This is a genomic window from Streptomyces sp. H51 (genome assembly GCF_035656535.1).
Classification (GTDB): domain Bacteria; phylum Actinomycetota; class Actinomycetes; order Streptomycetales; family Streptomycetaceae; genus Streptomyces.
On sequence record NZ_JAYMHD010000058.1, the window covers coordinates 1 to 109884 of the forward strand.

Below are 109884 nucleotides of genomic sequence, written 5' to 3' on the forward strand. Positions count from 1 at the left end.
CGTGGAGGCGTCGATGGCGTCGCCGTCCTCGCTGCTGCACTGGACCCGCCGCATGATCGAGATCCGCAAGCAGAACCGTGCCTTCGGCCTCGGCTCGTACCAGGAGCTGCCGTCCTCCAACCCGGCGGTGCTGGCCTTCCTGCGGGAGTACGAGGACGACCTCGTCCTGTGCGTGAACAACTTCTCCCGGTTCGCCCAGCCCACCGAACTCGACCTGCGCCTCTACGACGGACGCCACCCGGTCGAGCTGATCGGCGGGGTGCGCTTCCCGGCCGTCGGTGAACTCCCGTACCTGCTCACCCTCGCCGGGTACGGCTTCTACTGGTTCCGGCTCACCCGGGTGGCCTCCCGCATCGGCCGACGGCCTTGACCATGTGCCGAGGAAAGGACGCGCCGTCATGACGAAGACCGTTTCCCCGCGCCCGAGAACCGTCGGCGCCACCGGGCCCATGGCCTCACTGGCCGGGCTGCTGCGCGAATGGCTGCCGCGACAGCGCTGGTTCGCCGGCAAGGACCGGCCCGTCACCGACCTCGGCCTGCTGTCCATGACCGAACTGTTCACGGGCTGTCTGCACCTGCTGGTGCACGCCGGCCACACCGGCGTGCCCGGCCCCGGCGGCGACCCGGCCGGCGACTGCTACCAACTGCTGCTCGGCGTACGGCAGCACCTCGCCCCGCGCCTCGGCCGCGCCCTGATCGGCCGGGCCGAGCAGGGCCCGCTGGCCGGGCTCGCGGTGTACGACGCCCTCCAGGACCCCCGGTCGGCGCAACTGCTCCTGGAGCGGCTGCGCCGGCCCGGCACCGCGGGGCCGCTCGTCTTCGAGGCCGACCCGTCCGTCGAGGTACCCGCCGGGCTGGTCCCGCGCGTCCTGGAAGCCGAGCAGTCCAACTCCTCGCTGGTGTACGGCGACGAGTTCATCCTGAAGGTCTTCCGGCGCATCCAGCCCGGCGTCAACCCCGACCTGGAGGTGCCCGGCGCGCTGGCCGCGCAGGGGTGCGGGCGGGTTCCGGCGCCGGTGGCGTGGCTGCGCACGACACACCCGCAGGAGGCCACGCTGGGCGTGCTCCAGCCGTTCCTGCGGAACGCGTCCGACGGCTGGACGCTGGCCCTGCAGGCGCTCGCCTCGGGCGGCGACTTCACGGCCGAGGCCCACCAGCTGGGGCAGGCCACCGCCGAGGTGCACCTCGCGCTCGCCTCCGCCTTCCCCTCGGGGCCGCACGAGGAGAACGCGCGCACGGCCGCGGCGATGGCCGAGCGGCTGGACGCCGCTGCGCACTGCGTCCCGGCGCTGCGCCCCTACGTGCCCGGCCTGCGGACCGCCTTCGGCGCGCTCGTCGCCTGCGACCCCGGGCCGCCCGCCCAGCGCGTCCACGGCGACCTGCACCTGGGGCAGGTGCTGCGGGCCGGCCGGGACTGGTTCGTCATCGATTTCGAGGGCGAGCCGTCCCGTCCGCTCGACGAACGGCGCGGCACCCGGTCCCCGGTGCGCGACATCGCCGGGATGCTGCGCTCCTTCGACTACGCGGCCCGCCAGCGCCGCCCCTGGCGCCCCGAGTGGGCGCGCCGCTGCCGCGAGGCCTACTGCGCGGGATACGCCTCCCGCGCCGGATGGGACCCGCGCAAGAAGCACGGCCTGCTGCGGGCCTACGAGACGGACCGCGCCGTCTACGAGGTCCTGTACGAGGCCCGGCACCGACCCGACTGGCTCCCCGTACCGATGGCGGCGATCGAGCGTCTCGCCGTGAGAGGAGGCTGACACCATGGCCCTGCGCGACACCTTGCCGCCGGAGGCGGCCGGACCCGTCCCCCGCCCGGCGGCCCCGCCCCCGGACCCGGCCGACCGCGAGCGTCTGCTCACCGGCCGGCACCACGACCCGCACGCGCTGCTCGGCGCCCATCCCGTCCCGGGCGGCACCGTCTTCCGCGCCCTGCGCCCCTACGCCCGCGCGGTGAGCGTCGCCGTCGACGGGCGGCGCCACCGGCTGGCGTCGGAGGGCGACGGCCTGTTCTCCGGCGTGCTGCCGCTCGACGCGGTCCCCGCGTACACCCTCGTGGTGACCTACGCGGAAGGGGAGCACGAGACGGAGGACCCGTACCGCTTCCTGCCCGCGCTCGGCGAGTTCGACCTGCACCTCATCCGCGAGGGCCGGCACGAGCAGCTGTGGAAGGCGCTGGGCGCCGAGCCGATGACCCACCAGGGGGTGAGCGGCACCCGGTTCACCGTGTGGGCGCCGAACGCCCAGGGCGTGCGCGTCGCCGGGGACTTCACGTTCTGGGACGGGACCGCGCTGCCGATGCGGTCGCTGGGCGCGTCGGGGGTGTGGGAGCTGTTCCTGCCGGGCATCGGGGAGGGCGCGCGCTACAAGTTCGAGATCACCTCCCGCTACGGCGGCCGGTTCCTGAAGGCCGACCCGATGGCGCGCCGGACGGAGGAGCCGCCCGCGACCGCGTCGATAGTCACATCCGCGCACCACGAGTGGGGCGACGCGGAGTGGATGGCCCGGCGCGGCGGGACGCCCGTGCACGAGGCGCCGGTCTCCGTCTACGAGGTCCATCTGCCGTCCTGGCGGCTGGGGCTGTCGTATCGTCAGCTGGCTGAGCAGCTGCCGGGCTACGTCAAGGACCTCGGCTTCACCCACGTCGAGCTGATGCCGGTCGCCGAGCACCCCTTCGGCCCGTCCTGGGGCTACCAGGTCACGTCCTACTACGCGCCGACCGCGCGGCTGGGCACCCCGGACGACTTCCGTTACCTGGTCGACGCCCTGCACCGGGCCGGCATCGGCGTCATCATGGACTGGGTGCCGGCCCACTTCCCCAAGGACGACTGGGCGCTGGCCCGCTTCGACGGGGACCCGCTGTACGAGCCCGGTGACACCCGGCGCGCCGAGCACCCGGACTGGGGGACGTACGAGTTCGACTTCGGGCGCACCGAGGTGCGCAACTTCCTGGTCGCCAACGCCGTGTACTGGTGCGAGGAGTTCCACATCGACGGCCTGCGCGTGGACGCCGTCGCCTCCATGCTCTACCTCGACTACTCGCGCGACTCCGGCCAGTGGGCCCCGAACGTGCACGGCGGCCGGGAGGACCTGGACGCGGTGGCGTTCCTCCAGGAGATGAACGCCACCGTGTACCGCAGGGCGCCCGGGGTGGTGACCATCGCCGAGGAGTCCACCGCCTGGGACGGGGTGACCCGCCCCACCGACAGCGGCGGTCTGGGCTTCGGGCTGAAGTGGAACATGGGCTGGATGCACGACTCGCTCGGCTACATCCAGCACGAGCCGGTCCACCGCAAGTACCACCACAACGAGATGACCTTCTCGATGGTGTACGCCTACAGCGAGAACTACGTCCTGCCCATCTCCCACGACGAGGTGGTCCACGGCAAGCAGGCGCTGGTGTCGAAGATGCCCGGCGACTGGTGGCAGCGGCGTGCGAACCACCGCGCCTACCTCGGCTTCATGTGGGCCCACCCGGGCAAGCAACTGCTCTTCATGGGTCAGGAGTTCGCGCAGGGCGGCGAGTGGTCCGAGACGCACGGCCCGGACTGGTGGCTGCTCGACCCGGGCTACGGCGCCGAGGCCGACCACCGGGGCGTGCGCGACCTGGTCCGCGACCTCAACACCGTCTACCGCCGCACCCCCGCGCTGTGGCAGCGCGACAGCGACCCGGCGGGTTTCCGGTGGGTGGCGTGCGACGCCGCCGAGGACAACGTCTTCGCGTTCCTGCGGTTCGACGCCGACGGCGGCCCGCTGCTCGCGGTCTCCAACTTCTCCCCCGTCGTCCGGCACGACTACCACCTCGGCGTCGGCGACGACGTACCCGCCTGGCACGAGATCCTCAACACCGACGCGGCGAGGTACGGCGGCAGCGACGTCACCGGCCCCGGTCCCGCCGAGCCCGAGGAGGGCCGCGTCCGGCTCACCCTGCCGCCCCTCGCCACGATCTGGCTGGCACCCCTTCCGGCGTAGGCCCCGGCGTGGCACCCGGGCAGGTGTCCGACCGCTCTTCCAGGGCATTCGGAGTCGTACGCCATCGAGGGCCGGAGAAGGGCGAGATCACGTGCGCACCGTCGGAGTGGAGGAGGAACTCCTCCTCGTCGACCCGGAGACGGGTGAACCAAGGGCTCTGTCCGCGGCGGTGCTCGCCCGCGCCGCGCAGGACGACGCGGAGGGGGAGGTCTTCGAGAAGGAGCTGCACAACCAGATGCTCGAGTTCGCCACCCGTCCGCAGGCGCGGATGGCGGACCTGGGAGCGGAGATCGTGCGCTGCCGCGGGGAGGCCGCCCGGCACGCCGGGGAGATCGGCTGCGCCGTCGCGGCCCTCGCCACCTCCCCGCTGCCGGTGAGCCCGAAGGTCGGGATGGGCCGGCGCTACCGGTGGATGGCGGAGCAGTACGGCATCGCCACCCAGGAGCAGCTCGTGCTCGGCTGTCACGTGCACGTGTCGGTGGAGTCGGACGACGAGGCCGTCGCGGTCCTCGACCGGATCCGGCCGTGGCTGTCCACGCTGGCTGCGCTCAGCGCCAACTCCCCTTTCTGGCAGGGCAAGGACACCAGTTACAGCAGCTACCGCAGCCGGGTGTGGCAGCGGTGGCCGTCGGCGGGCCCCACCGAGGCGTTCGGTTCCGCCGAGCGCTACCACCGCACGGTCGCCGACATGGTCGCCACGGGCGTCCTCCTCGACGACGGAATGATCTACTTCGACGCGCGCCTGTCCTCGCGGTACCCGACGGTCGAGATCCGGGTCGCGGACGTGTGCCTGCACGCCGACACCGCCCTTCTCGTCGCCGCCCTGGCCCGTGGCCTGGTCGAGACGGCGGCGCGGGAGTGGCGGGAGGGCCGGCCGCCGCTGGAGCACGGCGTGAGCCTGCTGCGGCTGGCCGCCTGGCGGGCGGCCCGGTCCGGTCTGGAGGACGAACTGCTGCACCCCGTGACCATGCGGCGGATGCCGGCGGACGCGGTGGTGCGCGCCCTGCTCGACCACGTCGGCGAGGCGCTCGAGGACGCCGGCGACCTGGACCGCGTCCGCGCCACCGTCTCCGACCTGCTGGGGCGCGGCAACGGCGCCCGCGTCCAGCGGCAGTTGCTGGAACGGACGGGAAGCCTGCGGGAGGTCGTCGCCGAGTGCGTGCGCCTCACCCAGGGTGAGCCGCACGGCCGCCGCACCGGTCACAGCAGCAGCACGAGGGCGTAGGCCAGGAAGAACGCGGCGCACAGGACGACGAGGCCGAGGATCAGGATCAGGGGTCCCTTGGCCCATCCCTTCGTCGGGTTGTGGGTCTCGCGGGGGCCGGCCCCGGGCATGCTGGACTCCGCCGGCGGGGTCTCCCCCGGCGGGACTCCGCCGCCCGGCTCCAGACCGGTGGTGCGCTCCGGCTCGGGATCGGGGTTGGTATGGCTCATGTGCCCCGGGTCCCCACAACGGGCCGGGATCATCAACCCGCCGAGTTAGTTGCCTGTTCCGGACACCGATCGCCGCCGCCTCGGCTACATTCGAGCACCGCCGATGACAGTTCTCGTCGGTGGTGTCACACTTCGTACACGTCAGGAGCAGCGCATGCGCGACTTCGCCCTCGCTCCCCCCACCGTCTCGCCCCTGACCGGCGGACTCGCCGACAGCGTCTTCGACATGGCGGCCCACCACCCCGCGCTGCCCCTGCTCGCCCGCCGGCCCACTCCCGCCTCGCACACCTGGGAGGAGGTGACCGCGGTACAGGTGCGCGACGAGGTGGTGGAGCTCGCCAAGGGCCTGATCGCCTCCGGCATCACGCCCGGCCACCGCGTGGCGATCATGGCGCGCACCCGTTACGAGTGGACGGTGCTCAGCCACGCCCTGTGGGCCGTGGGCGCCGAGCTCGTGCCGATCTACCCGACCTCCTCGCGCGAGCAGGTGGCGTGGATCCTGCGCGACGCAGGCTGCGTGGCGGTCGTCGTGGAGGACGAGCAGGCCGTGATGACGGTCGGCTCGGTGTGCGGCACGCTGCCGCGGCTGCGGCACGTGTGGCAGCTGGACGCGGGCGCGCTGCGGGACCTGGTGGCGCGCGGCGTGTTCATCCCGGCGACCACGGTCGACTCGCTGCGCCGCATCGTGCTGCCGGACTCCACGGCCATCATCGCCTACACCTCCGGCACCACCGGCCACCCCCTGGGGTGCGCACTCACCCACCGCAGCCTGGCCGCCCCCTGCGACGTGCTGCTCAAGGGCTGGCGGCACACCGTCGCCCCGCCCGGCGAGCAGCCGTCCGTGCTCGCCTTCCTGCCCTTCTCCCATGTGTACGGGATGCTGCTGCAGAGCCTGTGCGTGCGCGGCGGGATGGTGATGGGCCACGAGCCCGACATGAGCGCGGCGGCGCTGGCGGCGAGCCTGCGCTCCTTCCGGCCCACGTATCTGTGCGCCGTGCCGTCGATCTTCGAGAAGATCTACAAGAACTTCCTGCGCGCCTCCCGGGAGGCGGGCCGCGGCACGCTGTTCGAGCGGGCCGCGGAGACCGCGCGGGACTTCGCGGCGGCGCAGGAGCGGCAGCGGCTCGGCGAGGGGCCCGGGCCGGGATTCGACCTGCGGCTGCAGCACGCCCTGTACGAGCGGACGGTGTACCGCAAGCTGCGCGCCACGCTCGGCGGCCGGGTGTGCCGGGCGACCTCCGGCGGCTCACCCCTGAGCCGTGAACTGTCCTTCTTCTACGAGGGCATCGGCATCTTCGTCAACGACGGCTACGGGCTGACGGAGACCAGCGGCGGCATCACCGCGCAGCCGGTGGGCCGGGAGAAGACCGGGACGGTCGGGCAGGTCCTGCCCGGCACCGACGTCATGGTCGCCGACGACGGGGAGATCCTGGTGCGTGGGCCGTCGGTGTTCCAGGGCTACATCAACGACGAGGCCGCGACCCGGGCCGCGCTGCGCGGCGGCTGGCTGGCCACCGGGGACCTGGGGCGACTGGACTCCGAGGGCTATCTGACGATCACCGGCCGCAAGAAGGACATCGTGGTCACCAGCAGCGGCAAGAGCGTCGCGCCGGCCGCCCTGGAGCAGCGGCTGCGGATGCACCCGCTGATCCACCAGGCGGTCGTCGTGGGCGACAACCGGCCCTGTGTCGGGGCCCTGATCACGCTGGACCCGGACTTCCTGGCGTTCTGGCGCGGCTCGCTGGCGCTGCAGCGCGACACCCCGAGCCGCGAGGCCCGGGAGGAGAACACGCTGCGCGAGGAGATCGCCCGAGCCGTCGCCGCCGCCAACAGCACGGTGTCGCGCTCGGAGTCGATCAGGGTCTTCCGGGTGCTGGCCGAACCGTTCGACCAGTCCAACGGGTTGCTGACGCCGTCCATGAAGCTGCGCAGGGACGCCATCGTGCGGCACTACGCGCTGGAGATCGACGCCATGTACCAGGCCCGGTCGCGGTCCACGGGGCAGAGCGGACCGGACGAGCTGTCGCGGTGGGACGAGGTGGACGATGTCTTCCGTTGACGGCGCGGTCCCTCCGGCCGGCGGCTCGCCGGTCTCGCGACCGTGACGGGGTCCCACGTGCCGGTATGAGTAGGCCCCGGCCGCCCGGGAACTTAGGACACGGTAGGGACATGTGAGCCACGACGACACCGCCGTCGACACCGGGCGGAAGGAACCATGACAGCCGAGCCGCGTAGGGACGGAACCCTGACTTCCGAGGACATTCCGCACTGCACCGTCCGCTTCCCGGGTGAGCCGCGAAACGTGACGGACGCCCGCCTGGAGGCGGAGCGGTTTCTCGACGATCTCGCGCGGGTGACGCCACCGGCGGCGCCCGAGCACTGGGACGACATACTGCTGGTCGTCTCGGAACTCGCGGCGAACGCCGTGCAGTACGCCCCCGGACCGTTCGAACTGCGCCTGCGCCGGACGTTCGACGGCGTGCACGTGGTGGTGCGCGACACCAACACCACGCCCCCGGCACCGCGCCCCTTCGATCCGAGCGGGGGCGGCGGCGGAATCGGCTGGCACCTGATCCACGCCCTGTGCGACCAGGTCAGCGTGATCACGAACGGCGGCGGGAAGGACATCCACCTCTTCCTGCCCTGGTGAGCCGGCGGCGCCCCTGGTTCACCGCGACGGCCCGGGCACGGCACGCAGCGGCACCAGGACGCTGATGGTCTTGCCGCCCCCGTCGCGCGTCTCGATGACGATGTCCCTCGCCAGACGGATGATCAGGGGCCAGCCGTACCCGCTGCCGTGGTGGCCGGTCGGCAGGGCGCCGGAGCCGTAGGCGACGCCCGGTACCACGTCGCTGTGGTCGTGCACGGTGAGCCGTACCCCCTCGGGGACGGCGACGGCGTCGAACCCGGCCAGTCCGTCACCGTGCCGGATGGCGTTGGTGACGAGCTCCGACACCACGAGGAGCAGGTCGATGACGTCCTCCTCGCGTGCCGTGCGCGCCGCCGACTCCCACTGCTCCCGCACCACCGACCGGGCGTGGGCGCGCGCCGCCGCCGCGGTCGTCACCTGCCGGCCGACCGGCGCCTCGTCCGGGGTGCGGTCGCCGCGCCGGGGCGACCGGTCGGCCTGCCTCACGGCTCCGTCACTGCCCCGGGCGTCCGCGGCGGCAGACTCTCGTAGTAGCGGCCCACCGTCGTCAGGTAGGCGGGGTCCATGGTCTCGCTGTCGGTGCGGAACCGGGGCGCGGCCTTGACCTCCGCCCGGCTGCAGGCCACGGTGATCCTGCGGTGCTCGGTGTCGATGCCGGTGACGGCGCCGGCCGGGACGACCGCGCTCCGTCCGAAGACCCAGACGCCGGTGTCGACGACCAGGTGCCGCATGCCCGCGTGCTCGGCCTCCCGGTCCACGTGTCCGATCGTGCCGTCCTCGGCGTCGACGGTGTAGCCGGTGAGGTCGTGTCCCGGCACGGGGCCGCCCCCCGGCGCGTACGCCCAGATGCTGCGGTTGGTCACGCCGCTCCTTCCTTCCCCGTCGGATGGCGAAGCCCCGGACACGGGAACGAAAGGGTGGCGTCCGAAGGCTCCACAGCAGCGGTTACCCGGCTTGCCGCCCCGCATTCGGCAGCGGGCTGGCCTCAGCCCGTCCCGGGGCGGCCCTGCCCGCCGATGTCCTGCGCGTCCTGCGCGGGGGCCACCAGGTGGTCGAAGGTGCCGGTCATCTCGAGGACCCGGTCCAGCAGCGCGGGGCGCTTCTCCAGCAGCAGGCGCACCCCCTTCCGGTCCGTGCGGCGCCGGATCAGCAGCAGGGCGGCGAGCCCTGAGGAGTCGATGTGGCGCAGGCCCGTGAAGTCCAGGCGCAGCAGGGCCGGCGCCGCCTCCGGCGGGGTGAGCAGCGACGTGACGGCGTCCACCAGTTCGGCATGGGTGTCGTAGTCGAGTTCGCCGTCGACGCGCACGACGGCCGCATCGGGTCCGTGCTCGACGGTGAGCTCGAAGGACGGCTGCTGCGAGATGGTCATACGGGGTGTCCTGGTCGCGGGGTGTTCGATGCTCTGAGATGGTCGGCGAGGGCGTCCCGCCCCGACCCTAGCGTGCGGCGGGCGCGGGGGAAGTCCCGCAGTTGTCGGCTCAGCAGTTCGAGGGCGGGGTCGAGCGAGCGGGTTGGTACGTCGCGGGCCGCGAGGATGTCGGCGGTCCAGGTCAGGAAGCGGCGGAACGCGTCCGGGTCGTCGACGTAGAGCGCCACGGCCAGGTGGTCGAGGATGTGGGCGATGTCCTCGGCGGTGCGCTGCCGCTGCCGGTCGGTGTAGCCGCGCAGCGGCGGGAAGCGGTCCTCGAGCCGCGCGAGCGTCTCCTTCACCAGCTGCCGCCGGTTGCCGACCACCATGGTGTATTCCTGGTCGGCGAGGTGGGGCAGGCAGTCCACCGGCTGGTCGACGGCTCCGTCGCCGGTCCGGGTCAGGCCGCGCTCCAGGACGGCGGCGCCCTCGCGGGCGTCGGGTGCCCAGGCGTCGGCGCCCAGGGCGCGGGCGTACCGGCCGTCGGGTCCGAAGGCCGTGCCGCCCGCGATCACCGGCACCCCGGCCGCCTGGCAGGCCGTGACGGCGGCGTGGGCCGTGGGCAGATTGCTGAAGAAGGTGGACGACAGCGCGACGGCCCGGGGGCCCGTCCGGTGCAGGTGGGCGACGAGGTGCGGGGTCGGCACGTGCGCGCCGAGGAAGTCGACCCGCCAGCCGCGCAGGCGCAGCACCTCCGCCAGCAGCCGGGCGGGCAGCGCGTGCCACTCCCCGTCCACGCAGGCGACGGTGACGCGGGGGCCGCCGGGTTCGGCGGCGCGGTGGTCGGGGTGGTGGGCGAGGGCGGCGATGACGCGCTCGTGGATGGCGGTGGCGGCGTGTTCCCGGGCCACGGTGAGCCGGTTCGCCGCCCATTCGGCGCCCACCCGGGCCTGGACCACGGCGATCACGTCCAGCAGCGCGGTCTCGGCGTCCATCCCGGAGTCGACGGCGTCGAGGACGACGGCGGACGCCCGGTACTCGTCCCCGGCGCGGACGGCCTCCCACAGGCGTTCCCGGACGTCCTCGAGCCGGTGGTGCCCCGGCGGGGCGTCGTGGTGAAGGGTCATGCGGTGTACCTGCCCCGAGTACGGCCGTGTACCGCGCTGAGGTGGGCGTGGTGCGGCGCGGTCACGGCCACCAGGGCCATGTCGTCGTACCGCCCGTGCCCCACCCACTGCTCGGCCAGCATCCGCACGTGCGAGACGGCCGCCTCGGCGGGCATGCCCGCGCAGTGGGCCAGGGCCTCCTCGATGCGCTCGGTGCCGAACATCTCGTCGCCCAGCGGCCCGCCGCGCGCCTCCGTGACGCCGTCGGTGAACAGCAGGCACGTCTCGCCGGGGGACAGCTCCACGTGGGCGGTGACGGAGGTGATGTCCGGGAAGACGCCCACCAGCGTCCCCCGGGTGTCGACCTTCTCCACGCTGCCGTCGTCCCGCACGATCAGCGGGGGCGGGTGCCCGGCGCTGGTGACGCGCAGCTGCACGTGCCGGCCGCGGCGGACGACGGAGACCAGCAGCAGGGTGGCGAACCGGGTGTGGTGGGAGTTGATCAGGGCGCCGTTGAGCAGGTCGAGCAGCCGCTGGTGATCGCCGGCCAGCGGCAGCAGGGCCTGCACCGTGTTGCGGATCTTGCCCGTCAGCACGGCCGCCTCCAGTCCCTTGCCGCACACGTCGCCCAGGACCACCAGCGTCTCCTGTTCGGCGTCCGCTCCGGGATGGACGTCGTAGAAGTCGCCGCCGACGTGCTCGCTCTCCAGGGACGGCCGGTAGGACCCGGCGAACTCCACGCCGTGCACCTCGCGCAGCGGCGGCGGCAACAGTTCCCGCATCAGGGTGGAGGTGATGGCGGCCTGCTCCGCGTACATGCGGGCCGCCGACATCGCCGCTCCGGCGCGGGCCGCGAACAGCCGGGCGAAGACCTCCTCGCTCTCGGAGAAGGCGCGGTCCTCGCGGGAGCGCAGCAGCACCAGCGCGCCGGCCGGGACGCCGTGGCCGGGCAGCGGGGTGACGACCGCCGAGCCGACGTCCCCGGGAAAGCCGTCGGGGACGAGCCAGTCGGGGATGGCGGCCGGGTCGATCCAGCGCGACGGCACCGGCGGGAAGCCGCGCAGCGCCTCGCCGAGGCCGGGGACCTCGGCGGGCCGGGCCTCCGCCAGCCGGTGGACCGGGCGGTCGCCGGAGCGGCAGTGCGTGACGGGGAACCTGCGTCCTCGGGGCGGGGCGACGACGACGGCCGCCTCCGCGAGGTGTTCGGCGGCCAGGGACGCGGTGACCTCCATGCAGCGTTCCAGGTTCAGTGAGGCGAGCAGCGCGCTGGAGGCGCCGGCCAGGAAGGCGGTGCGTCTGCGCTCGCTGTCGAGCGCGGCCTCGGCCTGGCGGCGGTCGGTGTCCTCCAGCAGCCACCAGGTCACGTTGCCGTCCGCGGTGCGGCTGCCGTGGGCCGCGAACGTACGGTCGCCGAGGCTGCCGTGCTCCGCCTGCGGCCGGGCCGTGCCACGGGCCGCGGGGGGAAGCACGATCCGTTCGTGGGCGTCGGCGATCCACGCCGGGACCACATCTCTGAGCGGTGCGCCGCGCACCGCGTCCGGGAGCAGGGCGGCGGCCGGGGGGTTCAGGCCGAGGACGTCGCCCCGGGGGCCGGCGACCAGCACGGGGCACGGAGCGGCGCCCCAGGCGGCGTCCGGTGCGGGGCCGGGGCGGCTCGGGTCGGTGGGGTCGGTGGGGGCATACCGGGGTGTGTCCAAAGCAAGGCACGCTTCCGCGCGCCCACCGCCTTCCGGAAGGGGAAACTGTTTCCTCCCGGCAACTCTCTCGCGCCGGGCACCGCGAGGGCAAGGGGACCGGGGGTGAGCTACCGCATGCCGGTTCCCCCCGCGTCCGACGGGCGGGCGGCTGGTGCGCGGGGTGTGCGTGCGGTGTGCATGGGGTGCCGGTTCGGGGGTAAACGCCGAGGCGCGGCGCGCACGGCGCGTCGCAGGTGAGGGGCATGACGCGGTCACGCGCACCCGGTCGCGCAACGCCGCCCGAGCCGCGTGCGTCGCATCAGCCCACAGGGGTAACCAGCCCTGCCCGTCATATTCGTTGGAGGTACACGTGTCCATCGCCCACAATCCCTTGTCCGTCGACGTCAGCCTGCCCCGGTCGGACGTCGCCCTGCTCGCGGTCAAGGGTTACTTGGACATCGACACCGCGACGGAGTTCCAGCATCATCTGGCCAATCAGCTGCACCACGGCCGACGCCATTTCCTGCTCGATCTCTCCGACGTGCCGTTCATGGACTCGTCGGGGATGAACATCATCCTGCGCGTGTACCAGGAGGCCCGTGAGCTGCCCGGAAGCGTGCACATCATCTCGCCGACGCCCGCCGTGCGGCGCATCCTGGATCTGACGGGGGTGAGCATCACGGTGCCGGTGTCGGAGAGCGTCGAGGAGGCACTCGACCGCGTCGACGGGCCCGACCGGACACCCGGGGAGGAAGGCCGCTGAGAGGGATCCGGAAAGGGGCCTCGCAGCCGCCAGGGACCGGAGAGGGATCGAGGATGCGCCGGCCGGGAACGACCGTCCGTGCCCGCCGCCGCGGGCCCGGCGGCACCTCCGCGGCGGGCCGGGCACGTCCGGCCGCGCCGGAAGGTCAGGCCGTGCGGGCGGCCGGCTCGCCGTCGCCGTGTATCTGGGCCGCCGCGGTCACGCAGAAGGCCTCCAGCCCCTGCTGCAGCGCCGAACGCTGGGCGGCCGGCATCTGCTCCAGCACGGAGAGCAGGGCGCTCTCCCGCCGGGCCCGCAGGTCGGCCAGGTACGCCCGTCCCCGGCGGCTGAGGTACAGCCGCAGCTCCCGCCGGCTCGTGACGCAGGCCCTGCGCTCCATGAAGCCCACGGCCTGCAGCCGGTCGCACAGCCGGCTGGTCGACGGAGGCGTGGAGCCCAGCGCGTCGGCGAGCGTGCGCAGGTTGATGCCCTCATTGTGTTCGAGGATGAACAGGACACGCAGTTGCGAGGCGGAGACCGGCGCCGTCGAGGCACGACCCCACAGGACCTCGAGCAGCTCCGCGGCCTTCGAGGTCACGCACGCCGCCGCCTCCTGGGACCGTGGGCGCTGGTACGAGGACGTCACCCCGCCACTCTCGCAGGCTTCGCGACCCCTGTCAGCTCGCGGCATCGCCCCGCCCGGCGGCGCGGGCGCGGACCACGACGGACAGCAGTGGCCGCCGCGGCCCCTCCGACGCGGCGCCGCTCCCCCGCACGGAAGGGTGTGACCGACGACGTGAACGGATTCGTGGCCGCCGAGCGGGCCCTGCGCCGCGCGGCTCCGCATCAGCTGCCGGACGTCGTCCACGAGGTACTGCGCAGTCAGTACGGCGCGGACGCCGTGGAGTTCCTCATGGCCGACTACGGGCTGACCGTGCTCCAGCCGGTGACCCCCGCGGCGGACCGCCCGGAGCCGCTGCCCGTGCACAGCAGTCCCGCCGGGCGCGCCTTCGGCTCGCAGGAGCCGTTCGCCGAGGAGCGCGGCGACGGCCGGGTGCGCCTCCACCTTCCGGTCAGCGTGCGCGGCGACCGCCTGGGTGTGCTGTCCGTCACCATGGACCGCGCGGCCTGGGACCGGGCCGACGTCCCGGAGCTGGCCGAGGTGGCGCAGGTCCTGGGCCACGAGGTGGTGGTGGCCGAGCGCGACACCGACATGTACCAGCGGGCCCGCCGGACCGACCGGCTCACGCTCGCCGCGGAGATGCAGTGGCAGCTGCTGCCCGCCCGGTCCTGCTCGCAGCCGGAGTACGCCCTCGGCGCCCAGCTGGAACCCGCCTACGCGATCTTCGGCGACAACTTCGACTGGTCCGCCGGCGCGGACCGCCTGCTGCTGTACATCACCAACGGCATGGGGCAGGGGATCGGGGCGTCCCTGCTGACCAACCTCGGCATCAACGCGCTGCGCAACGCGCGGCGGGCCGGCATCCCCATCGCCGACCAGGCCGCCCTGGCCGACCAGGCGATCTACGCCCAGTACCGGGGTGACGCCCACCTGTCCGTGCTGCTGCTGGACCTCGAACTGTCCACCGGCCGGATGCAGGTCGTGGACGCGGGTTCGCCGCGGATGCTGCGGCTGCGCGACCGGACCGTCTCCGCCGTCGACTTCGAGGCGCAACTGCCGCTGGGCATGTTCGAGGAGACCGACTACACGGCCCAGGAGTTCCGGCTGCGGCCGGGCGACCGGCTCGTCTTCGTCAGCGACGGGGTCCACGCGGTGGCCGCTCCGGGTGGTGAGCCCTACGGCGAGCACGCCCTGAGCCGGGCCCTCACGGCCACCCGCCTGCTGCCGGCGGCCGACGTCCCGGCCGCGGTCATCAGGGAGCTCAGCGGCCACCGCGGCTCCCCCGAGCCGGAAGACGACGCGCTGGTGGCGTGCCTGGACTGGTTCGGGGCACGGCAGACGACCTGACCGCCGGACGGAATGTGGCTTTCATCCGCTCGTGGGCGGTGCTTTTCCCGGCGTCGGCGGGCATCGTGGAGGCCGAGGCGTTCGTCTGCCCGTCGTGCCCGGCTGGCGGAACGGCCCGATGCGCGGTGGGATCGATATGGGGTGCCCGCACAGATCCAGGGCAGGCGAAGGGCGTGGGACACGGACCGCCCGGAGCCGCAGAAAGGGATGAACACCGTGACACGACCCAGGATCCTGGTGGTCGGCGCAGGTTTCGCCGGTGTGGAGTGCGTACGCCGCCTGGAACGCAGACTCGCGCCCGGCGAGGCCGACGTCACCCTGGTGACGCCGGTCGCCTACCAGCTCTATCTGCCGCTGCTGCCCCAGGTCGCCTCCGGCGTGCTGACCCCCCAGTCGATCGCCGTGTCGCTGCGCCGCAGCAGGAGGTACCGCACCCGGATCATCCCGGGCGGCGCGATCGGCGTGGACCTCCAGGCCAAGGTCTGCGTCATCCGCACCATCACCGACCGGACGATCAACGAGCCGTACGACTGCATCGTGCTGGCGCCCGGCAGCGTCACCCGCACCTTCGACATCCCCGGGCTCACCGAGCACGCCTTCGGCATGAAGACCCTCGCGGAGGCGGCCTACATCCGTGACCACGTCATCTCCCAGCTCGACCTGGCCGACGCCAGCGGGGACCCGGCCGAGCGCGCGTCGCGGCTGACGTTCGTGGTCGTCGGCGCGGGGTACGCCGGCACCGAGACCGCCGCCTGCCTGCAGCGCCTCACCCACGCCGCGGCCAAGCGCTACCCCCGCATCGACCCGGCGCTGATCAAGTGGCATCTGATCGACATCGCCCCGAAGCTGATGCCGGAGCTGGGCGAGAAGCTGGGCCGCAGCGCGCAGAAGATCCTGCGCCGTCGCGGCATCGAGGTCTCGCTGGGCGTCTCCATCGCCAAGGCGGGCCCGGAGGAGGTCACCTTCACCGACGGCCGGGTGGTACCCGCCCGCACCCTGATCTGGACCGCCGGCGTGGCGGCGAGCCCGCTCATCGCCACGCTCGGCGCGGAGACGGTGCGCGGGCGGCTCGCGGTCACCGCGCGGATGTGCCTGCCCGGCCACGACGGCGCCTTCGCCCTGGGCGACGCCGCCGCGGTGCCCGACGAGGTCAAGGGCCACCCGGAAGCGATCTGCCCGCCCACCGCGCAGCACGCCACCCGCCAGGGCAAGCGGGTCGCCGACAACGTCATCGCGACGCTGCGCAACCAGCCGATGCAGCCGTACGCCCACCAGGACCTCGGTCTCGTCGTCGACCTCGGCGGTCACGACGCCGTCGCCAAGCCGCTCGGCCTCGAGCTGCACGGACTGCCCGCCCAGTTCGCCGCCCGCGGCTACCACTGGTGGGCGCTGCGCACCAACGTCGCCAAGGTCCGGGTGGCGACGAACTGGACCCTCAACGCCGTCGCCGGCGACGACTTCGTGCGCACCGGCTTCCAGGCCCGCAAGCCCGCCAAGCTGAAGGACTTCGAGTACACCGACTCCTACCTGACCCCGGAGCAGGTGCGCGCGCACGTCGAGGCCGCCGGGCACGGGGGGACGTGAGAGCCGCGGTCCCGGCAGCCATGCCGGGGCCCGGATCTCGGCCTGAGGCGGGAGTGAGTACGGCGGCGTGAGGGAAGCGGGAGGGTCGGTCCGGGCACGGCTGCGGGATCTCGTCGCGGCGTGGGACCCGGGACTGCTGCGCCTGACCGCGGGCCTGCGCGCGGTGAGCGCCATCGCCCTCACCCTGACCGTGCTCGCCCTGCTGCGCGCCGACGTGCCGCATCTGGTGGCGGGGGCCGTCGCGGCGATGGTCTTCACCTTCGCCGTCCGGGAGAAGCAGCGCGCACCGCAGGCGGTCACGCTCGCCCTCGGGCTGCCGGTGGCGCTGGCCTCGCTGACGCTGGCGGCGCTGCTGCACACCCGGGTGGTCGCCGGCGACGTCGTCTTCGTCGTGCTCATCTTCTGCGCCGTCTACGGCCGCCGGTACGGCGACCGGGGCACCACGCTGGGCCTGATCGGCTTCCAGATGTACTTGCTGTCGCTCTTCGTCGGCGCCACCCCGCGCATGCTGCCCCAGCTGTACGGCGTGGTCGCCGTCGCCGTCACGAGCAGCGCCCTGGCTCGTTTCGTCCTCGTGCCGGAGACGCCGTCGGCCGTCCTCGACCGGCTGCGCGACGCCTTCCGGGCCCGGCTGGCCCGGTTGGTGTCGGCCCAGCTGGATCTGCTGGACGCCGGGAGCGACGAGATCGACAAGGCGCTGGCGGACGTCCGGGCGGGCACCGCGCGTCTGCACGAGACGGCCCTGATGATCCAGGGCCGTCTCGAGGAGGGCACCGCCGGCGAGTCCGTGGCGCGGCTGGTGCAGCGCCGGGTGGCGGACGCCGAGATCGCCGCCGAGCGCCTCGGCCTGCTGCTGCTGACCGCGCGCAGCGCCGAGCGGGCGGACACGCTCACCCTGCACCTGCCCGGCGCCCCCGCGCCGCCGGGCGGCCCGCTGCCGGTGCGGGACGAGGCGACCGCCGCGCTGCGCCGGGACCTGCGGGCGCTGCGGCTGCTGGTGCTGCGGCCCGCCGCGGCCGGCGGCGCCGGGGTGGCGTACGTACGCAACCGGCTGCTGGGCTACCGGGACGGGGAGAACCTGCCGAAGGCGCCGCCCGCCGTGCAGGACGTCTTCCGCGGGGTCGGCGAGGCGGCCCGCGCGGTGCTGGGGCTGCGGGTGGCGCTCGACGGGCCGCAGGACGAGTCGGACGACAGCCCCGCCACGGCCCGTTCCCGGGAGGAGCTGGACGCGGAGGACGCGGCGATCGACGCGGGCGAGGAGCCGTCCGGCCGGGAGCCGGAGGGGCTGCGGCGGCCGACCACCCGGGCCGCGGTGCAGGTGGCGGTGGGGTCGTCGCTGGCGATCGCCGGCGGGGAGTTCCTCTCCGGTCAGCGCTGGTACTGGGCGGTGCTGACCTGCTGGATCGTGTTCATCAACACCGCCTCCACGGGCGAGATCCTGGTCAAGGGCTACCGGCGGCTGGTGGGCACGGTGCTCGGCGTCGTGGCCGGGCTGCTGCTGGCGGGGCTGGTGGGCCACCACACCTGGACGGCGTTCGCGCTGGTGCTGGTGTGCGTCTTCGCGGTGTTCTACACGGCGCCGCTGTCGTACACGCTGATGTCGTTCTTCGTCACGGCGGCCCTCGGACTGCTGTACACGCTGCTGCACACGTACAGCCTGTCGGTGCTGGTGCTGCGGGTGGAGGAGACGGCGCTCGGCGCCGCCTGCGGGATCATCGCGGCGGCGTTCGTGCTGCCGGTGCACACCGACCGCCGTACCAACGAGCTGCTGGTGACCACGCTGGAGCGGCTCGCCGAGGTCACCGGGTCGGCCGTGGACCAGCTCAGCGGCGGGCCCCCGGCCGACCTGCTCGACCAGGCCCGCGAGCTGGACCGGGCGCTGGCCGACCTGCGGGCGGCGACCCAGCCGCTCACCCACCGCGGCACGCCGCTGCGGGGTCGGCGCGACACCGCCCGCTACGTGGTCGCGCTCCTGGAGACCTGTGCGTACCACGCCCGCTCGCTGGCCGCGACGGCCGAGCTGCTGCCCACCCACCCCTCGATCGCGGCGGACCCCCGGCTGCGCCCGGCGGGGCAGCGCATCCTGGCCAACATCACGACGATCTCCGCGCGCGTCACGGACGAGCGGTCCGCCGGGCGGGTCACCACGGGGCCGACCGTCGCCTCCCTGCTGGAGCCGGACGTGCCCGGCACGCCGCGCTGGGGTCGCGTCACCGACCGGGTGCTCCGGCACCTGCAGCGGCTCGACGAGGCGGTCCTGGGCCTGGCCCGGCCGTTGCAGGTGCCGGTGGCCGCGCCTCGGCGCTGACCGGCTCCGGCGTCGGAAGGCGGTGACCGGGCTCAGAAGTCGGTGGGCAGCCCGCTCGCCTCCGCGATGCCGCGCAGTTCCTCGTTCTCGTGGTGCCGCTGCCGGATGTAGTCGGCGATCTCGCCGAGCCGGACCGGGTCGGCGGCGGTGTCCGCGTCCGTGACCACCCTGATCGGGCCGGTCTCCGCCATGTCGATCTCGACGACCTCGTTGTCGAGGCGGCCGGTGACGGCGGTGGCGATGACCAGGGCGGCCTCGTCGCGGACCTCCTGCGACACGCCCTCGGTCCGCTCCGCGTCGAGCGCGAAGTCGAGCGTGGGCAGGCGTTCCTCCTCGATCGCCCGCAGCACGGGTTCGACGAGGCTGAGCACGGCCCGGTAGTCCTCGGTGTCCATCCGGGTCCGCAGGAGGCCCAGGTAGACGTCGACGGGCCGGCCTTCGGGCGGCAGCTCGGGTTCGTTCATGGGATCCGGGTTCCCTTCTCGCGGCCGCTCAGACGCGGCGCCAGCGGGCCATGGCGAAGGAGAACACCCCGAACAGGACGAGACCGCCCGCCACGCAGGCGAGCAGCCACGGTCCGAGCGGGGTGTGGGCGAAGGAGCGCAGCGTGTCGTCCAGCCCCTTGGCCTTGTCGGGCCGGTAGTCGACGGCCGCGCGCACCGCGAAGGCGCCGGCCGCCGCGAACACCAGACCGCGGGCCGCACCGCCCGCGACGCCGGTCACGTCCGTCAGCCGCCGGGCCCAGGGGGCCATCGTCGCGAGCTTGAGCTGCTTGCGGTACTTGCGGCGCAGGGCCTGGGCGCCGATCCACACGCCCCCCACGGCGACCCCGGCTCCCACGGCGCCGACGATCCACTGTCCGGCCGGCAGGTCGAGGACCCTCGCGGTGACGTCGCGGGACTGCCGGTCGCTCGATCCGCCGCCGGAGTCGCCGTGCGGGCTCGCCGCGAAGTTCAGCACGGACCAGGCGACGAAGGCGTAGAAGACGCACCGCACTGCGGCCAGCAGCCGCTTGCGGGCCTTGCGGCCGTCCGGCCCGACCGAGCCGAACAGCGCCTCCGACAGCCGCCACAGCGCCATGCCGGCCAGTCCGGCGCCCAGCGCCCACAGCAGGACGGCGCCGAAGGGCTGCCGCGCGAGTTCGGCGAGCGCGCCGCCGCGGTCGGCCTGCCGGTGTTCGTCCTCGCCGAAGGCGATCTGCAGCGCGATCAGTCCGACCAGGAAATAGATGACGCCCCGCGCGGTGAGTCCGGCGCGGGCGGCGCTCTCCGTCAGCGAGCCGCGAGCCGCTCGTTCGGCTTCGTACCGGCCGGTGCGGGCCAAGGCAGTCGGGTTCATGTGGACCTCCCGGGATGCGGATGCCCCGGCTGCGCCCGGGCACGCCCGGCCGCGGAGCTCCGGACGGAACGCGTGCCGGGCGCCCGCTCCGTCCGGAGCTCCGCGGCCGGTCAGGACCGCCGGATGCGCCTGCCCCGGTGCACGCGGCCGAGGGCGTGCAGGTGTTCGAGGGCGTCCAGGACGACGGTGCGGTCGTGCCAGGCGAGCCAGCGGCCGGCCTCGGCGCCCATCACGTCCAGGGCCTTGAGCTGGGTCTCGGTGAGGCCCTCGATGGGACGCTCGAAGTGGGCGGAGACCATGCCCAGGCAGAGGCCCGCATCGGTGGTCAGCGGCGTGCTGTGGCAGGCCCTGCTGCCGGCCGCGAGGATGGCCTCGCGGGCCGGCTCGTCGAACACCGGGTCCGTCTCCACGTCCCGGACGGTGACCTGGGCGAGGTTCCGGGCGGCCTCGGCGCAGGCCGTGCCGTCGTCATCGACGTGTTCGAAGAAGTCGACGAAGTCGGCGCTGAGGCCGGTGTGCTTCTCGATGCGCAGGCCGCCCATGGCCCGGTCGGCCACCTGTACGTTGCCCATGTCGGTGTCGACCACGGCGAGCGCCTGGCTGAGCACGGCGCTCAGGACGGCGCCGCGGTTCCCGGCTCCGGTGCGGCGCGCCTCCGCGAAGCGCAGCGCCGGTTCCGGCGAGCGGGAGCGCCGCGGGAACCAGAGGTCCGCGCCGGGGTCGGGGCGGGTCACCGCCAGCAGGGTGTCCGCCAGTGTGCGGAGCCTGATGTTGTAGCGCTGGGAGGCGCGCTGCATGAGCGCGAACGCGCTCTCCCCGTCGGGCAGGGCGTAGCGTTCCTGGAGGATTCCCTGGGCCTGGGAGATCATCGGCCGGACGCGGAGCCTGGCGCGCACGTCGCGCAGCTCGGCCCGCAGCCGCTCCAGTTCCCCGGGCTCCGCGGCGTGGTCCGCCGCCTCGTGTCCCGTCTCCGTCACGCGCCTCCCTCGTCTCCGGTCGGCCCGTCCGTGCCCGCGTACCCGGGCCGCGTGGCGACGGAGGCATCACCGTCCGGATCGTCCAGGAAGACGGGGCCGGTGTCCACCTGAGCCCCGGGGGCACACACACTGGTCATTCGGCCAACGGTACCGCGCTCGGCCGGGGCCGGGTCTCGGCCGCCAGCAGGCGCCGGGCGGCTTCCAGGGCGTGTCTCACGTCCCGGGTGCCGGTGGACACGCAGAGGGTGTAGGCGACGTCCTGGGCCCGCCGGTCCGGCCGGCCGGTGCCGGTCCGGGTCTCCTCGGCGAGCAGGGCCTCGTACTCGTCGACGAGCTTGCGCAGGACGGTGGGGTGGGGGACGAGCATCGTGGGGTTTCCTCTTTCACCAGGGAACGGGGAGGGGAAGCGGCGGCCCTCGGCGCCGGGGCCGGGCCGCCGGGGTCCCGGGGTGCCGCTCACGCCGCGGACCGCTGTCCGGCGCTCCGACCGCGCGCCCGCCGTTGTCCCAGGACCTCTTCGCGCACCTGGGCGCAGCTGCGGCTGATGAGACGGGAGACGTGCATCTGGGAGATGCCGAGCTGGTCGGCGATGCGGCTTTGTGTCATGTCCTCGAAGAAGCGCATGTAGAGGATGGTGCGCTCGCGCTCGGGCAGGCGGCGCAGGCCTTCCTTGGCGGACTCGCGGTCGATCACGACGTCGTAGGAGCCGTCGGGACCGCCGAGGGTGTCGGCGAGGCTGTAGCCGTCCTCGTCGGCCGACAGCTCGGCGTCCAGCGACAGGGTGCTGAAGCTCTCCAGCGCCTCCAGTCCGGCGGCCACCTCGTCCTCGGTGAGGCCGGTGTGGGCGGCGATGTCGGCGGTGGAGGGCTCCGGACTGCCCGGCGTCTGGGTCAGCTCGCGGCGGGCCACGCGCACCTTGTTGCGCAGTTCCTGCACCCGGCGGGGCACGCGGAGGGCCCACATCCGGTCGCGGAAGTGGCGCTTCACCTCGCCGGTGATGGTGGGCACGGCGTAGCTCTCGAACGCGCCGCGCTCGGGGTCGAAGCGGTCGATGGCCTTCACCAGACCGAGCGCGGCGACCTGGCGCAGGTCCTCGACCGACTCACCGCGGTCGCGGAACCGGCTGGCGATGCGGTGGGCCATGGGCAGCCAGGCCGTGACGAGCCGGTCACGGATCGCCTCGCGCTCGGGCCCGTCGTCCAGGGCCGCGAGGCGGGCGAACAGCTCGGCGGTGTCGGGTGCGTCGTCATGACGCCGTACTGAGGAGGCTTTCGAACGGTCGTTCGTGCCGGGACGGTTGGTGTCGGTCAGCATGCGGAATCGCTCCTGAACGGTCTTTTCAGGGAACCGCGGGAACTCGCCGCCGCCCGGACGCGCAAGGCACCGGTCGGCAGCACGGGCTCCCGCTGGCGCGCCTCCGGTCCGAAGCACGAACCTCCGTCTGCCCTGCGTTCGCGGTGACAAACTCCGCAACGCCGCGAAGTTCACAAAAGCGGAACCAGGGCGGTGATGCATTTGCCTCCCGACGGCAGCCCGGACACGTGTACGTCGCGGGCCAGCCGGCAGACGATGGACCAGCCGCGGCCGCCGATCCGCCGGCGCCCCTGGAGGTCGACGGGCTCCGCGACGGCGGGCAGCGCGTCGCTGCGGTCGCTGACCGACACCCGCACGTCGGGACCGACCACGTCGACCCGGAAGTCGGTGATGCCGCCGCCGTGCAGGATGGCGTTGGTCGTCAGCTCGGAGACGACCAGCAGGGCGTCGGACAGGGCGTCGGCGTCGCACGGCCGGTGCAGGGCGCGGCACCGTTCGGCGACCGCTCGCCGCACGGCCCGGCGCGCCTCGTCCGGCCGGCCGGTCCGCCGCTCCCCGCCGCGGCCGACGCCCGACAGTCCGGGGACGGTGTCGGTCCTGCTCTCGTCGCTCATCGCCTGACTCCCTGGGGTTGAGGACGCTGGCACTCTTTTCGGTCAGGAGAGGTCTCTTCAACCGGCTGACCTCCGCAAGCCATGCCAAACCTCCCCCTCCCGGACATCCACGGCCGGCCATCGAGCGGCTCACCGGGGGTACGCGGACCTCATGGGCGATGTCGTGCACTCGGACGAACTGCTGAGGCGACTGCAGCGGGCGCGGGCCTGCGCGCGGGAGGAGCACCGGACGTGGCGGACCCGGAGCGACGATCTGACGACGAGCGACCCGCAGGCGGCGCGCGACGCCGCCGTCCGCACCCTGGCCTACGAGACCGTGCTCCGGGTGCTGGACGAGATCCTCACCCCGGGCAGGCACACCGAACCACGCTGACCCTTGGTGCGCCGCGGAGTGAAACAGGTCACGTGACCGGCTTTCGGGTACGCATTGTGCCGATGGATGGTTTACGGTTCACCCACACGTGGTGACGGAGTGGACCGTACCGTCCTCCGGCGCCACCGCTTGCGGCCCTGGCTGGTTTCCCCCGTCCAGCCAGGGCTTTTTCCTGCGCCGGGACGAGTCCGGCGATTTCCGGCGGCAACCGTCGTCCTCCGAGGTGCTCCGGGTCCGCGCAGCGGCTGAAATGGGCATAGGAAACACCGGAACCCACGCCGGCGAGGAGCGACGCCTCATGACCAAAGCGATAAAGCTGTTGACCGTCCTCCCCCCGCCCCAGCGCCGGCGCCTGATGGACCTCGCGCACGAGGTGTCCTTCCCCGAGGACGCCCGGATCTTCGAGGCGGGGGGCAGGGCCGACCGCTTCTGGGTCATCCGCTCGGGCGCGGTCACCCTGGACCAGCGGGTCAACGCGCTGCAGCGGGTGTCCGTGGCGAGTCTCGGCACGGGCGATCTGCTCGGCTGGTCCTGGCTGTTCCCGCCGTACGAATGGGACTTCGGCGCTCAGGCCTTCAGCCCGGTGCGCGCCTACGAGTTCGACGCGGCCGCGGTGCTGCGGCTGTGCGAGGAGGATCCGGGGCTCGGGCTGATCCTGGTGCGCGGGGTCGCCGAGATCCTCGCGCACCGGCTGGAGACGACCCGGGTCAAGCTCATGGAGTACGCGACCCACCGCCGCAGCCCGCTGTAGCCCGCTCAGACCCGGTAGCGGCGCAGCGCCGGCACCGCGGCGGCCAGGCCCAGCATCACGACGACCACCAGCAGGCCGCCGCCCGCGACCGCCGTGCGGGTGCCGAAGACCGAGCCGGCGGTGCCGTGCAGGACGTCCGCCAGGCGGGGGCCGCCCGCGACGACGACCGTGAAGACGCCCTGCATACGGCCGCGCATCTCGTCGGTCGCGGCGGACAGCAGGATCGCGCCGCGGAAGACCATCGACACCATGTCGGCCACCCCGGCCGCCGCCAGGAAGGCGGCCGCGATCCACAGGTTGCCGCTCAGCCCGAATCCGGCGATCGCCAGGCCCCAGGCGACGACCGCGCCGATCACCATCCAGCCGTGCCGGCGGGCCCGGGAGAACGTGCCGGAGAACAGTCCGCCGAGCACGGCGCCGATGGGTATGGCCGCGAACAGCAGGCCGAGCGCCAGCCCTTCGCCGTAGGAGCCGTAGGTCTGGGCGGCGAGCTGCGGGAACAGCGCGCGGGGCATGCCGAGGACCATCGCGACGATGTCGGCGAGGAACGACAGCAGCAGCACCTTGTGCAGCGAGATGTAGCGGAACCCCGCCGCGATCTCCCGTACCCCGGCTCGGCGGTTCGCCGTCCCGGCGAGCGGCGGCAGGGAGGGCAGCCGGTACACCGCCCACACGGTGACGCACAGCGCGAGAGCGTCGATCAGGTACAGCTCGGGCAGGCCTATGACCGGGATCAGCACGCCGGCCAGGAGCGGACCGACGACCTGGCCGGTCTGCATGACCGTCGAGCCGAGGGCGTTGGCCGCGGGCAGCTCGTTCTCGGGCACCAGGCGGGCTATGGAGGCGTTGCGGGCCGGGGCGTTCAGGCCCCAGAACGCCTGCTGCAGCGCGAGCAGGACCATCAGCACGGCGACCGAGTCGAGCCCCGCGGCGGCCTGCAGCCAGAACAGCAGCGAGGTGACGGCGATGCCGGTGTTGGTGATCAGCAGGAGCCTGCGGCGGTCCATGGTGTCGGCGACCGCCCCGCCCCACAGCGCGAACACGATCAGGGGCAGCAGCCCGGCGAGGCTCGCGGCGCCGACCCAGGCCGAGGAGTGCGTGATGTCGTAGATCTGCTTGGGGACGGCGACCGCGGTGAGCTGGCTGCCGACGGCGGTGACGATCGTCGACGACCACAGCCGCCGGTAGGCCGGGATGCGCAGCGGGCGGGTGTCCATGGCCCAGCGGCGCCAGCCGCGCCGGGGCGGACCGGCGACGGCGGCGGGGGTCGGCGTCTTCGGTTCGGTGCTGCTCTCGCTTGTGTCCACGAGCTTCCTGGTTGCCGGTTACATCTTTCTCGTCCGGGGTTCACTATCGCAGCACCGTCCAGGGGCCGGGACGGGCGGTCGAGAATGCCGGAGCCCGCCCCGCCCCCGAGGGCCGGGAGGCCCGAGCCCGCCCCGCCCCCCGACGTCTCCGGGGCGCTCGGCGGCGTTGCGGGCCGGGCGCTCGAGCTCGTGGACGCTCGACGGATCCGGACTCGCACGCTTCACGGTTTTCGCGGGAGCACAGTGAGGACCCGGACAACGTGATCCCGGAATTCCTCCATGAAGCCCCGGAGGAATTGTTCCGTATGTTCGTCGACGACTTCCCCCTCACTGGTGAAACCACCGGGTTTGAATCTGACGTACGCCTCCGGTGCATTCATCTGCGGCGAGTCGCAAAAACTGAGGACCCCACGCAGGCTCTGCTGGGCGAGGGCGGTACCGAGGGCGCCGGGGGACGCTCCGATCACAGCGGAGGGTTTGTGTGCGAATGAGTTGCTGCCCCAGGGGCGACTGGCCCAGTCGATGGCGTTCTTGAGGGCGCCGGGAATGGATCGGTTGTACTCAGGGGTCACGAACAGGAGGGCATCGGCGGAGGCGATGGCATCCTTGAGCGCCTTGCCTTCGGCGGGGTAGTCGCTGTCGTAGTCGTAACTGTAGAGAGGTAGATCCTTGATCGGAATCTCAAAGAATTCCAGATCGGACGGGGCCAGCCGGATCAGAGCCTTCGAGAGCGTCCGGTTGATGGAGTGAGTCGCCAGACTTCCAACGAAGTAGCCGACCCTGTACGTAGTCATCGGTTCCTCGATTCAATGCACGTATTGCGTCCTTGGTTTTCGCGCCTCGCGGGCTCGGACGTGCAGGGAGTTCCGCAAGGAACGAAACCACGGCCTTCAGCGGAGCGCGTGCCGACGGATCCGTCCAGGTGACCGGGTGCGCCCACCGCGGCCGCGCCGGCTGCGCGGACGGCCGCCGAGGCGGTCGGCTGCCGCTGTGCGGCGGTATCCCAGGCCCAGTAGGTCCAACTCGGCAGGCAACTCGGCAGGCAACTCGGCATCGGGATGCGCCGGACGGCGGCCAGAACGGCCCGCCGGGTCTCGTCGTCGTACGTGCGCACGTTCACCAGCAGGCCCGAACCCGTGGCCGGGGAGCCGGAGCCCGCCCCGCCCCCGACCGCCGGGGAGGCCGGAGCCCGGCCCGGGACAGGCGGCCGGGGACGCCGGGGCCCCGGCCGGCGGTCCGCGGGTGGAGAGGCCGGGGGTCAGGCTCCGGCGGCGAGAGTGACGCCGAGGGCGATCATCGTCGTGGCGACCAGGCCGTCCAGCACCCGCCAGGCGGCGGGCCGGGCGAGGAAGCGGCCGAGCAGCCGGGCGCCGAAACCCAGCGCGGCGAACCAGCACAGGCTCGCCAGCGCGGCGCCGAGCCCGAAGGTCCAGCGCAGCGGGCCGCGGTCGGCGGCGATCGAGCCGAGCAGGAACACCGTGTCCAGGTAGACGTGCGGGTTGAGCCAGGTCATGGCCAGACAGGTGAGCACCGCCCGTCCGCGGGACCCGGCCGCCTCGCCCTCCGTGCTCAGGGCGCCGCCCGGCCGGAACACACGGCGGGCGGCCAGCACGCCGTAGCCCAGCAGGAAGGCGCCGCCGATCCAGCCCACCGCCGTCAGCGCGCCCGGCCAGGCCACCACGACGGCGCCGACCCCACCCACGCCGAGCGCGATGAGGACGGCGTCGGACAGGGCGCAGATGCCGACGACGGCGAGGACCGCGTCCCGGCGGACGCCCTGGCGCAATACGAAGGCGTTCTGGGCGCCGATGGCGACGATGAGCGACAGGCCGGTGCCGAAGCCGGCGGCCGCGGCGGTGAGAGAGGGAGACACGGCCTCCACGCTAGGCACCCGGCCTCCGCGAGTACAGCTAAGGATTCTTACGTACCATCAGCGTTCGTGATGACGGACCTTCCGCTGGACCTGGTGCGGACCCTGCTCGCGGTGGTGGACGAGGGCACGTTCGACGCGGCGGCGGCCGCCCTGCACGTGACGCCGTCCGCGGTCAGCCAGCGCGTCAAGGCGCTGGAGCAGCGCACCGGCCGGGTCCTGCTGCTGCGCACCAAGCCGGTGCGGCCGACCGAGTCCGGTGAGATCGTCGTCCGCTTCGCCCGCCAGCTCGCCCGCCTCGAACACGACACGCGGGCCGAGCTGGGCATGAGCGACGCCGGGGAGCCGACCCGGGTGGCGGTCGCGGTGAACGCCGACTCACTCGCCACGTGGTTCCTGCCCGCGCTGACCCGGGTGCCGGCCGAACCGCCGCTGCGCTTCGAACTGCACCGGGAGGACGAGACACGCACGGCCGAGCTGCTGCGGGAGGGCCTGGTGATGGCGGCGGTGACCTCGTCGCCGGACCCGGTGCCGGGCTGCTCGATGCGGGCCCTGGGCACGATGCGCTACACCGCGGCGGCCACCCCGGACTTCGTGGCACGCCATCTGGACGGGCCCCTGCGGCAGACCCTGCCGGACGCGCCGGTGGTCACCTTCGACCGCGCCGACGACCTCCAGGACGCGTTCGTCCGGCGGCTGCGGCGCGGCACGCGGGGCGCGAGCACCGTACGGCACGCCGTGCCCACCTCGGAGGGCTTCCTCGGCGCGGTCGCCGCCGGGCTCGGCTGGGGCATGGTGCCCGAGCTGCACGCCGGGGAGCTGCTGCGCACCGGCCGGCTGGTCCCGCTCGCTCCGCGACGCCCCCTGGACGTGCCGCTGTACTGGCAGCAGTGGAAGCTCGACTCCCCCGCGCTGGCCGCGGTGGCGGACGCGGTGACCGAGGCGGCGGCCGCCGCGCTCCGCCCGGGACCGCGACGCCGGGATGCACCGGACGACGTGGCGTGAGCCGGACGACGTGGCCTGAGCCGGCCCACCGCAGACTCGCCCGCCCGGCCGACCGGCCCACCCGGGCCACCCGGCCCACCCGGCCCACCCGGGTTACCCGGGCTACCCGGGCTACCCGGCCTCCAGGGCCGCCAGGCGGGCCGCCGCGCTGTCCAGGAGCATGTCCAGGGCCGTCGGGTAGGCGCTGGTGACCATGCGGGTCGCCAGGAGGGGGGCCGCCTCCGCGATGCGGGGGTGGGTGGCGCGGGGCAGACGGGCGTAGGTGGAGCGCCACATGTCCTCGTCGGCGCGCAGCGCGGCGCTGGGCAGCGCCAGCGAGGCGGCGTCCAGCGCGGCGAAGCCGAGGGTCTGGTCGATGAAGGCGTGGTAGATCCGTACCGTGTCCGGCAGCGGGAACCCGGCGGTGCGCAGGACGTCCAGGACGGCCTCGTCGGCGGCCAGTTCGTTGGCCCGGCCGGTGACCCGGTTCGCCGTCAGCTGGGCCGCCTGCGGGTGGGCGACGTACGCGGCGTGGATGCGCAGCCCGATCGCGCGCAGGTCAGCCCGCCACTCCCCCGTCGGCCGCCAGCCGTCGAGCGCCTCCCCGATGAGCGCGTCGCCGATGGCGAGGGTCAGGTCGTCCATGCCGCGGAAGTAGCGGTAGAGCGTGCTCGGGTCGGCGTCCAGGGCCAGGCCGAGGCGGCGGGCGGTCAGGCCCGCGCTGCCGTGCTCGCGCAGCATGCGCAGCGCCGTCTCCACGATCAGCCGCTCGGACAGCACGGTCCCGCTCTTGGTGGGCCGGCGCCGGCGCCGCTTGTTCTCCGGCACCACGGGCTTGGGCATCCGGGGCCTCCTTCCCGGTCCGCGCTTATGCCAACGCCATTGACCTTACGGGAGCGGGCGGCGTTGTATCGGCGCCGGGGCCCCACCCGTCCGTAGACCTTCTGACGAGGGAGTTGTCCTCATGCGTGTCCTGCTCGTGGGAGCCGGCGGTGTCGGCACCGCCGTCACCCGGATCGCGGTCCGCCGCCCGTTCTTCGAGGCGATGGTGGTCGCCGACTACGACCTGGCCCGGGCCGAGGCGGCGGTCGCGGCCGTCGGCGACGACCGGTTCAGTGCCGAACGCGTCGACGCCGGCGACGAGGCGGCGGTGACCGAACTGCTGCGCCGCCACTCCTGCGACGTGCTCCTCAATGCCACCGACCCGCGCTTCGTGATGCCTCTCTTCCGCGCGGCCTTCGCCGCCGGCGCCGGCTATCTCGACATGGCGATGTCGCTGTCGCGCCCGCATCCCGAACGTCCCTACGAGGAGTGCGGACTCAAGCTCGGCGACGACCAGTTCGCGCTGGCCGAGGAGTGGGAGAAGGCGGGCGCGCTGGCCGTCGTCGGCATGGGCGTGGAGCCGGGCCTGTCGGACGTCTTCGCGCGCTACGCCGCCGACGAACTCTTCGACGACATCGAGGAGATCGGCGTCCGTGACGGCGCGAACCTCACCGTCGACGGCTACGACTTCGCGCCGTCGTTCAGCATCTGGACGACCATCGAGGAGTGCCTGAACCCGCCGGTCGTCTACGAGGCCGGCCGCGGCTGGTTCACCACCGAGCCGTTCAGCGAGCCGGAGGAGTTCGACTTCCCCGAGGGGATCGGCCCCGTCGAGTGCGTGAACGTGGAGCACGAGGAGGTGCTGCTCGTCCCGCGCTGGGTCGACGCGCGCCGTGTCACCTTCAAGTACGGTCTGGGGCGGGAGTTCATCGAGACGCTGCGGACGCTGCACCTGCTGGGCCTGGACCGCACCGACCCGGTGACCGTGCCGGGCGCCGCGGGCCCGGTGGCCGTCTCGCCCCGGGACGTGGTCGCCGCCTGCCTGCCCGACCCGGCGACGCTGGGCGAGCGGATGCACGGCAAGACGTGCGCGGGCACCTGGGTGCGCGGCACGAAGGACGGGGCCCCGCGCGAGGTCTACCTGTACCACGTCGTCGACAACCAGTGGTCCATGACGGAGTACGGCAGCCAGGCCGTGGTGTGGCAGACCGCCGTCAACCCGGTCGTCGCGCTCGAACTCATCGCCACCGGCGCCTGGTCCGGCTCGGGCGTCCTCGGGCCCGAGGCGTTCCCGGCCCGCCCGTTCCTGGATCTGCTGACCGCGTACGGCTCCCCGTGGGGCATCCGGGAGCAGTGAAGTCGCTCACACCGGAAGTCGGTTGTTTCGCCTACGCGTCGACAGGTGACCCGAAAGCGAGTAAGCCGTCCGCGAGGGCGCGTACGACTTCGATCGCAGGTGACTTTGATGAACGACTGGCGAGACCATGCCGCATGCCGCGACCAGGACCCCGAGCTGTTCTTCCCGATCGGCTCCTCGGGCCCGGCGCTGTTGCAGACGCAGCAGGCGAAGGCGGTGTGCACCGGGTGCCCGGTCCAGGAACAGTGCCTGGAGTGGGCGTTGGAGAACGGAGACGTCCTGGGTGTGTGGGGCGGCACGAACGAGACGGAACGGCGCGCACTGCGGCGCCGGCGCGCCGTCGCCCGCAGGCGCGGCGCGTGAGAGCGGGCTGCCGGCCCCGCCCCGGCGCCGGTAGTCCGGAGAACCGCTGACGCCCGTGCCGGTGCCGGTCACGCCGGCCACGACGTCGTCGCCCTCGCGACGCGTGGCCGGCGCGGCCGTGCCGCGCACGGGCGTTCGCGTGCACGGGGGTTCGCGTGCACGGGCGTTCGCCTTCACGGACGTGCGCCGTACACAGGCACGTCCCGTGCACAGGCGCGTCCCGTGCGCGCGGCGTCGGACGTTCCGCAGGTTACGGCAGCAGGTCCGGCTTCCCCGGGGCGTACAGCCAGGTCTTCAGCAGGCTGTCGACGTCCTGGCCCGAGACGTTCCGGGCCAGGCGTACGAACTGCGCCGTGGTGCCGTGCCCGTAGCGGTGCACGGTCGCCCAGGCACGCAGGATGCGGAAGAACGCCGGGTCCCCGACGGCGACCCGCAGTTCGTGCAGGGCCATCGCGCCGCGGGCGTAGACGGGGGTGCCGAAGATGTTCGCGCCGCTGCCCGGGTCGCCGGGCGGGAACGCCCACAGTTCGTCGCTCGCCGGGCGGGCGTACAGGGCGTCGAAGGTCTGCTGGGCGGTCTTGCCGCCGTGCTGTTCGCGGTAGAGCCACTCGGCGTAGGTGGCGAAGCCCTCGTTGAGCCAGATGTCCTGCCACGTGGTCAGGGAGACGGAGTCGCCGAACCACTGGTGGGCGTTCTCGTGGACCAGGGTGCTCAGGTCGGGCGCGCGGTCGTACAGGGGCCGGGACTGGGTCTCCAGCGCGTACCCGACGTCCGGGGCGTGGTCGACGATCGACCCGGCGGCGCGGAACGGGTAGGGCCCGAACAGCTTGCTCTCCCACTCCAGGACGGACGGCAGTCTCTTCAGCACGGGCGCCGCGGCGGAGGCCTCCCGCGGGTCGACGGCGTTGTACACGCGGATGCCGTCGCGGGTGGTGTACTGCTCGACCTCGAACTTCCCGACGGTGGCGGTGGCGAGGTAGGCGGCCATGGGTTCGCTCTGCCGCCAGTGGAAGGTGGTGCGCCCGTGTGCCGTCCGCTGCCCGACGAGGACGCCGTTGGCGACGGCGGTGCGGCCTTGGGGGACGGTGATCGTGATGTCGTACGCGGACTTGTCCTTGGGGTGGTTGTTCGCCGGGAACCAGGTCATGGCGCCCTGCGGCTCGCCGGCGACGAACGCGCCGTCGTCGGTGGGGATCCAGCCGTCGGGCGAGCCGTCGGGGTCGGTGACCGGCCCGGGGGTGCCCTGGTAGGTGACGGTGACCCGGAACTGCCGTCCCTTGCGCAGCGGACGGTACGGCATGACGACGAGTTCCTGACCGCTGCGGCGGAAGTCCGCCGTGCGGCGGTCGACGGCGACGCCGGTGACCGTCAGGCCCTTGAGGTCGAGGTCGAAGCGGGACAGGTCCTGGGTGGCCCGGGCGGTGATGACGGCGGTGCCGTCGAGGTGGCCGGTTTCCGGGTCGTGATGGAGGGTCAGGTCGTAGTGGCCGACGTGGTAGCCGCCGTTTCCGGCGAGCGGGAAGTACGGGTCGCCGACGCCGGGCGCGCCGACGGTACCCGCCGCCGGGGGCTGGGCGGCGGCGAGCAGGGCCGTGACCACGACGGGCACGGCGGCGGTGACGGCCTGCCTGGCCCGTCTGCGGGACATCCTCACATGCGCTCCTGGGGGGTGGCGGTGATCAGTCGGCCCCAGGTTAGAGGTACGCCCCGCCCTGGTTCCTCCTTCTCCCCGCTTCATTCGGGTTCATCGGGGCCCGTCGCGGGTGCGCGGGCACCGCGAGCCGGCCCGCGGTCAGGCCGTCTCCTTCGCCGCCGACCGGCCGGCCGCACGGCCGGAGAAGAGGCAGCCGCCGAGGAATGTGCCCTCCAGGGCGTTGTAGCCGTGGACGCCGCCGCCGCCGAAGCCGGCCACCTCGCCGGCCGCGTACAGACCCTCGACGGGCTGCCCGTCGGGGCCCAGTGCGCGGGAGTCGAGGTCGGTCTGGATGCCGCCGAGGGTCTTGCGGGTCAGGACGTGGAGCTTGACGCCGATGAGCGGCCCGGCGGCCGGGTCGAGGATGCGGTGCGGGGTGGCGACGCGGCCGAGGCGGTCGCCGATGTAGCGGCGGGCGTTGCGGATGCCCTGCACCTGGGCGTCCTTGCTGTACGGATTGGCCAGCTGCAGGTCGCGGGCCTCGATCTGGCGGCGCAGTACGGCGGCGTCGAGGAGCGGCTTGTCGGTCAGCTCGTTCATCTTCGCCACGAGTTGCTCCAGGGTCGACGCGGTGACGAAGTCGGCGCCCTGGCGCAGGAACGCGTCCACCGGGCCCGGCGCGCCCTTGCCGAGCAGGCGGTCGCGCAGGACCGCGCCCTTGTCCTTGGCGGTGATGTCGGGGTTCTGCTCGGAGCCCGACAGCGCGAACTCCTTCTCCACGATCTTCTGGGTGAGGACGAACCAGGAGTGGTCGTAGCCCGCGATGTCCTCGGTGGTGCGCAGGTATTCGAGGGTGCTCAGGGTGTCGTAACCGGGCAGGCAGGGTTCGGGCAGGCGGCGGCCGAGGGCGTCGAACCACATCGAGGACGGCCCCGGCAGGATGCGGATTCCGTGTCCCGGCCAGATCGGGTCCCAGTTCCGCAGGCCCTCGGTGTAGTGCCACATGCGGTCGCGGTTGACGAGGCGTACGCCCACCGCGGCGCTGATGTCGAGCATGCGTCCGTCGACGTAGGCGGGCACGCCGGTGACCATCTCGGTGGGCGGGGTGCCCAGGCGCGCGGGCCAGTACCGGCGGACGATGTCGTGGTCGGCGCCGATGCCGCCGCTGGTGACGACGACGGCCTGGGCGGTGAGTTCGAACTCGCCGGCCGCGTCCCGGTTGGAGGCGACGCCGCGCGGCGAGCGGTCCTCGGCGAGGACGGTGCCGCGTACCCCGCGGGCGGCGCCCTCCTCGATGACCAGTTCGTCGACCCGGTGACGGTGGTGGAAGGTCAGCAGCCCCTCGCGGGCGGCCCGCTGGGCGTACGCGGCGAACGGCTCCACGACGCCGGTGCCGGTCCCCCACGCGATGTGGAAGCGGGGCACGGAGTTGCCGTGTCCGTCGGCGCGCAGGTCTCCGCGCTCGGCCCAGCCGACCGTGGGCAGCAGCTTGATGCCGTGGCCGTCCAGCCAGGACCGCTTCTCCCCCGCCGCGAACTCCACGTAGGCACGCGCCCAGCGCACCGCCCAGGAGTCCTCGTCGTCGACCCGGTCGAACCGGGCGCTGCCCTGCCAGTCGCTCCAGGCGAGGTCGAAGGAGTCCTTGATGCCCAGGCGGCGCTGCTCGGGGGAGTCGACGAGGAACAGCCCGCCGAAGGACCAGAACGCCTGTCCCCCGAGGTTGGCGGCGTTCTCCTGGTCGACCAGGGCGACCCGGCGGCCCCGGCTGGTGAGTTCGTGCGCGGCGACCAGCCCCGCCAGGCCCGCTCCGACGACGATGACGTCCGCATCCATGGCGACCGTTGCCTTTCTCGAAGATGTCACTAGGTGTCACGAGGTGTCACGAGGTGCTACCCGGGGTGATACCCGGAGGTGTCACTCGGAGGTGTCACTCGGGGTGCCACCCGGAGGTGTCATTCGGGGGTGCCGCTGCCGTCCGTCAGCAGGGCGGTGAGGAGTTGCTTGAGCCAGCGCCGGGCGCCCTCGGCGTCCTTGTCCAGCAGGAGCTGGACGGTGACTCCGTCGTAGGCGGCGACCACGGCACGGGCCGCGCCGTCGGCGTCGCCGAGCACGCCGGGCGGCCGGGCGAGGCCGCGCGTGCGGGCGAGCCGCTCGGCGATCGCCTCCCGCAGCCGTGCGCGGTGGGCGAGCAGGGTCTCGGCGACGGCCGGATCGCGGGCGGCGTGCACCAGGAAGTCCGTCTTGACCAGGAGCCAGTCCCGGTCGAGGAGCAGCACCTCGGTGACGCGGTCGACGGCGGCGGGCACGTCGAAGTCGGGGCCGTCGAGGGCCAGCGCCCCGGACACCTGCTCGGCGATCAGGTCGGCGCGCTGCCGGTACAGGGCGAAGAACAGCTCGTCCAGGCTGGCGAAGTTGGAGTAGAAGGCGCCACGGCTGTAGCCGGCGGCGTCGCAGACCTCCTCGATGGAGACGCGCCCGAAGCCCTTGGCGGCGAACACCCGGAAGGCGGCGTCGAGCAGGTTGGCCCGTGTCCGCACCCGACGGCGGGTGACCCGCCGCGGCGCCTCCGGTACCGCCGCCCTCTCCACCGCGGTCGCCTCCCTCGTACGGCTGCCTCCGTCGTTCGATACGGGAATGTATCCGATACATGGATGCATCGAAAGAGCGATGCGACCAGCGAATGCGACCGAATGCCACCACCGAGTGCCACCGAATTCATGGGAACAGGTTTTCGATTCAGGGGTACGCTGGATACATGACCAGGCACCTCCAGGGTTCGCTCTTCGACCAGGACGACCGGCTGCGGCTCGGCCCCCTCGACGGGATCCGCCGTACGCGGCTCGGTCCCGGCGCCTGGATCGACCTGATGCCCGGCTGGCTCGAGGGCGCGGACGCCCTGTTCGAACAGCTGGCCGCCGAGGTGCCGTGGCGTGCGGAGCGCCGCACCATGTACGACCACGTCGTCGACGTCCCCCGGCTGCTCGCGTTCTACGGCCCGCACGACGTGCTCCCCCACCCGGTGCTCGCCGAGGCCCGCGACGCGCTGTCCGCGCACTACGCCGCGGAACTGGGCGAGCCGTTCACCACCGCCGGGCTGTGCCACTACCGCGACGGCCGGGACAGCGTGGCCTGGCACGGCGACCGGATCGGACGGGGCGCGCGCGAGGACACGATGGTCGCCATCCTCTCCGTGGGTGCCCCGCGGGACCTGCTGCTGCGCCCGGTGGGCGGCGGCCGGACGGTACGGCGTCCGCTGGGCCACGGCGACCTGATCGTGATGGGCGGCTCCTGCCAGCGGACCTGGGAGCATTGCGTGCCGAAGTCCGCACGCGCCGCGGGACCGCGCATCAGCGTGCAGTTCCGCCCGCACGGGGTGCGCTGAGGCGGAGCGGCGGCCGGCCAGGGCCCGGTGATCGCGGGCGCGCCGCGGTCTGCTTTCCTGGACCCATGCGGGCAGACGTACGGCAAGTGGCCGACGGCATCCACCTGGTGCACGGCAGCGACACCAACTGGGTGATCCTCACCGAGGGCGACGAGGTGACCCTCGTCGACACCGGCTATCCCGGGGACCGGCAGCTGCTCCTCGACTCCCTGGCGGCGGTGGGCAGTTCACCGGAGGCGGTGACGGCGGTGCTGATCACCCACGCGCACAACGACCATCTGGGCTCCGCCGAGTACCTGCGCGCCGCGCACGGCACGCCCGTCCTCCTCCACCCGGCCGAAGTGCCGCACGCCCGCCGGGAGTTCCTGCACCAGGTGACCGTCGGACAGGTCGTCGCGAACAGCTGGCGGCCGGGCGTCCTGCCCTGGGCGCTGCGCGCCCTGCGCTCCGGCGGTACCGCCCACGTCCCCGTGTCCGCGCCCGAGCCGTTCCCGGCCGCGGCCGCCTGGGACCTGCCCGGCCGGCCGGTGCCCGTGCACACCCCCGGTCACACCGACGGGCACGTCGCCTTCCACCTTCCCGACGCGGGCGTGGTGATCGCCGGCGACGCGCTGGTGACCGCCCACCCCACCGCACGGATCCGGGGCCCGCAACTGCTGCCCGGCATGTTCCACCACGACCGCGCCCGCGCGGTCGCCTCGCTGGACGTCCTCGCCGAGCTGCCGGGCGACCTGCTGCTGCCCGGTCACGGGCCGGCGCACCGCGGTCCGGTGCGTGAAACGGCACTTCAGGCCAAGGAGCGTGCCGTTTAGGGTGAGGTGACGATCAACCGCGAAGCAGGACGAGGTCACCCCGCCCATGGCACTGCAGATCAGCGCGACCAACCCGGAGCACCCCGCGCTCCTGCTCGAACTCCCCTGGCACCTGCCCCTGGAGGAGTGGCCGGAGGAGTACCTGGTCCCGCTGCCGCGCGGCATCTCCCGGCACGTCGTGCGCTACGCCCGCGCCGGCGACGAGGTGATCGCCGTCAAGGAGCTCGCCGAACGGCCGGCGCTGCGTGAGTACGAACTGCTGCGCGACCTCGACAAGCTGGGCATCCCGGCGGTGGACGCGCTCGCCGTGGTCACCGGCCGCCAGGACGGCGACGACGCCCCGCTGGAGCCGGTGCTGATCACCCGGCACCTGCGCGGATCGCAGTCGTACCGGTCGATGTTCGAGACGACGATGCGCCCGGCCACCATGCACCGTCTCATGGACGCGCTGGCCGTCCTGCTGGTCCGCCTGCACCTGGCCGGGTTCGCGTGGGGCGACTGCTCCCTGTCGAACACCCTCTTCCGGCGGGACGCGGGCGCCTACGCCGCCTACCTCGTCGACGCGGAGACCGGCGAACTGCACCCCCGGCTGAGCCCCGGCCAGCGGGACTACGACCTGGACCTCGCGCGCGTGAACATCAGCGGCGAACTGCTCGACCTGGAGGCGTCCGGGGCGCTGCACCCGTCCGTGGACCCGATCGAGTTCGGCATGGAGATCTGCGCCCGCTACCGCGGCCTGTGGCAGGAGCTGACCCGCACCTCGGTGTACCCGGCGGGCAAGTACCACTACATAGAACGCCGGATACGCCGCCTGAACGACCTCGGTTTCGACGTGGCCGAGATGCAGATCGAGAGCGCCTCCAACGGCGACACGGTCACCTTCGTGCCCAAGGTCGTCGACGCCGGCCACCACCAGCGCCAGTTGCTGCGCCTGACCGGCCTGGACGCCGAGGAGAACCAGGCGCGGCGGCTGCTGACCGACCTGGAGAGCTGGATGGCCACCCAGGACGACTACGCCCCGGGTGACCCCCTCGCCGCCCGCCCGGAGGTGCTGGCGCACCGCTGGGTGCGGGACGTGTTCCGGCCCACGGTCCGGGCGGTGCCCCTCGAACTGCGCGGGGCGATGGACCCGGCCGAGATCTACCACGAGCTGCTGGAGCACCGCTGGTACCTGTCCGAGCGTGCCCAGCACGACATCGGGCTGGACACGGCCGTCGAGGACTACATCAGGAACATCCTGCCCAAGGCCCGCGAGACGCTGCAGCCCACCCCGGCCGAGTGACTCAGCCGTGCGGGACCACGGCCACCGGGCAGCCGGCGTGGTGCAGCACCCCGTGCGCCACCGAGCCGATCCGGGCGCCGACAGCCGTGCGGTGCGCGCGCCGGCCGACCACCATCAGCTGCGCCCGCGCGGCCACCGACAGCAGCACCTGCCCCGCGCTGCCCATCTCGACGTGCTCGACCACGGGGACGCCGGGGAAGCGTTCCCGCAGCGGTGCGAGCGCCGCGGCGAGCGCCTTCTTCTCGAACGGCTCCAGTCCCCCGGCCTCGTCGAGGAGTTCCAGCGAGCCGGGGCTGTAGGCGAACACCGGAGGCAGCGTCCAGGCCCGCACGGCGCGGACGGTGGCGCCCCGGGCGGCCGCCGTCTCGAACGCGAAGCGCAACGTCTCGGCGCTGTCCTCCGGGTCACCCTGCTGGCCGACGACGACCTCGCGGCCCGCCGCCTCGCCGGTCGGCCGGTCACCGGCGCGCACCAGCACCACCGGCCGCTTCGCCGCGGCGATCACCTGCTGGCCCACGGAGCCCAGCAGGAAGCCGACGACCGGCCCGTGCCCGCGCGAGCCCAGCACCAGCATCTCGGCGTCCGCCGCGGCGGCGACGAGGGTGTCGACCGCCGGACCCTCGACGACGTCGGTGCTCACCTCGAGTTCCGGATGCCGTGCGGTGACCGTCCGCACGGCCTCCTCGACCGCGTTCCGCACCCACCCGGCCTGGGTCTCCGCGTCGGCCGCGTCGAGTCCCTCGTACGGCTGGAACCGCCAGGCGTGCACCACCCGCAGCGCCCGCCCGCGCCGGATCGCCTCCCTGGCCGCCCAGCCCAGCGCGGCGACGCTCTCCTCGGTTCCGTCGACCCCTGCGGTGATCGGGCCCGTCATGCGGCTGCCTCCTGTGTCGTTCTCACTGTCGTAGGGGTCAGTCTTCACTACCCTGCCGACATGACGTTGCGGTGGGAGCAGGTGAACGTGGACGCGGCCGATCCCGTGACGCTCGGGCGGTGGTGGGCCGAGGCGCTCGGGTGGGTCGTGGTGAACGACGCGGCCGACGAGTACGAGATCCGGCCGGACGAGGACCGCCTGCCGGGACTGCTGTTCGCGGCCGTCCCGGAGGGCAAGACCGTCAAGAACCGCCTCCACCTCGACTTCCGCCCCGACGACCAGGGGGCGGAGGTCGCCCGGCTGCTCGCGCTCGGCGCCCGGTACGCGGACGTCGGCCAGGGCGACCGGCCCTGGGTGGTGCTCGCGGACCCCGAGGGCAACGAGTTCTGCGTGCTCGGCTCACGCCGGGCCTGAGAACGGCCGGGAAGCGGCCGAGGAGGACCGGAAGACGGCCGAGGGGGCCGGAAGGACGGCCTACGGGGCCGGAGGGCACTCGGAAGGGTCGGGGGGAGGCTCCGCGAAGGGGCGGGGGAGGCTCCGCGAGGGGGTGGTCCGCCGCTCGTCGCGGCACGGCGGGCCGGTCGACCATACGATGGGCTGGAGCCGGCACGGCCACCGTCTCCGCCACGGAGCGCGCCGTGCCGTGAATCCGGCCTCGGGGTGGGAGACCTATGCCAGAGGCGTCCGACCCGGCGCGGACCGTCATCATGACCGTGGACGACGATCCGGGAGTCTCCCGCGCCGTCGCCCGGGACCTCCGGCGGCGCTACGGCGAGTCGTACCGGATCGTGCGCGCGAAGTCCGGCGAGTCCGCGCTCGAGGCGCTGCGCGAGCTGAAGCACGAACTCCTCGACGGCACCCTGCTGATGCTGTCGGGGAAGATCGGCCCGCGGATCGAGGTCGTCAAGGACTACGACCGCACGCTGCCGAAGATCCCCGCCTACCCGGCGGAGCTGAACCAGGTGTGGACCAACCTCATCGACAACGCGGTCTCCGCCGTCGGCGGCGCCGGGGCGAGGGCACCCTGACCGTGCGGACCGCGCGCGAACACGACCGGCTGCTGGTGGAGTTCCGCGACACCGGGCCCGGCGTGCCGCGGGAGATCCGCGGCCGCATCTTCGACCCCTTCTTCACCACCAAGCCGGTGGGCCGGGGCACCGGGCCCGGGCTGGACATCTCCTGGCGGATCGTGGTGAACAAGCACCACACGGCACCCTCCAGGTCGAGTCCGAACCCGGCGACACCCGCTTCCAGGTCCTGCTGCCGCTCACCGCGGCGGACGACGCCCCACCACATCGGGAGAGCCCATGACCGACGTCGACGGAATCGACCCCGCCGTCCCGCCGAGCGGCACCGGGTGCGTGGAGTGCGAGGCGGCCGGCGGCTGGTGGTTCCACCTGCGGCGCTGCGCGCGGTGCGGGCACATCGGCTGCTGCGACGACTCCCCCGCCCGGCACGCCACCGCGCACTACCACGAGACCGGCCATCCGGTGATCCGCAGTTTCGAGCCGGGCGAGAGCTGGTTCTGGGACTTCGCCGCCTCGCGGCTGCTGGAGTCGGGACCCGACCTCGCTCCCCCCGTCAGCCGCCCCGCGGACCAGCCGGCGCCGGGCCCGGCCGGGCGGGTGCCGGCGAACTGGGCCGAGACGCTGCGCTGAGCCCCCTCCGCCCGGTGGGCGGCGGACCGCGCCGCCGGCCCCGCGTGCCAGGACGGATCCGTGCCGCGGACCTTGATCACCATGCCGCTGATCGGCCGGGAGGACGAAGTCGCCCGCCTCTCCCGGGTGCTGGAGCGCGCCCACGGCGGCGAGCCGCGCGGCGTGCTGCTGCTGTGGCTGCTCGCCCGGGGCCTCGGCAACCGGCAGATCGGCGAGGAGCCGTTCGTCACCGGCGAGACGGCGAGACGGCGAGCGTCCGCGTCTCCGGCATCCTGGCCGAGCTGGGCGCCGCCGGCCGCACGGTGGCGGTGGCGATCGCCTGCCGGCGGGGTCCGGTCACCGCCGAGCCGACGGCCTCGGGCTGAGGGCTCCGAGGGCGGCCGGGCCGGCGGAAACGGGTGAGCCGGCCGCCCCGGAGACCGGGGGGCCGGCTCGTCGGCGCCGGAACGTCAGTTCCGTGCGGCCGGGGTGTTGGCCTTCGTGACGTTGACCGCCGCCCAGGCCCGGTTCACGGCCTTGTACTCCGTGCTGTTGAGCCCGTAGAGGTCCGTGGCCGCCTTCAGCGTCGCGCTGCGCGCGTCGTGGAAGTCGGTGGTGGAGACCATGTAGCGGGTCAGCGCCCGGTAGAAGATCGCCGTGGCCTTGGTGCGGCCGATGCCCGTGACCGCCAAGCCGTCGAAGGTCGGCGAGTAGTAGGCGACGCCGTTGATCGTCTTGCTGCCGCTGCCCTCGGCGAGCAGGTAGTACGCGTGGGAGGAGACGCCGGAGCCGGCGTGCACCTCGGTGTAGTACGTGGACGGGTCCCAGTAGTCGATCGCGCCCTCGAGTTCGTCCAGCGACGGCTGGTCGAGGCGGCGCAGGAACTTCTGGTCCAGCCCGAGCTTCTCGCCGACGAGGTAGTCGGGCTTGTCCTTCATGTTGTTGGCGGAGAACTCGACGTTCGAGCCGAAGATGTCCGCGAGGGACTCGTTCAGCGAGCCCGGCTCACCGTACTGGTTGCCGTACTGGTCGACGTAGGTGGGCTCCAGCCCGGCGGTCGCGGCCACGACGCCGTGGGTGAGCTCGTGACCGGAGACGTCGAGGACGACGAGCGGCTTCTTGAACGTGGTGCCGTCACCGTCGCCGTACAGCATGCAGTCGCAGGTCGGGTCCCAGAACGCGTTGCCCACCTTGTTGCCGAAGTGGACCATGGCGCGGGCGCCCTTGCTGTTGTTCTCGATGCCCTTGCGCCCGAAGGTCTTCCGGTAGAAGTCCAGGGTCTTGACGATGCCGTACTGGGCGTCGACGGCGGCGCTGGTCCGGCTGGAGACGGTGCCGTTGCCCCAGGTGTTGTTGGTGCTGGTGAACTTCTTGCCCTGGGTGAAGTCCTCCAGCTCCAGACCCATGGCGTCCCGGGTCTCGGTGCCCCAGCGGGCGGGGTCCTTGAGCAGGAAGCTCGTGTCGGACGTCTGCGTGGTGATCAGCGGCACGCTGCCGACGAAGAGGGAGTTGCCGACGCCCCTCGCCTTCACGGGGTAGCTGGTGACGCCGGTCACGGGGGACGCGGTCAGCGTCGCGGCCCGGGAGCCGATGCCCGTGGCGGGGTCGAGCTTCTCGCCGCGCTTGCGCAGGGTGTCGAGGAGCTTCGGCGAGAGGAACTCGTCGCTGTCGGGCGTGTTGCTGCGGACCTTGCCGGTGACGGCGTCGATGACGACCGTCCGGGAGCCGCCGCCCTGCGTGGTGTCGCTGTCGCTGACCGTCACCCGGTAGGCCAGGGCGGCCGCGCCGCCGCGGGCGTCGACCACGAGTTCGGCGCTGCCCGCGTCACCCTTGGCGACCTGAGCGGCCTTCTGCTCGGCCTGCGCGGGCGACACCGCGGCGTCGTCGGCGGCGAGGCGGACGGTGTGGTCGGCGGCCCTGGTGACGCCGGTGTAGGCGAGCCGCTCGGAGAGGTGGACGACGAGGTCGCCACCGAGGACCGGCATGCCCTGGTGGGCGCGGGTGAACCGGACGTGGCGGGCGCCCTCCGGGTCGATCATGACGTCCACGGCCCGCAGTTCGTCACCCCGGGAGACCCCGGTCTGCGAGGCGTGGGCGAAGGCGGCGGTGCGGGCGGCCGTCACCACGGAGGCGGCCGAGGTGCCGGCGGCGGCCGAGGTGCGGGCGGCGGCCACCGAGTGGCTGGTCCCCGTGGCCGGATCCGCGAAGGCGGTGCCGGCGAGACCGGTGGCGGCCGTCGTCACGACGACGGCGACCGCCACGCTGCGTATGTGCGGTCTACGCACTGATGAGTGTTCCTTCCTGGCAAGGCGGCCGGGGTCACCAACCGCCTTGGGACATGGCGCGGTTGCACGACATGGGGGCCAGTCGGGCCCCGAGGCGAAACCTTTGCGGATAAGTCATGGCCATGTAAAGACAGAATGGTCACTTTCGCGCCTTACATGGCAATACTTTGCAAATCCGCACCGCTCAGCGATCAACGAGTGACCAACCGTGCGTTGCATACGGAGATGTGACGAGCCGGAAGAAAGTTGCACGGCATGAATGTGACTCATCTCGCATTCGCGGCGGCGGTCCTGGGCACGGCCCCACCCTCCCCGCCCGCGGCGCTTCCGCCGTCCTGGCGGAGCGGGATCTTCCGGGACAGGATGCCCGCATGAAGGGTGACCTCTTTTCCAGCGAGCACATGGTCCGGCCGGCCGCCGCGCCCGGCATGACGGTCGAGAACGCCAAGTGCATCAAGTACGCCGTGAACGGCGAGATGCTGGCCCGCCAGGGCGCGATGATCGCCTACCGCGGCAACCTGCAGTTCGAGCGCAAGGGCCAGGGCGTGGGCGGCATGCTCAAGCGCGCCGTCACCGGTGAGGGCCTGCCGCTGATGGCGGTGCGCGGACAGGGCGAGGCCTGGTTCGCGCACGAGGCGCAGAACTGCTTCGTCGTCGACGTGGACCCGGGCGACGAGTTCACCGTCAACGGCCGCAACGTCCTGTGCTTCGACGCCTCCCTGTCCTACCGGATCGCCACCGTGAAGGGCGCGGGCATCGCCGGCGGCGGCCTGTTCAACAGTGTCTTCACCGGACAGGGCAGGCTCGGGCTGGTCTGCGAGGGCAACCCACTGGTCATCCCGGTCTCGCCGCAGTACCCGGTGTACGTCGACACGGACGCCGTCGTCGGCTGGACGAACGGCCTGCGGACCTCGCTGCACCGCTCGCAGTCCGTCGGCTCGATGCTGCGCGGCGGCTCCGGCGAGGCCGTGCAGCTGATGCTGGAGGGCGAGGGCTTCGTCGTCGTACGGCCGAGCGAGGCGACTCCGCAGCGGGCGCAGCACTGATCCGCGCCCGGTGATCCCGGACCGCGCAGGGTGATCCACGCCTCACGAGCAACCTCCTCCCTTCCCCCGGCGTCTTGACCGGCAACAGGTCACGCCCCGGCCCGACCGGGCCGGGGCGTATCTTCGACGAACTATACGCACCGCGTATACACGCGTTGTATACACATGGTGTATACGTGGTGCGTGTACGAACGGGAAGGCATCGATGTACGGCAAGGCATCCGCCCCGGAGTACCAGGGCGCGCTCACCACCCTGTCCGTCAACTCCTCGCTGACCGACGTACTCGCCGCCGGCACCGAGCAGCTCAGAGCCGCCCGGCGGGCCGGGCAGCACGGCGAGGCGGCGCGTTCCGGGCTCGCGGTCGCCGAGGCGTACCGCCGGCTGGGGCAGGTCGCCGACGCCGACCGGGCGTGGAAGGCCAGCTACCGTGCCGCCCGCGCGGCCGGGGACACCGCGGCGATGGCCTGGGCGCTGTGGAGCGGGGGCACGCTGGCCCGGCAGCGCGGCGCGTTCCCGCTCGCCCGGCGGCTGCTGGAACTCGCCGCCGAACTCGGCGAGCGCGGCGGCGACGTCGTCGTACGCGGCTACTCGCTCGCCGGGCTCGCCGAGACCGGGCGCATCCAGGGCGACTACGAGGCCGTCCGCAGGCTGCACGAGCAGTTGCTGGCCGAGGCGCGGCGGCGTGGCGAGGCACGGCACACGGTGTGGGCGCTGGAGGGCATCGCGCAGATCCACCGCCAGACCGGGTCGTACGACACCGCCCACGCCCTGTTCGAGGAGGCCGCCGGGATAGCCGGGCGCGCCGACGACCGGCGCGGCCACGCCTGGGCGCTGCGCGGGCTCGCCGACGTCGTGTCCGTGCGGGACGGGGACACCGAGCGGGCGCTCGCCCTGCTGTCGCGGGCGGAGACCGAGTGCCGCGCGATGAACCTCTCCGGCGCGCTGGCCTACAACCACAAGATGCGCGGCAACGTCCTGTACCGCGCCGGACGGTACGCCGAGGCACGGGAGCTGTACGCGCGGGCGCTGGCGGAGTTCACCGCGATGAGCGAGCCGCGCGGGCAGGCGCTGGCGCGGCTGGGGCTGGTCAAGTCGCGGGCCCGGCTGGGCCGTGACAGTTCCGCGACCGCCGCCGAACTGTCCGGACTGGCAGACGAGCTGGACCGGCTCGGGCTGCGGCACGCGCGGGAGATGGTGGCCCGCGCCGAGGAGGAACTCGGCGTCCGGGCGGAGGTCGTGCGATGACGGCGGTTCGCACCGCGCTCGGAGCGCCGGCGGACGCGTACGCGGTCCTTCACCGCTGCCGTGAGCTGACGCGGCCCGCTCTCGCCGAGGCCGTCGGCCGGATGCACCCGTGGGTGGGCGAGATGGCCGCGTACTCCTTCGGCTGGTGCGAGGTGGGCGGGGCGCCCGCCGTCGCGTCCGGCGGCAAGGGGCTGAGGCAGGCGCTGGCCGTGCTCGGCGCCGAGGCGGCGGGGGCGGCCGGGCGGGCCGGCGTGCCGGCGGCCGTCGCGGTGGAGCTGGTGCACACCTTCTCCCTGCTGCACGACGACATCATGGACGGCGACGGGGCCCGGCGGGGCCGGCCGACGGTGTGGAAGGCGTACGGCACCGGCCCCGCGGTGCTGGCGGGCGACGCCCTGTTGGCGCTGGCCGTGGAGGTGCTGGCGGCCGCTCCGGCGGGGCCGCGGGCCGTGCGGACGCTGTCGGCGGCGCTGGGCGACCTGGTGCGCGGCCAGGCCGACGACCTGCTGTTCGCCGCCCGGCCCTGGACCGGGCCGCGGCGGGTGCGGCCCGAGGAGTACCGGGCGATGGCCGAGCACAAGACGGGCGCGCTGCTGGGCTGTGCGGGCGCGCTCGGCGCCCTGCTGGGCGGCGCGGACCCCGCGGCGGTCGCCGCCCTGGACCGGGCCGGGCGGCATCTCGGGATCGCCTTCCAGATCGCCGACGACGTGCTGGGGATCTGGGGCGACCCCGCCGTCACCGGCAAGCCCGTGCACGGCGACCTGCGGGAGGGCAAGAAGACGTACCCGGTGCTGGCCGCGCTGGCGGGTGCGGACGCCCCGGCCCGCCGGCTCGCCGCGGCCCTGGAGGCTCCGGCCGCGCCACCGGAGCGGTGGCGGGAGGCGGCCGCGCTGATCGATGCGGCGGGCGGCCGGTCGGCGGCGCTGGCCGAGGCCCGGCGGCACATGGCGGCCGTGGCGGACGCCCTCGCGGACGCCTCCCTGCGGCCGCCCGCGGTGGAGGAACTGCGGTCGCTGCTGGAGTTCCTGGTCCGACGCGATCTGTGAGACGGCGCTCGCGGCGGCGAGTCGGCCTTCGCCGCGCCGGGGGGGGTCAGGATCGTAGCGGCGCCCCCTACCTCCCCCGCGCCGGAAGGCCGACCGTCAGGACCGGACTCTCGCCGGACCGAAGCGACGGCCGACCGGATCGCCGGGCAGGGCACCGTCGGGCTGGAGCCAGGCCGCGGAGACGGCGGCCTCACCGACGTGCTCGTCAGCGTCGCGGACGGCGCGCCGATCCGGGCGTGGCGGCGGCGCCGCGTGCCCGGCGGGTCCTCGAACGGGCCCGGCGACGGGGCGCGGCTCGCTCCGGCCGTGTGCGACGGGAATGCCGCGACCGGTGACGTGGCGGCCCGGGCGGAGTGTTTCGGCCCGGGCGGAGCTTTTCGGCCTGCGCCGAATTCACGGCATCGCCTTGTTGAATTCTCGTCAATAACCGTCGGCTGCAAGACGAACGCCGGTCGGACAATGACCGAATTTCAGAGAACACCGCTTGATCGCGGATTCTTTGAACGCTGCCCGTGGCACCCCGCGTACCTCTGGGAGAAAGGTGAGCCAGGGGTTCGGCGAGGGATGACCATGGTCAAGGCACATGTCTTCACACACGAGTTGGTTGCCGAAAGATACCAACTCGTCGATATCGTCCATCGCGAGACGAACAGGATCTGCTGGTACGCCAAGGACGTCGGCACCCGGCGCCCCTGTCTGCTCACCCAGATCGTCCTGCCGACGGACCCCGACGGTGAAGCCGGCCCCCGGGCCGCCGCCCGCGTCATCAGCATGTCCGAGACCATGGGGCGGCTGTGCCCCGGCCGGGTCGCCACGGTCGTCGACGCGGTGGCGGAGCACGGCGTGCTGTGGACGGTCGCCGAGTGGGTCGACGGCACCCCCCTCGGCCAGCTCCTCGGCCACGGCGCCTTCGACCAGGCGCGGGCGGCGCGCATCGCGTGGGAACTGCTCGACGTCCTGGAGGCCGCGCACGGCCAGGGGATCACGCACGGCGAGCTCAGCCCCGGCCAGGTGTTCGTGCCCGACCGGGGACCGGTGGTGGTCGCCGGGTTCGGGCTGGCCGGCGCGACCCTCGGCCCACGGCTGACCGCGCCCTCGTACGCCTCCCCCGAGCAGGCCCGCGACGAGCGGATCGGACCGGCGGCGGACCTGTGGGCCCTCGGAGCCATGCTCTACGCGATGCTGGAGGGGCGCCCGCCGTTCCGGGACCGCGGCCGCCCGGAGTCCACGCTGCGTGCCGTGGACCGGCTCCCGCTGCGCACACCGGTGCGGTCGGGGCAGCTCACCCGGACCGTGCAGGGGCTGCTGCGCAAGGACTCCCACGAGCGCCTGACCCGCACCGCGCTCCGGCAGGCCCTCGGCCCCGTCCTCACCGAGGACCCCGGGGAGGCCGCGTCGGCGTCCGCCCGGCGCCGGCTGCGCGCCCCGTTCACCGCCGCCGCGCGGGCCGCCCCGGGCTGGAGCGGGCGGGCCATGACGGCCGGCACCGCCCTGGCCGTCGTCACCGTCGCCATCGCCGTCCTCGCCGCGACCCGGCAACTGCCGGGCCTCGACAGCACCGGCGCGGGCGCGGCACCCCACCCGTCCGGCACCGCGACCGCCGCCGCCACCGCGCACCGGACCGGACCCGGCCGGCGCGCCGAGGGCCACGCCTCCGTCCCCGTTCCCTCCGCCGCGTCCACCCGGCCCCCTTCCGCGGCCGCGTCGCCCCCGGTGTCGCCCTCGGCCTCCGCCCCCGCGTCGGCGGCCGCGTCGGCGTCCAGGTCGACGCCGGCCACCGCCCTCCCGCCCGGCTTCCACCGGTACACCGCCCCCGAGGGCTTCTCCGTCGCCCTCCCGGACGGCTGGACGCGGCTGCGGACGGACCGGCAGTCCGGCGTGGCCCACCGCGTCACCTTCGGCGCGCACGGCGACCCGCGCACCCTCGCGGTCACCTACAGCACGCGGGTGGGCCCGGACCCCGTCGCCGTGTGGCGCGACGACGTGGAGCCCGAACTGGAGCGCCACCCCGGCTACCGGCGTATCGGCGACATCCGGGCGACGGCCTACCAGGGCCGCAGCGCCGCCGACATGGAGTGGCTGTCCGAGGCGCACGGGACGCAGGTGCGCACCTTCGGCCGGGGCGTCGTGCTCGGCGGCGGGCGCGGCTTCTCGCTGCGCTGGACGACGCCGGCCGCCGACCGGGACGGCTCCGCCGACCGGCAGGCGCTCGCGACCGTCCTGCGGACCTTCCGGATGCCGTCAGCCTGAGTACCGGGGCGCGCGCATCGCCCGCAGCCCCGGAGCGTGCAGCGGCGTGGTGCGCCAGCACGCCGTGAACGTCCCGTCCGGCAGTGAGCACGTCACCGTCAGCCGGTGCGGCGTCTCCAGGAACACGAGGTCCACGGCGAGGGTGCCGGCGTCCGCCCACCCCCCGCTGACCGCGGTCGGCAGCGGTTCGTCGGCCTCCCACCAGCCGGTCCGCCCGATGCGGAAGGGGAGCCGGTGGCCGTCCTCGGTGAGCGTCAGCGTCCAGCCGTCCGCGTCCGCCGTCACCCCGGCCCCGGTCAGCTTCGGCAGCCCCGCGCACCGGCCGCCGCGCGGGGTGAACACGGCGCCGGACCACTCCGGCGCCCGGTCCGGCGGGGCGGGCCGGCCCCCGGCGGGCGGCAGGGCCAGCCGCGCGAGCCGTTCCCCCAGCGCGGCGTCCTCGTCCGTCCGGTCCGGCAGCGGTCCGGGGCGGAAGGCCGGCAGCAGATGTGTCCATACCAGGTCCAGGAGTTGCTGCATCTCCACCGTCGCCGCCGTGGTCGCGACCACGGCGTCCTGTTCGGGCAGCACCAGGCAGAACTGGCCGTACGCCCCGTCGCCGCGGTAACCGTGCCGGGAGCGCCAGAACTGCAGGCCGTAGCCCTGCTTCCAGTCCGACAGCGCCTCCCCGGGCGTGCCGTCGGCGGTGTCGATGTGCGCGCGCGACGCCTCGGCCGCCCATCCCTCGGGCAGCAGCCGCTCGCCTTCCCACACGCCGTCGCGCAGATACAGCTCGCCGAGCCGGGCGATGGCGTCGGTGGGGGCGTGCAGCCCGCTGAAACCCAGTTCGCGGCCGGCCCGGTCGCGCAGCCAGGCGATCTCCCCGATCCCGAGCGGATCGAGCAGCCGGGTCCGCAGGTAGGCGCTCAGCGGCTGACCGGTGACGCGCTGGACGATCGCGGCGAGGGTGTAGGTGGTGGGCTGGTTGTAGGCGAAGACGGTGCCCGGGTCGCCGTCCGGAGGGATCCGGAGGAACCCGCGCACCAGTTCCTCGCGGTCCGCGGCGCGCGCCCGTTCGAGCGTCTCGGTCCGGTGGCCGCTGGCCATGGACGCCACGTGCCGCACCAGCATCGCCCGGCTGCGCGGGTCGGTGACGTCGGCCGCGAACTCCGGGAAGTAGGAGATCACCGGGGCGTCGAGGTCCAGCAGCCCCTCGGCGGCGGCGAGCCCGGCGGCCGTCGCGGTGAAGCTCTTGCTGAGCGAGTACAGCAGGTGCGGGCGGGATTCCGTGTACGGCGCCCACCAGCCGGACGCCACGAGGCGGCCGTGCCTGACGACCATCACGCTGTGCGGCTCGATGTCCGGGGCGGCTTCGACGGCGTCGAGGAAGGCGTGGACGCCGGACGCGTCGACGCCTTGGGCGGAGGGACTGCCGGGGGGCAGCGGGCGAGCGCTCATGACGGCATCCTGCCCCGCGGGCCCGCGCGTGACCGCGCTGTCGGGGCCGGTGCGGCTGTCGGGCCGTCGTTTCCGGCCGCCCGCGCAGGGGACCCGGCGGCCATGGTGCAGATCGGATACACGATGATGACGGAGCAGGCCGGCCCCCGTGAGCTCGTCGACCATGTGGTGCGGGCCGAGGAGGCGGGCTTCGACTTCTCGGTGACCTCGGACCACTACTTCCCCTGGCTGCGCGTCCAGGGCCACGCGCCGTACGCCTGGAGCGTGCTGGGCGCGGCCGCGCAGGCGACCTCGCGCATCCCGCTGATGACGTACGTGACGTGCCCCACCGTCCGCTACCACCCGGCGGTGGTGGCGCAGAAGGCCGCGACCGTGCAGCTGCTCTCCGAGGGCAGGTTCCGGCTCGGTCTGGGCTCCGGCGAGAACCTGAACGAGCACGTGGTGGGCGGCGGCTGGCCGTCGGTGGACGTGCGCCACGAGATGCTCGAGGAAGCCGTGGGGATCATCCGGGCGCTGTTCGACGGCGGCCATGTCACCCGGCGCGGCAAGCACTTCGACGTCGAGTCGGCGCGGCTGTGGGACCTGCCGGACGAGCCGCCGCCCATCGGCGTGGCCGTCTCGGGCGAACGGTCCTGCGCGCTGGCCGGGCGGCTGGCCGACCTGGTCGTCGCCACCGAGCCGGAGCGGGGCCTGCTGGAGTCCTTCGACCGGCACGGCGGCGAGGGCAAGCCGCGGGTGGGCCAGCTGCCGGTCTGCTACGACCCCGACCGGGACACGGCCGTCAAACGCGCCCACGCCCAGTTCCGCTGGTTCGGCAGCGGCTGGAAGGTCAACTCCGAGCTGCCGCACCCGGATTCGTTCGAGGCGGCCACGCAGTTCGTGACGCCCGACGACGTCGCCGCCGCGATCCCGTGCGGTGACGACCCGGAGGCCTTCGTCGAGGCGGTGCGGCCGTTCGCCGACGCCGGGTTCGACGAGATCGCGCTGGTGCAGATCGGCGGGGAGAGCCAGCCGGAGTTCATCGACTGGGCGTCGAAGACGCTCCTGCCCGCGCTGCACGACGCGCTCGGCTGACGGGCCGGCTCAGGACGACGCGCTCGGCCGACGGCACCGCTCGGCCGACCTCGCGGGCGCGGGTTCGCGGGTTCGCAGGGGGCGTCGACGCAGGCGCGCTGAGTAGCCGTACTCATGCCTCGTCGCCGCCCGCGCGGCCACGATGGGGGCTCGACGAGGAGGAGCCCCCCGATGACCACCATGACCGCCGCACGTCCCGCCCCGCCCCGGCGGCGGCTGCCCGCGCTGCTCGCCGCCGTCGCCGTCGCGGGACTGGCCGTCTCCGCCTGGGCCCCGCACGACCGCACCACCTGGTTCCTGGAGACGGTGTGGGTGCTGGTCGGGCTGCCGCTTGCGGTGCTGACCCGGCGGCGCTTCCCGCTGACGGACCTGCTGTGCTGCCTGCTGGCCGCGCACGCGCTCGTCCTGGCGGTGGGCGGGCACTACACCTACGCCGAGGTGCCCGCCGGCGACTGGGTGCGGGACGCCTTCGGGCTGGACCGCAATCCCTACGACCGCTTCGGGCACCTCATGCAGGGCTTCGTGCCGGCGGTGCTGGTGCGGGAGCTGCTCAGCCGCACCTCGCCGCTGCGCGGCAGCCGCTGGCTGGCTCCGCTGACCGTGTGCGCCTGCCTCGCCTTCAGTGCCGTGTTCGAGATGCTGGAGTGGCTGGCCGCCGTGGTCGGCGGCCAGGCGGCGGACGCGTTCCTCGCCACGCAGGGCGATGTGTGGGACACCCAGTGGGACATGTTCTGCGCGCTGGTCGGCGCGACCGTGTCGGTGCTGCTGCTCGGCCGCCTGCACGACCGGCAGCTGGCGGCGCCCGGCCTCACCTCGTCGTATGACGGTGCCGGGTCCACAGCGGCACCCCGAACCAGCACAGCAGGTACCACGCGACGACGCCGGTGACGATCCAGGTGACGGCCCCGTTGTGGGTCGCCACCCGCAGGATGAGCACGAGCGAACTGGTCATGGTGGCCAGCAGCAGCACCAGGCCGGCGAAGGTCATCCGGGAGGCCCACTCCACCGCCTGCGGTTTGATCCGCCGCCCGGACACCAGACGGTGCAGCGACACCGGCCCGATCAGCGCCCCGGTGGTGGCGGCGCCGAGGACGACGGTGACGATGTAGATGGTCTTGTCGGTCTGTTCCAGCTGACCGTACTTCGGGGTGAACACGACGGTCAGCAGGAAACCGAACAGGATCTGCACCCCGGTCTGGGCGACCCTGACCTCCTGGATGAGCTCGGTCCACTTCCGGTCGGCCCGCTCCTCCTCGGTCTCGTGCCGTCCCCAGTCGTTCACGAGGTCCGCACCGTGCTCCCTGTCGGCCAACGCCTTCCTCCCGGCTCGCCCGGCCACCGCCGTCTCTCCGGGACGTGTTCCCGCATCGGCCGGGTTGACCGGTCCGGACGGCGGACTGTTTGGCCGATCACCGGACGGTTACCCGGAGCGCATGGCTCACGACGACCAGCCGAGGAGTGCGTCGACGATGTCCGCCACCGAGCTCACCCTCATCCTCAGCGGCGGCAGCGCCGCCGACGCGCGGGCCGTGGTGCGGGCCCTGGAGCCGGCCTTCGGGTCGGCGCGGGCCCTGCCCGCCGACGAACGGGCCACGATCCACACGGCGACGTTCGAACACGATGCCGCAGGCCCGTCGCGGGCCGGCGGCCCGGGCGGCACCTCCGGCCGTCTGTCCGGGGCGGTGACGGTCACCGTGCAGGGCGCCCCCGAGGCGGTGGCGAAGGCGCGCGAGAGGCTGAACCACGCCTTCACCGCGCAGGACCAGGGGTCGGTCTCCGGCGACCAGGAGCAGGAGTGGCAGCTGCTCCTGGAGCCGTGAGCGTGCCCGCGCGGTCCTACCAGCGGTGTTCGACCTGGTCCTTGATGCGGCGGTCGTAGAGGTCGCGGATCGCGTCGAGGGTCTCGGCGCCGAGTTCCGGCAGCGCGGCGGCGGCCGCGTTGGCGCGGGCCTGCTCCGGTGAGCGGGCGCCGGGGATCACGGTGGTCACGCCGGGCTGCTGGACGATCCAGCGCAGGGCGAGTTGGGCCGGGGTGTACCCCTCGGGCGCGAGGGCGGCGAACTCGGCGGCCGCCTCCACGCCGGTGTCGTAGTCGACGCCGGAGAACGTCTCGCCGACGTCGAAGGACTCGCCGTGGCGGTTGTAGGTGCGGTGGTCGTCCGCGGCGAAGACGGTGTCCTTGGTGTACTTCCCCGACAGCAGGCCGGAGGCCAGCGGCACACGCGCGATGATGCCGACGCCCGCCTCCCGCGCCGCGGGCAGCACCTCGCGCAGCGGCTTCATGCGGAACGGGTTGAGGATGATCTGCACGCTCGCCACGTTCGGACGGGCGATCGCGGTCAGCGCCTCCGCGCAGGTCTCCACGCTGACGCCGTAGGCGGCTACGCGCTCCTCCTCGACCAGGGTGTCGAGGGCGTCGAAGACCTCGTCGGTGGAGTAGACGGGCGTGGGCGGGCAGTGCAGTTGCACGAGGTCGATGCGGTCGACGCCGAGGTTGCGCCGGGAACGGTCGTTCCAGGCGCGGAAGTTGTCCAGTACGTAGTTCTGCGGGAGTTGCTCGGCGCGGCGGCCCATCTTGGTGGCCACCAGCACGCGCAGGTCCGGCCGGCCGCGCAGGAAGGCGGCGATGGTCCGCTCGCTGCGCCCGTCGCCGTACACGTCGGCGGTGTCGAAGAAGGTCACCCCCGACTCGGCCGCCGCCTCCAGGACCGCGTGGGCGTCCTTGTCGTCGACCTCGCCCCAGTCGGCGCCCAGCTGCCATGTCCCGAGACCGACGACGGACGCGTGCCGGCCGGACCTGTCGAATACGCGCTCTTCCATGCCGTCAGTCTGTCATCCGCGCCGCCCGCCCCCGGAACCGGCCGCTCGGGTTCCGCCGCGTCCGGGCACCCGCGGCGGCCACGGGGGCGGTTCGCGGTCAGGACGGCCGGGTTCCCGCGCCGGGCGTGAGGTGGGCCTGGAGCGCGGGCGCGCAGCGGTCCACGAGGTCGTCCACCGGCGCACCGCGCACGTGGGCGCCGCGGGCGATGCCGTACATGACGCCCAGGCCGAGCAGCATGCCGACGGCGAGTTCCGCGCGCAGGCCCGCGTCGGGGCCGGTGAGGCGGGCGGCGAGGCGTTCGGTGACCTGGGTGCGGAAGTTGGCGCGCAGGATGTCGCCCTGCTCGCCGTGCAGCGGGGCGAACACGATCCGCAGCAGCGGGTCGGCGCCCTGCCGGGACTGGCTGACCAGGACCTGGTGGACCATGTGCCGGCCGAGCCCGTCCAGCGGCGCGTCGAGCAGCGCGTCGGCGTCCGCCTCGAAGGACATCACCCGGGCGAACAGGGCGTCCTTGTTGCCGAAGTACTTCAGGACCAACGGCGGGCTGACACCGGCCCGTTCGGCCACGGCCTTGAGGGTGATGTCGGCGTGGGCGTGCCGGGCCAGCAGGTGGCGGGCGGCCTTGAGGATGGCCGCCTTGGTCGCCTCGGCGTCCCGGCGGGCGGGTGCGGGCAGGGTGGGTGGAGTGCTCACGGCCCTCATGTTCCCTCCAACGCCTCGTCGCGGGTGTCCCGGACGCCGCCGCGGGCCCGGCGGGTGCCCCCGGGCCCGGCGTCGCGGGGGATGGACAGGGCCGCGGCGCAGGCTGCCAGCGCGACGGCGCCGGCGATCGCGAAGGCGATCAGGTACCCGTGCAGGGTCGGCACGGGTGCACCGCCCACCGGGCTGGTGTGGTGCACCAGCACCGCGGCGACCGCGGCGCTGGAGGCGGCCTGGCCGATGGTGCGCATCAGCACGTTGACGCCGTTGGCGGAGGCGGTCTGCCCGGCCGGGACGGCGCGCAGGATCAGGGTGGGCAGGGCGGAGTAGGCGAGGGTGGTCCCGGTCGCCACCACGGTCGCCCCCAGGATGATCATCCACAGGTCACGGCTGTCGGCGATCCGTACGGCGTAGCCGCAGGCGATGACCGCCGCGCCGAGGGCGAGCGTGACGCGCGGGCCGCGGACCGCGGAGATCCGGGCCGACAGCGGCGAGAACAGGAGCATGGTGACCCCACCCGGCAGCAGGCACAGGCCGGTGGCCACGATCGACAGGCCGAGCCCGTACCCGGTGGCCTTCGGCGCCTGCACCAGCTGGGCCGTCACCAGGGAGTTGGCGTAGAAGGCGAAGCCGGTGAGCAGGGCCGCCACGTGCGACAGGCCCACCCGCGGCCGGGTGACCAGCCGCAGGTCGACCAGCGGCCGTTCGGTGCGCAACTGCTGCGCCCACCACAGCGCCAGGACGGCGGCGGCGACGGCGAACAGGCCGAGGACCCGTGCGCTGCTCCAGCCCCACTGCCCGCCCTGGGACACCCCCAGCAGCAGGCACACCAGTCCGGCCGCCAGCCCCAGCGCGCCCAGGACGTCGAACCGGCCGGGCCGGCGCACCGGGGATTCACGGACCGCCCACCACACGGCCGTCACGCCCAGCGCGCCGAGGGCGCCGGTCAGCCAGAACATCGTGTGCCAGTCGGCGTACTGCACCACCAGCGCGGCCAGCGGCAGGCCCAGGGCGGCGCCGATGCCGACCGTGGAGCTCATCAGCGCCACCGCGGAGCCGCGTCGTTCGGGCGGCAGTTCGTCGCGCAGGATGCTGATCGACAGCGGCACCACGGAGGCGGCGGCGCCCTGCAGGGCGCGGGCCGTGATGAGCACGGCGATGTCGGAGGACAGGGCGCACATCACCGCGCCGGCCGTCATCAGCGTCAGCGCCGCCATCAGCACCCGGCGCTTGCCGTACATGTCCCCGGCCCGGCCGAGCACCGGGGTGAGGACGGCGCCCGACAGGAGCGTGGCGGTGACCGTCCAGGAGACCGCGCCCGCCGACGCCCCGGTCAGCCGCGGCAGGTCGGGCAGCAGCGGGACGACCACGGTCTGCATGACCGCCATGAGGATGCCGCCGAACGCCAGCGCGGGGACGGTGAACCGCTTCCGCAGGCCGTCCGGGCGCGGTATCGGGGCGGGTTGCTCCATGAGGACTCCAGCGGACGGAAAACGAGAAAGCAGGTGAATGGCCATTCACCATACCGGGTGAATGGCCATTCACTCAGCCCTGTCCGCGGGAGGCCAGCGTCCGCGCGTACACGGTGCGCGCGATCCTGGGGCCCAGCCAGCGCTTGAGGCGGCGCAGCGCCTCCGACCGACCGACGGCGTGGTCGATCCGGTAGTACAGCTGCGGCGGGACGTACGGCAGCAGCGGCGAGTGGCGCTGGCCGAGCAGCGCGAACATCCGCTCCGGCGGCAGGTGGATGTAGCGCTGCAGGTTCTCGTACCACTGGGCGCTGTAGCGGGCCGCGCTCTGGACGGGCAGCAGTGCCTTCTTGCGTTCGTGTTCGTAGCGGGCGAGGGCGTACGGCAGCGGGGCGGGCTCGCGCAGTGCGCCGGCCAGCGCGATGGCGTCCTCCAGGGCGAGGGTGGTGCCGGCGCCGATGGAGTAGTGCGTGGTGTGCGCGGCGTCGCCGACGAGTACGAGGTTGCCCCGGTGCCAGGTGCGGTTGGTGAGGGTGCGGAAGGTGAGCCACTGGGCGCCGGAGCCGGCGCCCGCGGAGGCGCTGCCGATGAGCGGGTGGCCGTCCAGGATGCCGGCGAACAGTTTCTCCAGCAGCGCCAGCCGCTCCGCCTCGCTCCCCCGGTCGAGACCGAGTCCGGTGCGGGTCTCGGGCGCGCACTCGATGACGCAGGTGCTGCGGTCGGCGCCGTAGGGATAGCCGTAGCACCAGATCCAGCCGTGGCCGGTCTTCACGAAGGCGAAGGTGAAGGAGTCGAAGACCTTGGTGGTGCCGAGCCAGACGTAGGTGTTGCGCCCGTTCTTGATCCGCGTGCCGAAGTGCCCGGCGTGCCGGGTGCGCAGGGCGCTGCCGACGCCGTCGCCCGCGACGACGAGGTCGGCGTCCGGCAGGCCGCCCGGGGTGATCTCGCGTTCGAACTCCAGGCGCACGCCGAGGGAGCGGGCCCGGTCGGCGAGGATCTCCAGGAAACGGTGGCGGCCGATGCCGTGGCCCTCGTCGCCGGGGCGGCGGGTCGTCAGGTCGCCCACGTGGGCGACCCCCTGGTTCCAGCGGACCGAGTTCTCGCGCACCGCGCGCGCCGACTCGGGGTCGTGTTCGTGGAGCCGGTCGAGCAGTTCCCGCCAGTAGGTCACGCCCCAGCCGTAGGTCGAGCCCTCCGGATCGCGTTCGTGGACGGTGATGTCGTGGGACGGGTCCTGCCGCTTCAGCAGGATCGAGAGGTACAGGCCCGCGGGCCCGCCTCCGACACAGGCGACCTTCACACACACCCCTTAGAACTACCCAAAGCGGACAATTGATGACGCAGGGTAGCAGGGCGGGCGCGGCTACTCGGGGGTTCACCCCGCAGGCCGCGGGCACCCATGGAGAGGGCGGACTGGAGGAGCGGGGCCGGGACCGGCCCCGGCGCGGCGCGGGCGCGGGACGCCCTGTATCGCCGCCCGAATACCATTCGGGCGGCGACACAGGAGTCTTCACCCGCGCACGCGCGGCGAATTGGTCACCGTGGCGCGTTACGGCCTCCCCCGGCGATCTCCCAGGCGAAGCCGGCGATTCCGGCCTGGAGTCGCGATTCCACGCCTAACTTGGCCAATATCTGGGCGACATGCGCCTTGGTCGTGCGTTCGGTAATGCCGAGCCGGGTCGCGATGCTCCTGTTCGACGCCCCTTTCCCCAGGAGCCGGAAGACATCGAGTTCACGCTCGGACAACAGCGGCACGCGTGCCATCGCGTCCCGGACGCCGTCGTCCCGGACATCGTCGTGGAGCAGGGTCAGCCGTGGCTCGGAGACGAGGGACTGCTGATCGTCGGCCAGGCGGGCACGCGGTCTCGGACTCTCCGTCTTCATGATGTTCATGCGGGTCTGTCAGCGCTCCTTGGGCGTGTGTCCGTGGGGTGCCGCGGGTGCGGCGTCGACATGTGCCACGAGCCGGTCCACGGCGGTGCGCGCGCAGACTGCCGCGAAAACCCTTCGCCGGCCGGCACGAAGCGACCGGATCGAACGCCGCTCAGGATCGCTCCGGGAAGTCGGCGCAATCGTCCTGCACGCATCTCAGCAGATCCTTTACGGACATCCGAGGGAGAGTGTTCCGAGAATGGGGCAGCCATCCTGAAGCAACTGCGCACTACGGGTACGAGGCGCACACGGGCTGGACGATTTCCGCGTTGTTGTCCACTTCTCACAGAGGGTACTCGACCGCTTTCGGAGCGAACAACAGTGCGTCCACACTGCGAGAAGGCCATGCGATGAGAACGCGTCAAAATCGGCGCGCAGGTTTGTTCTGTCCTTTCGGATCCGTCGGCTCAAAAGGAACGCCCGCCGGGGAATCCGGCGGGCGTGAGGGTGGGCGTCGTGGCGGATCCGGTCGGGTCAGGGGATTCCAGCCAGTCTCAGCAGCGCGGCCGTGCCCGCCGCCGTCAGCACGACGACGAGGAACGGCGCCTTGCGCAGGGCGAGCACTCCGCCCGCCAGGACCCCGATCGGCCGCGCGGCACCGGCGAAGGCGTGCCCCTCGGTCAGCGCCGAAGTGGCCGCCAGCGCGGCGAGCAGGACCACCGCGGAGACCTCCAGCATCTTCTCGGCCCGCTTCGGGAAGGTGACCTTGGCGCGCAGGGCCGGGCCCGACAGACGCAGCAGGAAGGTACCGGCGGCCAGGCCCAGCATCGCCGCCAGCGTCGGCAGCATCGGGACGGACCCGCTCACCGGACGGCTCCTTCCCGGGACCTGACGGTGCACAGCGGCAGCGCGGCCAGGGCGATCAGCACCGGCAGCCCGACCGGTACGAACGCGGTGACGGCCAGCGCCAGCGCGGCACCGGCCAGCGCGGTCCGCCGGACCGCCCGCTCCTTCATCGCGGGCAGGATCAGCGCCAGGATGACCGCGGGGAACATGGCGTCCAGACCCAGCGCCCCGGTGTCCCTGACGACCGTGCCGAGCAACGCCCCCAGTGCGGCGCCGGCCGGCCAGCAGGCGAGGATGCCCAGGCCACAGGCCCAGTAGGCGGCCCGCTTGCGGTGCATCCCGTCCTGGGAGAGGGCGAAGACGACCGTCTCGTCGTTCATCAGATGGGTGCCGAGCAGTCCGCGCCAGCCGCGCCCGAGCACATCGGGTACCGCGAGCCCGAAGGGCAGGTGACGGGCGTTGACCAGGAGCCCGGCCAGCAGCGCGGCGATCGGACTGCCGCCGGCGGCCACGATCCCGATGAACAGGAACTCGGAGGACGCGGCCAGGACCAGCGCCCCCATCAGCACCGGGAACCACCAGGCGAATCCGGACGTGGTCGCGACGGCGCCGTAGGAGACGCCGATGACCCCGACGGCCAGGCAGACCAGCGCGATGTCGCGCAGCGGCCCGGAGCCGAGGGTTTTCCATAACGAACGCATGGCTTTTATACTGAACACACCTGAACCTGTTCGTCAAGGCGAACGACTGGCCACTGGAGCGAACGCCATGCCCGACGCCGATCCCGCGCTCAAGCCCCCGCTCGACGTGATCGCAGCATCGCTGCGCGCGGAACGCTCCCGGACGCGGCTCTCGCTGACGGAGGTGGCCCGCCGGGCCGGAATCGCCAAGTCCACCCTGTCCCAGCTCGAGTCCGGCACCGGAAACCCCAGCCTGGAGACGCTGTGGGCACTCTGCGTGGTGCTGGAGATCCCCTTCTCCCGGCTCCTGGCCGTGCCCCGCCCGCACGTGCAGGTGATCCGCGCCGGGGAGGGGCCGGCCGTGGGAGCCGCCGAGAGCCACTACCGGGCCACCCTCCTCGCCTCCTGCCCGCCCGGGGCCCGGCGCGACGTCTACAGCATCGATGCCGAGCCCGGCCCGCAGCGCTCCTCCGCCCCGCACCTGCCCGGCGTGGTGGAGCACGTCGTGATCAGCGCCGGCCGGGCCCTGGTGGGGACCGCCGAGGAGCCGGTGGAACTGCACCCGGGCGACTACATCTGCTACCCGGCCGACGTTCACCACGTCTTCCAGGCACTGGAGCCCGCCACCCGCGCCGTGCTCGTCTCGGAGCACCGCTGAGCGCCGGCCCCGCACGCACCCGGCGCGCCCCCGCTGGGACCGCCCGGCCGAGGCGTACGAGACGCCGGGCCCGGACGCACCCGGCGCGCCCGGTTCCGGCGCCGCCTCAGTGCCCCATGCCCAGCCCGCCGTCCACCGGCAGGACGGCTCCGGTGATGTAGGCGGCGTCCTCGGACGCGAGGAACCGCACCGCCGCCGCCACCTCGTCCGCCTGCGCGCCGCGCCCCAGCGGCACCTTGCCCAGCATGGCCGAGCGCTGCCGGTCGTGGAGCTCGGCGGTCATGTCCGTCTCGACGAATCCCGGCGCCACCACGTTGCAGGTGATCCCCCGCGGACCGAGCTCGCGGGCCACGGACCTGGCGAAGCCGACCAGGCCCGCCTTCGAGGCGGCGTAGTTGGCCTGTCCGGCCGCGCCGAGCAGGCCGACCGCCGAGGAGATCACCACGATCCGCCCCCACCGCGCGTCGACCATCTCCTCGACGGCCCGCTTGACCACCCGGAAGACCCCCGTCAGGTTCGTGTCCAGCACGTCCGTGAAGTCCTTCTCCGCCATCCGCAGCACCAGCCGGTCGCGGGTGATGCCGGCGTTCGCCACCAGCACCTCCACCGGGCCGTGCGCCGCTTCCACCTCCTTGTACGCCCGCTCCACCTGCTCGGCGTCGGTGACGTCGCATCTGACGGCCAGACAGCCGAGGCGGGCCGCCGTCCGGGGCGGCTCGCCCGACCGGAGGGTCAGCGCGACCCTGTCACCCGCCTGCGCGAAGGCGCCGGCGACGGCCAGGCCGATCCCCCGGTTGCCTCCCGTCACGAGGACCGAACGACTCATGATGTGCCCACACCCCTCACTGTGTGACCCGGACCGGACGGCCCGTCCGTCCGTCAGGCGATCTTGTGGACCCAGTTGAACGGGTCCGGCCTGGTTCCGGCCTGAATCCCCGTCAGCTCGTCGCGCAGCCGCGCGGTGACCGGACCGGGCTGCCCGCCCCCGATCGTCCAGTCGCCGTCCGCGCTCCTGACGAACCCCACCGGCGTGATCATCGATGAGGTGCCGCAGGAGAACACCTCGGTCAGCGCGCCCGACTCCGCGTCGGCCCGCCACTGCTCCACGCTGATCCGCCCCTCCTCGGCCTGGAAGCCGAGTTCGGCCGCCAGCGCCAGCACCGAGTCCCGGGTGACGCCCGCCAGCAGCGTCCCCGACAGCTCCGGCGTGACCAGCCGGGTGCCGTGGACGAAGAACAGGTTGCTGGTGCCCATCTCGTCCACCCAGCGGCGTTCCACCGCGTCCAGCCACACCACCTGGTCGCAGCCCTTCTCCCGGGCCTGCTCCTGGGCCACCAGCGTGCCCGCGTAGTTGCCGCCGCACTTGGCCTCGCCGGTGCCCCCGGGAGCCGCCCGGGTGTAGTCCCGCGACAGCCACACCGTCAGCGGCTTCGCGTCGGCCCGGAAGTAGGACGCCGCGGGCGAGGCGATCACCATGAACCGGAAGGCGGCGGACGGCCCGTAGAAACCGATCGTGTGCTGCGTGGCGATCATGAAAGGACGCAGGTAGAGGCTGTGCCCGGGCTGATCGGGGACCCAGTCCCGGTCGGCGCCGACCAGCAGCTCCAGCGCCTCCACGAACGTCTCCTCGGGCAGTTGCGGCATCGCCATCCGCGCGCAGGAGCGGTTGAACCGGGCCGCGTTGGCGTACGGACGGAAGGTCACCACCGTGCCGTCGGGGCGCCGGTAGGCCTTCATGCCCTCGAACACCTCCTGGCCGTAGTGGAAGACCTGGGCCGACGGATCCAGCGTCAGCGGCCCGTACGGATGCAGCCGGGCGTCGTGCCAGCCGCGCTCCCGGTCCCAGTCGATGCTGATCATGTGGTCGGTGAACACCTCACCGAAGGCGGGCGCCTCCAGCAGCGCCGCCCGCCGCGCGGCGGGCAGGCGGACGGCCGGTTCGGTGGTGAACGCAAGGGTCATGGATACGCTCCGGAACAGAGGGCTGGGTGGGCTTGCGGGTCACAGGGGGTTGTCGGCGTGCTTGCGGGTCACAGGGGGTTGTTGGCGTGCTTGCGGGTCACAGGGGGTTGTTGGCGTGCTTGCGCGAGGGCTGCTCGGCGTGCTTGGTCCGCAGCGCCCGGAAGGCGCGGATCAGCACCGCCCGGGTCTCGGCGGGGTCGATCACGTCGTCGACGAGGCCGCGCTCGGCCGCGTAGTACGGGTGCATCAGCTCCGACCGGTACTCCTTGACCTTGCGGGTCCGTTCGGCCTCCGGGTCGGCGGCCTCCGCGATCTGCCTGCGGAAGATGACGTTCGAGGCGCCTTCCGCGCCCATCACCGCGATCTCGTTGGTCGGCCAGGCGTAGGACAGGTCGGTGCCGATCGAGCGGGAGTCCATCACGATGTACGCCCCGCCGTACGCCTTGCGCAGGATGAGCTGGACGCGCGGCACGGTGGCCTCGCAGTAGGCGTACAGCAGTTTCGCTCCGTGCCGGATCACCCCGCCGTGTTCCTGGTCCACTCCCGGGAGGAACCCCGGCACGTCCACCAGCGACAGCAGGGGGATGTTGAACGCGTCGCACATCCGCACGAAGCGGGCGGCCTTCTCGCTGGCCTTGATGTCCAGCACGCCGGCCAGGGCGATCGGCTGATTGGCCACGATGCCGATCACCTCGCCGCCGAGCCGGGCCAGCCCGCACAGCACGTTGGGCGCCCACCACTCGTGGACCTCCAGGAAGTCGGCGTGGTCGACGATCTCCTCGATCACCCGCCGCATGTCGTACGGCAGCCTGCCCTCGGCCGGAACCAGGCCGAGCAGCGCCTCGCCGCACCGGTCGGCCGGGTCGGTGCAGGGCACGGCGGGCGGGGGCTGCTGGTTGTTGGACGGCAGCAGGGACAGCAGGTACCGCACCTCGCTCAGGCAGGTCCGCTCGTCCTCGTACACGAAGTGCGCCACTCCCGACTGCCTCGCGTGTGCGTCGGCCCCGCCGAGCCGCTCCTGGGTGACATCCTCTCCGGTGACCGCCTTCACCACGTCCGGTCCGGTGACGAACATCTGCGAGATGCCGCGCACCATGAACACGAAGTCGGTCAGCGCCGGAGAGTACGCCGCCCCGCCCGCGCACGGCCCGAGAACCACCGAGATCTGCGGGATCACCCCCGAGGCCCGCACATGGCGCCGGAAGATCCCGCCGTAGCCGGCGAGGGCGGAGACACCCTCCTGGATACGGGCGCCGGCTCCGTCGTTGAGCGACACCAGCGGCGCACCGGCCGCGACGGCCATGTCCATGATCTTGTGGATCTTCTCGGCGTGGGCCTCGCCGAGCGCCCCGCCGAAGATGCGGAAGTCGTGCGCGTAGACGAACACGGTACGGCCCTCGACCGTGCCCCAGCCGGTGATCACACCGTCCGTGTACGGTCGGCGCTCCTCGATCCCGAAGCCCACCGCCCGGTGCCGGCGCAACTGCTCCACCTCGGCGAACGATCCCTCGTCCAGGAGCAGTTCGATGCGCTCACGGGCGGTGAGCTTGCCCTTGGCGTGCTGCGCCCGGGTCGCGCGGTCGCCCGGCCCGCAGCAGGCCAGCTCCTTGTTCGCGCGCAGCTCCGCCACCAGCGCCCTGGTGTCGGCGGACAGGCACGGAGCCTGGCCGGTGTGTTCCTCCTGGACGGTCATCTGCTCCCGCTCTCCTTCCCGGGCCGGTACGACAGCCGCCGCCGCTGTGGCCGCGGGGGAAGACGGCCGCGACGGCGTGTGCGGGCGCGCCGGGCCGCTCACCGCCGGCTCTCCGCCGGGACCGCCGCGCGGCAGCGCTGCCGGTGCGCGCCCAGCCCGGCCACCTCCGCCTCCACCACGTCACCGGGCCGCAGGAACGGCTGGTCGGGGCGGCCGAGCGCGACCCCGCCGGGCGTCCCGGTCAGCACCACGTCACCGGGGTGCAGCACCATGAACTGGCTCAGGTACCACACCAGACGGTCCACCCCGAAGACCATGTCGGCGGTGGACCCGTCCTGCATCAGCCGCCCGTTGACCCGGCAGGTCAGCCGCAGCCGCTGCGGGTCGCCGGCCTCGTCCGGGGTGACCAGGAACGGGCCGAGCGGGCTGAAGGACTCGAACGACTTGCCCTTCACCCACTGCCCGCCGCGCTCCAGCAGCCAACTCCGCTCGGACACGTCGTCGGCCGTGGCGAACCCCGCGATGTGCGCCCGCGCGGCGGCGCGGTCCGGCAGGTACTGGGCACGCCGCCCGATCACCACCGCCAGTTCGACCTCCCAGTCGGTCTTCTCCCCGCCCGGCGGTATCAGCAGGTCGTCGTGCGGCCCGACCAGGGTGGAGGGCGCCTTGCTGGAGACGACCGGCTCCGTGGGCAGCGCCATGCCCGCCTCGGCGGCGTGCGCACGGTAGTTGAGCCCGATCGACAGCAGGTGCCCGCCCGGACGGACGGGCGGCCCGATCCGCTCGGCCGCCGGGTCGACCGCGGGCAGCCCGGCGGCCTCCCGGGTCAGCCGCGCCGCCAGCTCCCGCAGCGCGTCCGGGTCCAGGGCCGTGCCCGTCCAGTCCGGCACCCACGCCGACACGTCGCGTACCACACCGCCGGGTCCGACAGCGCACGGCCGCTCCCCGCCCGGCGGACCGATCCGCAGCAGCCGCATGTCAGCGCGCCCCCAGGGCGGCTTCGACGTACTTCTCGAAGAAGCGGGTCTCCTCGTCGGTCAGCCTGCGGGGCCGGCCGGTGCCGTAGTCGAACGGCGCCATCACGGTCGAGGCCGTGGCGTACACGGTGTCGTCGTCCTTCACCACGTAGTCGACGGCGACCGTCGCCGACTGCAGGTCGGAGACCCACATCTCGATCTCGACCGGCGCGTGCCGGTGCACCAGTTGCCGCCGGTAACGGATCCGGTGCTCCACCACCACCGAGCCGTCCCGGAAGAACGCGTCGCCCTCGGTCGGCGCCATCCGGAAGATGAAGTCGACCCGGGCCTCCTCCAGGTAGCGCAGGTAGGCGACGTTGTTGACGATCCCGTAGACGTCCATGTCGGCCCAGCGGATCGGGCAGAGGTAACTGTGCCGCGCCATCGCGTTCAGCCCCCTTCGGCCGGCCGGGCGGCGGCGGGCCCGAACGCGCCGGTCCGCTGCTGGAAGGCGGTCACGTAGTCGGCCGCGGCGATCGGCGCCCGCAGCAGTTCCGGGGACAGGTTGAAACCGTCGATCAGCGTGTCGGCGTACGGCGCGATCCGCGCGCACAGCGCGTCCGCCTCCTGCGGCAGCCGCTCCACCTGATCGGCCGTCAGCGTGCCGCGCGCCAGGAACCAGCCCGCCTCCCGCCGGATCTCGGTGAGCCCGTACAGCGCGGCCAGCAGCCCGAGCGCCGTGCGCGCCGTCCCGTCCCGCGCCGTGTCCACCGCGGCCGTCAGGCACTCCAGCGCGGTACGCACTCCGCGGGCCCGGGCCATCTCCAGGCCGCCGTTGACGGTGTCGTTCCACGCCTCGAAGTACGTCCGGTCCCGGGAGTCGTCCGCCATGGCGGCCCGGGCCGCCCGCAGCAGCTCCCGCTCCCGGTGGCGCAGCGCCGCCAGCAGGAATTCCGGGTCCCCGAGGCTGCGGCCCCGCGGATCGGGGGCCGCGGCCGGCTCCTCCGAGTCGTCGCCCGCCGCGATGATCTGCCCGGCCGTGGTCGCCAGCAGCACCTGGTTGTCGCCCTCCGCGGTGACCAGGCCCTGCAGCAGCGAACCGTAGTCGGCGATCCGGTTGACGCTGAAGATGCCCTGGGCCCCGCAGCGCTCCCGGCAGACGGCGATGACCTCGGTCATCTCCCACGTGGACAGCGCCTTGGTGATCGAGACCAGATGGTTCAGCTCGGCGGGCGCCCCGTCCCGCGGCGCCGCCGTGAACTCCCGCTTGGCGTGGTTGAGCAGCAGGGTCATCGCGTACGTCCTGGCCAGCGCGGTGAACAGGGCGAGCTGGTGGCTGCGGTACTCGATGACCGGCAGGTCGTTGCGGCCCGGCGCGTTCGTGAGCCGCCGCGCCGCGTACCGCAGGGCGATGTACACGGCGGCGCGGCCCGCGCCGGTCGCCGCGCTGGAGACGCACAGCCGCCCCGGCAGGATCCGGTTCATGGCGCGCAGGAACCGCTTGCGCCGGTTGCCGGGGGCCGGGCGGAAGACGCCCTTCTCGTCGAACCGGCCCATGTCGCCGTGCAGCAGGTTGCGGCGCGGGACGCGCACGTGGTCGAACCAGGTCAGGCCGTTGTCGAGGCCCTGGACGGGCTTCTCGGGGCACGGTGCCGCGTGCACGCCCTCGCACAGCCCCGCTCCGTCGCTGATGCGCACCAGGAACGGGAACACGCCGTGGTCGGTGCCGTCCGCCTTCAGCCGGGCCATCACCACGGCGAGCTTGGGGATGTCCTGGAACCCGCTGTACGACATGTACTTCTGGGCGAGCGCGTCGGGGGTGTTGAGCACGAACGTCTCGGTCGCGGCGTCGTACACGGCTTCGGTGCGCAGGGCGGCGACGTTGTTGCCGTAGCCCAGTTCGGTCGCCATGTACGGGCTGAACGAGTCGAGGCGGTCCAGTTCGTCGAACAGGTCCTTCAGGTCGTCCCGCGCGCCGTGCTCGACGACCGTGCCGAAGGCCAGGTTGTAGTGCACCATCAGCAGCGAGAACACCGAGACGTCCAGGAGCGAGGGCCACTCGGCCAGGGCGAACAGCCGCCACGGGTCCGCGAGGATCTCGCGGGGGCGCTCCAGCGCGGCGTGCACGGCCCTCGACCGCTCGTAGGCCAGCTTGCCGGCCTCGGTCATGGTCAGCCCCTGGCGGGGATCGAACACGGGGTCCAGCAGCAGTTCGTGGAGGTCCTGGTGGGTCTGCTCGTACCTGCCGTCGAACAGGAGCCGGGACAGGTCGGCGCGGGCCGACGAGGTCATCTGTGAATCCTTTCCTGCGGGGCGGTTCGTGGAGTCCGGCGCGGGCGGCGGGCGGCTGCGGTCAGGCGGACGCGATCAGCAGCGCGGCGTTCTGGCCGCCGAACCCGAAGGAGTTGCTCAGGGCCACGTCCACCCGCCCGCTGCGTGCCGTTCCGTGCACGACGTCCACCTCGATCCTGGGATCGACCTCGGTGGTGCTCGCCGTCGGCGGGACGACACCGTGGTGCACGGTGAGCGCCGCGAACGCGGCCTCGATGGACCCGGCCGCGCCCAGCGGGTGACCGGTGACTCCCTTGGTGGAACTGACCTGTGGATGCGCGCCGACGACCCGGCGGATCACTCCGGCCTCGACGACGTCGTTGAGCGGGGTGGAGGTTCCGTGGGCGTTGACGTAGTCCACGTCCCGGCCGGTGAGACCGGCGTCCTGGAGGGCCGCGCGGACCGCTAGTTCGGCGCCCCGGCCCTCCGGGTGCGGCGAGGTCACGTGGTGCGCGTCCGCGGAGGCGCCGTAGCCGATCACCCGGGCCAGCGGCCGTACGCCGCGGGCCCGCGCGTGCTCCTCGGACTCCAGGACGACCACGCCGGCGCCCTCACCGAGCACGAACCCGTCGCGGCTCGCGTCGAACGGGCGGGAGGCGGTCCGCGGGTCGTCCAGCCGTCGTGACAGCGCCCGCATCCTGGCGAACGAGGACACGTACAGCGGAGTGACCGGCGCCTCGGCGCCGCCGGCCACGACGATGTCCGCCAGTCCCGACCGGATCAGCTCCCGGCCGAGGCCGATCGCGCTGGCCCCGGCGGCGCACGCGGTGCACGGCGCCATGCAGGGCCCGTTGGCGCCGATGTCGATCGCCACCTGGCCCGCCGCCATGTTCAGCAGACCCATCGGCAGTGTCATCGAGGAGACCTCCGACGGGCCCTCCTCGATCAGGACGCGGTGCTGCTCCTCCAGGGTGGCGGTGCCGCCGGCACCCGAGCCGAGGATGACGGCCACCCGCGCGCTGTCCGCCCAGGCACCGGGCCGCAGCCCGGCGTGGTCCAGGGCTTCCCGCGTCGCGGCGACGGCGAACTGGGCGTAACGGTCCCACTGCCACGCTCCCCGCAGACCGAGTGCGGCCGGGTCGAAGCCGGGCACCCGGCACGCCATGGTCACCGGCAGGCCGTCCAGCTCGGCGTGGTGGGCGGCCGTGGGGCTGCCCTCCGTCACGCGGTGCCAGTTCTCCTTGGTCCCGATACCGGCGGGCGTGACCAGCCCGATCCCGGTGATGGCGGCGGCGAAGCCGGTCATCGGACGGTGGCGGTCTTCTGCTCGACCGCGGCGACGACGTCGGCGACGACGGCCATCTCGGACAGCTCCTCATCGGGGATCGCCACGCCCAGCCGCTTCTTCAGGGCGGTGGCCAGCTCTATCTGCGACAGCGAGTCCAGCCCGAGGTCGTCGAAGGTGGCCTCGGGCACCACCGTCTCGGGGTCGAGGCCGAAGCGGGCGACGATGACCTCGACGACGGATTCGTATGCGGAGCTCATGGGGTTCCTCCTGTGCGTGGGAAGGGGAAAGGCGACGGAAGTACGGGAACGACGGAAGTACGGGAACGACGGCACGGCGCGGCACCGGAGAACGGCGGCACTCCGCCGACGGTGCGGCCGGGCGCGAACCCGGCGGTGCGGCCGGGCGGTGACTCGGTGGTGGGCCCGGCGGTGCGGGATGCCCGTCAGCCGACGGGTTCGGCCTTGATGTCGGGCCAGGTCAGGGTGGCCGAGCCCCAGGACAGGCCGGCGCCGAACGCGGACAGCAGGACGCGCTGCCCGGCGCGCAGGTCGCCGCGGGCGGCGTAGTCGTTCAGCAGCAGCGGCACCGACGCGGCCAGCGTGTTGCCGACCTGGTCGATGTTGACCGCGACCCGCTCGTCGGGCACGCCCATTTCCTCCGCGACCGCCTGCACGATGCGGATGTTGGCCTGGTGACCGGCGAACCAGTCGACGTCCGCCACCGCCCAGGCGGCGCGTTTGAGGGCGGTCCGCGCCGACTGCGTCATCCGCTCGACGGCCTGCGTGTAGAGCGGACGGCCCTGCATCCGCAGGTACCAGTCGTCGGTCGGCACCGTGCCGTGCCCGAGCCCGCCTTCGGCGGAACGCTGCCGCGCGCCGCCGGCCGGGATGGCGAGCAGGTCGGCGAGCGCCCCGTCGCTGCCCAGGTCGAACGCCCCCAGCGCGCCGGGCTCGTCCGCCTCGCCGCGGCGCAGCACCACCGCGCCGGCTCCGTCGCCGAAGATCGGCGCGGTGGTCCGGTCCCGCTGGTTCACGAGCGTGGTGAACGCCTCCGCCCCGATGAACAGGACGGTTTCGGCGGTGCCGGACGCGATGAGACCGCCCGCGGTGGCGAGCCCGTACAGGAACCCGCTGCACGCCGAGGTCAGGTCGAACGCCGCGACGGTGTCCAGGCCCAGCCGGGAGGCGACCTCCGGTGCCACCGCCGGGCAGAGCCGCTCGGGCGAGGTGGTCGCCACGACCACGGCGTCCACGGCGCTCACCCCCGCCGAGCGCAGGGCCCGGGTGCCGGCCTCCACGGCCAGGTCCCCCGTCGACAGACCGTCGGCGACCACCCGGCGCTCCCGGATCCCGGTCCTGGTGCGGATCCAGTCGTCGGTGGTGTCCAGTGTGCGCGCGAGGTCGTCGTTCGTGACCGCCTTGGGCGGGAGGAAGCCCCCGATTCCCATGAGTACCGCCGCCATCGAATCACCCTCCTCATGGCCGCTCACACGGCCTGACCTGGACTGGCATCAGGCTTGCCGATGGCCGGACAGGCGGGCAATTGGCCCTTGGTACACCCCCGGCGAGGCGTGTACCAAGGGCCAATTGACCCCCTCCCGCGCCGGTTGCGACTCTCCATGAGGTGACCATGAAACCCACTGCTCTCGCAGCGCTCCTGCCGGCCGGACGGGTGATCGACGACCCGGCACGGCTTGCCGCCTTCGCGCACGACGAGGCCGCCGGCGCGCCCTACGCCCTGCCGGCGGCCGTGGTACAGCCCCGCGACACGGCCGAGGTCGCGGCCGTCGTGGCGTACTGCGCCGAACGCGGCGTGCCCGTGGTGGCCCGCGGCGCGGGAACCGGCCTGTCCGGCGGCGCCAACGCGACCGCCGGCTGCGTGGTGGTCTCCTTCGCCGGGATGAACCGCATCCTGCGCATCGACCCGGACGAGCGCCTCGCCGTGGTGCAGCCCGGTGTCGTGAACGACGATCTCCGGGCGGCCTGCGCCGCCAAGGGCCTGTGGTACCCGCCGGACCCGGCCAGCGCCCCGTGGTCGACCATCGGCGGGAACGTCGCCACCAACGCGGGCGGGGTGTGCTGTGTGAAGTACGGGGTGACCCGGGACTACGTGCTGGGGGTGGAGGCGGTCACCGGCCGTGGCGAGGTGGTCCGGCTGGGCCGCCGGACCGCCAAGAGCTCGGCCGGCTTCGAACTGGCCGGACTGTTGGTGGGTTCGGAGGGCACCTTGGGGCTGGTCACCGAGGTCACCCTCCGGCTGCGCGGCGAGCGTGCCCAGGAGCACGCGGTGGTGGGGTTCTTCGACGATCTGCCGAGCGCGGGCCGGGCCGTCGCCCACGTGGTGGCCTCCGGCGTGGTGCCCAGTGCCCTCGAACTCGTCGACCGCTACTGCCTGCGCGCCGTCGACGAGTGGAAGAACATGGGTCTCACGGACGGCGGCAACGTGCTGCTGCTCGCTCGGTGCGACGCCCCCGGAGCGGCCGGCGCCGAGGAGGCCGACACGGTGCTGGCCTGCTTCGAGGCCGCCGGCGCCGCCTGGAGTGCCCGCTCCGCCGACCCGGCCGAGGCGGACGCCCTGTTCGCCGCCCGCCGCCTGGTGTACCCCGCGCTGGAGCGTCTGGGCATGGTGCTCAGCGAGGACATCTGCGTCCCGCGCACCCTCGTCGCCGACATGCTGGCCCGCATCGAGCGCACCGCCGAGCGGCACGGCGTCCGGATCGCCGGACTCGCCCACGCCGGGGACGGCAATCTGCATCCCATGCTGGTCGTGCCGCGCGGCGACGAGCGTGAGCTGGCCCGGGGCAGGGAGGTGCTGGAAGAGGTCGTCGACCAGGCCCTCGAACTGGGCGGTACGGTGACCGGCGAGCACGGTGTGGGCCTGCTGAAGATGCGCGGTCTGACCAGGGAGCTCGGCCCGGCCGTGCTGGAACTGCACCGGGGCATCAAGCAGGTGTGGGACCCGGCCGGCATCCTCAATCCGGGGAAGGTCTTCACCGATTCCTAAGGGAGATGTCAAGCGGCCGACGTGACGGTGGGTATGGGGCCGTAGCACCGTCCGTCACGAAGAAGGGCCCACAGGACGTTGACCCTGCGGCGCGCGAGTGCCATGACGGCCCGGCTGTGTCGTTTGCCTTCGGCACGCTTGCGATCGTAGAAGCGGCGGGACTCGTTGCAGCAGCGGATGCTGATCAACGCGGAGGTGCAGAAGACGCGTTGAAGACGCCGGCTGTAGCGGGTGGGACGGTGCAGGTTGCCGCTCACCTTCCCGGAGTCACGGGGCACCGGGGAGACACCGGCGAAGGAGGCCAGCCGGTCCGCGCTGGCGAAGGCGCCCATGTCTCCGCCGGTGGCGGCCAGGAACTCTGCGCCCAGCAGGACACCGATGCCGGGCATGCTCGTGATCACCTCCGCGTTGCGGTGGCGGCGAAACCGGCCCTCGATGAGCTTGTCGGTCTCGGCAGACGCCTGAAAGCCACACCCGGCACCCCTGGGTGAGCCAACCCTACGAATGGCTCGCTCATCCCGATCAACAAGGTAGGGACGCCTGAGAACTCCCGCGGCAACGGCCTCCAGCGCCACCGGCGGACGAGCGCGCGGCCCGCGGTGCGGCGTGCGGCCCGGGGTGGGGCTTCTCGCCGGGAGCCCGGTCCTGGCCGGGACGACGGACGGGGCGACGGACGGGACGACGGCCTGGACCGGGCGGCGGGTCCCGGCCGCGGTCGTGGCCGCGGCCGGCCGGCCGACGCCGGCGGTGGATCGTACCGGCGGGCACCACGGGCACCGCGTGCGCGTGCACCGCGTGCACCACGGCACCGCGCGCACCGTCGCGGTACTCAGCCGGCCTCCGCCGTGCGGCATTCCGGGTGGCCCCAGCCCTGGGGGTTCTTGGCGATGGACTCGCCGGCCGCGTAGGAGCGGCCGCACGGGCAGCGGCCGGGGAACTTCGCCTTGATGGTGCGCGACGAGGCACCCCCGCTCCGCTTGGCGGCCGCGGGCCGGCGGCGCGGGGCCTTGGGCTGCGGGGCGCCGGACGAGGGCGGCGGCACGGGCGAGCCGAGCGCGCTGCCCGCCGCCGCCTGCGCGGTCGCCGCCTGGCTCGCGGCGCGGTCCGCGAAGTCGTTGAGCGGATCGCCGTCGACCTGGTGGGCGGGCACGTAACGGAAGTCCACCGAACGGCCGTCGAGCAGTTCGTCGATGCGCACGACCAGGTCCTGGTTGGCGACCGGCTTCCCGGCGGCCGTCTTCCAGCCGTTGCGCTTCCAGCCGGGCAGCCAGGTGGTGACGGCCTTCATCGCGTACTGCGAGTCCATCCGCACCTCGAGCTCGACACCCGGGTCGGTCGCCGCCAGCAGCCGTTCCAGGGCGGTGAGTTCGGCGACGTTGTTGGTGGCCCTGCCCAGCGGGCCCGCCTCCCAGCGCACCGGGGTCCCCCCGTCGTCGGAGACCACCCACGCCCAGCCCGCCGGACCCGGATTTCCCTTCGAAGCCCCGTCGCACGCGGCCACCACACGTTCACGCATGACCTCGATCATGCCACGGCCGCACCCGGCCCTCGACCGGCCCCGGGGCGCCCCGGGAAGGACCTCAGGAGACGTCCTTCAGCCGGGGCGGTTCGCCCTCGGCCCGCGTGACGTCGATCACCGAGAACTGCGCGCCCTGCGGGTCGCCGAGCGCCGCGAACCGGCCGTAGGGGCTGTCCATCGGCCCGAACCGCAGCACGCCGCCGAGCTCGGTCGCCCTGGCGACGGCGGCGTCGCAGTCGGGGACGACGAAGTAGACGTTGATGTAGGACGGCACCTCGGGCGGGAAGTCGTCCGTCATCCTCATCCGGCCCAGCACGGTGTCGCCGCCGAGGTCGAACAGGCGGAAGTCGACCGCGTCGTCCTCCATCTGCCGGGCCTGGTAGGAGAAGAGCGCCGTGAAGAACGCGTCCGTGCGGTCGGGGGCCCGGGTGAACACCTCGGCCCAGCCGTAGGCGCCCGGCACGGCCGTCGCCTCGAAGCCCTCGTGGACGCCCGGCTGCCAGACGCCGAACACCGCGCCGCCGGGCTCGCGGGCCAGGCACATGGTGCCGAAGTCGCCGACCCGCATCGGCTCCGCCAGGATCTCGCCGCCGTTGTCGCGGATGCGCGCGGCGGTCGCGGCCGCGTCCCGCGACGCGAAGTACAGGCACCACTGCGACTGGCCGTCCTGTCCGGGCATCGGCGGGACGACGGCGGCCACCGCCTTGCCGTCCGCGTAGGCCTGGGTGTAGTTGCCGTACTCCGACAACGTCTCGCCGAAGGTCCAGCCGAGGACGTCGCCGTAGAAGCGCTTCGCGCCCTCGATGTCGCCGAACATCGCATCGGCCCAGCAGGGGGTTCCCTCAGGTCGTACGGCCATGATCGTGGCCCTCTCCCGAATCGGCGGTCGGTCCGTCCACTCACGCTAGCCATCCCCGCACCGGAACGCGCGCCGAACGGTTCGGCCCCCTCCAGACTGGAAGGGAGCCGGACGGCCGGGGCCGGTCTTCGACGGGACGAGGTGCGGACATGGCGGACGGGACGATGCGCGCGTGGTCGGTGGTCACGCCCGGGCCGGTGGAGTCGGGGGGCCTGCGGCTGGTCGAGAAGCCGGTCCCGGTGCCCGCGGACGACGAACTGCTGGTGCGGGTGCGCGCGTGCGGGGTGTGCCGCACCGACCTGCACGTCGCGGAGGGCGACCTGGCGGTGCGCCGGGCGGGCGTGACGCCGGGGCACGAGGTCGTCGGCGTGGTGGCCGGGACCGGGGCCGCGGTGGAGGACTTCGCCGCCGGCGACCGGGTGGGCGTGGCGTGGCTGCGGCGGACGGACGGCACCTGCGGGTACTGCGCGCGCGGGGCGGAGAACCTGTGCCCGGCGTCGCGGTACACCGGTTGGGACGCCGACGGCGGCTACGCCGAGTACACGACCGTCCCGGCCGCCTTCGCCTACCGCCTGCCCGGCACGCTCGACGACGTGGCCGCCGCGCCGCTGCTGTGCGCCGGCATCATCGGCTACCGCGCGCTGCGCCGGGCCGCGCTGCCGCCGGGCGGGCGCCTCGGCCTGTACGGGTTCGGCGGCAGCGCCCATCTGACCGCGCAGCTGGCGCTCGCCGAGGGCGCCACCGTGCACGTCCTCACCCGCGGGGCGGCCGCCCGGCGGCTGGCGCTGGATCTGGGCGCCGCGTCCGCGCGGGACGCGTACGAGATGCCGCCCGAGCCGCTGGACAGCGCGATCCTGTTCGCCCCGGTGGGCGACCTGGTCCCGGTCGCGCTGCGCGCCCTCGACCGCGGCGGCACCCTGGCCGTCGCCGGCATCCACCTCAGCGACACCCCGCCGCTGCACTACGAGACCGAGCTGTTCTACGAGAAGCAGGTGCGCAGCGTCACCTGCAACACCCGCGAGGACGGCCGCGAGTTCCTGGCCGGAGCCGCCCGGCACGGGGTGCGCGCCACGACGCACACGTATCCGCTGTCGAAGGCCGACGAGGCGCTGCGGGACCTGAAGGCCGGGCGGTTCGACGGGGCGGCGGTCCTGCTGAACGACCTGTCCTGAATGCTCCGGAGCGCACGACCGCCCCGACTCACCCGTCCCTGCCCTGCCCGGCCGGCCGGGTGACCGGCCGGCCGGCCACGGTCATTCGCCCGCGTGCGCCTTCTCCAGGGCGGCGACGTCGAACTTGCTCATCGACATGAACGCCTCGGTCGTGCGGGCGGCCTTCTCCGGGTCCGGGTCGCTCACCATCTCGACGAGCCCGGTCGGCACGACCTGCCAGGACAGGCCGTACCTGTCCTTCAGCCAGCCGCACGGGCCGGGCTCGCCGCCGCCCTCGGTGAGCTTGCTCCAGTAGTGGTCGACCTCCTCCTGGCCGTCGCAGAAGATCTGGAACGAGACCGACTCGTTGAACGTGAACTCCGGGCCGCCGTTCAGCGCGACGAACTTCTGGCCGTTGGCCGTGAACTCCACGGTCATGACCGAGCCGGCCGGGCCCGGTCCCGCCTCGGAGTAGTGGCTGACGCGCTCGATGCGGGAGTTCTTGAAGATCGAGACGTAGTAGTGCGCGGCCTCCTCCGCCTGGCCGTCGAACCAGAGACAGGTGACGAAACCCTCGGTGGTCATGGCTACCTCCTGGAGCGTGGAACTCTGTCATCCATCCGTATCGACCGGCCCCCGCCACGAAACTCATCGGTGCGGCGGCGTCCCGAGCGAGCCGGGCGAGATCCGCGGCGCTTCGGCAGCACCCCGAAGGGGCGCGGGGAACTGCGCGACCAGCCGCGACGGCGCGGCAGACGATCCACGCGGCGTTCGATCCACGACCGGGCACCCGAGCGGAGTGCTTACGCTTCCGGCATGACGTCCGCACCTGCCGACAGTATCCGTCCGTTCCGTCTCGACGTCCCGCAGAGCGACCTCGACGATCTCCACCGACGCCTGGACCGTACCCGCCGGCCGGACGCCCTGCCCGGCACCGGATGGGCGTACGGCGTGCCGGCGGACTACCTCGACGAACTGCTGCACCACTGGCGGCACGGCTACGACTGGCGGGCCGCCGAGGCGCGGCTGAACGAGTGGCCGCAGTTCACGACCACGATCGACGGCTCCACCGTCCACTTCGCCCACGTCCGCTCCCCCGAGCCGAACGCCACCCCGCTGATCGTCACGCACGGCTGGCCGGGCTCGATCGTGGAGTTCCTGGACGTCGTCGGACCGCTCGCCGACCCCGCCGCGCACGGCGGCGACCCGGCGGACGCGTTCCACGTCGTCGTACCGAGCATTCCGGGCTTCGGGCTGTCCGGGCCGCCGGCCGACACCGGCTGGGAGGCGGGCCGGGTCGCCGACGCGTGGGCCGAGCTGATGCGGCGGCTGGGCTACGAGCGGTTCGGCGCGCAGGGCGGCGACTGGGGCGCGGCCATCTCGCGGGAGCTGGGCCGGGCCCACCCGGAGCGGGTGACCGGCGTGCACCTCAACCTGCTGCCGGGCGCCCAGCAGACGACGGAGCCGACGCCGGAGGAACTGGACGCGCTCGACGCCGAGGAGCGGGAGCGGACGCTGCTGTCGTGGCGCCGGTGGAGCGAGTGGTCGCGCGAGGGCACCGGGTACGCGGTCCTGCAGTCGACCCGGCCGCAGACCCTGGCGTACGCGCTCACCGACTCGCCGGCCGGACAACTCGCCTGGATCGTCGAGAAGTTCTGGGAGTGGACGGACTCGGAGCGGTGGCCCGAGGAAGCGGTGGACCGGGACCGGATGCTGACCGACGTGATGCTGTACTGGCTGACCGGGACCGCCGGTTCCGCGGCCCGCATCTACTACGAGCGCGCGCACGCCACGGGCCGCGCCGCCCGGCCCGCCGAGCCCTCCACCGTGCCGACGGCACTGGCCCTCTTCCCGGGCGAGCCGCAGATCCCGCTGCGGCACAAGGCGGAGCGCACCGAGAACCTCGTGCGGTGGACGGAGTTCGACCGGGGCGGGCACTTCGCGGCGATGGAGGAGCCGGACCTGCTGGTCGCGGACGTGCGGGCGTTCTTCCGGCAGTTGCGCCGGAAGGGACTGGTCTGACGACCCCTCACGACGGACCCGGCCGACAGGCCCGACGGACGCACCCGAGCGACGGCTTCGCCCGCGGCGAATCTGCTGCGGGCAGAGAAATCCGCAGGTGACGGGCGTCCGGGCGGAGAGTGGAGGGCGCGGCGTCACCGGCCGCACCACGACTCGACAAGGAGCGCCCATGTCTCCACTCACCGGCGGCCCGGGTCCGGCCCTGCTGCCCCGGGCCGAGGACGGCGACACCCCGCCCACGCGTTTCGACGACCACCTCGCCGCCCGACTCCTCGCACAGCGCATCGTGTTCCTCGGCACCCAGGTCGACGAGGTCTCCGCGAACCGGGTCTGCGCCCAGCTGCTCCTGCTGTCGGCTGAGGACCCGCGCACCGACATCGGCCTGTACGTCAACAGCCCCGGCGGGTCGGTGCACGCGGGCCTGGCCATCTACGACACGATGCGGCTGATCCCGAACGACGTCTCCACCCTCGCGATGGGGTTCGCCGCCAGCATGGGGCAGTTCCTGCTCAGCGTCGGCGCGGCCGGCAAGCGGTACGCGCTGCCGAACGCGCGGATCATGATGCACCAGCCGTCCGCGGGCATCGGCGGCACCACCGCGGACATCGAGATCCAGGCGGAGAACCTGGAGTTCACCAAGCGGACCATCGAGCGGATCACCGCCGAGCACACCGGCCAGAGCCCGGAGACCATCTCCCGGGACGGCGACCGCGACCGCTGGTTCACGGCCGAGGAGGCCAGGGAGTACGGCATGGTCGACCGGGTGGTGGATTCCCTCGCGGACGTCCGCCCGGCCGCGACGAGGCGACGGACGGGGCTGTGACCATGGGGAGTTACACGATTCCGAACGTCGTCGAGCGCACCCCGCAGGGCGAGCGGTCCTACGACGTGTTCAGCCGGCTGCTGTCGGAGCGGATCATCTTCCTCGGCACCGAGATCGACGACGGCGTCGCCAACGTCGTCATCGCGCAGTTGCTCCATCTGGAGTCGGCGGCGCCGGACAGCGAGATCGCGATCTACCTCAACTCCCCCGGCGGATCGTTCACCTCGCTGATGGCGATCTACGACACGATGAGGTTCGTGCAGGCGCCGATCTCGACGTTCTGCGTAGGGCAGGCTGCCTCCACCGCGGCCGTCCTGCTGGCCGGCGGGGATCCCGGGCGGCGGTTCGTGCTGGAGCACTCCCGCGTGCTGCTCGGGCAGCCGGCCAGCGGGGGACGGCAGGGCACGGTCTCCGACCTCGCCCTCCAGGCCAAGGAGATGGTCCGCATCCGCGCGCAGGTCGAGGAGGTGCTGTCGCTCCACACCCGCCACGACATCGCGACACTGCGCGCGGACATGGACCGCGACAAGGTGTTCACCGCGCGGGAGGCGGTGGCCTACGGCCTGGCCGACGAGGTGCTCGGCCGGCGGCTCGGCACGGTGTGACCGGTCCGCCGCTCAGGCGGCCAGGCACAGCCCGTCGTACGGCGTCGTCGACGCCCTCGGGCCGCTGTGCCGCTGTCGGGTGAGTTCTCCCTGCGCCAGCGACAGCAGGTCGCCGAGGCCCAGGCCGAGGGCGCGGGCGGCGGCCGCGAGGACCTCCGAGGAGGCCTCCTTGCGGCCCCGCTCGACCTCCGAGAGGTAGGGCATGGAGATGCGGGCGGCGTCGGCGACATCCTTGAGCGTGCGTTCCTGCGCGAGCCGCTCCCGGCGCAGGACGTCCCCGACCAGGTCGCGCCAGAGCGGCTCCTGGGGCCGCTCCCCCTTCCGGGCCCCGTCGGGAGCGTCCGCGGGCCGCGGAGCCGACGGACGCGAAGAATACGACGAATACGATGAATGTGCTGAATATGCTGAATTCGACGAATGCAGCGGGCGCGAGGGACTCGACGGACGGGATGGACGCGACGGACGCAGCGGGATGACACGGGCTTCGTTCGGCCTCTGGTTGCTCACCTGCCCAGCCTAGGAACGCCGGCTGCCGTGGGAAGGGTCCGGCGTTCCGCCCTGCGAGAAGCGCAGGGCCGGCGCGGGGTGCCCGAGAGGCCGGTGGCGGCGCCGGTTTTCCGCCGCCGCGGTACACGGCGGGCATGGTCCGTCATGCACGGGGTACGCGCAACCGGGAAGGACCGGAGCCAGACAGCACAGGACGTCGGACCGTGACTTTCGTGGGAGAGGGAATGAGAACCGCCGTGAATCGGACGAAGGCCGGGGCCGCGACCAGGACCGCCGCGGCCGGCTCGGGCGACGAGGCACTGCCGGGCATCACGGATCCGCGGGCCGTCGCCCCGCGCGACGCACGGGAGCTGTCCCGCCAGTTCTTCCGGCGCCTGACGGAACTCGAGGAGGGCACGCACGAGTACCAGTACGCGCGCAACACCCTCATCGAGATGAACATGTCGCTGGTGCGGTTCGCCGCCGGACGTTTCCGCGGGCGCGGCGACGACATGGAGGACATCGTCCAGACCGGGATGATCGGCCTCATCAAGGCGATCGACCGGTTCGAACTCTCGCGCGAGGTCGAGTTCACCTCCTTCGCGCTGCCGTACATCGTCGGCGAGATCAAGCGCTTCTTCCGTGACACCACGTGGGCCGTTCACGTGCCGCGGCGGCTGCAGGAGCTGCGGGTGGAGCTGGCCAAGGCCCGCGAGGAACTCGCCAGCCGGCTCGACCGGGAGCCGGCCGTCGCGGAGCTGGCCACCCTCATGAACATCTCCGAGCGCGAGGTCGTCGAGGCCCAGATCGCCTCCAACGGGTACAACTCCGCGTCGCTGGACGCCGCGCTCACCGGCGACGGACCGGAGGGCGGCGAGGCGGTCCTGGCCGACTTCATCGGCGTGGAGGAGGACGGACTGCGGCTCGTCGAGGACTTCCAATCGCTCGCTCCGCTCATGGCCGAGCTGGGCGAACGGGACCGGCAGATCCTGCACATGCGGTTCGTGGAGGAGGCCACCCAGGCGGAGATCGGCGAGCGGCTGGGCTGCTCCCAGATGCACGTGTCCCGCCTGATCAAGCGGATCATCGCGCGGCTGCGCGAGGGCATGCTGGGCGAACTCGGCTGCGCGTGAGGCCGCGCGGCCCTCGCGGTTTCGCGGTCAGTCGCCGCGCAGGCGCACGACGGCGCACACCCGCTTGCCCACCGGAACCCGCTCGACGGTGACCCGCTCGGCGACGACGTACACGATCTCCAGGCCGTGCCGGCCGACGCGCTGCGGGTCACGGGGGAACCGGCGCGGCAGGGCGGCGCTGCTGTCGTAGACCCGCACGGTGACGGTGGCGTCCGTGCCCTCCAGCTCCAGGATGTACGGCCCGTTGCTGTGCCGGTCGGCGTTGGTGACCAGCTCGCTCACGACCAGCAGGATCTCGTCCTCGCCGCGGCTGCCGATCTCGGCGCACCATTCGGTTCTCAGCCGGGCGACGAAGTGCGCGGCGAAGGACCGCGCCTCGGCGATGCACCCCGGTTCACCGCTGTAGTGCGCCGCCCGCCGAAGCGGTTCCACGGGCACGTCGAAACCTGTCGGAACCACTGCCCCGCCCACTTGGTCGATCATGCGTTTCTCTCTCGAAGCCGGACTGGCCGGACGTCTGCTGCACCACTGCTCGTACCCCGCCCCGGGCCGCACAGTCCCCCTGTCCCGCCCGGAAAGGGCACCCGGCCGACGCGGTGCCCGGCGCCTGCGGTGCACTGTACGCGGACACGGAACGCGGAGACGGAACGCGGACACGGGCGCCGAGCCCGACCGGGAAGCGGCCAGGGCGAAGAGGCGGCCGGAGCGCGGCGCGGGCCGACGCGGACGGCCCTTCCCGGCGGGCGGGCCGCGGTGCGGCTGCCTAGCGTGGCAGGGTGAGTCCGCGTACCCCCTCCGACCGGGCCGCGGCCCGGCACGGCTGGCCGCAGGCGCTCCTCGCGGTGGTGGCCGCGGTGGCCGCCATGGGCGCGGTCGCCGCCCTGGGACTGTGGGCGGCCGGGGCGGGCGATCTGCCCGACGGCGCGTTTCCCCGGGTGGTCGCGGCGACGGTGGTCACGGCCGTCGGCGGCACGATCGAGTTGTCGGGCAACGCCGGTGCGCTGGCCGGCACCGAGGCCGCGCTGACCGTGATGCCGCTGTCGGTCACGCTCACCGGGGCCCTCGTCCTCGCCGCCGGGTTCCTGCGGCCGCTGCGGCACCGGGCGGTGGCCGCGGGTGCGGAGGCGGCCGGCTGGGCCGCCCGGATCGCCGTGCTGTGGCTGCTCGCGCTGCTCGGCCTCGCTCTCGGCGCCCGCCACACCTTCGCGCTGTCCCTCGGCGACGAGACGCTCGACCAGATCGGCGGCCTGTTCGGCGTGTCGCCGAAGGTCGGCTTCACCGCGGCCGTGGCCCGGACGCTCGCCGTCGGATCGCTGTGGCTGGCCGGTGTGCTGGTGCTGGCGCTGCTGGTCACGCGCGGGGCGCCGCTGTCGGGCCGGCTGCTGCGCTTCCAGGAATCGGTGCGGCCGGCCGCGTACGCCATGGTCGCCCTGCTGCTGGCCTACGTCGCCCTCGGTGTCGTCGTCGGCCTGGTCGTCGCGGCGACGCGCGGCCACGCCCGGCAGACTCTCGCGGTGATCCTGCTCGGCCTGCCCAATCTGGCCTGGCTCGCGCTCACCCTGGGGCTCGGCGCGGCCTGGCGGGGCCGGGTGGAGGGCCCGTTCGGGCTGCCCATGCCGCACGTGCTCGACGAGGTGCTGCGCACCCCGGACGTCTCCACGCTCGATCTGCGCACCCTCGCCGAGTACGACGGCCGGGTGTGGTGGCTGGTGGCGGTGGACGCGGTGCTGATTCCGGCCGCGGCCTTCTTGATGGCCGCGCGCTCGCCCGCTCGGACGCGGGCCTGGCAGCACGTCCTGCGCATGGCGGTGGCGCTCGCGCTGACCGTGCTGACGATCTGCCTCACGGGCCGGATCTCCGCGTACTACGGCCTGTCCGTGCTCGGCATCGGCGACCTGGGCGGGATCCTGTCCGGCCGCCTGTTCCTGGAACCGCTGCTGTGGCGGGCGCTCGGCCTCGCCGTGCTGTGGGGGGCGGCGGCCGGCCTGCTCGGCGCGCTGTCGGCCCGGGCGGTGCGGCGACGGGGTACGGCGGACGGGCAGCGGGAAGGATGACGCCCGGCACGGAGCGCGCACGGGACGGATCCGCCGTACCGGCGGCCTGTGCCGGGAAGGAGCCCCGGGCCCGCCGCCCGTGAGTGGCACCGCGCGCCGCCCGGACCCACGCCCGCGCCCGCGCTCACGCCCGCGACCACGCCCGCGCCCGGGAGGCCCCGGCCCGGCCGGGTCGGCGCCGGGGCGGGGTCGGCGCCGTCCCGGCGGGCATGGCGTGCCGGGCGCGAGCGTGGGCGGGCCGGGATCCGGGTCGCCGGTCAGTCCGCCGGGCGCGGTCCGGGGGCCGTTCCGACGGTGTCGGCCCTCGCGCCGAGCGCGCACCGCGAGGGTGTCGGCCGTCCCGGCCGGGGTGAGGCCGATGTCGCCGAGCGGATCGCGTCCGGCGCGGTGGCCGCGGCCCGGGTCCGCCGCCGCGGAGTCTGTCCCGGTCCGCGGGACCGGTGCGGGCGCGGTCGTCGTGACCGGCCGGGCGGGCGCCCGGCGCGCCGGGTCCGGGCGGTCTCAGCCGACGGGCATGACCAGCGCCGGAACGATCCGCTGCATGCGCAGCGCGTCGACGGACTCCGCGAGCAGTTCGTACTCGGTGGTGTCGTCGCTGACGGCGATCCGCACCAGCCGGCCCATGGCCAGTTCGTCGGCGACGAGTTCCTGCCGGTCCGGATCGCCGCACCAGGCGCGCAGTACGGTCGGCACGTCGAGCACGGTGTCCGCGACCGGGACGAGCGAGCCGGACGGGAAGTGTCCGGCCTCGGGCAGCGGGTCGAGTCGGTCGGCGATCCAGTTGGCGCGGTCGCGCAGCCACCACAGGGCGAGGGCGAGGGTGGGGGCCCGGTAGGTGCCGAGGGGTACTCCGATGCGCCGCCCTCCGCAGGTGCCGTACGCGGTGACATGGCACAGGAATTCGTCGTGCACGGTCGCTCCCCCGTCGCGGCGTTCGCCTGCCGGCCGGCCTCGCTTTCGGTGCGGGTCGTGTGCGGTAAGTGATCAGGGCTTCGCTCTGTGAAGTCGCTCACAGTCGAGTATGTCCACTGTCGGAACACTGTCACCACGACTTTTTGGCCAGTCTCTTGGCATATTCACCGCGCCTGTTGGCCGAAATCCTGCGGGCGGCCCGTCGGTGGCGGAGCGGCCGAGGGGCGGCCGGGGGTGCGGGCCATTACCCGAGGGGTAATCGACGGTGCCGGCCGCCCGCGGGCATGGTTGCGGTACCGGGTCACCGCGAGGCGGGATCCGGGATTCCGAGCAACGACCACCGTTCTGATGGAGGCGATCAGCCATGTCCGCGAACACCGACCGTTACGAGAACGCCGTCGCCCGCTACTTCGAGGCCTGGAACGCGCATGAGCCGGAGGCGCGGGCGAAGGCGGTCGCCGCCGCCTGGTCCGCGGAGGGCACCTACACCGACCCGCTGGCCGACGTCGGCGGCCACGAGCAGATCGCGGCCGTGATCGCGGCGGCGCACGAGCAGTTCCCGGGCTTCGTCTTCCGGCTGACGGGCTCGGTGGACGGCCACCACGACACGGCGCGCTTCGCCTGGGAACTGGTGAGCGAGGCGGACGGCTCCGCACCGGTCGCCGGATCCGACGTCGTCACCCTGGACGCCGACGACCGCATCCGTGACGTGCTGGGCTTTCTCGACCGGGTGCCCACCGGCGCCTGAGGGGCCGCCCCGGCGACGCCGTCCGCCGCTCCCGGCGCGCACGCTCCGCCGAGCGGGCGCCCACCGGGAGCGGCGGACGGATCAGGCCACGCCGGCAGGACCGAACGGGGACGGCACCCCCGCGGCTCAGCCCTTCACGATCGCGTCGATGCGGGCCAGTTCGTCCTGGTCGAAGTCCAGGTTGGCGATGGTCGCGACATTGTCCTCGATCTGCCGCGGGCTGCTCGCGCCGACGAGGGCGGAGGTCACCCGGCCGCCGCGCAGGACCCAGGCCAGGGCGAGCTGCGCCAGGGACTGGCCGCGGGACTTGGCGATCTCGTCGAGGGCGCGGAGCTTGCCGACCAGTTCGCCGGTGACCGCGTCCGCGTTCAGGAAGGGGCTGTCGCTCGCCGCCCGGGAGTCCTCGGGGATGCCGTCGAGGTAGCGCGAGGTGAGCAGGCCCTGCTCCAGCGGGGAGAAGACGATCGAGCCGACCTGGAGTTCGTCCAGCGCGTCCAGCAGGCCCTCGTCCTCGGGCCGCCGGTCCAGCATCGAGTAGCGCGGCTGGTGGATCAGGAGCGGGGTGCCCAGCTCGCCCAGGATGCGGGCGGCCTCACGGGTCTGCTCCGCCGAGTAGTTGGAGACGCCGACGTACAGCGCCTTGCCCTGCTGCACCGCCGAGTGCAGGGCGCCCATCGTCTCCTCCAGGGGAGTGTCCGGGTCGGGGCGGTGCGAGTAGAAGATGTCGACGTGGTCCAGGCCCATCCGCTGCAGGCTCCGGTCGAGCGAGGACAGCAGGTACTTGCGGGAGCCCCACTCGCCGTACGGGCCGGGCCACATCAGATAGCCGGCCTTGGTGGAGATCACCAGCTCGTCCCGGTGGCCGGCGAAGTCCGCCTTCAGCGCCTCGCCGAGCGCGGACTCGGCCGCGCCCGGCGGCGGCCCGTAGTTGTTCGCCAGGTCGAAGTGGGTGACGCCGAGGTCGAAGGCGCGGCGCAGGATGGCACGCTGGGTCTCGACCGGGCGGTCGGGGCCGAAGTTGTGCCACAGGCCGAGCGAGAGCGCGGGGAGCTTCAGGCCGCTGCGTCCGGTGCGCCGGTAGGGCATCTGCGCGTAGCGGTCGGGGTGTGCGGTGTACAACGCGACTCCATGGGGTTGGCACACGGGATGACCGGTTCCGGGGAACCGGTCCCACTCTGTCGTGGTCCGGGGCCAGCGGTCCAACAGGCAAGTCAGATGGGATTCAGCGGGGCGGCTTCTGAATCGCGCCCGGCGGCCACGGGCGTGAGGGTCCGGCCGGACGTCCGCTGCCTACCATGGGCGGACGTTCGACACGAGAGAAGGCCCGATGGAACTGCGTCACCTCCAGCACTTCGTCGCGGTCGCCGAGGACCAGCACTTCACCCGGGCCGCCGAACGGCTGATGGTGTCCCAGTCGGGCCTGTCGGCGTCGATACGGGCGCTGGAGCGGGAGTTGCAGACGCCGCTGTTCGTCCGGACGACGCGGCGGGTGACCCTCACCCAGGCGGGGCGGGCACTGCTGGGCGAGGCGGAGCGGATCCTGGCGCAGGTGCGGGCGGCGCACGAGGCGGTCGCGGCCGTGCAGGGCGTGCTGCGAGGGACGCTGTCGCTGGGCACCGAGCAGTGCATCGCCGGGTTGCACGTCGCGGGGCTGCTCGCCGCGTTCCGGCGACGCCACCCGGACGTGGAGATACGGCTGCGGCAGGCGGGGGCGGGCGCGCTGGCGGAGGAGGTCGCGGCGGGCCGGCTGGACCTGGCGTTCGCCTACCGCACCCAGGCGGACAGCGATCAGCTCAGGTCGGTGTCGCTGACGAGCGAGCCGATGACGGTGCTGTGCCACGCCTCGCACCCGCTCTCCGTCGCCGGCGCCACCGTCGCCCCGGCCGACCTCGCCGACGAGGTCTTCGTCGACTTCCAGCCGGACTTCGGGCCCCGCCGCGCCACCGACGCCGCCTTCGCCAGGGCGGGGGTGCGGCGCACGGTGTCGCTGGAGGTCAACGATGTGCACAGCCTGCTGGACCTGGTCGGCGAGAACCTCGGTGTCGCCGTCGTACCGCGTCACTTCCGGTACAAGCGGGCGTCGCTGACCGCCCTGGATCTGAAGGACGGCGGCGAGCCGGTGTACGAGAGCGCCGCCCTGCTGCCGCCCCCGCAGGCCACCAGCCCCGCGGCCCGCGCGCTGATGGCGCTGCTGGAATCGGGGGGCGCGTAGGCGGCGGCGGGGGGATGGTGGGAGGTATGCATGCCAAAGACATCCTCATCGACGGGTACGGCCGCATCCGGGAAGAAGTCCACGCCGTCGTCGAGGGCCTCGGTCCCGACGCCCTCAACGCCCGCCCCTCCGGCGACGCCAACTCGATCACCTGGCTGGTGTGGCACCTCACCCGCGTCCAGGACGACCACGTCGCCGACGCCTTCGGTCTCGACCAGGCCTGGTCGGCGCGGGACTGGCAGGGACGCTTCGGGCTCGACCTGCCCCGCCACGACACCGGCTACGGACACAGCCCGGCGAAGGTCGCCAAGGTGCGGGTCGACTCCGGCGACCTGCTGACCGGGTACTACGACGCGGTGCACGAGCAGACCCTCCAGGCCCTGCGCTCCCTCGCCGCCAAGGACCTGGAGCGGATCGTGGACGAACGCTGGGACCCGCCGGTCAGCCTGGGCGTGCGGCTGGTCAGCGTGCTGTCGGACGACCTGCAGCACGTCGGGCAGGCCGCTTACGTGCGCGGGCTGCTGGGGAGCACCGCCGCGTAGCCCGGCAGGACGACGTCCTCGATCAGGGCGTTGCGCTCGTCGAACGGGATGAAGGCGCTCTTGAGGGCGTTCAGCGTGACCGTGCGCAGGTCCCGCACCGTCCAGCCGGCCTGCTCGACGAGCAGGGACATCTCGCGGGTCATGGTCGTGCCGGACACCAGACGGTTGTCGGTGTTGAGGGTGACGCGGAAGCCGAGGTCCTTCAGCGCGGTGATCGGGTGCCCGGCGATCGAGGTGGCCGCGCCCGTCTGGAGGTTGGAGGTCGGGCACATCTCCAGGGCGATCCGGCGGTCGCGGACCCAGCCGGCGAGACGGCCGAGCTTGCCGGCCGCGAGATCCGGGATGTCCTCGGTGATGCGCACGCCGTGGCCGATGCGCTGGGCGCCGCACACCTGTACGGCCTGGTGGACGCTGGGCAGGCCGTAGGCCTCGCCGGCGTGGATGGTGAAGGGGACGCTCTCGCGGCGCAGGTGCTCGAAGGCGTCGAGGTGGTCGGCGGGCGGGAAGCCGTCCTCGGCGCCGGCGATGTCGAAGCCGACGACGCCGGCGTCCCGGAAGGCGACCGCGAGGTCGGCGGTCTCGCGGGTGCGGTCGAACATGCGCATCCCGCACAGCAGCGTGCGCACGAGCACCGGCGTGCCGGCCGCGGCCGCCTTCGCCATGCCGGCCGCGAGCCCCTCCTGGACGGTCTCGACGACCTCCGGCAGCGTCAGCCCGCGCCTGACCATCAACTCCGGGGCGTAGCGCACCTCGCCGTAGACGACGCCGTCGGCGGCGAGGTCGAGGACGTACTCCTCGGCGGCGCGCAGCAGGCCCTCGCGGGTCTGCAGCACGGCGAGGGTGTGCTCGAAGGTGGCTATGTAGCGCACCAGGTCGCCGGAGCCGGCGGCCTCGACGAACCAGGCGGCGAGTTCGTCCGGGTCGGTGGTGGGCAGGGTGTGGCCGGTGTCGGCAGCGAGTTCGACCACGGTGGCGGGGCGCAGGCCGCCGTCGAGGTGGTCGTGCAGGACGGCCTTGGGCAGGCGGCGGAGGGTGTCGGCGTCGATGCGCGGCGCGGTCATGGGCGGGGCTTCCTCGGCGGGTGGTGCGGACGGTCAGTGGGTGGCGGGGGCCGCGGGGGCGGCGGGGGCGGCGGGGGCGGTGGGCTGGAGCAGGTCCCAGCGGTTGCCGTACAGGTCCTGGAAGACGGCGACCGAGCCGTACGGCTCGTGCCGCGGCTCCTCCAGGAAGGCGACGCCCGCCGCGAGCATCCGGGCGTGGTCGCGGGCGAAGTCGTCGGTGTGCAGGAAGAAGCCGACGCGCCCGCCGGTCTGGTCGCCGATCCGGGCGCGCTGTGCCTCGTCCCTGGCACGGGCGAGCAGCAGGCCGGTCCCGCCGGATCCGGTGCCGGGTTCGACGACGACCCAGCGGGAGCCGTCGGGGCGCGGACTGTCCTCGGTGAGCCGGAACCCGAGGGCCTCGGTGTAGAAGCGGATCGCCTCGTCGTAGTCGTCGACGACGAGGGTGACCAGGGCGACGCGTCTCATCGTGGCCTTTCGGTGCGGGTGGTCGCGCGAGAGGTTATACGTAGAACGTCGCGGGCGCCAGTCCCGGCCGGACGGGCGCGGGCGGGTGCCGGGGGGCGCTTCGGGGGTCGGCGCGGTGTCGGCCGGCCCGTCGGCGCGGTGTCGGTCGTGCCGGCTGTCGGTCGGTGTCGTGAGGGCCTGCGCCAGTGGACGTCGTGACGGCTGCCCGGCCGGCGTCGTGACGGCCGGCGCAGTGGGCGTGCGTCGTGTCAGCCGTGCGGGCGGCGCGGGTCGTCGAGGCGGCGCGACTGGTCGCCGGTCAGGCGCGGGGCGCCCGCCGCGACGTGCCCGGCGAGCTGGCCGGGGTTGCCGGTGCCGGGGTTCCACGGGGCGTGCACGGCCGGCTCCGGCGCGGTCGGCGGCGGTGCGGCCGACCGGGGCGGGGACGAGGCGGGCCCGACCGCCCCCACCGGCGGCCGGCGGCCGGCGACCGGCGACCGGCGACCGGCGACCGGCGGGGGTACCGGTCGGTCGACGGCGTCCGGGGTCAGCTCAGCGGCTTGTCCAGGACCGCCTTGCGGTGACTGAACGTCTCGATCGAGTAGCGGCCGTGGTAGCTCCCCATGCCGCTCTCCCCCACTCCGCCGAACGGCAGGTCGGAGACGGTGAGATGGGCCAGCGGCAGGCCGTACCCGAGGCCGCCCGAGGAGGTCTCCGCGGCGATCCGGGCGCGGGTGCCGTCGGACTCCGAGAAGACGTACAGGGCGAGGGGCTTGTCCCGGTCGTTGACGAAGTCGATCGCCTCGTCCAGGCCGGAGACGGTCACGATGGGCAGGATGGGGCCGAAGATCTCCTCCCGCATCACCGGCGACTCGGGGTCGACGTCGGCCAGGACGGTCGGCGCGATGAACTTCTGCGCACGGTCGCTGTCCCCGCCCACGACGACGCGGCCGGAGCCGAGCAGACCGGTGAGCCGGTCGAAGTGCCGCTCGTCGACGATGCGGCCGTACTCGCCGCAGGTCCGCGGATCGCTGCCGTACAGCGCCTCGACGGCGCGGGCCAGAGCGGGTTCCAGGGCGGCGGCGGTGGCCGGGTCGGTCAGCACGTAGTCGGGCGCGACGCAGGTCTGTCCGGCGTTGAGGAACTTGCCGCGCGCCAGCCGGTCGGCGACCACGTCGAGATCGACGCCGCGGTCGACGAACGCGGGGGACTTGCCGCCCAGTTCGAGGGTGACCGGGGTGAGGTGCTCGGCCGCGGCGCGCATGACGATGCGGCCCACGGTGCCGTTGCCGGTGTAGAAGACGTGGTCGAAGCGCTGCCCGAGCAGGGCGGTGGTCTCGGGCACCCCGCCCTCGACGACGGCGACCGCGTCGGTGTCGAGGTACTCCGGCAGCAGGCGGGCCAGGGCGGCGGAGGTGGCCGGGGCCAGCTCGCTGGGCTTGGCGACCACCGCGTTGCCGGCGGCGAGCGCGCCGACCAGCGGAGCGAGCAGGAGCTGGGCGGGGTAGTTCCAGGGGGCGATGACGAGGACGACGCCGAGGGGGTCGTACTGCGTCCACGCGCGGGCGTCGGCCCCGAGGTGCGCCGGGTCCGGGGCGGGCTCCGGACGCAGCCAGTCGGCCAGACGGGCGAGGGTGTGGTCGATCTCGCGGACGGTGAAGTCGATCTCGGTGCGGTGGGCTTCGGTGGCGCTCTTGCCCAGGTCGGCGTGGAGGGCGGCGGCCAGGTCGGGCCCCTTCTCGGTGAGCAGCGCGCGCAAGCGGCGCAGTTGGTCGGTGCGCCGGTCCAGGGGCTTGGTGCGGCCGGTGCGGAAGGTGGCCCGCAGTCGGGCCACTACGTCGGCGGGCTGCTCGGGGCTGGGGTGGTTCACGGGTGCCTCGCTGGTGGGGCGGGCCTCGCGGCTCGCCGATGCGGTCTGAACGGTCCGGTCGACCCGGAAGTCGATGCATAGACCAACATTTCATACACCAAAATAAATTCCGGTGCTGTGATGAGATCCGCGGCGGTGCCCCTGCCCGGCGTCAGGCCTCCTCCATGAAGGCGCGTACCTCGATCGGCAGCGTCGTGGCCCACACCGCCCGGCGTCCCCAGCGCAGGGCCGCGTCCAGGTCGGGCGCCTGGATCAGGCAGATGCCGCCCAGGCACTCCTTGCCCTGGGCGTAGGGGCCGTCGGTGGCGAGCACCTCCCCGTTGTGGGGCCGCAGCATGGTCGCGCTCTCCGGGTCGTGCAGTCCTCCGGCGAAGACCCACGCGCCGGCCTCGCGCAGTTCCCGGTGGAACACCTCGAGGTTGTGGCCGATCTCGGCGAGTGCCTCCGCCGAGGGCGGCTCCGCCTCGCTCGGCTGGACCACGCTGAGCAGGTAGTACGTCATGGCGTCCTCCAGGGGCCGGGGTCCTCGTGTCACCTTCCGCACGAACGGCACACCCCCGATTCCACACCGTGCACTGCGGCCTCGCGAGAATTCCCCGTATGCCCCCTCAGCGCACCCGCTCGGCACCACCGCCCGCCGTCCGGCCGACTCCCTGCTTCACCCGGCGGGCGGCACGCGTGAACCAAGGGCATGCCGCCCCGGCCGCAACGACGCCGTCAACCGCTCGGGCCGAGCGGGCCGAGCAGGCCGAGCAGGCCGAGCAGGCCGAGCAGGCCGAGCAGGCCGAGCAGGCCGAGCAGGCCGAGCAGGCCGCGGGAGTGTGGCCGAGGGGGCCGTGGGAGTACGGCGGGGCGGCCGCGGGAGAAGGGCGGGCGGCCCAGCCTGCACCACACCCCGGCAAGGATGCTGGACCGGTCCCGGCTGCCCCGTACGCCAAAGCGGCTGCTGAGCCCGCCGGCCGCCGGGGAGCTGATGGCCGGGCCCGCGTCGCGTTCACCCATGTGCGCGGCCTGCGCCGAGGACGCGGGCGTACCGCCTGACGCGCGCGGCCACGGCCCGCGGCGGGTGTGGCGGTCGTGGCGGGCGGCGGTCAGACCGCAGGGTCGGTCGCGCCGCGCCGCCGCGGAACCGCGCGCGGCGTTCGCGCTCCGGGGGCGGGGGTCGCCGAGCGGAGCCGCAGCAATCATCACTGTCAGTCCTCGTCGCCGGCGACGACCACGAGGAAGGCGTCCGATTCGAGGTCCATCACGACCTCGGCGGGCTCCCCCGCGGCACGGCGCTGCGCGGCGTACTCCTCCGCGGGCCATGATCCGCGCGGAGCTCCTGCGGGGAAACGCTCCAACACCTTCCCGCTCATAGCGGCAGCCACCTCCTGCGTCGGCCTGGGCATCGTCACGACGACTGTCGTGCCCTTCCTCGTGCCCGCAAACAGCGCGGACATGTGCGCCCGGACGGCCGGCCCCGGCGGTTTCCTCAGCCGCGGCCGTCGAGCCGGCTGCGCAGCCGGGCCAGGGTGCGGCTCAGGAGGCGGGAGACGTGCATCTGGGAGATGCCCAGTTCGGCGCCGATCTCGCTCTGGGTCATGTCGCGCCGGAACCGCATGTCCAGGATCCGGCGCTCACGGGCGGGCAGCGCCGCGATCAGCGGACCGAGGGTGGCCACGTCCTCGGCCCTGGCGAGGGCGGGGTCGTCCGCGCCGAGCAGGTCGCCGAGGACCTCGCCCTCGCCCGGTTCCGCGGGCGCGTCCAGGGAGATGGCGTCGTGCCCTTCCGCCGCCTGGAGGCCCTCCACCACCTGCTCCTGCGACAGTCCGGTGCGCCGGGCGAGCTCGCCGACGGTGGGCGAGCGTCCCTCCTCCTGTTCGAACTCGGCGCGGGCCTCCAGCAGGAGGGCGCGGTACTCCTTGAGCTGCCGGGGCACCCGCACCGCCCAGGTGGTGTCGCGGAAGAACCGCTTGATCTCCCCGAACACGGTGGGCACGGCGAAGACCTCGAAGTCGTTGCCCCGGGTCGGGTCGAACCGGTCGATGGCCTTGATCAGCCCGATCGTGCCGGCCTGGAGCACGTCGTCGTACATCTCCGGACGCGGCCGGAAGTGGCGCCCCGCGTACCGCACGAGCCCCATGTTGAGCTCGACGAGCGTGTTGCGGACGTACATGTACGCGGGGGTGCCCTCGTCCAGCGAGCGCAGCCGCTCGAACAGCGGCCGGGACAGGGCACGGGCATCTGCGGGGCCGGTCACGACGGGCTGCAAGGACACGGTTCACTCCTGGGTCGGGATCCTGGCCGACGTGGGCGTCACCCTTTCTTCGGTCGTGTCGGCGGTCGCGGATGCGGTCTCCCGCGACCCGTCGGCCCGGACGGCCGGGGTGCGGCCCTCCCGCCACAGCCGTCCCGGCCACCACACGACGGGGCCGAGGTCGCGGGCGAGGGCGGGCACCAGCAGCGAGCGCACGACCAGGGTGTCGAGGAGCACGCCGAAGGCGACGATGAACGCGATCTGCACCAGGAACGCCAGCGGGATCACCCCGAGGGCGGCGAAGGTCGCGGCGAGCACCACGCCCGCCGAGGTGATCACGCCTCCGGTGCCGACCAGCCCGCGCAGGATGCCCTGACGGACCCCGTGCCGCAGCGACTCCTCACGCACCCGGGACATCAGGAAGATGTTGTAGTCGACGCCGAGGGCGACGAGGAACACGAAGCCGTACAGCGGGACCGAGGGATCGGTGCCGGTGAAGCCGAGGGCGTGCCGGAAGACCAGGGCCGAGACGCCCAGCGTGGCGAGGAAGTTCAGCGCGACGGTGGCCACCAGCAGCGCCGGCAGCAGCAGCGAGCGCAGCAGCAGCGCCAGGATGACGAGGATCACTGCCAGCACGACGGGCACGATGAGGGTGCGGTCCCGTTCGGCGGTGCGCAGGGTGTCGTACTGCTGCGCGGTGTAGCCGCCGACGAGGGCGTCGGCGTCCGGCACCGCGTGCAGGGCGCCGCGGAGCCGGGCCACGGTGTCCTTGGCGGCGTCGCTGTCGGCGGCCGCCTTCAGGGTGACGTCGACGCGTACCCGCCCGTCGACGACCAGCGGGGAGCCGCCGGGCCGGCCGGAGGCGGTGACGCCGGCCGCCGAGGCGACGCCGTCGGTGCGCAGGGCGGTGGCGACGACGCGGTCGAGGCGGTCGGCGTTCGCGATGACGACGGCGGGGTTGCCGGAGCCGCCCGGGAAGTGCCGGGACAGGGTCCGCTGGGCGGCCACCGAGGGCGCGTCGTCGACGAACGTCTCGTCGAGGGGTACGCCCTTGGAGGCGAGGGCGGGGGCGAAGGCGGCAAAGGCGATCAGCACGGCGAGCGAGACGGCCCAGACCTTCCGGGGCGCGCGGTCGACGAGCAAGGCCACGCGCCGCCACACGCCCCGGCCGCCCCCGCGCTCTTCGTCCCCGGCGTGCGGGGCGGCCGGCCAGTAGGCGGCGCGGCCCAGCAGGACGAGCGCGGCGGGCAGGAAGGTCAGCGAGCTCACCAGCGCGCAGACGATGCCGATCGCGCCGACCGGGCCGAGCGCCCGGTTGTTCGTCAGGTCGCTGGTCAGCAGCGCGAGCAGGCCCAGCGCGACGGTCGCCGCGCTGGCCACGACGGCGCCCCAGGACCGACCCAGCGCGGCCCGCACGGCCGCGAACCGGTCGGTGCGCGCGGCCAGCTCCTCCCGGAAGCGGGCCGTCAGCAGCAGCGCGTAGTCGGTCGCCGCGCCGATGACGAGGATGGAGAGGATGCCCTGGACCTGCCCGTCGACCCGGACCACGCCGTGGTCGGCGAGGACGTACACGACGGCGCAGGCCAGGCCCAGCGCGAAGACCGCGCCGATGATGATCACCAGGGGCAGCAGCACGCTGCGGTAGACCAGCAGCAGGATCACCAGGACCGTCACCAGCGCGACGACCAGCAGCAGCCCGTCGATCCCGGCGAAGGCGTCGGACAGGTCCGCGCGGGTCGCGGCCGGTCCGGCCAGCTCGACCGTGCTGCCAGGTACCCGTTCGGCGGCGGCGCGGATCCGGTCGAGGGCGTCGGGCAGCCGCTCCCCCAGGTCGGGCCTGAGCTGGACCACGCCCTCGACGGCCCGGCCGTCCCGGGAGAGCAGGGCGGGCGAGACCTTCCCGGACACGCCCGGCAGGTCCGTCAGGGAGGCGAGGGCCTCACCGGCCGCGGCCTGCCTGTCCCGCATCGGGCCGCCGTCCGCGTCGGTCCACACGACGATCGCGGGCAGCGTCTCGTCCTGCCGGAAGGCGCGCTGCTCGGCGACGACCTCGGTGGACTCGGCGCTGCGCGGCAGGAAGGCGGCCTGGTCGTTGGTGGCGACCTCGCCGAGCCGGCCGGCGTACGGGCCGAGCACTCCGCCGACGCCGAGCCAGACGACGAGCAGCAGCAGGGGGACGAGGAAGCGGCCTCGTCGTGCGGTGAGGGACATGGTTCTCCTGGCTTACGGGACGGTGCCTCGGTCGGGCGCCTCGGCCGGTGTCCGGACCGGTGCCTCGGCAGTACCTCGGCAGGTACCTCGGTACACGTATCTCAATGACAAACAATCTCAATCATTGAGCTAAATGATCGTAGCGACACCTGCTCTTCCGCTGTCCGCGGGTCGGCGGATGCGGTCAGGAGCCGTGGGGCCGCAGAAGGGCGAGTTCTTCGTTCATGGCCGCCACGAAGCGCGTGACCGCGGCCAGTTCCTCGTCCGTGAAGCGCGCGTGCGCCGCCTGCGCGGCCTGCGCGAGGGGCCGGAAGTACGTGCGCGCGGCGGCCCGGGCGTCCGCCGCGTAGTACAGGTGCACCACTCTGCGGTCCGCGCTCTCCCGCACCCGCCGGATGTGCCCGGCGCGCTCCAGCCGGTCGACGCAGGCGGTGACGGCTCCGGAGGTGAGCCCGAGGTGCTCGCGCAGCCGCCCGGGCGTCATCGGCTCGTCGGCGTCCAGGATCGCCGCGAGCGCCTGGACGTCGGTGGCGTGCAGGCCGTGGTCGGCGGCGAAGCCGTGGACCAGACGGTTGATCTCGCCGTTCATCCGCCGCAGGTGCACGGCGAGGGACTGCAGGTCGGTCCCCGCGGGAGGTCCGGGTTCGGGCTGCGTCGCCGGCCGCCGCTCCCGGTCGTCTGCTGTGGCCACGGGGTCACCCTATAGAAGCACGCGCATCCACTGCCGCCGCGTCCGTGGAAGGGATCACAGGGAGCCATGGACGCCATCGACGCCATGGACGCCGTTGACGCCGTTGACGCCATGAACGCCGTCGACGCCATGGACGCCATCGACACGGAGGGCCGGCGACTGATGAACCACGACGAGGGCGGACCCGGGCTGCGCTGTCTCGTGACCGGGGCGACGGGATACATCGGCGGCCGTCTGGTGCCGGAACTGCTCGCCGAGGGGCACACGGTGCGCTGTCTGGCCCGGTCGCCCGGCAAGCTGCGCGACCACCCGTGGGCGGGCGAGGCGGAGGTGGTGCGCGGCGACGTCACGGACGCGGCGTCCGTCGCCGAGGCGATGCGCGGCATCGACGTCGCCTACTACCTGGTGCACGCCCTGGGCAGCGGCGCCACGTTCGAGGAGACCGACCGCCGGGCGGCGCGGATCTTCGGGGAGCAGGCCCGGGCGGCCGGGGTGCGCCGCATCGTCTACCTCGGCGGGCTGACCCCCGTGGGCGTGCCCGAGCGGGAGCTCTCCCCGCACCTGCGGTCCCGGGCCGAGGTGGGCCGGATCCTGCTGGCGTCGGGCGTGCCGACCACCGTGCTGCGCGCGGCGGTGGTCATCGGCTCGGGCTCGGTCTCCTTCGAGATGCTGCGCTACCTGACCGAGCGGCTGCCGGTGATGGTCACCCCCAGCTGGGTGCGCACCCGCATCCAGCCGGTGGCGGTGCGCGACGTGCTGCGTACCCTGGCCGGCAGCGCGCGCATGCCCGCCGACGTCAACCGCGCCTTCGACATCGGCGGACCGGAGGTGCTGACGTACCGGGACATGATGATGCGGTACGCGGCGGTGGCCGGCCTGCCGCGCCGGATCATCGTGCCCGTACCGGTCCTCACCCCCCGCCTCTCCAGCCACTGGGTCGGCCTGGTGACGCCGGTGCCGGCGTCCATCGCGCGGCCGCTCACCGAGTCGCTGCGCCACGAGGTGATCTGCCACGAGCACGACATCGCACGGTACGTACCCGACCCGCCGGGCCATCCGATCGGCTTCGACGAGGCGGTGCGGCTGGCGCTGAAGCGGGTCCGGGACGCCCAGGTGACCACCCGCTGGTCGTCGGCGTCGGTGCCCGGGGCACCCAGCGATCCGCTGCCCACCGACCCCGACTGGGCGGGCGGCAGTCTGTACACGGACCGGCGCGAGCTGCCCGTGAACGCCTCGCGGGAGGCGCTGTGGCGGGTGATCGAGGGCATCGGCGGGGAGAACGGCTGGTACTCCTTCCCGCTCGCCTGGGCGGTGCGCGGCCGGCTGGACCGGCTGTTCGGCGGGGTCGGCCTGCGCAGGGGGCGGCGCGACGCGGCCCGGCTGCGCGTCGGCGACTCGCTGGACTTCTGGCGGGTGGAGGAGATCGAGCCCGGGCACCTGCTGCGGCTGCGCGCGGAGATGCGGCTGCCGGGGCTGGCCTGGCTGGAGATGCGCGCGGAGACGGACGACGAGGGCCGCACCCGTTACCGGCAGCGGGCCCTGTTCCACCCGCACGGGCTGCTCGGGCACGCCTACTGGTGGAGCGTCTCGCCCTTCCACGCCGTCGTGTTCGGCGGGATGGCCCGCAACATCGCGCTGGCCGCCGCACGGACCCCTGCCCCACCGGCGGGGGCACGCACGTCGGCCCGTTGACGGCCGCATCCGCCGGCTCGCCCCGGCCGGAAACACCTCACCGACCGCTTCCTTCCCGTCACCCGGAGTACGCCCCATGAACGTCTCGGTCGTCCTGTTCACCTCGGACCTGCGTCTGCACGACCATCCCGCGCTGCGGGCCGCGTGCGAGGCGCACCGGGTGGTCCCGCTGTTCGTGCGTGACCGGGGCGTGGCGCGGGCCGGCTTCGCCGCGCCCAACCGGCTGGCGTTCCTCGCCGACTGCCTGCGCGACCTCGACGCGGGCCTGCGTGTGCGCGGCGGGCGGCTGGTGGTCCGCTCCGGGGACGTCGTCGAGGAGGTGTGCAAGGTGGCCGCCGAGACGGACGCCGACGAGGTCCACATGGCGGCCGACGTCAGCGGCTACGCGCAGCTGCGCGAGCGGCGGCTGCGGCGCGCCCTGGAGGCGGAGGGCAGGCGGCTGCACGTCCACGACACGGTGACCACGGCGGTCACGCCCGGCGCGGTGGCGCCGAGTTCCTCGGACCACTTCGCCGTGTTCACCCCGTACTTCCGGCGGTGGTCCGGGCTGCGGCTGCGCGATCCGCTGGCCGCGCCGCGCACCGTGCGGGTGCCGGACGGCGTCGGCTCCGAGCCGCTGCCCTTCCGGGCCGGCCTCTCCGGGCTGTCGCCGGCCCTGGCGGCGGGCGGCGAGTCGGAGGGCCGCAGGCGCCTGTCCGCCTGGCTGCGCGGCGGGCTCGCCGCCTACGAGGAGCGCCAGGACGACCTGGCCGGTGACGCCACCTCCCGGCTCTCGCCGCACCTGCACTTCGGCACGGTCTCCCCCGTCGAGGCCGTCCACCGGGCCCGGAAGGCGGGCGGGCCGGGCGCCGAGGCGTTCGTACGGCAGATCGCCTGGCGGGACTTCCACCGCCAGGTGCTGGCGGCCCGGCCCGCCGCGGCCGCCGCGGACTACCGCACCAAGCACGACCGCTGGCGCTCGGAGCACGCGGCGGCCGAGGACGTCGCGGCCTGGCGGGAGGGCCGTACCGGCTATCCGCTGATCGACGCGGCGATGCGCCAGCTGCGTCACGAGGGCTGGATGCACAACCGGGGCCGGCTGCTGACCGCGAGCTTCCTGACCAAGACCCTGTACGTCGACTGGCGCGTCGGCGCCCGGCACTTCCTCGACCTGCTGGTCGACGGCGACATCGCCAACAACCAGCTCAACTGGCAGTGGATGGCGGGCACCGGCACCGACACCCGGCCCAACCGCGTCCTCAATCCGGTCACGCAGGCCAAGCGGCACGACCCGGACGGCACGTACGTCCGCCGGTGGGTTCCCGAACTCGCCCGGCTCGACGGCCCCGCGGTGCACGAGCCGTGGAAACTCCGGGGCCAGGACCGGGCCGCCGTCGCCGGCTACCCGGACCCGATCATCGACCTCGCCGACGGCCTGGCCCGCTTCCGGCGCGCCCGGGGCGTCGAGTGAGGGATCCGCGGGGGCGCGGCCGCCCGAGCGCCGCGCAGGGCCTCGCCGGCTCCCGGAACGCGCGCACCGCGGGTCGCGTCTTCCCCTACATCGACCGCCGACCCGGCCCGGCCCCGGCCCGGCCCCGGTGTGCGCACGTCCGGGCTCCGGGTTCGCCGGGACCCGGACGGCACCGCCGGCATGACGCGTCACGCCGAAGCCGGGCACAGGGTCCTCACCGACGAACGGGACGCTGTCATCGGACTCGCGGGGAGACTCGCGGGCGAAGACATGTCGGAACCCGGCCGCCGGACACGCCCCTGACGGTCCCTCGGCCCCGCGGCCCCGCGGCCCCCGGAGCCCGGCGCCCGGTGCCCCGCCGGGCGCCGGGCTCCGGCGGGGCGGGGCTCCGGCGGGGCCGGGCTCCGGCGGGGCGGGGCTCCACCGGACGAACGACGTGCGGGTCGCCGCGGGCCGGGAACAGGGGAGACGACCGTCGTCACCGCGATCCGCCGTCACCGATCGGAGACCCATGCCTCCCGACAGCCCCGCCTCGGTCCTGCCTCTGCTGCACGCCTCCGTCGACCGGCTGCTCGCGACCGCGGCCGCGCTGTCGGACGAGGAGGTACGGGCGCCCTCGCTGCTGCCCGGCTGGACCCGCGGCCACGTCCTCACCCATCTGGCCCGCAGTGCCGACTCCCGCAGCCGGCTGCTCGCCTCCGCCCGTTCGGGCGCCGACCTGCCGCAGTACGCCGACGAGGCCCAGCGGGAGCGCGAGATCGAGGCGGGCGCGGGCCGGTCCGCCGCCGCGCTCCTCGACGACATGGACACCGCGCTGCACCGTTTCCTCGCCGCGGCCCGGGACCACCCGCGGGACGCCTGGGAGGTACCGGTGCGCTGGCTGGGCGGCGGCCCGAAGCCGGTGCGCGGGGCCGTGGGGAGCATGCTGCGCGAGGTGGAAGTGCACCACACCGACCTGGCCACCGGGCACGGCCCGGCCGACTGGCCCGCCTTCTTCGTCGCCCGGGAGCTGGAGACGACCGTGGGGAGACTCCGCGGCGACCCCGACGCCCCTCCGATGACGCTGTGCGCGGACCAGGACCGGACCGGGTGGGTCGTCAAGGACGGACGGGGACCACGGGTGACGGGTCCGGCGGCGGAGCTGCTGGGCTGGCTCACCGGCCGGACCGACGGCAGGGCACTGACCGTCGAACCGCCCGGCCCCCTGCCGACGCCACCGGCCTGGCGCAGCTGACCCGGCCCTCCCGCCGGGCCGGTGCGCCCCGCGCGCCCCCGGCGGTCGGCGGTCGGCGGTCGGCGGTCGGCGGTCGGCGGTCGGCGGTCGGCGGTGGCGGAGCGCCCGCCCGGCACCGGGCATCTCGCGGCTCCGCGTCTCCCGTCCGCTGCACGGCGTCATCACCGGCCCGCGGCAGCAGCTCACGACGCGGAGCGGCGCGACCGGCGGAGGGCGTCCCCACCCCGGAGGCGTGGCCGGTCCGGCGGTCCCGTCGGCGGGTGCGCGCCCCTGTCCGGGTCGGGCCCGGCCCTCCCGGGCAGGCCGGGAACCGGGCGCGCGGTAGGGCGGACCGGCGCACGGCAAGGCGGACCCGGACACGCGCCGGGGGAACCGCCCGGCTGCCGACGGCACGGATCCCGCGGCGACCGCCCCGCTAGCGGCGGCGCAGATCCCGCAGCACCTCGCGGGCCGCGCGGGCGCCGGACGCCAGCGCGCCCTGGACCGAGCCGGTGGCGCGGTGGTCGCCGCAGACGTGACGGGCGGGCGAGACCCGGGTGGTGCGGCTGAGCGGCTGCGGCGGGGGCATCGCGGGCAGCGCGTCCGTGACCGTGCGGGCGGTCAGCAGGTCCCAGCCGCCGGTGGAGGTGTCGTAGACCTCGGCGAGCGCCTCGCGCACGGACCTCTCCCGTCCCGGATCGTCCCCGCCGAGGACGGAGGTCGCGACGAGGGCGGAGCCGACGGGCGCGTACGGCGGGACGACGTCGCTGAGGACGACGGTGTTGAGGAACCGCCGCCGCTCGTCGACGAGGAGGGTCGGCTCGCCGAGCGGTGAGCGGTCGGTGACGTGGTAGTACGTCGTCACCGTCCGGTAGGCGGGCAGGTCGAGGCCGGGCAGCAGGCCGACCGCCGGGCCGGGACCGGTCGCCACCACCACGGCCCGCGCGGGCAGTTCGGCGCCGTCGGCCGTGACGGCGCCGTCGTCGGTGAGCGCGGCCACCGGAGTCTCCAGGCTCACGGTGCCGGCCGGCAGCGCGGCCGCGAGCGCGCGGGGCACCGCGCCGATCCCCTCGGCGGGCAGGCACAGGGTGCCGCGCAGCATGGCGCGCCACACGAGGTGGAAGAACCGGCTGGAGGTCTCCAGTTCGTCCTCCAGGAACACCCCGGACAGGAACGGGCGGAAGAACCGCTCGACGAACGCCTCCGAGAATCCGGCATCCGCCAGGGCCGTGCGGGTGGTGCGGTCCGGCGACCGCTTCACCACCCGGACGGGGGCGAGCAGGTCGCGGGCCGACAGGGCGCCGAGCGCCACGAGGTCGCGGGGTCCGGCGAGGCGGCCGGGAAGCAGGTCGGGCAGGGTGCGGGGACGGCGGGTGGGGTCGTCGAAACGCAGCCTGCCGCGCCCGGTGTGGATCAGGACGCCGGGCGTGAACGGACGGAGCCGCAGTCCGCGCAGCGACAGCCGGCGCCGGACCTGCGGGTACGACGTGTTGAAGACCTGGAAGCCGCGGTCGACGAGGAACCCGTCGACCCGGTCGGAGCGCATCCGCCCGCCGACCGCGTCGGACGCCTCCAGGACGTGGACGTCGAGGCCCGCCGCGAGCAGGTCACGGGCGCAGGCGAGTCCGGCGACGCCTGCGCCGATCACCAGGACGTCGGGGGTGTGGGCGGGCGCGGGCACGATGGGACCCCTCGGGCTGTCGGGCGCCCGGACCTGCCGGGCGGCGGCGTTCGTGCGCCGTCACGCACGTGTGTGGATCCCTTCCCGCCGTGCACCGCCCGCGGATGCGCCGGACGGGCGGTCTCCGCCCCCGGGGGAGCCGGGACGGATCAACGCCCCCACCGAGCCGCGCCCGGACGCCGGGGGTCGTCATCCCCGCTCGGCCGGTGCCTCGCCCCGCGCCGCGCCGGACACGATGTCCAGGGCGTCCTTCAGGGTCGCCGGTCTGAGCAGCCCGCGTGCCGACGGGCCGGACCAGCCGGGCCCGCCCAGGACCACCAGCGGCTGTCTGCGGGCGCCCTTGACCCCCCACCGGGTGCCGGCGATGTGACGGGCCAGCGGCAGGCTCGCCGTGGAGCGCGCCTGCGCCCACAGCACGACGGCGGACGGGCCGAGCCGCTGCACCGCCGCCGCGAGCGCCTCCGCGGGCACGGCGGCCCCGAACATCCGCGTGGGCAGGCCGAGTTCACAGAGGGCGGCGTTGAGCGCCTCGATCGGCAGGGTGTGCTGCTCGCCGGGCACGCAGGCCAGGACGACGGGCCCGGCCACCGGGGAGTCGCCCTGCCGTCCGGGGGGCGGGGTGCACCGGCGCAGGATCGTGGAGACGTGCCAGGACAGCAGGTGCTCGACCTCGACGTAACGGTCGCCGGACGAGGCCCACTTGCGGCCCACCGCGTGCAGCGTCGGCACCATGACCTCCTGCCAGGCGACGGCGATGCCGTACTGCTCCACGGCGGCGGCGAGTTGCCGTTCCACGGCCGGGGCGTCGAGGCGTACGGCGGCACGGGCCAGACCCCGGAACTCGTGGCGCACGTCGCCGAGGGGCAGGGTGCGGGCCGCGGTGGAGGGGCCGCGCGCCTCGGGCTCCCCGGTCTCCCGCGCCGACCGGGTGTCCTGAGACTCCCCGGACTCCCCGGACACACGGGGCTCCCGGAACTCGCCGGACTCCCGGGGCTCCTCGGGCACGCCGATCGCGGTGGGCGAGCCGGCCGTCTCCCGGGCGGCGCGGGCCGCCTCCGCCGGCGGTACGCCGGAGGACGTCAGCCGGCACATCGCCTCGAGCACCGCCACGTCCCGCGGGGTCCAGCGCCGGTGCCGGCCGTCGGCGCGGACGGCGGGGCCGATACCGTAGCGGCGATCCCAGGAGCGCAGCGTGGTGGGCGAGACGCCCAGCCGACGGGCCAGCGCGCCGGTCGTCAGGGGCACGTCGGCCCCGTGGGAAGCCGGGCCGGCGCCGGGGTCCGGGGCGGCGGGTGGCTCGCTCATGGGGCGACTATACGACGCAGAATCGATGCGAGTTGATGACCTTGCTCCCCGGCTCCGACCATGGGAACACCGGGGGCCGCCTCCCCGGCAGACGCCCCGAGGCCGCCCGGGCCGCAGGTGCCCGCCGGCCCCCGGTACGGCCCGGGCGGACGTCCCTCCCGCCTGCCCTGCGCTGCCGACGCCAAGCTCTACACATAAGGGGCGAATAAGCGCAAAATGGACTCAGGCGGCGCTATCCGCGCACCGCACTCGAGATCAGCACATCAACACGTCGACCATCGGCAATCGACAGATCGACGCGGTCGGACTTGCGAACCGAAGGAGGCGAGTCATGGCCAACGTCTCGCGCACCAGGGCCGACATGGCCGGTCACCCCGACGTGACCGAAATGCGGGCGCGCTACGCCCGTGTGCTCGGCGGTCGCGACGTGGCGCTCGTGGACGGACCGGTGTTCCTGCTCGGCCTGTACTGCGCGGTATCCCCTTGGATACTCCACTACACGACCAGCCAGCCCGCGCTCGTGACCCACAACCTGGTGGTGGGCATCGCCATCGGACTGCTGGGGCTCGGCTTCACCGCCGCACCCGAGCGCATGTACGGCCTGAGCTGGGCCATGTCCGCACTGGGCGTCTGGATGATCATCGCCCCGTGGATCGTCGGCACCGGTCCCGACGCGGGGATCATCTGGAACAACGTCGTCATCGGCGCCCTGGCCGTGATCCTGGGGCTCGTGTGCGCCGGCACGGCGGCGAGGAGCGCCCCCAAGCCGTAGCGGCCCGGCGGCGAGGAGCGCCCCCAGCCGTAGCGGCACGGCGGATGCGAGCCGTAGCGGCCCGGCGAGGACGCTACACGGCGAGCACGCGACACAGTGAGAAGGGACGGCACACAGGCCGGTCCGCGCGAGGCGGACCGGCCTTTTCGCCGCGCCGCCCGGCGGGGTCAGCCGAGCCTCTTGAGCAGTTCCGCGGCCAGCGGGGCGGAGGAGGCGGGGTTCTGGCCGGTGACGAGGTTGCGGTCGACGACGACGTTCGGCGTCCACGGCTCCTTCTCCTCGACCCGCACGCCGGCCTCGGTCAGCCGGTCCTGCAGCAGCCACCGGGCCTTGTCGGCGAGCCCGGCCTGGGTCTCCTCGGCGTTGGTGAAGGCGGCCACGCGGTATCCGGCGAAGGCGTTGGCACCGTCGTCCCCGGTGGCGGCGAGGAGGGCGGCCGGGCCGTGGCAGACGACGCCGAGCGGCCGACCGGAGCGGAGGGCGGCGGTCAGCAGCCTGCCGGACTCGGCGTCGACCGCCAGGTCCTCCATCGGGCCATGGCCGCCGGGGTAGAACACGGCGGCGAAGTCGTCGAGGTGGACGTCCTCCAGGCGCACGGGGTGCCGCAGTTCGGTCATCCCGTCGAGCGCGGCGGCGATGCGGTCGGCGTTCTCCTGCCCGCCGTTGGCCTCGGGCGCGAGGCTGGCCCGGTCGACCGGCGGCACGACACCGCCCGGGGTGGCGACGACGATCTCGTGGCCGGCCGCCTTGAACGCCCCGTACGGGGCCACGGCCTCCTCGGCCCAGAAGCCGGTGGGGTGCTCGGTGCCGTCGGCCAGGGTCCAGTGGTCGGCGCCGGTCATCACGAAAAGGATCTTCGACATGGTGTCTCTCTCGGGTCGCTGCCTGGGTGCGCTCGCCGACGCCGTGCGGCAGGTCGTCGGTGCGGCGCCGCAGTCGACCGTATGCCCGCCGAGCCATTGGATTCCAATAGGCTCACCCATATGAGAGATAGGGAAGCCGATGGCAGGCAGGAAGCCGGGCAGGCCGGCGGCACGGCGGCGCTCGATCTGAACCTGCTGCGCACGTTCCTGGCCGTCTACCGCACCGGTTCCTTCACCGCCGCGGCCCGCCTGCTCGGCCTGTCCCAGCCCACCGTGACCACACAGATACGCGCCCTGGAGCGGCAGCTGGGCCGGGAGCTGTTCCAGCGGCAGGCGCGCGGCGTCTCCCCCGTTCCGCACGCCGACGAACTCGCCGCCCGCGTCGTCGAACCACTGGACGCCCTCGCCGCGGTCGCCGGTCCGGGCGGGGCCGTCGAGGACCGGCCGCCGGAGCCGGTGCACCTGGCCGGCCCCAACGAGTTGCTGACCCACAGCGTCCTGCCCCGCATCGCCCCGCTGATCGACCGAGGGGTACGGCTGCGCGTCACCCCCGGCCTGACCGAGCCGCTGCTGGCGGAGCTGCGGGCGGGCCACCACGACCTGGTGATCGCCACCTTCCGGCCGCGGGGCCGCGCCCTGGTCTCCACGCCCCTGTCCGACGAGGAGTTCGTGCTGGTCGCCTCGCCCGGCCGGGCCGCGCGCATCGGCGGGCCGGCCCGGATCGCCGCCGCGGGACCCGCCGCCCTGCACGGCGTCCCGCTGGTCGCCTACGCCGACGACCTGCCGATCGTCCGCCGCTACTGGCGCCATGTCTTCGGCCGGCGGCTGGTGTGCCAGGCGGCCGTCACCATGCCCGACCTGAACGCGGTGAAGGCGGCGGTGGCCGGCGGCGCGGGCTTCACGGTCCTGCCCCGCTACCTGTGCGCCGCCGAGCTGGCCGCGGGCGCCCTGGTCGCGCTGCACGCCCCGGACGACCCTCCGATCAACACCGGGTTCCTGGTCCAGCGCCCCGGCGCCCTGGCCAACCCGCACGTGACCCTGGTCCGCGACCACCTGCTGCGGACCGCGCGCGACGGCTGAGCGCCGCCCCGCGTCCGCCCCGGAAAACCCCGGTGCGCAGGCCCGTGCGGCCCTGGGATCATGCCGCAATGTCCCAGAACCTCGAACAGCTGGTCGTACGCCACACCCACCGCCTCCCGCTGCCGTCCGGCCCGGCCGGTCAAGGGGACGTCGCGGCACGGCAGTTCGACGCCGTGCTGATGTCCGTGGGCTTCAAGCTCTCGGCCGAGCTGCTGACGCGCCTGTCGGGGCTGTCCGCGGGCACGGTCGTCGACACCGCCGTGCGCACCCTGCGGACCGTACGCGAGATGACCGGCGACCACGTGCGGCACAACACGTACTTCGTCGGCTTCCCGGCCGGCGTGCCGGACACCGTCGACTTCTGGATGCGCTGCGTCACCGAGGCGCTCGCCGACGACACGTCCCGCGAGAGCACGCTCGCCCAGCTGAGCGACGGCGTGCTGGACCTGCTCACGCTGCCTTCCTACGGCACCTACCGGCACACCTACGAGGAGATGCTCGCCGCCCACGACGAGCTGATCGCGGCGGCGGGCGACCGGATGACCGTCCTGCACCCCGGCGGGGCGCCGCGGGAGGAGATCACCGGCCTGTACCTGGCGCTGGCGGGCAGCGGCACGCCGCTGGGCGACGACGGCCTGCGCGACCTGGAGACCCTCGCCGGGGCCTGCGTGGACGGGCCGCAGCCGGAGGCGATCCCGGTCCGCGAGAACCGGGCGGTCGTCAACCGGGCCCGCCTGACGGCCGGCGCGGACCTCCTGCTGGACACCGTCACCGACGTGCTGCGGCTGGCCTGCGCGCTGTCGGGCGGCGACGTGACCCTGCGGGAGCCGACCCGGTTCCGTACGCTGCCCCGCCCGGTCCGCCGGGCCCTGCTCGCCGGCCTGGACGCGGTCGTCGCGGCGGCCCCCGCCAAGCTGGCGGACGTGACCGCGCACCGCGAGGCGTTCAAGCGGCTCGGCGAGCGCCTGCACCCGCACGAGTTCCCCAAGTGGCCGCACGCGGCGGAGGTGTTCGCCGTCGCCCGCGGCGAGAAGCGGGCGCGCTCCTTCGACAGCCGGGTGGAGGAACTGCTGGGCATGCACGACGTCACCGGGGCCACGGAACTGCTGAAGTCCGCGCCGGGCAAGCTGTTCAGGTCCCTGGACCGGCTGCTGCGCACGGCCCTCACGCAGGACGAGCGGGACGCCGTGGTGGCCGCCGCCGAGCAGGCCGCCCCCATGGTCGCCGGCCGGGTCGTGCTGGCGGTGCGCGAGCACCTGCACAACCGGGCCCGGCAGACCGGCGAGCAGCGTGTCTTCGTCAACCGGCTGGGCCGTGCCTGGGTCACCGCGGACGAGCGACCGCCGGTGCTGCCGCCGGAGCGGGCGCGGCTGATCTCACTCCTCGACGCGGAGACCGGCCGCCGACTGCCGTCCCCGCAGCGGCTGTTGGTCGACCCGGACGTCCTCGACGTGGCGCTGCCGCTCAGCGGCAGGGCGACCGCGTCCGGTCTCGGCGTGCTGCCCCGCGGCTCCGTCTCCCCGGTCGAGGGCGAGCTGCTGCGCTTCTTCGTGTACTGGAAGCAGGCCGGACTCCGCACGGACTACGACCTGTCGGCGCTGATGCTGGACGCCCGGTACCGGACCACCGCCTGGCTGTCGTACACCGCGCTGAGCGGGTACGAGGGCGAGCACTCCGGTGACATCACCGAAGCGCCGGACGGCGCCTCGGAGTTCATCAACCTCCGGCTGGGCGCCGTGCGCGGCGCCTACATCGTGCCGCAGGTCCACATCTTCGCGGGCGAGGGCTTCGAGGAGGTCGAGGAGTCCTTCTTCGGATTCATGCTGCGCGAGGGCGAGCAGCGGGGCCGGCCGTTCGAACCGCGCACCGTGCGCATGAAGTCGGAGCTGCGCGGGCCGGGGCGGGTCGCGGTGCCGCTGGCGTTCCGGCGCGAACGGGACGGCCGCTGGACCGCCCGGTGGCTGCACCTGTATCTGAGGGGTCTGGACACGGGCAACCGGGTCGAGGGTCACCGGGTGACGCTCTCGACGCTGCTGCGCGGCATCGTCGAACGCGAGTACCTGACCGTGCGCCACCTCACCGGTCTGATGGCCGCCGGCGGGGCCGACATGACGCTGTGGGACGGCGGTGCGGTCCCGGACGGCCCCGTCACCTACATCGGTCTGGAACGGCCCGACGGACTGCACCCGGACTCCCGGGTGGTCACCCCGGAAAACCTGCGCGACCTGATCCCCGTGTGACTGTTAGGGTGGCCCGCAGGCGAGGCCATGAACGGGCTTCCTTCTCAAACTCCTTCTCCGAATTAGTCCGTTCGCTCTCCTCGCCGCCGACGTGACCGAAGGGGCGTCGTACGGCCGGGCCGTACGACGCCCCTTCGGTCCGCTCAGGGCTCTCGGTCGTGGTTCACGCGGCGACGGCCGCCCGGGCCGCGGCGAGGGCCTGTTCGGCGTAACCGCGCCCGAACAGCACGGCGTGCACCAGCAGCGGGAACAGCTGGTGCAGCCCGACGCGGTCTCTCCAGCCGTCGGCGAGCGGCGCGGCCCGCCGATACCCGTCGAGCACGTGCTCCAGGTACGGGCAGCCGAACAGGTGGAGCATGGCCAGGTCGGTCTCCCGGTGCCCGCCGTGCGCGGCCGGGTCGATCAGCCAGACGTGCTCCCCGTCCCACAGCACGTTGCCGTTCCACAGGTCGCCGTGCAGCCGGGCCGGCGGCTCGGCGGGTCCGGCCAGTTCGGGCAGCCGCTCGCAGACCCGCTCGACGACGGCCGCCTCGGCGGGCCGGACGGTGCCGGCGTCGACCGCGCGACGCAGATACGGCAGCACCCGGTGCTCGGCGTACCAGCGGGGCCAGTCGGTGCCGGGGACGTTGCGCATGGGGGCCAGGCCGATGCGGGCGTCCGCGGGGCCGCCGGGCGGCGGGGCGCCGAACGCGGGCGCGCCCGCCGCGTGCAGGGCGGCCAGCTCGCCCCCGAACCGCAGCGCGGTCCCGGGCGTCGGCCGGCCGTCGGGCACGCGAGCGGTCACCAGCCAGTGCCGGTCACGGCCGTGCACCCGCGGCACCCGCACCGCGCCGGCCTCGGCCAGCCAGCGCAGCCCGGCCTCCTCGGCCCGCACGGCGGGCTCGTCACCGCGTTTGACCATCACGGGCCGGCCGTCGTCCAGGGTCACCTCGGCGAGCGCGGCGGACAGGCGGCGTTCGCCGCGCACGGCACACCCGGTGACGCGCGCCGCCGCGGCGGCGGGCCCGTCACCGCCCGCGGCCGTCCGGCGGGCGGTCATCGGGCACGCTCCGGGCCCTGGAGTCCGGTCGCCGCCGTCGCGCGGACGGCGGGCGCGGACCGGTGGTGACGTCCGGTGCGGTCGAGGCGGGGCACGGCGACCAGGGTACGGCGGGACGCACGGTCACCGCCGCCGCGCCCTGCGCCGACACCGGTGGGGACGACGTGGTGGGGTCAGGCGTTCTTGCGCCCCACACCGGCGTAGAAGCCGATCTCCTCCGAGCGGGGCGGGGGCGGGGTGTCCGGCCGCCAGAACGGGATCTGGGCCAGGCCGGGCTCGACGAGTTCGAAGCCGTCGAAGAACCGCTCGACCTCGGCGCGGGGGCGCAGGTTCAGGGTGGCGGTGGCCTTGGTGTAGACGGCCTGGGCAGCGGTGCGGTCCGCGAAGTCGCCGGTGACGTGCGAGAGGACGAGGTAGCTGCCGGCCGGCAGCGCCTCGCACAGCGTGGCGACGATCCGGTCGGGCTCCTCGGCGTCGGTGAGGAAGTGGACGACGGCGACCAGCAGCAGGGCGACGGGCTGGTCGAAGTCGATGACGCTGCGGACGTCGGGGTGGTCCAGCACGGCCCGCGGGTCGCGCAGGTCGGCCAGCGCGATGCTGGTCGAGCCGGTACCGCTGAGCAGCGCGTCGCCGTGGGCCTTCACGATGGGGTCGTTGTCGACGTAGGCGACCCGCACGTCCGGCGCCACCTCGTGCGCGATCTCGTGCACGTTGGGTGAGATGGGCAGCCCCGTGCCGATGTCGAGGATCTGGCGGACGCCGCTGCCGACGACGTACCGGACGGCGCGCTGCAGGAAGGCGCGGTTGGCCCGCAGGCCGATGCGCACCTCGGGCGCGGCGGCGGCGAGGGCCTCGCCGGCCCGCTGGTCCACCTCGTAGTTGTTCTTGCCGCCCAGCAGGTAGTCGTAGATCCGCGCAGGGTGTGGCCTGCCGGTGTCGATCTCCTCGGCGCGGACCCCGTCCCGTCCCACACTGCCCTCCCGTCGACGACCGCCACGACCTCGCGCGTGGGCGGTTGCCGACAGTTTCCCACACGAACTCTCCTGCTCATGACCGTAGTTGCGCAGGCGAACGGGGTGCGGGCGGGTGCCGGGCAGGGTCGTCGGAGAGCGGTTCGCGCGCGGTCGCAAAACCACCTGCCGGGCGCCCGGCCCTCGTCGCCGCGATCCCGTATGGCCCGGCGAGGCCGGGGTACCCGCACCGCTGGAAGACCTCTCTTGAGGAGATGACTCGGATGCGTCTCATCGGACTGCTCCTCGCCGCAGCCACCGCCGCCTTCACCGCGCTGCTGATCACCGGCAACCTGTCCGGGGGTCCGGAGTACCAGGTGTCGGTGCTCGGCAACCACATCGCCACCATGAACACTCTGGCGATCTTCTGCTCCGGGCTCGCGCTGGCGCTCCTGTTCTGCCTGGGCGTGGCCGCGGCGACGTACCACCGCCACGAGCCGCACGGGTACGAGCGGAGGGAGGCGGTGCTGCACGAGACGGCGGGCCCGGACACCCGGACCTGAGCCGTCGGCCGGGCGAGCTGGCGGGCATGCGGGCAAGCACACGTCTGCGAGGCGGTGATCATGGTCGGCGACCCGGACGACGAACGGCAGGAGCGACGGCAGGGCTCCAGTGGCCACCGGTCGGTGCCGCGGGCCGCCGACGTCCGCATCGAGGCATGGGGTACCAGCCGCGAGCGGTGCATGGCGGAGGCGGTCCTCGGCGTGGTGGAGTGCCTCGCCGACGTCGGCGCGGTGCGGCCCAGGGCGGTGGAACGGATTCGCCTGGCCGGGGCCGGCGACGACGACCTGCTCTCCGCGCTGCTGGACGAGGTCGTCGGACGGCTGGAGACCTACGGCGAGGTGCCCGTCGACGTGGAGGTGGACGCCACCGACGACG

General features: G+C 73.7%; 110 protein-coding genes and 3 pseudogenes (1 of these 113 only partly in view). 49 read left to right on the top strand and 64 right to left on the bottom strand.

Features of this window, described 5'->3' with window-relative positions; translation table 11 throughout:
• The 4 genes from VKA29_RS19585 to VKA29_RS19600 all read left to right on the top strand — a co-directional run.
• Positions 1–370, top strand: a 370-nt coding sequence (locus VKA29_RS19585) for an alpha-glucosidase C-terminal domain-containing protein (RefSeq protein WP_324787163.1), incomplete at its 5' end; no start/stop codon positions are given.
• A 28-nt stretch (positions 371–398) separates the two neighbouring features.
• Complete coding sequence (locus VKA29_RS19590) at positions 399–1757, top strand: maltokinase N-terminal cap-like domain-containing protein (RefSeq protein WP_324787164.1); 1359 nt, start codon at positions 399–401, stop codon at positions 1755–1757.
• A 4-nt stretch (positions 1758–1761) separates the two neighbouring features.
• Positions 1762–3969, top strand: coding sequence for a 1,4-alpha-glucan branching enzyme (gene glgB, locus VKA29_RS19595; protein WP_324787165.1), 2208 nt, complete (start codon positions 1762–1764; stop codon positions 3967–3969).
• 91 nt (positions 3970–4060) lie between these two features.
• A complete protein-coding gene (locus VKA29_RS19600) occupies positions 4061–5194 on the top strand; it encodes a glutamate--cysteine ligase (RefSeq protein ID WP_324787166.1) in 1134 nt (377 codons plus the stop codon).
• On the opposite strand, the gene VKA29_RS19605 is transcribed toward VKA29_RS19600, so the two are convergent.
• A complete protein-coding gene (locus VKA29_RS19605; RefSeq protein WP_324787167.1) occupies positions 5170–5403 on the bottom strand; it encodes a DUF6480 family protein in 234 nt (77 codons plus the stop codon). The genes VKA29_RS19600 and VKA29_RS19605 overlap by 25 nt on opposite strands.
• A gap of 154 nt (positions 5404–5557) precedes the next feature.
• Here VKA29_RS19605 and VKA29_RS19610 point away from each other — a divergent pair, with 154 nt between their 5' ends.
• Together VKA29_RS19610 and VKA29_RS19615 are read left to right on the top strand one after the other, a co-directional pair.
• Entirely contained in the window at positions 5558–7462 is a 1905-nt protein-coding gene (locus VKA29_RS19610; RefSeq protein WP_324787168.1) for an AMP-dependent synthetase/ligase, read from the top strand.
• Between the two features lie 156 nt (positions 7463–7618).
• The gene (locus VKA29_RS19615) at positions 7619–8053 is read left to right on the top strand and encodes an ATP-binding protein (protein ID WP_324787169.1); all 435 of its coding nucleotides are present in this window, start codon (positions 7619–7621) and stop codon (positions 8051–8053) included.
• Between the two features lie 18 nt (positions 8054–8071).
• On the opposite strand, the gene VKA29_RS19620 is transcribed toward VKA29_RS19615, so the two are convergent.
• The 5 genes from VKA29_RS19620 to VKA29_RS19640 form a co-directional block, all read right to left on the bottom strand.
• On the bottom strand, positions 8072–8539 hold the full coding sequence (locus VKA29_RS19620; RefSeq protein WP_420718526.1) for an ATP-binding protein: 468 nt from the start codon (positions 8537–8539) through the stop codon (positions 8072–8074).
• Positions 8536–8916, bottom strand: coding sequence for a PRC-barrel domain containing protein (locus VKA29_RS19625; protein ID WP_324787170.1), 381 nt, complete (start codon positions 8914–8916; stop codon positions 8536–8538). The genes VKA29_RS19620 and VKA29_RS19625 overlap by 4 nt, the downstream gene beginning before the upstream one ends.
• A gap of 122 nt (positions 8917–9038) precedes the next feature.
• A complete protein-coding gene (locus tag VKA29_RS19630; protein WP_324787171.1) occupies positions 9039–9422 on the bottom strand; it encodes an STAS domain-containing protein in 384 nt (127 codons plus the stop codon).
• Positions 9419–10528 carry a cobalamin-dependent protein gene (locus VKA29_RS19635; protein WP_324787172.1) on the bottom strand — a complete coding sequence of 370 codons (1110 nt, stop codon included), beginning with the start codon at positions 10526–10528 and terminating at the stop codon, positions 9419–9421. Before VKA29_RS19635 ends, VKA29_RS19630 begins: the two co-directional genes overlap by 4 nt.
• On the bottom strand, positions 10525–12204 hold the full coding sequence (locus tag VKA29_RS19640; protein ID WP_420718527.1) for a SpoIIE family protein phosphatase: 1680 nt from the start codon (positions 12202–12204) through the stop codon (positions 10525–10527). Before VKA29_RS19640 ends, VKA29_RS19635 begins: the two co-directional genes overlap by 4 nt.
• A gap of 349 nt (positions 12205–12553) precedes the next feature.
• Here VKA29_RS19640 and VKA29_RS19645 point away from each other — a divergent pair, with 349 nt between their 5' ends.
• Entirely contained in the window at positions 12554–12946 is a 393-nt protein-coding gene (locus VKA29_RS19645) for an anti-sigma factor antagonist (RefSeq protein ID WP_324787173.1), read from the top strand.
• 145 nt (positions 12947–13091) lie between these two features.
• On the opposite strand, the gene VKA29_RS19650 is transcribed toward VKA29_RS19645, so the two are convergent.
• On the bottom strand, positions 13092–13523 hold the full coding sequence (locus VKA29_RS19650; protein WP_324787174.1) for a MarR family transcriptional regulator: 432 nt from the start codon (positions 13521–13523) through the stop codon (positions 13092–13094).
• Positions 13524–13709: 186 nt separating this feature from the next.
• On the opposite strand from VKA29_RS19650, the gene VKA29_RS19655 reads away from it, so the two are divergent.
• The 3 genes from VKA29_RS19655 (at position 13710) to VKA29_RS19665 (ending at position 18786) form a co-directional block, all read left to right on the top strand.
• Positions 13710–14894, top strand: coding sequence for a PP2C family protein-serine/threonine phosphatase (locus tag VKA29_RS19655; protein ID WP_324787175.1), 1185 nt, complete (start codon positions 13710–13712; stop codon positions 14892–14894).
• A gap of 207 nt (positions 14895–15101) precedes the next feature.
• Entirely contained in the window at positions 15102–16478 is a 1377-nt protein-coding gene (locus VKA29_RS19660) for an NAD(P)/FAD-dependent oxidoreductase (protein ID WP_324787176.1), read from the top strand.
• Between the two features lie 67 nt (positions 16479–16545).
• Positions 16546–18786, top strand: coding sequence for an FUSC family protein (locus VKA29_RS19665; RefSeq protein ID WP_324787177.1), 2241 nt, complete (start codon positions 16546–16548; stop codon positions 18784–18786).
• Between the two features lie 32 nt (positions 18787–18818).
• Here the strand turns inward: VKA29_RS19665 and VKA29_RS19670 are convergent, their stop codons facing one another.
• From VKA29_RS19670 to VKA29_RS19700, 7 genes are all read right to left on the bottom strand, one after another.
• The gene (locus VKA29_RS19670) at positions 18819–19250 is read right to left on the bottom strand and encodes a hypothetical protein (protein WP_324787178.1); all 432 of its coding nucleotides are present in this window, start codon (positions 19248–19250) and stop codon (positions 18819–18821) included.
• 28 nt (positions 19251–19278) lie between these two features.
• A complete protein-coding gene (locus VKA29_RS19675) occupies positions 19279–20124 on the bottom strand; it encodes a DUF1206 domain-containing protein (protein WP_324787179.1) in 846 nt (281 codons plus the stop codon).
• A 110-nt stretch (positions 20125–20234) separates the two neighbouring features.
• On the bottom strand, positions 20235–21101 hold the full coding sequence (locus VKA29_RS19680; RefSeq protein ID WP_324787180.1) for an ANTAR domain-containing protein: 867 nt from the start codon (positions 21099–21101) through the stop codon (positions 20235–20237).
• Positions 21098–21238 (bottom strand): hypothetical protein, encoded by a 141-nt coding sequence (locus VKA29_RS19685; RefSeq protein ID WP_324787181.1) that lies wholly within the window; start codon positions 21236–21238, stop codon positions 21098–21100. Before VKA29_RS19685 ends, VKA29_RS19680 begins: the two co-directional genes overlap by 4 nt.
• The gene (locus VKA29_RS19690) at positions 21235–21468 is read right to left on the bottom strand and encodes a DUF5133 domain-containing protein (RefSeq protein WP_324787182.1); all 234 of its coding nucleotides are present in this window, start codon (positions 21466–21468) and stop codon (positions 21235–21237) included. The genes VKA29_RS19685 and VKA29_RS19690 overlap by 4 nt, the downstream gene beginning before the upstream one ends.
• Positions 21469–21557: 89 nt before the next feature.
• Positions 21558–22415, bottom strand: coding sequence for a SigB/SigF/SigG family RNA polymerase sigma factor (locus VKA29_RS19695; RefSeq protein WP_324787183.1), 858 nt, complete (start codon positions 22413–22415; stop codon positions 21558–21560).
• A 170-nt stretch (positions 22416–22585) separates the two neighbouring features.
• On the bottom strand, positions 22586–23029 hold the full coding sequence (locus VKA29_RS19700) for an ATP-binding protein (RefSeq protein WP_324787184.1): 444 nt from the start codon (positions 23027–23029) through the stop codon (positions 22586–22588).
• Positions 23030–23180: 151 nt separating this feature from the next.
• Between VKA29_RS19700 and VKA29_RS19705 the strand changes: the two genes are divergently transcribed.
• Both VKA29_RS19705 and VKA29_RS19710 read left to right on the top strand, forming a co-directional pair.
• Positions 23181–23402, top strand: coding sequence for a hypothetical protein (locus VKA29_RS19705; RefSeq protein WP_324787185.1), 222 nt, complete (start codon positions 23181–23183; stop codon positions 23400–23402).
• Positions 23403–23700: 298 nt separating this feature from the next.
• Positions 23701–24153, top strand: a complete 453-nt coding sequence (locus VKA29_RS19710) for a cyclic nucleotide-binding domain-containing protein (RefSeq protein ID WP_324787186.1) — start codon at positions 23701–23703, stop codon at positions 24151–24153.
• 5 nt (positions 24154–24158) lie between these two features.
• Here the strand turns inward: VKA29_RS19710 and VKA29_RS19715 are convergent, their stop codons facing one another.
• From VKA29_RS19715 to VKA29_RS19725, 3 genes are all read right to left on the bottom strand, one after another.
• Positions 24159–25460, bottom strand: a complete 1302-nt coding sequence (locus tag VKA29_RS19715) for an MFS transporter (protein ID WP_324787187.1) — start codon at positions 25458–25460, stop codon at positions 24159–24161.
• Between the two features lie 221 nt (positions 25461–25681).
• Positions 25682–26254, bottom strand: coding sequence for an NADPH-dependent FMN reductase (locus tag VKA29_RS19720; RefSeq protein WP_324787188.1), 573 nt, complete (start codon positions 26252–26254; stop codon positions 25682–25684).
• A 464-nt stretch (positions 26255–26718) separates the two neighbouring features.
• Positions 26719–27333: a LysE/ArgO family amino acid transporter gene (locus VKA29_RS19725; protein ID WP_324787189.1), complete on the bottom strand. Its 615-nt coding sequence runs from the start codon at positions 27331–27333 to the stop codon at positions 26719–26721.
• Between the two features lie 69 nt (positions 27334–27402).
• Between VKA29_RS19725 and VKA29_RS19730 the strand changes: the two genes are divergently transcribed.
• On the top strand, positions 27403–28335 hold the full coding sequence (locus VKA29_RS19730) for a LysR family transcriptional regulator ArgP (RefSeq protein WP_324787305.1): 933 nt from the start codon (positions 27403–27405) through the stop codon (positions 28333–28335).
• A gap of 111 nt (positions 28336–28446) precedes the next feature.
• On the opposite strand, the gene VKA29_RS19735 is transcribed toward VKA29_RS19730, so the two are convergent.
• Positions 28447–29157, bottom strand: coding sequence for a TetR/AcrR family transcriptional regulator (locus tag VKA29_RS19735; RefSeq protein ID WP_324787190.1), 711 nt, complete (start codon positions 29155–29157; stop codon positions 28447–28449).
• 121 nt (positions 29158–29278) lie between these two features.
• Here VKA29_RS19735 and VKA29_RS19740 point away from each other — a divergent pair, with 121 nt between their 5' ends.
• Both VKA29_RS19740 and VKA29_RS19745 read left to right on the top strand, forming a co-directional pair.
• Positions 29279–30493, top strand: coding sequence for a saccharopine dehydrogenase family protein (locus tag VKA29_RS19740; RefSeq protein WP_324787191.1), 1215 nt, complete (start codon positions 29279–29281; stop codon positions 30491–30493).
• Between the two features lie 108 nt (positions 30494–30601).
• Complete coding sequence (locus tag VKA29_RS19745; protein ID WP_324787192.1) at positions 30602–30856, top strand: WhiB family transcriptional regulator; 255 nt, start codon at positions 30602–30604, stop codon at positions 30854–30856.
• A gap of 250 nt (positions 30857–31106) precedes the next feature.
• On the opposite strand, the gene VKA29_RS19750 is transcribed toward VKA29_RS19745, so the two are convergent.
• The 3 genes from VKA29_RS19750 to VKA29_RS19760 all read right to left on the bottom strand — a co-directional run bounded on the left by VKA29_RS19750 (position 31107) and on the right by VKA29_RS19760 (position 35077).
• Positions 31107–32504, bottom strand: a complete 1398-nt coding sequence (locus VKA29_RS19750) for a M1 family metallopeptidase (RefSeq protein WP_324787193.1) — start codon at positions 32502–32504, stop codon at positions 31107–31109.
• Positions 32505–32648: 144 nt separating this feature from the next.
• Positions 32649–34322, bottom strand: coding sequence for an FAD-binding dehydrogenase (locus tag VKA29_RS19755; RefSeq protein WP_324787194.1), 1674 nt, complete (start codon positions 34320–34322; stop codon positions 32649–32651).
• A gap of 119 nt (positions 34323–34441) precedes the next feature.
• The gene (locus VKA29_RS19760; protein ID WP_324787195.1) at positions 34442–35077 is read right to left on the bottom strand and encodes a TetR/AcrR family transcriptional regulator; all 636 of its coding nucleotides are present in this window, start codon (positions 35075–35077) and stop codon (positions 34442–34444) included.
• Positions 35078–35244: 167 nt separating this feature from the next.
• Between VKA29_RS19760 and VKA29_RS19765 the strand changes: the two genes are divergently transcribed.
• The 3 genes from VKA29_RS19765 to VKA29_RS19775 all read left to right on the top strand — a co-directional run bounded on the left by VKA29_RS19765 (position 35245) and on the right by VKA29_RS19775 (position 37965).
• On the top strand, positions 35245–35871 hold the full coding sequence (locus tag VKA29_RS19765) for an alpha-ketoglutarate-dependent dioxygenase AlkB (RefSeq protein WP_324787196.1): 627 nt from the start codon (positions 35245–35247) through the stop codon (positions 35869–35871).
• Positions 35872–35936: 65 nt separating this feature from the next.
• On the top strand, positions 35937–36683 hold the full coding sequence (locus VKA29_RS19770) for an MBL fold metallo-hydrolase (protein ID WP_324787197.1): 747 nt from the start codon (positions 35937–35939) through the stop codon (positions 36681–36683).
• Positions 36684–36729: 46 nt separating this feature from the next.
• Positions 36730–37965: a DUF4032 domain-containing protein gene (locus VKA29_RS19775; RefSeq protein ID WP_324787198.1), complete on the top strand. Its 1236-nt coding sequence runs from the start codon at positions 36730–36732 to the stop codon at positions 37963–37965.
• Position 37966: 1 nt separating this feature from the next.
• On the opposite strand, the gene VKA29_RS19780 is transcribed toward VKA29_RS19775, so the two are convergent.
• Entirely contained in the window at positions 37967–38839 is an 873-nt protein-coding gene (locus tag VKA29_RS19780) for a universal stress protein (RefSeq protein ID WP_324787199.1), read from the bottom strand.
• A 60-nt stretch (positions 38840–38899) separates the two neighbouring features.
• Here VKA29_RS19780 and VKA29_RS19785 point away from each other — a divergent pair, with 60 nt between their 5' ends.
• The 5 genes and pseudogenes from VKA29_RS19785 (at position 38900) to VKA29_RS19805 (ending at position 40899) form a co-directional block, all read left to right on the top strand.
• Positions 38900–39253: a VOC family protein gene (locus VKA29_RS19785; protein ID WP_324787200.1), complete on the top strand. Its 354-nt coding sequence runs from the start codon at positions 38900–38902 to the stop codon at positions 39251–39253.
• A gap of 257 nt (positions 39254–39510) precedes the next feature.
• Positions 39511–39678: pseudogene (locus VKA29_RS19790) on the top strand (fused response regulator/thioredoxin-disulfide reductase); the annotation flags it as partial.
• A pseudogene (locus tag VKA29_RS19795) lies at positions 39679–40150 on the top strand (sensor histidine kinase); the annotation flags it as partial. It lies immediately after the preceding pseudogene.
• Entirely contained in the window at positions 40147–40497 is a 351-nt protein-coding gene (locus VKA29_RS19800; protein WP_324787201.1) for a UBP-type zinc finger domain-containing protein, read from the top strand. The pseudogene VKA29_RS19795 and the gene VKA29_RS19800, both read left to right, overlap by 4 nt.
• Positions 40498–40557: 60 nt before the next feature.
• Positions 40558–40899 (top strand): hypothetical protein, encoded by a 342-nt coding sequence (locus VKA29_RS19805; protein ID WP_324787202.1) that lies wholly within the window; start codon positions 40558–40560, stop codon positions 40897–40899.
• 47 nt (positions 40900–40946) lie between these two features.
• Here VKA29_RS19805 and VKA29_RS19810 read toward each other — a convergent pair whose 3' ends face one another.
• Positions 40947–42761 (bottom strand): M4 family metallopeptidase, encoded by a 1815-nt coding sequence (locus tag VKA29_RS19810; protein ID WP_324787203.1) that lies wholly within the window; start codon positions 42759–42761, stop codon positions 40947–40949.
• A gap of 371 nt (positions 42762–43132) precedes the next feature.
• On the opposite strand from VKA29_RS19810, the gene VKA29_RS19815 reads away from it, so the two are divergent.
• The 4 genes from VKA29_RS19815 (at position 43133) to VKA29_RS19830 (ending at position 48349) form a co-directional block, all read left to right on the top strand.
• Entirely contained in the window at positions 43133–43807 is a 675-nt protein-coding gene (locus VKA29_RS19815; RefSeq protein WP_324787204.1) for an AIM24 family protein, read from the top strand.
• Positions 43808–44012: 205 nt separating this feature from the next.
• Positions 44013–45053 (top strand): tetratricopeptide repeat protein, encoded by a 1041-nt coding sequence (locus VKA29_RS19820; protein ID WP_324787205.1) that lies wholly within the window; start codon positions 44013–44015, stop codon positions 45051–45053.
• Complete coding sequence (locus tag VKA29_RS19825) at positions 45050–46099, top strand: polyprenyl synthetase family protein (RefSeq protein ID WP_324787206.1); 1050 nt, start codon at positions 45050–45052, stop codon at positions 46097–46099. The genes VKA29_RS19820 and VKA29_RS19825 overlap by 4 nt, the downstream gene beginning before the upstream one ends.
• 564 nt (positions 46100–46663) lie before the next feature.
• Complete coding sequence (locus VKA29_RS19830; RefSeq protein ID WP_324787207.1) at positions 46664–48349, top strand: serine/threonine-protein kinase; 1686 nt, start codon at positions 46664–46666, stop codon at positions 48347–48349.
• Here VKA29_RS19830 and VKA29_RS19835 read toward each other — a convergent pair.
• Positions 48341–49786 (bottom strand): serine hydrolase domain-containing protein, encoded by a 1446-nt coding sequence (locus VKA29_RS19835; RefSeq protein WP_324787208.1) that lies wholly within the window; start codon positions 49784–49786, stop codon positions 48341–48343. The two genes, VKA29_RS19830 and VKA29_RS19835, sit on opposite strands and share 9 nt — an antisense overlap.
• Positions 49787–49888: 102 nt before the next feature.
• Between VKA29_RS19835 and VKA29_RS19840 the strand changes: the two genes are divergently transcribed.
• Entirely contained in the window at positions 49889–50860 is a 972-nt protein-coding gene (locus tag VKA29_RS19840; RefSeq protein WP_324787209.1) for an LLM class F420-dependent oxidoreductase, read from the top strand.
• Positions 50861–51040: 180 nt separating this feature from the next.
• Positions 51041–51748: a DUF2238 domain-containing protein gene (locus VKA29_RS19845; RefSeq protein WP_324787306.1), complete on the top strand. Its 708-nt coding sequence runs from the start codon at positions 51041–51043 to the stop codon at positions 51746–51748.
• Here the strand turns inward: VKA29_RS19845 and VKA29_RS19850 are convergent.
• Positions 51669–52172, bottom strand: coding sequence for a DUF6328 family protein (locus VKA29_RS19850; protein ID WP_324787210.1), 504 nt, complete (start codon positions 52170–52172; stop codon positions 51669–51671). The two genes, VKA29_RS19845 and VKA29_RS19850, sit on opposite strands and share 80 nt — an antisense overlap.
• 157 nt (positions 52173–52329) lie before the next feature.
• On the opposite strand from VKA29_RS19850, the gene VKA29_RS19855 reads away from it, so the two are divergent.
• Entirely contained in the window at positions 52330–52680 is a 351-nt protein-coding gene (locus VKA29_RS19855; protein ID WP_324787211.1) for a hypothetical protein, read from the top strand.
• A 16-nt stretch (positions 52681–52696) separates the two neighbouring features.
• On the opposite strand, the gene VKA29_RS19860 is transcribed toward VKA29_RS19855, so the two are convergent.
• The 7 genes from VKA29_RS19860 to VKA29_RS19890 form a co-directional block, all read right to left on the bottom strand.
• A complete protein-coding gene (locus tag VKA29_RS19860; protein WP_324787212.1) occupies positions 52697–53680 on the bottom strand; it encodes an aldo/keto reductase in 984 nt (327 codons plus the stop codon).
• A gap of 97 nt (positions 53681–53777) precedes the next feature.
• Complete coding sequence (locus VKA29_RS19865) at positions 53778–54383, bottom strand: TetR family transcriptional regulator (protein ID WP_324787213.1); 606 nt, start codon at positions 54381–54383, stop codon at positions 53778–53780.
• Complete coding sequence (locus VKA29_RS19870) at positions 54380–55852, bottom strand: MFS transporter (protein WP_324787214.1); 1473 nt, start codon at positions 55850–55852, stop codon at positions 54380–54382. Before VKA29_RS19870 ends, VKA29_RS19865 begins: the two co-directional genes overlap by 4 nt.
• A 73-nt stretch (positions 55853–55925) precedes the next feature.
• The gene (locus VKA29_RS19875) at positions 55926–57149 is read right to left on the bottom strand and encodes an FAD-dependent monooxygenase (RefSeq protein WP_420718528.1); all 1224 of its coding nucleotides are present in this window, start codon (positions 57147–57149) and stop codon (positions 55926–55928) included.
• Positions 57150–57385: 236 nt separating this feature from the next.
• Entirely contained in the window at positions 57386–57742 is a 357-nt protein-coding gene (locus tag VKA29_RS19880; RefSeq protein ID WP_324787216.1) for a helix-turn-helix transcriptional regulator, read from the bottom strand.
• A 513-nt stretch (positions 57743–58255) separates the two neighbouring features.
• Positions 58256–58570, bottom strand: a complete 315-nt coding sequence (locus VKA29_RS19885) for an AzlD domain-containing protein (protein WP_324787307.1) — start codon at positions 58568–58570, stop codon at positions 58256–58258.
• A gap of 14 nt (positions 58571–58584) precedes the next feature.
• Entirely contained in the window at positions 58585–59268 is a 684-nt protein-coding gene (locus tag VKA29_RS19890; protein WP_324787217.1) for an AzlC family ABC transporter permease, read from the bottom strand.
• 67 nt (positions 59269–59335) lie between these two features.
• On the opposite strand from VKA29_RS19890, the gene VKA29_RS19895 reads away from it, so the two are divergent.
• Positions 59336–59905, top strand: a complete 570-nt coding sequence (locus tag VKA29_RS19895; RefSeq protein WP_324787218.1) for an XRE family transcriptional regulator — start codon at positions 59336–59338, stop codon at positions 59903–59905.
• A gap of 106 nt (positions 59906–60011) precedes the next feature.
• Here the strand turns inward: VKA29_RS19895 and fabG are convergent, their stop codons facing one another.
• From fabG to VKA29_RS19940, 9 genes are all read right to left on the bottom strand, one after another.
• Positions 60012–60731: a 3-oxoacyl-[acyl-carrier-protein] reductase gene (gene fabG / locus VKA29_RS19900; RefSeq protein WP_324787219.1), complete on the bottom strand. Its 720-nt coding sequence runs from the start codon at positions 60729–60731 to the stop codon at positions 60012–60014.
• 53 nt (positions 60732–60784) lie between these two features.
• The gene (locus VKA29_RS19905) at positions 60785–61867 is read right to left on the bottom strand and encodes a branched-chain amino acid aminotransferase (RefSeq protein WP_324787220.1); all 1083 of its coding nucleotides are present in this window, start codon (positions 61865–61867) and stop codon (positions 60785–60787) included.
• A gap of 97 nt (positions 61868–61964) precedes the next feature.
• Positions 61965–63560: an acyl-CoA carboxylase subunit beta gene (locus VKA29_RS19910; RefSeq protein ID WP_324787221.1), complete on the bottom strand. Its 1596-nt coding sequence runs from the start codon at positions 63558–63560 to the stop codon at positions 61965–61967.
• 98 nt (positions 63561–63658) lie between these two features.
• Complete coding sequence (locus VKA29_RS19915) at positions 63659–64537, bottom strand: fumarylacetoacetate hydrolase family protein (protein ID WP_324787222.1); 879 nt, start codon at positions 64535–64537, stop codon at positions 63659–63661.
• A gap of 1 nt (position 64538) precedes the next feature.
• A complete protein-coding gene (locus tag VKA29_RS19920) occupies positions 64539–64961 on the bottom strand; it encodes a thioesterase family protein (RefSeq protein WP_324787223.1) in 423 nt (140 codons plus the stop codon).
• A 5-nt stretch (positions 64962–64966) separates the two neighbouring features.
• Positions 64967–66808 (bottom strand): acyl-CoA dehydrogenase, encoded by a 1842-nt coding sequence (locus tag VKA29_RS19925; RefSeq protein WP_324787224.1) that lies wholly within the window; start codon positions 66806–66808, stop codon positions 64967–64969.
• Positions 66809–66869: 61 nt separating this feature from the next.
• Entirely contained in the window at positions 66870–68093 is a 1224-nt protein-coding gene (locus VKA29_RS19930) for a beta-ketoacyl-ACP synthase II (RefSeq protein ID WP_324787225.1), read from the bottom strand.
• Complete coding sequence (locus tag VKA29_RS19935) at positions 68090–68332, bottom strand: acyl carrier protein (RefSeq protein WP_324787226.1); 243 nt, start codon at positions 68330–68332, stop codon at positions 68090–68092. Before VKA29_RS19935 ends, VKA29_RS19930 begins: the two co-directional genes overlap by 4 nt.
• A 185-nt stretch (positions 68333–68517) precedes the next feature.
• A complete protein-coding gene (locus tag VKA29_RS19940) occupies positions 68518–69537 on the bottom strand; it encodes a beta-ketoacyl-ACP synthase III (protein ID WP_324787227.1) in 1020 nt (339 codons plus the stop codon).
• Positions 69538–69704: 167 nt separating this feature from the next.
• Between VKA29_RS19940 and VKA29_RS19945 the strand changes: the two genes are divergently transcribed.
• Complete coding sequence (locus VKA29_RS19945) at positions 69705–71078, top strand: FAD-binding oxidoreductase (protein WP_324787228.1); 1374 nt, start codon at positions 69705–69707, stop codon at positions 71076–71078.
• An 8-nt stretch (positions 71079–71086) separates the two neighbouring features.
• On the opposite strand, the pseudogene VKA29_RS19950 reads toward VKA29_RS19945, so the two are convergent.
• From VKA29_RS19950 to VKA29_RS19960, 3 genes and pseudogenes are all read right to left on the bottom strand, one after another.
• Positions 71087–71530, bottom strand: a pseudogene (locus VKA29_RS19950) (transposase); the annotation flags it as partial.
• Between the two features lie 377 nt (positions 71531–71907).
• Positions 71908–72606: a ribonuclease H gene (locus VKA29_RS19955; RefSeq protein WP_324787229.1), complete on the bottom strand. Its 699-nt coding sequence runs from the start codon at positions 72604–72606 to the stop codon at positions 71908–71910.
• A gap of 52 nt (positions 72607–72658) precedes the next feature.
• Positions 72659–73456: a VOC family protein gene (locus tag VKA29_RS19960; protein WP_324787230.1), complete on the bottom strand. Its 798-nt coding sequence runs from the start codon at positions 73454–73456 to the stop codon at positions 72659–72661.
• 164 nt (positions 73457–73620) lie between these two features.
• On the opposite strand from VKA29_RS19960, the gene VKA29_RS19965 reads away from it, so the two are divergent.
• Positions 73621–74628: a zinc-binding alcohol dehydrogenase family protein gene (locus VKA29_RS19965; protein WP_324787308.1), complete on the top strand. Its 1008-nt coding sequence runs from the start codon at positions 73621–73623 to the stop codon at positions 74626–74628.
• Between the two features lie 81 nt (positions 74629–74709).
• Here VKA29_RS19965 and VKA29_RS19970 read toward each other — a convergent pair whose 3' ends face one another.
• Positions 74710–75192: a VOC family protein gene (locus tag VKA29_RS19970; protein WP_324787231.1), complete on the bottom strand. Its 483-nt coding sequence runs from the start codon at positions 75190–75192 to the stop codon at positions 74710–74712.
• A gap of 231 nt (positions 75193–75423) precedes the next feature.
• Between VKA29_RS19970 and VKA29_RS19975 the strand changes: the two genes are divergently transcribed.
• From VKA29_RS19975 to VKA29_RS19985, 3 genes are all read left to right on the top strand, one after another.
• Positions 75424–76629: an epoxide hydrolase gene (locus VKA29_RS19975; protein WP_324787232.1), complete on the top strand. Its 1206-nt coding sequence runs from the start codon at positions 75424–75426 to the stop codon at positions 76627–76629.
• A gap of 169 nt (positions 76630–76798) precedes the next feature.
• Positions 76799–77452: an ATP-dependent Clp protease proteolytic subunit gene (locus VKA29_RS19980; RefSeq protein WP_324787233.1), complete on the top strand. Its 654-nt coding sequence runs from the start codon at positions 76799–76801 to the stop codon at positions 77450–77452.
• A 2-nt stretch (positions 77453–77454) separates the two neighbouring features.
• A complete protein-coding gene (locus VKA29_RS19985) occupies positions 77455–78057 on the top strand; it encodes an ATP-dependent Clp protease proteolytic subunit (RefSeq protein ID WP_324787234.1) in 603 nt (200 codons plus the stop codon).
• A 12-nt stretch (positions 78058–78069) separates the two neighbouring features.
• Here VKA29_RS19985 and VKA29_RS19990 read toward each other — a convergent pair whose 3' ends face one another.
• Positions 78070–78564 (bottom strand): helix-turn-helix transcriptional regulator, encoded by a 495-nt coding sequence (locus VKA29_RS19990; protein WP_324787235.1) that lies wholly within the window; start codon positions 78562–78564, stop codon positions 78070–78072.
• A gap of 224 nt (positions 78565–78788) precedes the next feature.
• On the opposite strand from VKA29_RS19990, the gene VKA29_RS19995 reads away from it, so the two are divergent.
• Positions 78789–79676, top strand: a complete 888-nt coding sequence (locus VKA29_RS19995; protein WP_324787236.1) for an RNA polymerase sigma factor SigF — start codon at positions 78789–78791, stop codon at positions 79674–79676.
• A gap of 27 nt (positions 79677–79703) precedes the next feature.
• Here the strand turns inward: VKA29_RS19995 and VKA29_RS20000 are convergent, their stop codons facing one another.
• Entirely contained in the window at positions 79704–80159 is a 456-nt protein-coding gene (locus VKA29_RS20000) for an ATP-binding protein (protein ID WP_324787237.1), read from the bottom strand.
• A gap of 293 nt (positions 80160–80452) precedes the next feature.
• Here VKA29_RS20000 and VKA29_RS20005 point away from each other — a divergent pair, with 293 nt between their 5' ends.
• A complete protein-coding gene (locus VKA29_RS20005) occupies positions 80453–81730 on the top strand; it encodes a streptophobe family protein (protein ID WP_324787238.1) in 1278 nt (425 codons plus the stop codon).
• A 501-nt stretch (positions 81731–82231) separates the two neighbouring features.
• On the opposite strand, the gene VKA29_RS20010 is transcribed toward VKA29_RS20005, so the two are convergent.
• On the bottom strand, positions 82232–82642 hold the full coding sequence (locus VKA29_RS20010; protein WP_324787239.1) for a hypothetical protein: 411 nt from the start codon (positions 82640–82642) through the stop codon (positions 82232–82234).
• A gap of 364 nt (positions 82643–83006) precedes the next feature.
• Between VKA29_RS20010 and VKA29_RS20015 the strand changes: the two genes are divergently transcribed.
• Positions 83007–83390 (top strand): nuclear transport factor 2 family protein, encoded by a 384-nt coding sequence (locus VKA29_RS20015; protein ID WP_324787240.1) that lies wholly within the window; start codon positions 83007–83009, stop codon positions 83388–83390.
• Between the two features lie 126 nt (positions 83391–83516).
• Here VKA29_RS20015 and mgrA read toward each other — a convergent pair whose 3' ends face one another.
• On the bottom strand, positions 83517–84509 hold the full coding sequence (gene mgrA / locus VKA29_RS20020) for an L-glyceraldehyde 3-phosphate reductase (protein WP_324787241.1): 993 nt from the start codon (positions 84507–84509) through the stop codon (positions 83517–83519).
• Between the two features lie 208 nt (positions 84510–84717).
• Between mgrA and VKA29_RS20025 the strand changes: the two genes are divergently transcribed.
• Together VKA29_RS20025 and VKA29_RS20030 are read left to right on the top strand one after the other, a co-directional pair.
• Entirely contained in the window at positions 84718–85602 is an 885-nt protein-coding gene (locus tag VKA29_RS20025) for a LysR substrate-binding domain-containing protein (RefSeq protein ID WP_324787242.1), read from the top strand.
• 26 nt (positions 85603–85628) lie between these two features.
• Positions 85629–86144: a mycothiol transferase gene (locus VKA29_RS20030; protein ID WP_324787243.1), complete on the top strand. Its 516-nt coding sequence runs from the start codon at positions 85629–85631 to the stop codon at positions 86142–86144.
• Here VKA29_RS20030 and VKA29_RS20035 read toward each other — a convergent pair.
• From VKA29_RS20035 to VKA29_RS20080, 10 genes are all read right to left on the bottom strand, one after another.
• Positions 86108–87205, bottom strand: coding sequence for an adenosine deaminase (locus VKA29_RS20035; RefSeq protein ID WP_324787244.1), 1098 nt, complete (start codon positions 87203–87205; stop codon positions 86108–86110). The genes VKA29_RS20030 and VKA29_RS20035 overlap by 37 nt on opposite strands.
• Before the next feature lie 33 nt (positions 87206–87238).
• Positions 87239–87670 carry a VOC family protein gene (locus tag VKA29_RS20040; protein ID WP_324787245.1) on the bottom strand — a complete coding sequence of 144 codons (432 nt, stop codon included), beginning with the start codon at positions 87668–87670 and terminating at the stop codon, positions 87239–87241.
• A 248-nt stretch (positions 87671–87918) separates the two neighbouring features.
• On the bottom strand, positions 87919–88047 hold the full coding sequence (locus VKA29_RS20045; RefSeq protein ID WP_324787246.1) for a hypothetical protein: 129 nt from the start codon (positions 88045–88047) through the stop codon (positions 87919–87921).
• Positions 88048–88196: 149 nt separating this feature from the next.
• Positions 88197–89519, bottom strand: a complete 1323-nt coding sequence (locus VKA29_RS20050; protein ID WP_324787247.1) for an aldehyde dehydrogenase family protein — start codon at positions 89517–89519, stop codon at positions 88197–88199.
• Between the two features lie 151 nt (positions 89520–89670).
• The gene (locus VKA29_RS20055) at positions 89671–90021 is read right to left on the bottom strand and encodes a YciI family protein (RefSeq protein WP_324787309.1); all 351 of its coding nucleotides are present in this window, start codon (positions 90019–90021) and stop codon (positions 89671–89673) included.
• 215 nt (positions 90022–90236) lie between these two features.
• Positions 90237–90521, bottom strand: coding sequence for a hypothetical protein (locus tag VKA29_RS20060; RefSeq protein WP_324787248.1), 285 nt, complete (start codon positions 90519–90521; stop codon positions 90237–90239).
• Positions 90522–90712: 191 nt separating this feature from the next.
• On the bottom strand, positions 90713–90877 hold the full coding sequence (locus VKA29_RS20065; protein WP_324787249.1) for a hypothetical protein: 165 nt from the start codon (positions 90875–90877) through the stop codon (positions 90713–90715).
• 116 nt (positions 90878–90993) lie between these two features.
• A complete protein-coding gene (locus VKA29_RS20070) occupies positions 90994–91779 on the bottom strand; it encodes a SigB/SigF/SigG family RNA polymerase sigma factor (protein WP_324787250.1) in 786 nt (261 codons plus the stop codon).
• Positions 91780–91782: 3 nt separating this feature from the next.
• Complete coding sequence (locus VKA29_RS20075) at positions 91783–93969, bottom strand: MMPL family transporter (protein ID WP_324787251.1); 2187 nt, start codon at positions 93967–93969, stop codon at positions 91783–91785.
• A 184-nt stretch (positions 93970–94153) separates the two neighbouring features.
• Positions 94154–94660, bottom strand: a complete 507-nt coding sequence (locus VKA29_RS20080) for a helix-turn-helix domain-containing protein (protein WP_324787252.1) — start codon at positions 94658–94660, stop codon at positions 94154–94156.
• Positions 94661–94822: 162 nt separating this feature from the next.
• Between VKA29_RS20080 and VKA29_RS20085 the strand changes: the two genes are divergently transcribed.
• The 3 genes from VKA29_RS20085 to VKA29_RS20095 all read left to right on the top strand — a co-directional run bounded on the left by VKA29_RS20085 (position 94823) and on the right by VKA29_RS20095 (position 99036).
• Positions 94823–96352, top strand: a complete 1530-nt coding sequence (locus tag VKA29_RS20085) for an SDR family oxidoreductase (RefSeq protein WP_324787310.1) — start codon at positions 94823–94825, stop codon at positions 96350–96352.
• Positions 96353–96428: 76 nt separating this feature from the next.
• Complete coding sequence (locus VKA29_RS20090) at positions 96429–97802, top strand: deoxyribodipyrimidine photo-lyase (protein WP_324787253.1); 1374 nt, start codon at positions 96429–96431, stop codon at positions 97800–97802.
• Between the two features lie 511 nt (positions 97803–98313).
• Entirely contained in the window at positions 98314–99036 is a 723-nt protein-coding gene (locus VKA29_RS20095; RefSeq protein WP_324787254.1) for a maleylpyruvate isomerase family mycothiol-dependent enzyme, read from the top strand.
• 415 nt (positions 99037–99451) lie between these two features.
• Here the strand turns inward: VKA29_RS20095 and VKA29_RS20100 are convergent, their stop codons facing one another.
• Positions 99452–100696 carry an NAD(P)/FAD-dependent oxidoreductase gene (locus VKA29_RS20100; protein WP_324787255.1) on the bottom strand — a complete coding sequence of 415 codons (1245 nt, stop codon included), beginning with the start codon at positions 100694–100696 and terminating at the stop codon, positions 99452–99454.
• Positions 100697–100885: 189 nt separating this feature from the next.
• A complete protein-coding gene (locus VKA29_RS20105) occupies positions 100886–102001 on the bottom strand; it encodes a MerR family transcriptional regulator (RefSeq protein WP_324787256.1) in 1116 nt (371 codons plus the stop codon).
• 331 nt (positions 102002–102332) lie between these two features.
• On the opposite strand from VKA29_RS20105, the gene VKA29_RS20110 reads away from it, so the two are divergent.
• Positions 102333–102773: an SPW repeat protein gene (locus VKA29_RS20110; protein WP_324787257.1), complete on the top strand. Its 441-nt coding sequence runs from the start codon at positions 102333–102335 to the stop codon at positions 102771–102773.
• Positions 102774–102940: 167 nt separating this feature from the next.
• Here VKA29_RS20110 and VKA29_RS20115 read toward each other — a convergent pair whose 3' ends face one another.
• The gene (locus tag VKA29_RS20115; RefSeq protein ID WP_324787258.1) at positions 102941–103636 is read right to left on the bottom strand and encodes a type 1 glutamine amidotransferase domain-containing protein; all 696 of its coding nucleotides are present in this window, start codon (positions 103634–103636) and stop codon (positions 102941–102943) included.
• 120 nt (positions 103637–103756) lie between these two features.
• Here VKA29_RS20115 and VKA29_RS20120 point away from each other — a divergent pair, with 120 nt between their 5' ends.
• Both VKA29_RS20120 and VKA29_RS20125 read left to right on the top strand, forming a co-directional pair.
• On the top strand, positions 103757–104716 hold the full coding sequence (locus VKA29_RS20120; protein ID WP_324787259.1) for a LysR family transcriptional regulator: 960 nt from the start codon (positions 103757–103759) through the stop codon (positions 104714–104716).
• Between the two features lie 68 nt (positions 104717–104784).
• Positions 104785–106956 carry a hypothetical protein gene (locus tag VKA29_RS20125; RefSeq protein ID WP_324787260.1) on the top strand — a complete coding sequence of 724 codons (2172 nt, stop codon included), beginning with the start codon at positions 104785–104787 and terminating at the stop codon, positions 106954–106956.
• A gap of 163 nt (positions 106957–107119) precedes the next feature.
• Here the strand turns inward: VKA29_RS20125 and VKA29_RS20130 are convergent, their stop codons facing one another.
• Both VKA29_RS20130 and VKA29_RS20135 read right to left on the bottom strand, forming a co-directional pair.
• The gene (locus VKA29_RS20130) at positions 107120–107995 is read right to left on the bottom strand and encodes a fructosamine kinase family protein (RefSeq protein WP_324787261.1); all 876 of its coding nucleotides are present in this window, start codon (positions 107993–107995) and stop codon (positions 107120–107122) included.
• Between the two features lie 173 nt (positions 107996–108168).
• The gene (locus VKA29_RS20135; protein WP_324787262.1) at positions 108169–108966 is read right to left on the bottom strand and encodes an SAM-dependent methyltransferase; all 798 of its coding nucleotides are present in this window, start codon (positions 108964–108966) and stop codon (positions 108169–108171) included.
• A 263-nt stretch (positions 108967–109229) separates the two neighbouring features.
• On the opposite strand from VKA29_RS20135, the gene VKA29_RS20140 reads away from it, so the two are divergent.
• Both VKA29_RS20140 and VKA29_RS20145 read left to right on the top strand, forming a co-directional pair.
• Complete coding sequence (locus VKA29_RS20140; protein ID WP_324787263.1) at positions 109230–109508, top strand: hypothetical protein; 279 nt, start codon at positions 109230–109232, stop codon at positions 109506–109508.
• Positions 109509–109568: 60 nt separating this feature from the next.
• Positions 109569–109884: the 5' portion of an archease gene (locus VKA29_RS20145; RefSeq protein ID WP_324787264.1), read on the top strand. 143 nt of this gene lie beyond the right edge of the window; the window shows 316 of its 459 coding nt (coding positions 1–316); the start codon lies at positions 109569–109571; the stop codon falls past the right edge of the window.

Excerpts from the sequence above, each read along its gene's own strand:
- VKA29_RS19590 (WP_324787164.1), top strand. The coding sequence starts at position 399 with ATGACGAAGACCGTTTCCCCGCGCCCGAGAACCGTCGGCGCCACCGGG.
- glgB (WP_324787165.1), top strand. The coding sequence starts at position 1,762 with ATGGCCCTGCGCGACACCTTGCCGCCGGAGGCGGCCGGACCCGTCCCC.
- VKA29_RS19605 (WP_324787167.1), bottom strand. The coding sequence starts at position 5,403 with ATGAGCCATACCAACCCCGATCCCGAGCCGGAGCGCACCACCGGTCTG.
- VKA29_RS19610 (WP_324787168.1), top strand. The coding sequence starts at position 5,558 with ATGCGCGACTTCGCCCTCGCTCCCCCCACCGTCTCGCCCCTGACCGGC.
- VKA29_RS19615 (WP_324787169.1), top strand. The coding sequence starts at position 7,619 with ATGACAGCCGAGCCGCGTAGGGACGGAACCCTGACTTCCGAGGACATT.
- VKA29_RS19630 (WP_324787171.1), bottom strand. The coding sequence starts at position 9,422 with ATGACCATCTCGCAGCAGCCGTCCTTCGAGCTCACCGTCGAGCACGGA.
- VKA29_RS19635 (WP_324787172.1), bottom strand. The coding sequence starts at position 10,528 with ATGACCCTTCACCACGACGCCCCGCCGGGGCACCACCGGCTCGAGGAC.
- VKA29_RS19660 (WP_324787176.1), top strand. The coding sequence starts at position 15,102 with ATGAACACCGTGACACGACCCAGGATCCTGGTGGTCGGCGCAGGTTTC.
- VKA29_RS19670 (WP_324787178.1), bottom strand. The coding sequence starts at position 19,250 with ATGAACGAACCCGAGCTGCCGCCCGAAGGCCGGCCCGTCGACGTCTAC.
- VKA29_RS19675 (WP_324787179.1), bottom strand. The coding sequence starts at position 20,124 with ATGAACCCGACTGCCTTGGCCCGCACCGGCCGGTACGAAGCCGAACGA.
- VKA29_RS19685 (WP_324787181.1), bottom strand. The coding sequence starts at position 21,238 with ATGACCAGTGTGTGTGCCCCCGGGGCTCAGGTGGACACCGGCCCCGTC.
- VKA29_RS19690 (WP_324787182.1), bottom strand. The coding sequence starts at position 21,468 with ATGCTCGTCCCCCACCCCACCGTCCTGCGCAAGCTCGTCGACGAGTAC.
- VKA29_RS19695 (WP_324787183.1), bottom strand. The coding sequence starts at position 22,415 with ATGCTGACCGACACCAACCGTCCCGGCACGAACGACCGTTCGAAAGCC.
- VKA29_RS19700 (WP_324787184.1), bottom strand. The coding sequence starts at position 23,029 with ATGAGCGACGAGAGCAGGACCGACACCGTCCCCGGACTGTCGGGCGTC.
- VKA29_RS19705 (WP_324787185.1), top strand. The coding sequence starts at position 23,181 with ATGGGCGATGTCGTGCACTCGGACGAACTGCTGAGGCGACTGCAGCGG.
- VKA29_RS19710 (WP_324787186.1), top strand. The coding sequence starts at position 23,701 with ATGACCAAAGCGATAAAGCTGTTGACCGTCCTCCCCCCGCCCCAGCGC.
- VKA29_RS19720 (WP_324787188.1), bottom strand. The coding sequence starts at position 26,254 with ATGACTACGTACAGGGTCGGCTACTTCGTTGGAAGTCTGGCGACTCAC.
- VKA29_RS19730 (WP_324787305.1), top strand. The coding sequence starts at position 27,403 with ATGACGGACCTTCCGCTGGACCTGGTGCGGACCCTGCTCGCGGTGGTG.
- VKA29_RS19735 (WP_324787190.1), bottom strand. The coding sequence starts at position 29,157 with ATGCCCAAGCCCGTGGTGCCGGAGAACAAGCGGCGCCGGCGCCGGCCC.
- VKA29_RS19740 (WP_324787191.1), top strand. The coding sequence starts at position 29,279 with ATGCGTGTCCTGCTCGTGGGAGCCGGCGGTGTCGGCACCGCCGTCACC.
- VKA29_RS19745 (WP_324787192.1), top strand. The coding sequence starts at position 30,602 with ATGAACGACTGGCGAGACCATGCCGCATGCCGCGACCAGGACCCCGAG.
- VKA29_RS19750 (WP_324787193.1), bottom strand. The coding sequence starts at position 32,504 with ATGTCCCGCAGACGGGCCAGGCAGGCCGTCACCGCCGCCGTGCCCGTC.
- VKA29_RS19755 (WP_324787194.1), bottom strand. The coding sequence starts at position 34,322 with ATGGATGCGGACGTCATCGTCGTCGGAGCGGGCCTGGCGGGGCTGGTC.
- VKA29_RS19765 (WP_324787196.1), top strand. The coding sequence starts at position 35,245 with ATGACCAGGCACCTCCAGGGTTCGCTCTTCGACCAGGACGACCGGCTG.
- VKA29_RS19770 (WP_324787197.1), top strand. The coding sequence starts at position 35,937 with ATGCGGGCAGACGTACGGCAAGTGGCCGACGGCATCCACCTGGTGCAC.
- VKA29_RS19775 (WP_324787198.1), top strand. The coding sequence starts at position 36,730 with ATGGCACTGCAGATCAGCGCGACCAACCCGGAGCACCCCGCGCTCCTG.
- VKA29_RS19780 (WP_324787199.1), bottom strand. The coding sequence starts at position 38,839 with ATGACGGGCCCGATCACCGCAGGGGTCGACGGAACCGAGGAGAGCGTC.
- VKA29_RS19785 (WP_324787200.1), top strand. The coding sequence starts at position 38,900 with ATGACGTTGCGGTGGGAGCAGGTGAACGTGGACGCGGCCGATCCCGTG.
- VKA29_RS19800 (WP_324787201.1), top strand. The coding sequence starts at position 40,147 with ATGACCGACGTCGACGGAATCGACCCCGCCGTCCCGCCGAGCGGCACC.
- VKA29_RS19815 (WP_324787204.1), top strand. The coding sequence starts at position 43,133 with ATGAAGGGTGACCTCTTTTCCAGCGAGCACATGGTCCGGCCGGCCGCC.
- VKA29_RS19820 (WP_324787205.1), top strand. The coding sequence starts at position 44,013 with ATGTACGGCAAGGCATCCGCCCCGGAGTACCAGGGCGCGCTCACCACC.
- VKA29_RS19825 (WP_324787206.1), top strand. The coding sequence starts at position 45,050 with ATGACGGCGGTTCGCACCGCGCTCGGAGCGCCGGCGGACGCGTACGCG.
- VKA29_RS19830 (WP_324787207.1), top strand. The coding sequence starts at position 46,664 with ATGACCATGGTCAAGGCACATGTCTTCACACACGAGTTGGTTGCCGAA.
- VKA29_RS19835 (WP_324787208.1), bottom strand. The coding sequence starts at position 49,786 with ATGAGCGCTCGCCCGCTGCCCCCCGGCAGTCCCTCCGCCCAAGGCGTC.
- VKA29_RS19840 (WP_324787209.1), top strand. The coding sequence starts at position 49,889 with ATGGTGCAGATCGGATACACGATGATGACGGAGCAGGCCGGCCCCCGT.
- VKA29_RS19845 (WP_324787306.1), top strand. The coding sequence starts at position 51,041 with ATGACCGCCGCACGTCCCGCCCCGCCCCGGCGGCGGCTGCCCGCGCTG.
- VKA29_RS19855 (WP_324787211.1), top strand. The coding sequence starts at position 52,330 with ATGTCCGCCACCGAGCTCACCCTCATCCTCAGCGGCGGCAGCGCCGCC.
- VKA29_RS19860 (WP_324787212.1), bottom strand. The coding sequence starts at position 53,680 with ATGGAAGAGCGCGTATTCGACAGGTCCGGCCGGCACGCGTCCGTCGTC.
- VKA29_RS19865 (WP_324787213.1), bottom strand. The coding sequence starts at position 54,383 with ATGAGGGCCGTGAGCACTCCACCCACCCTGCCCGCACCCGCCCGCCGG.
- VKA29_RS19870 (WP_324787214.1), bottom strand. The coding sequence starts at position 55,852 with ATGGAGCAACCCGCCCCGATACCGCGCCCGGACGGCCTGCGGAAGCGG.
- VKA29_RS19880 (WP_324787216.1), bottom strand. The coding sequence starts at position 57,742 with ATGAACATCATGAAGACGGAGAGTCCGAGACCGCGTGCCCGCCTGGCC.
- VKA29_RS19885 (WP_324787307.1), bottom strand. The coding sequence starts at position 58,570 with ATGCTGCCGACGCTGGCGGCGATGCTGGGCCTGGCCGCCGGTACCTTC.
- VKA29_RS19890 (WP_324787217.1), bottom strand. The coding sequence starts at position 59,268 with ATGCGTTCGTTATGGAAAACCCTCGGCTCCGGGCCGCTGCGCGACATC.
- VKA29_RS19895 (WP_324787218.1), top strand. The coding sequence starts at position 59,336 with ATGCCCGACGCCGATCCCGCGCTCAAGCCCCCGCTCGACGTGATCGCA.
- fabG (WP_324787219.1), bottom strand. The coding sequence starts at position 60,731 with ATGAGTCGTTCGGTCCTCGTGACGGGAGGCAACCGGGGGATCGGCCTG.
- VKA29_RS19905 (WP_324787220.1), bottom strand. The coding sequence starts at position 61,867 with ATGACCCTTGCGTTCACCACCGAACCGGCCGTCCGCCTGCCCGCCGCG.
- VKA29_RS19910 (WP_324787221.1), bottom strand. The coding sequence starts at position 63,560 with ATGACCGTCCAGGAGGAACACACCGGCCAGGCTCCGTGCCTGTCCGCC.
- VKA29_RS19915 (WP_324787222.1), bottom strand. The coding sequence starts at position 64,537 with ATGCGGCTGCTGCGGATCGGTCCGCCGGGCGGGGAGCGGCCGTGCGCT.
- VKA29_RS19920 (WP_324787223.1), bottom strand. The coding sequence starts at position 64,961 with ATGGCGCGGCACAGTTACCTCTGCCCGATCCGCTGGGCCGACATGGAC.
- VKA29_RS19925 (WP_324787224.1), bottom strand. The coding sequence starts at position 66,808 with ATGACCTCGTCGGCCCGCGCCGACCTGTCCCGGCTCCTGTTCGACGGC.
- VKA29_RS19930 (WP_324787225.1), bottom strand. The coding sequence starts at position 68,093 with ATGACCGGCTTCGCCGCCGCCATCACCGGGATCGGGCTGGTCACGCCC.
- VKA29_RS19935 (WP_324787226.1), bottom strand. The coding sequence starts at position 68,332 with ATGAGCTCCGCATACGAATCCGTCGTCGAGGTCATCGTCGCCCGCTTC.
- VKA29_RS19940 (WP_324787227.1), bottom strand. The coding sequence starts at position 69,537 with ATGGCGGCGGTACTCATGGGAATCGGGGGCTTCCTCCCGCCCAAGGCG.
- VKA29_RS19945 (WP_324787228.1), top strand. The coding sequence starts at position 69,705 with ATGAAACCCACTGCTCTCGCAGCGCTCCTGCCGGCCGGACGGGTGATC.
- VKA29_RS19955 (WP_324787229.1), bottom strand. The coding sequence starts at position 72,606 with ATGATCGAGGTCATGCGTGAACGTGTGGTGGCCGCGTGCGACGGGGCT.
- VKA29_RS19960 (WP_324787230.1), bottom strand. The coding sequence starts at position 73,456 with ATGGCCGTACGACCTGAGGGAACCCCCTGCTGGGCCGATGCGATGTTC.
- VKA29_RS19965 (WP_324787308.1), top strand. The coding sequence starts at position 73,621 with ATGCGCGCGTGGTCGGTGGTCACGCCCGGGCCGGTGGAGTCGGGGGGC.
- VKA29_RS19970 (WP_324787231.1), bottom strand. The coding sequence starts at position 75,192 with ATGACCACCGAGGGTTTCGTCACCTGTCTCTGGTTCGACGGCCAGGCG.
- VKA29_RS19975 (WP_324787232.1), top strand. The coding sequence starts at position 75,424 with ATGACGTCCGCACCTGCCGACAGTATCCGTCCGTTCCGTCTCGACGTC.
- VKA29_RS19980 (WP_324787233.1), top strand. The coding sequence starts at position 76,799 with ATGTCTCCACTCACCGGCGGCCCGGGTCCGGCCCTGCTGCCCCGGGCC.
- VKA29_RS19985 (WP_324787234.1), top strand. The coding sequence starts at position 77,455 with ATGGGGAGTTACACGATTCCGAACGTCGTCGAGCGCACCCCGCAGGGC.
- VKA29_RS19995 (WP_324787236.1), top strand. The coding sequence starts at position 78,789 with ATGAGAACCGCCGTGAATCGGACGAAGGCCGGGGCCGCGACCAGGACC.
- VKA29_RS20000 (WP_324787237.1), bottom strand. The coding sequence starts at position 80,159 with ATGATCGACCAAGTGGGCGGGGCAGTGGTTCCGACAGGTTTCGACGTG.
- VKA29_RS20015 (WP_324787240.1), top strand. The coding sequence starts at position 83,007 with ATGTCCGCGAACACCGACCGTTACGAGAACGCCGTCGCCCGCTACTTC.
- VKA29_RS20025 (WP_324787242.1), top strand. The coding sequence starts at position 84,718 with ATGGAACTGCGTCACCTCCAGCACTTCGTCGCGGTCGCCGAGGACCAG.
- VKA29_RS20030 (WP_324787243.1), top strand. The coding sequence starts at position 85,629 with ATGCATGCCAAAGACATCCTCATCGACGGGTACGGCCGCATCCGGGAA.
- VKA29_RS20035 (WP_324787244.1), bottom strand. The coding sequence starts at position 87,205 with ATGACCGCGCCGCGCATCGACGCCGACACCCTCCGCCGCCTGCCCAAG.
- VKA29_RS20040 (WP_324787245.1), bottom strand. The coding sequence starts at position 87,670 with ATGAGACGCGTCGCCCTGGTCACCCTCGTCGTCGACGACTACGACGAG.
- VKA29_RS20055 (WP_324787309.1), bottom strand. The coding sequence starts at position 90,021 with ATGACGTACTACCTGCTCAGCGTGGTCCAGCCGAGCGAGGCGGAGCCG.
- VKA29_RS20060 (WP_324787248.1), bottom strand. The coding sequence starts at position 90,521 with ATGGGTGAACGCGACGCGGGCCCGGCCATCAGCTCCCCGGCGGCCGGC.
- VKA29_RS20065 (WP_324787249.1), bottom strand. The coding sequence starts at position 90,877 with ATGAGCGGGAAGGTGTTGGAGCGTTTCCCCGCAGGAGCTCCGCGCGGA.
- VKA29_RS20075 (WP_324787251.1), bottom strand. The coding sequence starts at position 93,969 with ATGTCCCTCACCGCACGACGAGGCCGCTTCCTCGTCCCCCTGCTGCTG.
- VKA29_RS20085 (WP_324787310.1), top strand. The coding sequence starts at position 94,823 with ATGAACCACGACGAGGGCGGACCCGGGCTGCGCTGTCTCGTGACCGGG.
- VKA29_RS20090 (WP_324787253.1), top strand. The coding sequence starts at position 96,429 with ATGAACGTCTCGGTCGTCCTGTTCACCTCGGACCTGCGTCTGCACGAC.
- VKA29_RS20095 (WP_324787254.1), top strand. The coding sequence starts at position 98,314 with ATGCCTCCCGACAGCCCCGCCTCGGTCCTGCCTCTGCTGCACGCCTCC.
- VKA29_RS20105 (WP_324787256.1), bottom strand. The coding sequence starts at position 102,001 with ATGAGCGAGCCACCCGCCGCCCCGGACCCCGGCGCCGGCCCGGCTTCC.
- VKA29_RS20110 (WP_324787257.1), top strand. The coding sequence starts at position 102,333 with ATGGCCAACGTCTCGCGCACCAGGGCCGACATGGCCGGTCACCCCGAC.
- VKA29_RS20115 (WP_324787258.1), bottom strand. The coding sequence starts at position 103,636 with ATGTCGAAGATCCTTTTCGTGATGACCGGCGCCGACCACTGGACCCTG.
- VKA29_RS20120 (WP_324787259.1), top strand. The coding sequence starts at position 103,757 with ATGAGAGATAGGGAAGCCGATGGCAGGCAGGAAGCCGGGCAGGCCGGC.
- VKA29_RS20125 (WP_324787260.1), top strand. The coding sequence starts at position 104,785 with ATGTCCCAGAACCTCGAACAGCTGGTCGTACGCCACACCCACCGCCTC.
- VKA29_RS20130 (WP_324787261.1), bottom strand. The coding sequence starts at position 107,995 with ATGACCGCCCGCCGGACGGCCGCGGGCGGTGACGGGCCCGCCGCCGCG.
- VKA29_RS20140 (WP_324787263.1), top strand. The coding sequence starts at position 109,230 with ATGCGTCTCATCGGACTGCTCCTCGCCGCAGCCACCGCCGCCTTCACC.